General features: G+C 70.6%; 73 protein-coding genes and 1 pseudogene. 33 read left to right on the top strand and 41 right to left on the bottom strand.

The genetic code is table 11. From position 1 onward, the window contains the following. Positions 1 to 256: pseudogene (locus tag D7X96_RS10965) on the top strand (GspE/PulE/PilB domain-containing protein); the annotation flags it as partial. A gap of 15 nt (positions 257 to 271) precedes the next feature. On the opposite strand, the gene serB reads toward D7X96_RS10965, so the two are convergent. From serB to D7X96_RS10950, 3 genes are all read right to left on the bottom strand, one after another. After that, positions 272 to 1,462, bottom strand: a complete 1,191-nt coding sequence (serB, locus tag D7X96_RS10960) for a phosphoserine phosphatase SerB (RefSeq protein ID WP_121769665.1) — start codon at positions 1,460 to 1,462, stop codon at positions 272 to 274. Between the two features lie 98 nt (positions 1,463 to 1,560). Continuing rightward, complete coding sequence (locus D7X96_RS10955; RefSeq protein WP_120550727.1) at positions 1,561 to 3,213, bottom strand: serine/threonine-protein kinase; 1,653 nt, start codon at positions 3,211 to 3,213, stop codon at positions 1,561 to 1,563. Between the two features lie 53 nt (positions 3,214 to 3,266). Continuing rightward, on the bottom strand, positions 3,267 to 4,019 hold the full coding sequence (locus D7X96_RS10950) for a TIGR02266 family protein (protein WP_120550728.1): 753 nt from the start codon (positions 4,017 to 4,019) through the stop codon (positions 3,267 to 3,269). A gap of 104 nt (positions 4,020 to 4,123) precedes the next feature. On the opposite strand from D7X96_RS10950, the gene D7X96_RS10945 reads away from it, so the two are divergent. From D7X96_RS10945 to D7X96_RS10915, 7 genes are read left to right on the top strand one after another with little or no spacing between them, the layout of a single operon-like run. Further along, positions 4,124 to 4,612, top strand: coding sequence for an NADH-quinone oxidoreductase subunit NuoE family protein (locus D7X96_RS10945; protein ID WP_120550729.1), 489 nt, complete (start codon positions 4,124 to 4,126; stop codon positions 4,610 to 4,612). 40 nt (positions 4,613 to 4,652) lie between these two features. After that, complete coding sequence (gene nuoF, locus D7X96_RS10940) at positions 4,653 to 5,996, top strand: NADH-quinone oxidoreductase subunit NuoF (RefSeq protein WP_120550730.1); 1,344 nt, start codon at positions 4,653 to 4,655, stop codon at positions 5,994 to 5,996. Then, the gene (locus D7X96_RS10935) at positions 5,993 to 6,499 is read left to right on the top strand and encodes an NADH-quinone oxidoreductase subunit J family protein (RefSeq protein WP_120550731.1); all 507 of its coding nucleotides are present in this window, start codon (positions 5,993 to 5,995) and stop codon (positions 6,497 to 6,499) included. Before nuoF ends, D7X96_RS10935 begins: the two co-directional genes overlap by 4 nt. A gap of 26 nt (positions 6,500 to 6,525) precedes the next feature. Next, positions 6,526 to 6,828, top strand: a complete 303-nt coding sequence (nuoK, locus tag D7X96_RS10930; protein WP_120527355.1) for an NADH-quinone oxidoreductase subunit NuoK — start codon at positions 6,526 to 6,528, stop codon at positions 6,826 to 6,828. A 25-nt stretch (positions 6,829 to 6,853) separates the two neighbouring features. After that, positions 6,854 to 9,082 carry an NADH-quinone oxidoreductase subunit L gene (gene nuoL / locus D7X96_RS10925; protein WP_121723490.1) on the top strand — a complete coding sequence of 743 codons (2,229 nt, stop codon included), beginning with the start codon at positions 6,854 to 6,856 and terminating at the stop codon, positions 9,080 to 9,082. Continuing rightward, positions 9,079 to 10,770 carry a complex I subunit 4 family protein gene (locus tag D7X96_RS10920; RefSeq protein WP_120550733.1) on the top strand — a complete coding sequence of 564 codons (1,692 nt, stop codon included), beginning with the start codon at positions 9,079 to 9,081 and terminating at the stop codon, positions 10,768 to 10,770. The genes nuoL and D7X96_RS10920 overlap by 4 nt, the downstream gene beginning before the upstream one ends. Positions 10,771 to 10,785: 15 nt before the next feature. Next, positions 10,786 to 12,345 (top strand): NADH-quinone oxidoreductase subunit N, encoded by a 1,560-nt coding sequence (locus D7X96_RS10915; RefSeq protein WP_120550734.1) that lies wholly within the window; start codon positions 10,786 to 10,788, stop codon positions 12,343 to 12,345. 549 nt (positions 12,346 to 12,894) lie between these two features. Here D7X96_RS10915 and D7X96_RS10910 read toward each other — a convergent pair. The 5 genes from D7X96_RS10910 to D7X96_RS10890 form a co-directional block, all read right to left on the bottom strand. Then, the gene (locus D7X96_RS10910; protein ID WP_120550735.1) at positions 12,895 to 14,352 is read right to left on the bottom strand and encodes a sigma-54-dependent transcriptional regulator; all 1,458 of its coding nucleotides are present in this window, start codon (positions 14,350 to 14,352) and stop codon (positions 12,895 to 12,897) included. Continuing rightward, positions 14,349 to 16,853 carry an ATP-binding protein gene (locus tag D7X96_RS10905; RefSeq protein ID WP_121769664.1) on the bottom strand — a complete coding sequence of 835 codons (2,505 nt, stop codon included), beginning with the start codon at positions 16,851 to 16,853 and terminating at the stop codon, positions 14,349 to 14,351. Before D7X96_RS10905 ends, D7X96_RS10910 begins: the two co-directional genes overlap by 4 nt. After that, positions 16,850 to 18,778, bottom strand: coding sequence for a selenocysteine-specific translation elongation factor (gene selB / locus D7X96_RS10900; protein ID WP_121769663.1), 1,929 nt, complete (start codon positions 18,776 to 18,778; stop codon positions 16,850 to 16,852). Before selB ends, D7X96_RS10905 begins: the two co-directional genes overlap by 4 nt. Positions 18,779 to 18,806: 28 nt before the next feature. Next, positions 18,807 to 19,502, bottom strand: coding sequence for a phosphoribosyltransferase (locus D7X96_RS10895; RefSeq protein WP_120550738.1), 696 nt, complete (start codon positions 19,500 to 19,502; stop codon positions 18,807 to 18,809). A 153-nt stretch (positions 19,503 to 19,655) separates the two neighbouring features. Beyond that, positions 19,656 to 20,549, bottom strand: a complete 894-nt coding sequence (locus D7X96_RS10890) for an Hsp33 family molecular chaperone HslO (protein WP_120550739.1) — start codon at positions 20,547 to 20,549, stop codon at positions 19,656 to 19,658. 281 nt (positions 20,550 to 20,830) lie between these two features. Here D7X96_RS10890 and D7X96_RS10885 point away from each other — a divergent pair, with 281 nt between their 5' ends. After that, entirely contained in the window at positions 20,831 to 21,514 is a 684-nt protein-coding gene (locus D7X96_RS10885; protein ID WP_120550740.1) for a succinate dehydrogenase/fumarate reductase transmembrane subunit, read from the top strand. Positions 21,515 to 21,628: 114 nt separating this feature from the next. Here D7X96_RS10885 and D7X96_RS10880 read toward each other — a convergent pair whose 3' ends face one another. Together D7X96_RS10880 and dacB are read right to left on the bottom strand one after the other, a co-directional pair. Then, a complete protein-coding gene (locus D7X96_RS10880) occupies positions 21,629 to 22,144 on the bottom strand; it encodes a single-stranded DNA-binding protein (RefSeq protein WP_120550741.1) in 516 nt (171 codons plus the stop codon). A gap of 252 nt (positions 22,145 to 22,396) precedes the next feature. Beyond that, positions 22,397 to 24,634 carry a D-alanyl-D-alanine carboxypeptidase/D-alanyl-D-alanine endopeptidase gene (gene dacB / locus D7X96_RS10875; RefSeq protein WP_370450111.1) on the bottom strand — a complete coding sequence of 746 codons (2,238 nt, stop codon included), beginning with the start codon at positions 24,632 to 24,634 and terminating at the stop codon, positions 22,397 to 22,399. A 134-nt stretch (positions 24,635 to 24,768) separates the two neighbouring features. Between dacB and D7X96_RS10870 the strand changes: the two genes are divergently transcribed. Genes D7X96_RS10870 through dtd form a run of 4 tightly spaced genes read left to right on the top strand, consistent with a single transcriptional unit; the run spans position 24,769 to position 28,617 of the window. Continuing rightward, complete coding sequence (locus tag D7X96_RS10870; protein ID WP_121723749.1) at positions 24,769 to 26,361, top strand: ABC transporter substrate-binding protein; 1,593 nt, start codon at positions 24,769 to 24,771, stop codon at positions 26,359 to 26,361. Next, on the top strand, positions 26,358 to 27,272 hold the full coding sequence (locus tag D7X96_RS10865; protein ID WP_120550744.1) for an ABC transporter permease: 915 nt from the start codon (positions 26,358 to 26,360) through the stop codon (positions 27,270 to 27,272). Before D7X96_RS10870 ends, D7X96_RS10865 begins: the two co-directional genes overlap by 4 nt. Then, positions 27,269 to 28,102 carry an ABC transporter permease gene (locus D7X96_RS10860; protein ID WP_120550745.1) on the top strand — a complete coding sequence of 278 codons (834 nt, stop codon included), beginning with the start codon at positions 27,269 to 27,271 and terminating at the stop codon, positions 28,100 to 28,102. Before D7X96_RS10865 ends, D7X96_RS10860 begins: the two co-directional genes overlap by 4 nt. A 53-nt stretch (positions 28,103 to 28,155) precedes the next feature. Next, positions 28,156 to 28,617 (top strand): D-aminoacyl-tRNA deacylase, encoded by a 462-nt coding sequence (gene dtd / locus D7X96_RS10855; RefSeq protein WP_120550746.1) that lies wholly within the window; start codon positions 28,156 to 28,158, stop codon positions 28,615 to 28,617. Between the two features lie 4 nt (positions 28,618 to 28,621). On the opposite strand, the gene D7X96_RS10850 is transcribed toward dtd, so the two are convergent. The 13 genes from D7X96_RS10850 to D7X96_RS10790 form a co-directional block, all read right to left on the bottom strand. Continuing rightward, positions 28,622 to 29,701, bottom strand: coding sequence for an alpha/beta hydrolase family protein (locus D7X96_RS10850; protein ID WP_120550747.1), 1,080 nt, complete (start codon positions 29,699 to 29,701; stop codon positions 28,622 to 28,624). A 75-nt stretch (positions 29,702 to 29,776) separates the two neighbouring features. Next, entirely contained in the window at positions 29,777 to 30,853 is a 1,077-nt protein-coding gene (locus D7X96_RS10845) for an alpha/beta hydrolase family protein (RefSeq protein ID WP_121769661.1), read from the bottom strand. A gap of 104 nt (positions 30,854 to 30,957) precedes the next feature. Then, the gene (locus D7X96_RS10840) at positions 30,958 to 31,803 is read right to left on the bottom strand and encodes a hypothetical protein (protein WP_121769660.1); all 846 of its coding nucleotides are present in this window, start codon (positions 31,801 to 31,803) and stop codon (positions 30,958 to 30,960) included. A gap of 23 nt (positions 31,804 to 31,826) precedes the next feature. Continuing rightward, complete coding sequence (locus tag D7X96_RS10835; protein ID WP_120550750.1) at positions 31,827 to 32,288, bottom strand: PTS sugar transporter subunit IIA; 462 nt, start codon at positions 32,286 to 32,288, stop codon at positions 31,827 to 31,829. A gap of 187 nt (positions 32,289 to 32,475) precedes the next feature. After that, positions 32,476 to 33,126 carry a ribosome hibernation-promoting factor, HPF/YfiA family gene (gene hpf, locus D7X96_RS10830; protein WP_121723753.1) on the bottom strand — a complete coding sequence of 217 codons (651 nt, stop codon included), beginning with the start codon at positions 33,124 to 33,126 and terminating at the stop codon, positions 32,476 to 32,478. 226 nt (positions 33,127 to 33,352) lie between these two features. Further along, the gene (locus tag D7X96_RS10825) at positions 33,353 to 34,234 is read right to left on the bottom strand and encodes an SDR family oxidoreductase (protein WP_121769659.1); all 882 of its coding nucleotides are present in this window, start codon (positions 34,232 to 34,234) and stop codon (positions 33,353 to 33,355) included. Positions 34,235 to 34,326: 92 nt separating this feature from the next. Next, on the bottom strand, positions 34,327 to 35,115 hold the full coding sequence (locus D7X96_RS10820) for a hypothetical protein (protein ID WP_121769658.1): 789 nt from the start codon (positions 35,113 to 35,115) through the stop codon (positions 34,327 to 34,329). Positions 35,116 to 35,131: 16 nt separating this feature from the next. Continuing rightward, positions 35,132 to 35,770: a GNAT family N-acetyltransferase gene (locus D7X96_RS10815; protein ID WP_120548303.1), complete on the bottom strand. Its 639-nt coding sequence runs from the start codon at positions 35,768 to 35,770 to the stop codon at positions 35,132 to 35,134. A 60-nt stretch (positions 35,771 to 35,830) separates the two neighbouring features. Continuing rightward, positions 35,831 to 37,351 (bottom strand): RNA polymerase factor sigma-54, encoded by a 1,521-nt coding sequence (rpoN, locus tag D7X96_RS10810; RefSeq protein WP_120548304.1) that lies wholly within the window; start codon positions 37,349 to 37,351, stop codon positions 35,831 to 35,833. 253 nt (positions 37,352 to 37,604) lie between these two features. Beyond that, a complete protein-coding gene (gene lptB, locus D7X96_RS10805; RefSeq protein WP_120548305.1) occupies positions 37,605 to 38,345 on the bottom strand; it encodes an LPS export ABC transporter ATP-binding protein in 741 nt (246 codons plus the stop codon). Next, positions 38,342 to 38,974 carry an LptA/OstA family protein gene (locus tag D7X96_RS10800; protein WP_120548306.1) on the bottom strand — a complete coding sequence of 211 codons (633 nt, stop codon included), beginning with the start codon at positions 38,972 to 38,974 and terminating at the stop codon, positions 38,342 to 38,344. The genes lptB and D7X96_RS10800 overlap by 4 nt, the downstream gene beginning before the upstream one ends. After that, entirely contained in the window at positions 38,971 to 39,513 is a 543-nt protein-coding gene (locus D7X96_RS10795) for an LptA/OstA family protein (RefSeq protein WP_120548307.1), read from the bottom strand. The genes D7X96_RS10800 and D7X96_RS10795 overlap by 4 nt, the downstream gene beginning before the upstream one ends. 13 nt (positions 39,514 to 39,526) lie before the next feature. After that, the gene (locus D7X96_RS10790) at positions 39,527 to 40,480 is read right to left on the bottom strand and encodes a lysophospholipid acyltransferase family protein (protein WP_120548308.1); all 954 of its coding nucleotides are present in this window, start codon (positions 40,478 to 40,480) and stop codon (positions 39,527 to 39,529) included. Positions 40,481 to 40,498: 18 nt separating this feature from the next. Here D7X96_RS10790 and astB point away from each other — a divergent pair, with 18 nt between their 5' ends. Both astB and D7X96_RS10780 read left to right on the top strand, forming a co-directional pair. After that, positions 40,499 to 41,821 (top strand): N-succinylarginine dihydrolase, encoded by a 1,323-nt coding sequence (astB, locus tag D7X96_RS10785; protein WP_120548309.1) that lies wholly within the window; start codon positions 40,499 to 40,501, stop codon positions 41,819 to 41,821. A 135-nt stretch (positions 41,822 to 41,956) separates the two neighbouring features. Further along, positions 41,957 to 42,490, top strand: coding sequence for an aminoacyl-tRNA deacylase (locus tag D7X96_RS10780; protein WP_208647294.1), 534 nt, complete (start codon positions 41,957 to 41,959; stop codon positions 42,488 to 42,490). 7 nt (positions 42,491 to 42,497) lie between these two features. Here the strand turns inward: D7X96_RS10780 and D7X96_RS10775 are convergent, their stop codons facing one another. Next, positions 42,498 to 45,101 (bottom strand): O-antigen ligase family protein, encoded by a 2,604-nt coding sequence (locus tag D7X96_RS10775; protein WP_121769656.1) that lies wholly within the window; start codon positions 45,099 to 45,101, stop codon positions 42,498 to 42,500. Positions 45,102 to 45,278: 177 nt separating this feature from the next. Between D7X96_RS10775 and D7X96_RS10770 the strand changes: the two genes are divergently transcribed. After that, the gene (locus D7X96_RS10770) at positions 45,279 to 45,554 is read left to right on the top strand and encodes a hypothetical protein (protein ID WP_120548312.1); all 276 of its coding nucleotides are present in this window, start codon (positions 45,279 to 45,281) and stop codon (positions 45,552 to 45,554) included. 20 nt (positions 45,555 to 45,574) lie between these two features. Here the strand turns inward: D7X96_RS10770 and D7X96_RS10765 are convergent, their stop codons facing one another. The 6 genes from D7X96_RS10765 to D7X96_RS10740 form a co-directional block, all read right to left on the bottom strand. Continuing rightward, on the bottom strand, positions 45,575 to 46,762 hold the full coding sequence (locus tag D7X96_RS10765) for an acyltransferase family protein (RefSeq protein WP_121769655.1): 1,188 nt from the start codon (positions 46,760 to 46,762) through the stop codon (positions 45,575 to 45,577). A 2-nt stretch (positions 46,763 to 46,764) separates the two neighbouring features. Then, positions 46,765 to 48,063, bottom strand: a complete 1,299-nt coding sequence (locus D7X96_RS10760) for a UDP-glucose dehydrogenase family protein (RefSeq protein WP_120548314.1) — start codon at positions 48,061 to 48,063, stop codon at positions 46,765 to 46,767. A gap of 104 nt (positions 48,064 to 48,167) precedes the next feature. Beyond that, entirely contained in the window at positions 48,168 to 49,139 is a 972-nt protein-coding gene (locus D7X96_RS10755; protein ID WP_120548315.1) for a nucleotidyltransferase domain-containing protein, read from the bottom strand. Between the two features lie 39 nt (positions 49,140 to 49,178). Next, entirely contained in the window at positions 49,179 to 50,249 is a 1,071-nt protein-coding gene (locus D7X96_RS10750) for a nucleotidyltransferase domain-containing protein (protein ID WP_199747083.1), read from the bottom strand. Positions 50,250 to 50,253: 4 nt separating this feature from the next. Next, a complete protein-coding gene (locus D7X96_RS10745; protein WP_120548316.1) occupies positions 50,254 to 51,744 on the bottom strand; it encodes an MraY family glycosyltransferase in 1,491 nt (496 codons plus the stop codon). Positions 51,745 to 51,881: 137 nt separating this feature from the next. After that, positions 51,882 to 52,910: an ROK family protein gene (locus tag D7X96_RS10740; protein WP_120548317.1), complete on the bottom strand. Its 1,029-nt coding sequence runs from the start codon at positions 52,908 to 52,910 to the stop codon at positions 51,882 to 51,884. A gap of 200 nt (positions 52,911 to 53,110) precedes the next feature. Here D7X96_RS10740 and D7X96_RS10735 point away from each other — a divergent pair, with 200 nt between their 5' ends. The 5 genes from D7X96_RS10735 (at position 53,111) to D7X96_RS10710 (ending at position 59,865) form a co-directional block, all read left to right on the top strand. Then, complete coding sequence (locus D7X96_RS10735; protein WP_121769654.1) at positions 53,111 to 54,628, top strand: oligosaccharide flippase family protein; 1,518 nt, start codon at positions 53,111 to 53,113, stop codon at positions 54,626 to 54,628. 1,205 nt (positions 54,629 to 55,833) lie between these two features. Next, positions 55,834 to 56,325 (top strand): HEAT repeat domain-containing protein, encoded by a 492-nt coding sequence (locus tag D7X96_RS41900; protein ID WP_370450113.1) that lies wholly within the window; start codon positions 55,834 to 55,836, stop codon positions 56,323 to 56,325. A 28-nt stretch (positions 56,326 to 56,353) separates the two neighbouring features. Next, positions 56,354 to 57,478 (top strand): glycosyltransferase family 4 protein, encoded by a 1,125-nt coding sequence (locus D7X96_RS10720; protein ID WP_208647295.1) that lies wholly within the window; start codon positions 56,354 to 56,356, stop codon positions 57,476 to 57,478. Positions 57,479 to 57,493: 15 nt separating this feature from the next. Continuing rightward, positions 57,494 to 58,717, top strand: coding sequence for a glycosyltransferase family 4 protein (locus D7X96_RS10715; protein WP_120548320.1), 1,224 nt, complete (start codon positions 57,494 to 57,496; stop codon positions 58,715 to 58,717). Next, positions 58,714 to 59,865, top strand: a complete 1,152-nt coding sequence (locus D7X96_RS10710; RefSeq protein WP_121769652.1) for a glycosyltransferase family 4 protein — start codon at positions 58,714 to 58,716, stop codon at positions 59,863 to 59,865. The genes D7X96_RS10715 and D7X96_RS10710 overlap by 4 nt, the downstream gene beginning before the upstream one ends. 4 nt (positions 59,866 to 59,869) lie before the next feature. Here the strand turns inward: D7X96_RS10710 and D7X96_RS10705 are convergent, their stop codons facing one another. The 5 genes from D7X96_RS10705 to D7X96_RS10685 are packed head-to-tail and all read right to left on the bottom strand — an operon-like array spanning position 59,870 to position 67,147. Further along, positions 59,870 to 60,955, bottom strand: coding sequence for a glycosyltransferase family 4 protein (locus D7X96_RS10705; protein ID WP_121769669.1), 1,086 nt, complete (start codon positions 60,953 to 60,955; stop codon positions 59,870 to 59,872). 19 nt (positions 60,956 to 60,974) lie between these two features. Next, entirely contained in the window at positions 60,975 to 62,381 is a 1,407-nt protein-coding gene (locus D7X96_RS10700; protein WP_244219531.1) for an O-antigen ligase family protein, read from the bottom strand. 38 nt (positions 62,382 to 62,419) lie between these two features. Next, positions 62,420 to 63,745, bottom strand: a complete 1,326-nt coding sequence (locus D7X96_RS10695) for a glycosyltransferase family 4 protein (protein ID WP_244219530.1) — start codon at positions 63,743 to 63,745, stop codon at positions 62,420 to 62,422. Beyond that, positions 63,711 to 64,955, bottom strand: a complete 1,245-nt coding sequence (locus D7X96_RS10690; protein ID WP_121723110.1) for a glycosyltransferase — start codon at positions 64,953 to 64,955, stop codon at positions 63,711 to 63,713. Before D7X96_RS10690 ends, D7X96_RS10695 begins: the two co-directional genes overlap by 35 nt. Then, the gene (locus tag D7X96_RS10685) at positions 64,952 to 67,147 is read right to left on the bottom strand and encodes a GumC family protein (RefSeq protein WP_121723109.1); all 2,196 of its coding nucleotides are present in this window, start codon (positions 67,145 to 67,147) and stop codon (positions 64,952 to 64,954) included. Before D7X96_RS10685 ends, D7X96_RS10690 begins: the two co-directional genes overlap by 4 nt. 221 nt (positions 67,148 to 67,368) lie before the next feature. On the opposite strand from D7X96_RS10685, the gene D7X96_RS10680 reads away from it, so the two are divergent. The 12 genes from D7X96_RS10680 (at position 67,369) to D7X96_RS10625 (ending at position 83,815) form a co-directional block, all read left to right on the top strand. Next, on the top strand, positions 67,369 to 68,700 hold the full coding sequence (locus tag D7X96_RS10680) for a bifunctional glycosyltransferase/class I SAM-dependent methyltransferase (protein ID WP_120548342.1): 1,332 nt from the start codon (positions 67,369 to 67,371) through the stop codon (positions 68,698 to 68,700). After that, positions 68,700 to 70,340 (top strand): hypothetical protein, encoded by a 1,641-nt coding sequence (locus D7X96_RS10675; RefSeq protein WP_244219529.1) that lies wholly within the window; start codon positions 68,700 to 68,702, stop codon positions 70,338 to 70,340. Before D7X96_RS10680 ends, D7X96_RS10675 begins: the two co-directional genes overlap by 1 nt. A gap of 46 nt (positions 70,341 to 70,386) precedes the next feature. After that, the gene (locus D7X96_RS10670; RefSeq protein WP_120548325.1) at positions 70,387 to 70,716 is read left to right on the top strand and encodes a c-type cytochrome; all 330 of its coding nucleotides are present in this window, start codon (positions 70,387 to 70,389) and stop codon (positions 70,714 to 70,716) included. Between the two features lie 59 nt (positions 70,717 to 70,775). Further along, entirely contained in the window at positions 70,776 to 71,096 is a 321-nt protein-coding gene (locus D7X96_RS10665) for a hypothetical protein (protein WP_120548326.1), read from the top strand. A 195-nt stretch (positions 71,097 to 71,291) separates the two neighbouring features. Continuing rightward, positions 71,292 to 72,008, top strand: coding sequence for a hypothetical protein (locus D7X96_RS10660; protein WP_199746933.1), 717 nt, complete (start codon positions 71,292 to 71,294; stop codon positions 72,006 to 72,008). A 26-nt stretch (positions 72,009 to 72,034) separates the two neighbouring features. Then, positions 72,035 to 72,478, top strand: coding sequence for a c-type cytochrome (locus tag D7X96_RS10655; RefSeq protein WP_120548327.1), 444 nt, complete (start codon positions 72,035 to 72,037; stop codon positions 72,476 to 72,478). Then, on the top strand, positions 72,478 to 76,788 hold the full coding sequence (locus D7X96_RS10650) for a DUF4114 domain-containing protein (RefSeq protein WP_121769650.1): 4,311 nt from the start codon (positions 72,478 to 72,480) through the stop codon (positions 76,786 to 76,788). The genes D7X96_RS10655 and D7X96_RS10650 overlap by 1 nt, the downstream gene beginning before the upstream one ends. Then, positions 76,785 to 77,297, top strand: coding sequence for a type IV pilus modification PilV family protein (locus tag D7X96_RS10645; RefSeq protein WP_233609800.1), 513 nt, complete (start codon positions 76,785 to 76,787; stop codon positions 77,295 to 77,297). The genes D7X96_RS10650 and D7X96_RS10645 overlap by 4 nt, the downstream gene beginning before the upstream one ends. Next, positions 77,294 to 78,601: a PilW family protein gene (locus D7X96_RS10640; RefSeq protein ID WP_158626571.1), complete on the top strand. Its 1,308-nt coding sequence runs from the start codon at positions 77,294 to 77,296 to the stop codon at positions 78,599 to 78,601. Before D7X96_RS10645 ends, D7X96_RS10640 begins: the two co-directional genes overlap by 4 nt. After that, entirely contained in the window at positions 78,598 to 79,293 is a 696-nt protein-coding gene (locus D7X96_RS10635) for a pilus assembly FimT family protein (RefSeq protein WP_121724249.1), read from the top strand. Before D7X96_RS10640 ends, D7X96_RS10635 begins: the two co-directional genes overlap by 4 nt. Before the next feature lie 167 nt (positions 79,294 to 79,460). After that, the gene (gene mfd, locus D7X96_RS10630; RefSeq protein WP_120548331.1) at positions 79,461 to 83,045 is read left to right on the top strand and encodes a transcription-repair coupling factor; all 3,585 of its coding nucleotides are present in this window, start codon (positions 79,461 to 79,463) and stop codon (positions 83,043 to 83,045) included. A 38-nt stretch (positions 83,046 to 83,083) separates the two neighbouring features. Then, on the top strand, positions 83,084 to 83,815 hold the full coding sequence (locus tag D7X96_RS10625; protein ID WP_120548332.1) for a DUF2652 domain-containing protein: 732 nt from the start codon (positions 83,084 to 83,086) through the stop codon (positions 83,813 to 83,815). 14 nt (positions 83,816 to 83,829) lie between these two features. Here the strand turns inward: D7X96_RS10625 and argE are convergent, their stop codons facing one another. The 6 genes from argE to D7X96_RS10595 form a co-directional block, all read right to left on the bottom strand. Next, on the bottom strand, positions 83,830 to 84,972 hold the full coding sequence (gene argE / locus D7X96_RS10620; RefSeq protein WP_121724246.1) for an acetylornithine deacetylase: 1,143 nt from the start codon (positions 84,970 to 84,972) through the stop codon (positions 83,830 to 83,832). Positions 84,973 to 85,039: 67 nt separating this feature from the next. Then, entirely contained in the window at positions 85,040 to 86,575 is a 1,536-nt protein-coding gene (locus D7X96_RS10615) for a hypothetical protein (RefSeq protein WP_121769648.1), read from the bottom strand. 10 nt (positions 86,576 to 86,585) lie between these two features. Beyond that, positions 86,586 to 87,983: a hypothetical protein gene (locus D7X96_RS10610; RefSeq protein WP_121769666.1), complete on the bottom strand. Its 1,398-nt coding sequence runs from the start codon at positions 87,981 to 87,983 to the stop codon at positions 86,586 to 86,588. Positions 87,984 to 88,124: 141 nt separating this feature from the next. Next, a complete protein-coding gene (locus D7X96_RS10605; protein WP_120548335.1) occupies positions 88,125 to 89,606 on the bottom strand; it encodes a hypothetical protein in 1,482 nt (493 codons plus the stop codon). 60 nt (positions 89,607 to 89,666) lie between these two features. Beyond that, positions 89,667 to 91,049 (bottom strand): formimidoylglutamate deiminase, encoded by a 1,383-nt coding sequence (gene hutF / locus D7X96_RS10600; RefSeq protein WP_120548336.1) that lies wholly within the window; start codon positions 91,047 to 91,049, stop codon positions 89,667 to 89,669. Between the two features lie 44 nt (positions 91,050 to 91,093). After that, positions 91,094 to 91,582, bottom strand: a complete 489-nt coding sequence (locus D7X96_RS10595) for a ferritin-like domain-containing protein (RefSeq protein ID WP_120548337.1) — start codon at positions 91,580 to 91,582, stop codon at positions 91,094 to 91,096. Positions 91,583 to 91,669 lie beyond the last annotated feature (87 nt).

The raw sequence follows: 91,669 nt of genomic DNA, 5'->3' as shown, positions 1-91,669 counted from the left end.
CGCCGCTCCGGCCCCCGCCGCGCGCGCGGCCCCTGCCCCCTCCGCGAACGCGGGCTCCAGCGCCTCGGACATCCTGGATGAAATCCTCGCGGGCGGCACGCCCACCAACGAGTGGACGGAGGAGGACCTGGTCCGCCTGCAGACGGTGCAGCAGAACCAGGAGAAGAGCTCCAAGATTCTGCGCGCCCTGCTGGAGCTCGTCTTCGAGAAGGGCACCGTGCAGCAGCGCGAGCTGGCCGCGCGCATGCGCGTCTGACTTTGGAGTTTGTCTTCAGCCCACCTCGCGCAGCTCGCGCGCGGTGAGCCCCAGCAGCGTGAGGATGGTGTCCAGCCCGCCGGCGGAGATGGACGTGTCGGCGGCCTCACGCAGCTTCGGCTTGGCGCGGAAGGCGATGCCCAGGCCCGCCTTCTCCAGCATCAGCAAGTCGTTGGCCCCGTCGCCCACGGCGATGACCTGCTCCAGCAGGATGCCCTCCTGCTTCGCCAGCGTCTCCAGCAGCTCCGCCTTGCGGCGCGCGTTGACGATGGTGCCCACGGTGCGGCCGGTGAGCTTGCCGTCCTGGACCTCCAGCGCGTTGGAGTACGCGAAGTCGATGCCCAGCCGCTTCTGGAGCGCCTCCGCCGCCACGGAGAAGCCGCCGCTGATGACCGCGGTGCGGTAGCCCAGGCGCCGGAGCACGCGCATCAGCGTCTCCGCGCCCTCCGTGAGCGGCAGGTTCGCGGCCAGCTCGTGCAGCACGCGCGCGTCCAGCCCCGCGAGCAGCGCCACGCGCTGGCGCAGGGACTCGTCGTAGTCCATCTCCCCGTGCATCGCGCGCTCGGTGATGGCGGCCACCTTCGCGTGGACGCCGTACGCGCGCGCCAGCTCGTCGATGACCTCGATGCGGATGAGCGTGGAGTCCATGTCCATCACCACCATCCGCTTGCCGCGCCGGTAGAGGCTCTCGCGCTGGAGCGCCACGTCGAAGGTGGGGCTCGCCATGGACAGCGCCAGGAGCGCGCGCTTGAGCGCCGTGGCATCCGCGTCCGGCGGCAGCGTGACGTGCAGCTCCACCGCCGCGAGCGGCGTCTCGCTCAGCCGGGTGATGCGCTCCACGCGCGCGTGGCCCGCCACCAGCTCCCGCGTCAGCGCGTGCACGTCGCGCACGCCCAGCGCCTTGCCCACCGCGGTGACGACGTAGCGCAAGGGCTCCGGGCCCACGGGCTCGGCGGACGGAGGCACCGCGCGCACGTCCACCGTGACGCCCAACTCCCGGGCCAGCTCGGGGAGCCCCTGAAGGGCCTCCCCTCCGGGCAGGCGCACCCAGAGGGCCAGGGTGAGCAGGCCCTGCACCACGACCTGCTCCACGTCGAGCAGCTCCGCGCCCGCCTGCGCGAGCAGGCCGGTCAAACGAGCGGTGGTATCGGGGCCGTCCCTGCCGGTGACGGTGAGGAGGACGCTGTCGGAGGAGCGCGTGGACATGGGCGCCGGCACTCTGACAGGTCTCCGCGGGGACGGGCGAGCCCGTCCATCCAGGGACGGGCGGGCCTCACGAAGAGGCCCGCCTGCCCTGCCAACGACTACTCCTGCGGATCCGAAGACAGGATGAGCGAGCCGCGCTCCAGGAACTCGCGCTCCGGGAAGGCCTTGTAGAAGTCCGCCAGCATCGCGTCCACGTCGGGGTAGCGCTGCTCGCGGCGGTCCTGCGTGGCCTTGTCGAAGAGCTGATCCAGCCCGCTGGGCGCCTCCGGGTTCACCTCCGAGGGCAGCGGCGAGCGGCGGCCCGGAATCTGACCGGTGAACATCTCGTAGAGCAGGATGCCCAGCGCGTACACGTCCGCGGACGGGCCCGCCTCCTGGACGCCCTTGTTCATCAGCTCCGGCGCCATGTAGACCATGCCGCCCGTGCCCACGAACACCTGGGGCATGCCCTTCGTCGCGTCCACCTCCACCACGCGGCTCATGCCGAAGTCGGCGAGCTTCGCGTTGCCGTACGCGTCGAAGAGGACGTTCTCCGGCTTGATGTTGTGGTGCGTGAGCCCCGCCGCGTGCGCGGCCTTCAGGCCGTACGCCAGCTGCAGGAAGGTGCGCAGCGCGTGCTGCACGTCAATGCCCTTGCCGCCGGCCGCCTCCAGCCGCTCCTTCAGGCTGCCGCGCATCAGCTCCACCACGAAGTAGGGCCGCGCCGAGTCCACGTTCTGGTCGAGGATCTGCACCACGCCCGGGTGGCGCACCTGCGCCTGCGCGCACAGCTCCTTCTTCAGGCGCTTGAGGACCTCACCGCGCTGCAGGAAGGAGAAGTAGCCGAAGATGTCCTTCAGCTCCTTGATGCAGATGTCCAGGCCCAGGGCGTTGTAGCGGCCCTTGAAGACCGTCCCCAGCGGCCCCGTGCCGATGGGGTCGAACTTCTGGTAGCGCAGGTCCAGGTCGCTGGAGCCCTTCGCGGCGGCAGCGGCGGCGGGAACCGGGGCCGCGGGAGCGGGAGTCGTGGCGGAAGGGGGCATTGGAGCGGGCGCGGCGGAGAGCGGAGGGGTGATGATGAGCGGCTGGGACGCGCTGGGAGCCGGCGCGGTCACCACGATGGGCTGGGACGCCGGAGCCGGCGGCAGCCCGATGAAGGTCTCCCGGCGTCCTTCCGCCGAACCTTCCGGACGCGCCGGCTGGGAGGGCGGCGGCGCGATGGGCGACGGCTGGGCGGCGGGCTGCATCTGCGTCGCGGCCTGCCCCAGGTCCAGCGCCGGCATCGCCACGCGCTGCGTGCGCGACGGCGGCATGGGCGGAGGGGACACCGGGACCGGCGTCGCGGCCGAGGCCAGGGAGGACGGATCCACCTCCGTCTCGTCCAGCAGCAGCTCCGGCGGCGGCGGCGGGACGCTCATCGGTTCGTCCTCGTCCAGCGGGCGGCCGATGTGCGTGGCGTCCTCCGCCGGGAGGAGCTGATCCGCGAAGAAGTCGTCGACCTCCGACGCGAACCGGTCCTGCAGGTCGCCCTCCACCACCCGCTCACCCGTTTCGGTGAGCTTCAGCTGGGCCTCGCGGTCCATGGCGATGTAGTGGAACTTGCGCAGGAAGAAGAAGTAGCTGTCGAACTCCAGCGAGACGGACGGCTCGAGGGCGGCCTTGACGTCAGCCAGCTTGTTCGAGCGTCCCAGGCGGCCGTTCTCCCGCAGATTCTGCAGGATGAGCAGCGCCTCGCCACTGACGGTGTCACGATGGATGGCGGGCTTCGTCATGGGTGCGCGGACTCTACGCGGCACCCGCCCGGCGCATCAACAACGCCCGGCTCCTATCGGATGCGCAGGAGCTGCTTCACCGTCTCCAGCACCTCCACGAACCGCACGGGCTTGCGCAGGTAGATGTCCACCCCCAGCTGCATCGCCCGCTCCTGGGCCTCCTTGCCGCCCGCGGAGATCGCGATGACCGGGATGCCCTTGAGCTCCTCTTCCTCGCGGATGCGCTCCACCAGGGCGAAGCCGTCCATCACCGGCATGTAGAGGTCCAGCATCACCAGGCTGAAGCGGTCCTCGCGCAGCCGCAGGAGGGCGTGGTGGCCGTCCGGGGCGAAATGGACCTCCAGCGGGACCTTGCCGTGCAGATCGTTGCTCGCGAGCTTCTTGAGCACGTAGCTGTACATCTCGATGATGTGCGGGTTGTCCTCGACGATGAGCACACGGTACCCGTCCTGCTCCTGAGGGGTCGCCGCGCTGTCGTTGGGTCCTGCCGCACTCAAGATGTCACCCAGTCGCCGCCGGTCCTGCTCGCTCTCCACACGGATGCCCACGCCGCCCGGCTGATCGGGCGCGGCGATGCGCACCCACGCCACCGTCCCGGCGACTTCTACCGGATCCAGCAGTCCCGGGAAAGAAAGTGCAAGCCGCAGCTCGTCCCCCACCGCGAACAGCTGCTCGGTCTGGACGAAGAACCCTCCGGCCGACAGGTTTTCCGTCACGTCCCGCAGCGGCCGGCCATGGGTGTAGTCCACCCGGAGGATGGTGGGGATACGAGGGTGCTGCCGCTGGTCCGCAGGGTCCAGGCTCATAACAAGGGGTTGAAATCGCTCGGTAATTTGCTGAGGGCGGTCCAGTCTACCGCCGAGGGTTTATGTTGACAACGAAGCCATTGCGGCAATACGTACGGCCCGCCATGGCGGAGCCCCTGTTCACTCCTGAAGAGCAGAAGAAGTTCGACGCGGGGATCGCGGAAATCCTCTCGCACTACCCCTCTGATCGCAAAAGCGCCGGCATGCTTCCCGCGCTGCGCCTGCTGCAGGACCTCAAGGGGTGGTTGCCTCCTGACGGTCTGCGGCTGGTGGCGAAGAATCTGGAAGTCACGCCGGAGCGCGCCTACGAGGTCGCCAGCTTCTACGTGATGTACCACCTCAAGAAGCCGGGCAAGTACGTCATCGACGTCTGCACGAACCTGTCCTGCTCGCTCTGGGGCGCGGAGAAGATGCTCGCGTACCTGGAGCAGAAGCTGGGCCTGTCCGCCGGGGAGACGAACGACAAGTTCACCCTGCGCGAGACGGAGTGCCTGGCGTCCTGCGGGACGGCGCCCTGCCTGCAGATCAACGAGGATCACCACGAGCGGCTGACCCAGGCGAAGCTGGACGCGATCCTGGCCAAGCTGTCGTGAGCCGCTCCTCCTCCCCCTTGCTTTCCTAGGACGTTCATCCATGGCCTCTACGGCAAAGGCGGTCGAACCCGTCATCTCGGCGGCCTGGGGCAAGCCCCAGTCCTGGACCCTGGACAGCTACCGCTCGCGCGGCGGCTACGACGGGCTCAAGCGCGCGCTCTCCATGGAGCCCGCCGCCATCATCGACGAGGTGAAGAAGTCCAACCTCCGCGGCCGCGGCGGCGCGGGCTTCCCCACGGGCATGAAGTGGAGCTTCGTCCCCAAGGACAGCCCCAAGCCCAAGTACCTGGCCGTCAACGGCGACGAGTCCGAGCCGGGCACCTTCAAGGACCGCTACATCCTGGAGAACGACCCGCACATGATGCTGGAGGGCATCGCCATCGCGTCGTACGCGCTGGGCGTGCACACCTGCTACGTGTACCTGCGCGGCGAGTTCAAGTTCCAGGCGGAGCGCACCCAGGCGGCCATTGATGAAGCCTACAAGGCCGGCATCTTCGGCAAGTCGCTGATGGGCAAGGAGGGCTTCGCGCTCGACTGCTACGTCGTCCGCGGCGCCGGCGCGTACATCTGCGGCGAGGAGACGGCGCTCCTGGAGTCCCTGGAGGGCAAGAAGGGCTGGCCCCGCCTGAAGCCCCCGTTCCCCGCGGTGGTGGGCCTGTTCGGCAGCCCCACGGTGGTGAACAACGTGGAGACGCTCGCCAGCGTGCCGTCCATCCTCGCCAAGGGCGCGGAGTGGTACGCGAAGCTGGGCACGGACAAGTCCGGCGGCACGCACCTGGTCTGCCTGTCCGGCTCCGTGAACCGCCCCGGCGTCTACGAGGTGGGGATGCACACCACCATCCTGGAGCTGATCCACGACGACAAGTACGGCCAGGGCATGCCCAAGGGCCGCAAGGTCAAGGCGGTCATCCCGGGTGGCTCCTCGGCGCCGGTGCTGGGCGCGGACGAGCTGGACGTGGCGCTGGAGTTCGAGGCGCTGAAGATGAAGCAGACGATGGCCGGCTCCGGCGGCGTCATCGTGATGGACGACGCCACCTGCATGGTGCGCAGCCTCTGGCGCGTGGCCCGCTTCTACGCGGAAGAGTCCTGCGGCCAGTGCACCCCGTGCCGCGAGGGCACGCCCTGGCAGACGCGCCTGCTGCGCAAGATCGAGGAAGGCCGCGCGGAGATGAGCGACATCGACATGCTGTCGAACGTCGCCTCCTCCATCGCGCCCTACCCGCCCATTGGCCTGGGCAACACCATCTGCGCGCTGGGTGACGCGGCGGCGCTGCCCACGCACTCCTTCCTCATGCGGTTCCGGGACGAGTTCGAGGCTCACGTTCGGGAGCACCGCTGCCCGTACGGTGACCACCCCTGGGGTTCCTTCGGAGACTGGTCTTGAACATCGAATTGGTTCTCTTCGGCGTCTTCGCCGTCATGACGCTGCTGTCGGCGGGGATGGTCATCACCGCGCGGAGCCCCATCAACTCCGCCATGGCCCTGGTGTCGACGTTCTTCTTCCTGGCCGGCATCTACGTGCTGCTCTGGGCGCACACGGTGGCCGCGATCCAGGTGCTCGTCTACGCGGGCGCCATCATGGTGCTCTTCCTCTTCGTCATCATGCTGCTCAACCTGGGTGACGCCCCCCACCGCGGCAAGCCGTCCGCGACGCGGCTGCTGGGCGGCGCGTCCGCGCTGGGCCTCCTGGCCGTGCTGGCCGTGACGCTGGGCCGGATGAACGCGCAGCCCGCGCAGCTGGACGCGAAGGGCCAGGCGGCGTTCGGCACCCTGGCGTCCATCGGCGAGACCATCTACACCACCTGGCTCTTGCCGTTCGAAGCGGTCAGCCTGCTCCTGCTGGTGGCCATGGTGGGCGCGGTGGTGGTGGCCAAGTCCCGCATCTGATCCCCCGCGACCTTCCGGACAACCCAATGGTCCCCATCACCTACTACCTCCTGCTGGCCGCGGCCCTCTTCTGCATGGGCATGTTCGGCGTGCTGGTGCGCACGAACGCGCTGGTCGTCTTCATGTGCGTGGAGCTGATGCTCAACGCGGTCAACCTCACGTTCCTGGCCTTCGCGCGCATGCACGGCGAAGGGACCGGGCACGTGTCCGCCTTCTTCGTCATCGCCGTGGCGGCCGCGGAAGCGGCCATCGGTCTGGCCATCGTCATCGCGGTCTTCCGCAGTCGCGGCTCCGTGAACGTCGACGACATCCGGACGATGAAGCACTAACGCCCCGTCACCCCTGAGCACACCCATGGACGGATCCCTCGTCGAGTTCTTCAGAACCGCACCCATCCCCCCAGATGTGTTCAGCCCCTCGCTGGGGTTGATCATCCTGCTGCCGCTCCTGGGCGCGTTCGTGTGCGGCGTGTTCGGCAAGTGGCTGGGCCGCGCCAACGTGCACCTGGTGGCGTGCTCCGCCATCGCCGGCGCCTTCGTGCTGAGCGTGCTGGCCTTCTGGGCCACCAGCGACGCGGCCGGCGGGCGCGTGGTGAGCATGGCCAACCCGTTCGGCATCGAGCGGGACACCATCCGCTACGCCATCGCGCACGACTACGGCACGTGGTTCGCCGCCGGTGACTTCCGGGTGAACTTCGGCCTGCTGGTGGACCACCTGTCGGGCATCCTGCTGCTCATCATCACGGGCGTCGGCTTCCTCATCCACCTGTACTCCACCAGCTACATGGAGCACGACGATGGGTACTGGCGCTTCTTCGCGTACCTGAACCTCTTCGTCGCCGCGATGCTCACGCTGGTGATGGCCGACAACCTGGTCCTGCTCTTCGTGGGCTGGGAGGGCGTCGGCATGGCCAGCTACCTGCTCATCGGCTTCTGGTACACGGACAGCGCGAAGGCGTGGGCGGGCCGCAAGGCGTTCGTCACCAACCGCATCGGTGACTTCGCGTTCCTCATCGCCACGTTCCTGCTCATCCTCACGGTGAGCGCCTTCAACCGCCAGGCGGACCCCCGGGACTACAACGCGGCGTCCACGTCGCGCGCCCGCTACGAGCAGGGCATCGCCCAGAAGGGCCCCGTCACCTTCAAGGGCCTGGAGAAGCTGGCCCTGGCCCTGCCGGAAGGCACGGGCGGCGCGGTGTCCCTGGCCACGCCCATCGAGTCCGGGCCGCTGTCCGGCTACACCTTCGGCGGCGTGATGACGTCCATCATGCTGCTCTTCCTCCTGGGCGCCGCGGGCAAGAGCGCGCAGCTGCCGCTGTACGTCTGGCTGCCGGACGCGATGGCCGGCCCGACGCCGGTCTCCGCGCTCATCCACGCCGCCACGATGGTGACCGCGGGCGTGTACCTGTTCTGCCGCATGAGCGCGCTGCTCGTGCTGTCCCCCACCGCCATGGCGACCATCGCCATCGTGGGTGCGCTCACGTCGCTCTTGGCGGCGCTCATCGCGTTCGCCCAGGACGACATCAAGAAGGTGCTCGCCTACTCCACGGTGTCCCAGCTGGGCATCATGTTCATGGGCGTGGGCATGGGCGTCTTCTGGGCCGCCGCGATGCACCTGATGACGCACGCGTTCTTCAAGGCCTGCCTCTTCCTGGGCGCCGGCAGCGTGATGCACGGCAACGGGGACGAGACGGACATCAAGAAGCTGGGCGGCCTGTGGAAGGAGATGAAGTGGACGCACGCCACGTTCCTCATCTCCACGCTGGCCATCACGGGCATCTTCCCCATCATGTCCGGCTTCTTCTCCAAGGACGCCATCTTCCACGGCGTGCACCACAACCACCTGCACGGCCTGGAGTGGGTGTCCGGCTTCGTCTACGTGCTGGGCCTGCTCATCACCGCCTCCACGGCGTTCTACATGTCGCGCGTCTACCTGCTCACCTTCACGGGCAAGCGGTCCCCGGAGGCGAAGCTGGCGCACGCCCATGAGAGCGCGTGGCACATGACGCTGCCGCTGGTCATCCTGGCGTTCCTCGCCTTCATCACCTTCGTGTACGCCCTGCCCCTGATGCCCCGCACGGGCGGCGGGACGCAGCCGGTGTTCGAGAACTTCCTGTCTCCCGTGCTGCGCCCGGCGGAGACGGTGGCCCGCGTGGCCCAGACGGTGAAGCTGGACACCAGCGTGCCTGGCGTCGGCGACTACGCGTTCGCGTGGATGTGGGCGCTCCTGGGCGGCGGCGCGGCCGCGTTCGCCTACCTGAAGTTCTTCCCCTCGCGGGTGGGCCAGCCGGTGCCGGCGTTCGCGCGCGCGGTGCGCCGCACGGCGCTCAACAAGTTCTACGTGGATGAGCTCTACGAGTTCATCCTCATCCGGCCGGTGAAGTTCGTGGCCTTCATCCTCTTCCGCGTGGTGGACGCGCTCGTCATCGACACGGTGCTGGTGCGAGGCACCGCGTACGTCACGGAGAAGGTGGGCCTCGGGCTGCGCCGGCTCCAGACGGGTGACGCGCAGGCCTACGCCGCCATCATGGCGCTCGCCATCCTGGGCGGCGCGGTCTACGCCCTCGTGCAGGTGCTTTCATGAGCTTCTTCGACACCCACCTGTTGAACGTCGTCATCTACCTGCCGCTCGTGTTCGCGGCGCTGGTGCTCGCGCTGCCCGCGTCTGAACACGGGCAGGTCCGCACCATCACCTTCGTGGGCATGCTGCTGGACCTGGTGTTCGGCGTCTGGGCGTACTTCCGCTTCGAGCCGTCCGGGGCGGAGTTCCAGATGGAGTACCGCGTCCCGTGGTTCCAGCAGTTCGGGATGAGCTACCACCTGGGCGTGGATGGCCTGGCGGTGAGCCTGCTGCTCCTGACGGTGTTCCTGGGCCCGCTGGTGGTGCTCGCCTCCACCACGTACATCCAGCACCGCATCAAGGAGTTCCACCTGGCGCTGCTGGTGCTCCAGACGACGATGCTGGGCGCGCTGGCGTCCATGGACGTCCTGCTCTTCTACATCTTCTTCGAGGCCATGCTCATCCCCATGTACCTGATGGTGGGTGTGTGGGGCGCCGAGGACCGCCGCATGGCGGCGGTGAAGTTCTTCCTCTACACGCTGGTCGGCTCGCTGCTGATGCTGGTGGCCATCGTGGCCGTGTACTTCATCAGCGGTGGCCCGGGCGTGCGCTCGTTCGACTACGGCACGCTCTACAACAACCTGCTGGCCGCCAATCAGCAGCTGGCCGCGTGCACCAACGGGGTGGAGGGCAACTGCGACTCCCTGACGGGGCTGGCCGCCACGCTGCACACCTACGGCCCGTGGATGTTCGCCGCGTTCGCGCTGGCGTTCGCCATCAAGGTCCCCATGTGGCCGGTGCACACCTGGTTGCCGGACGCGCACGTCCAGGCGCCGGTGGCGGGCTCCATGATTCTTGCCGGCGTGATGCTGAAGATGGGCACCTACGGCTTCTGGCGCTTCGCGATTCCGCTCTTCCCGGTGGCGGCGCACCAGGCCCGTCCGTTCCTCGCGGTGCTGGCGGTGATTGGCATCGTGTACGGCGCGCTGATGTGCCTGGCGCAGCGGGACATCAAGAAGCTCATCGCGTACTCGTCCGTCAGCCACCTGGGCTACTGCATGCTGGGCCTGCTCGCCGTCACCAGTGAGGGCGCCACGGGCAGCGCGTACCAGATGCTCAACCACGGCGTGTCCACGGGCGCGCTGTTCCTCCTGTTCGGCTTCCTCTACGAGCGCCGCCACACGCGCCTGATGTCGGACTACGGCGGCATCGCCAAGGTGATGCCGGTGTTCACCGCGGCGTTCGTCATCATCACCTTCTCGTCGGTGGCGGTGCCGGGCACCAACGGCTTCATCGGCGAGTTCCTGGTGCTGATGGGCACGTTCAAGAGCAGCCTGCCCCTGGGCTTTGGCGCGTTCGCCACGCTGGGCGTCATCCTGGGCGCGGCGTACATGCTGTGGATGGTGCAGAAGGTGTTCTTCGGCAGCATCACGCACCGGGAGAACCAGCACCTGCGCGACATGAACGTGCGCGAGATGCTCACCACGGCCCCCTTCATCGTGCTGGTGGCGGTGATGGGCCTGATGCCGCAGCCCTTCCTGGACCGCATTGCTCCGTCCACGGACCGCTACGTGGCGCGCGCCAGCGTGGGCGCTCCGGGCGCCACCCAGGCGCAGGACGGACAACTGCGCGTGGAGGTGATGTCGCTGCCCTCCACCGCCGCCGCGGCCCGCCCCTCCGTTCCCGCCGCGCCGCTCGCCGTCCGCGAGTAGGCCCCGAAAGACTCCATGAACCTGCCAAATCTCACCCTGGCGGATTTCCTCCCCATGCTGCCCGCCATCATCATGGTGGTGGCGGCCTGCGTCCTGCTGTTGTCGGAGGTGTTCCTCTCCGCGACGGCGTCCCGTGGCTACCAGGCGGTGCTCACCGTCGTGGCGGCGGTGGCCAGCGGCGCCGTGGCCGTGGGCCTGATGTTCGAACCGCCGCAGGAGGTGTTCCTCGGCTTCGGCGTGCTGGACCCCTTCTCCAGCTTCCTCACCCTGGTGGTGAGCGTGGGCCTGGGCCTGGCGGCGCTGAGCGCGGTGGGCTTCCTGCGCAAGCGTGGCGCGGAGCGCGGTGAGTTCTACGCGCTGATGCTCTTCGCCTCCGCGGGCATGAGCCTGCTGGCGATGTCGTCGGAGTTCATCACCATCTTCGTCAACATCGAGGTGCTCTCCATCGCGACGTACGCGCTGACGGCGTACCTGCGCCGCGGCACGCGCCCCAGCGAGGCGGGCTTCAAGTACTTCATCCTGGGCGCCTTCTCCTCGGCCGTCCTGCTGTACGGCACGGCGCTGCTCTACGGCGCCACCGGCACCACGAAGCTCAACGACATGGCGGGGCCGCTGCAGCAGGCGCTGTCCACGACGCCGGCGCTCGTCTACGTGGGCGCGGTGCTCATCGCCGCGGGCTTCGCGTTCAAGGTGGCGGCGGTGCCGTTCCACATGTGGACGCCGGACGTGTACGAGGGCGCCCCCACCCCGGTGACGGCCCTCATGAGCGCGGGCGTGAAGGCGGCGGCGTTCGCGTCGCTGGTGCGCGTGTTCGTCACGGTGGGCAAGGGCATGGACCCCAAGCTGCCGCTGATGCTCTTCGCCACGCTGGCGCTGCTCACGATGATCGCCGGCAACCTGATGGCGATTCCGCAGCGCAACGTGAAGCGCATGCTGGCGTACTCCTCCATCGCGCACGCGGGCTACCTGCTGCTGGGCGTGGCGGCGCTGTTCGTCGCGGCCCCGGGCGAGAGCTTCCGCCTGCTGTCCGCGTCGTCGCTGTCCGGTGGCACGCCGCTGGACGTGGCGCGCTCGGACGCGCTGCGCGGCATCCTCTACTACCTGCTGGCGTACACCTTCAGCGCGACGGGCGCCTTCGCCATGGTCTCCGCGCTGGAGCGCCGTGAGGACGAGGAGAAGGGAACCGCCTGGGACCTGGAGCGCTTCGCGGGCCTCGCGCAGCGCCGCCCGGGTTGGGCGTTCGCCATGGCGGCCTTCATGCTGTCGCTGGGCGGCATCCCCCCCACCGTGGGCTTCATGAGCAAGCTGCTCATCTTCCAGGCCGCCATCGACGTGGGCCTCGTGGGCCTCACCGTGGTGGCGGTGCTCAGCAGCGCGGCGGGCGCGTATTACTACCTGCGCGTCGTCGTCTACATGTTCATGCACCCCATCCCCGAGGGCGCCCAGCCGCTGGAGCGCAACTGGGGCACCGAGGCCGCGCTCGTCATCGCCACCGTCGCCGTGGTGCTGCTGGGCATCCTCCCGGGCCACGTCACCGACTGGCTGGCCCAGGCCGGCACGCTGTTCGGCCAGTAGTCACCCAGCACCTGGGGCCGGCAGCTCGCTGCCGCCCGACGCCCGCCTCGGCCCCTGGCCCTGGCGGGCGTTGTCGTTGCGGGGCATGGCTCACGGCGTCATGGCCGCGGCTCCAGGCTGCATTGCAGAAGTGAAATGGATCCGCGCCGCGTCATGCGGGCGTGGGCGACGGGGCGGACGATGCGGGAGCGCAAAAAGAAGGCGGCCCGGCACCCGTGAGGGTGTCGGGCCGCGGGTCTTCTCAAGGTAACGCACCGGAAGTGCTGAAAGGGTGGGGGGGAACCACTTTCAGCCTCGCTTCGATGCGTCCCGGGCTAACCTTTAGCAGGTGCCATGCCAGCGCTCGCGAGAGACCGAAATCGAGAGTTCTCAAGGGTTTAGACGGCCGGACGACACTCCCACCCCCGCCCTTCCGCATTGCAGCCCTGAAATCGCGTTTCAGGGATGAAAACACCCAACGAATTCAGGAGGTTGGTTTTTTCATCCCTGAACGGGGGTGATTGCGGATCTGAACTCGCACCGGGAGGCGGGTGCGAGTTCGCTGAGAGGCTATTCGCGGGCGCCCGTGGGAGGCCGGAGGTTGAGGCGCTTCATCTTCCGCCACAGCGTGGTGGAGGAGACGCCCAGCTCGTCCGCCACGCGGGCCAGGTCCACGCCGTGGCGCTCCAGGGCCTGGACGATGGCCCGGCGCTCCGCGTCCTCCACCACGTCCGCCAGCGTGGGCCCGGTGGTCTCCGCGCTGGCGGGGCGCGCGACGTCGGTGGGGGGCAGGCCCGCGGTGGTGGCTTCGGCCGGAGCGGCGCCAGGCAGCACGCGGTTCTGGGGGCGCAGCGGGAAGTCCTCGGCGAGCAGCTCGTCGCCTTCCGCGAGCGCGGCGGCCTGCTCCACCAGGTTCTCCAGCTCACGCACGTTGCCGGGGAAGTCGTACGTCATCAGGTGCTCCACGGCGGCGGCGGACAGGCGCCGGGGCCGGGGGCTGCGGGCGTTGGCGCGCGCCAGGAAGTGCTCCGCCAGCGCGGGCACGTCCTCCATGCGCTCGCGCAGCGGGGGCACGCGCAGGAGCACCACGTTGAGGCGGTAGTAGAGGTCCTGGCGGAAGCGCTTCTCCTTCACCTCCAGCTCGATGTCGCGGTTGGTGGCCGCGGCGATGCGCACGTCCACGCGCAGCGCGGTGGACTCGCCCACGCGGCGCACCTCGCCGTCCTGGAGCGTGCGCAGGAGCTTGGACTGGAAGGTGGGGCTCGTCTCCGTCACCTCGTCGATGAAGAGCGTGCCGTTGTCCGCCTCCTCGAAGAGGCCGCGGCGCGCCTTCACCGCGCCGGTGAAGGCGCCCTTGGCGTGGCCGAAGAGCTCGCTCTCCAGCAGCGACTCGCTGATGGCCGCGCAGTTGACGGGCACGAAGGCCTGCTTGCTGCGGCGGCTGTGCGCGTGGAGGGCGCGGGCCACCAGCTCCTTGCCCGTGCCGCTCTCGCCCTGGATGAGGACGGTGGCGTCGCTCTGGGCCACGCGCAGCAGGCGCGTGGTGAGCTCGCGCATGGCCTGGCTGCGGCCCACGAGCGCGGACAGGCCGTGGCGCTCGTTGAACTCCGAGGTGAGGTTGTCCACCGCCGCCTGGAGCCGGGCGCGCTCCAGGGCGCGCTCCACGCGGTAGCGCAGCTCCCCGTCCTTGAAGGGCTTGGTGACGTAGTCGTAGGCCCCCAGGCGCATGGCCTCCACCGCGCTGTCGATGGAGCCGAAGGCCGTCATCATGATGACCTGGAGGCGCGGGGCCACCTCCAGCGCGCGCTTGAGCAGCGTGAGCCCGTCCATGGGCTCCATCTTCAGGTCCGTGAGGAGCAGGTCCACGCGCTCCTGGGAGAGCACGCCCAGGGCCTCCTCGCCGGTGGCGGCCTCGGAGACGGTGTAGCCAAACGAGTGCAGGAGCAGCGCGGTGGTGGCGCGCATGTTGCGCTGGTCGTCCACCACGAGGATGCGTCCTCGGGGAACCGGAGTGGTCGCGTCGGTCATGAGAGGGACTGGGGCTGCGTGAGCGGCAGCCAGAAGGTGAAGGTGGTTCCGCGTCCGGGGGCGCTCTCCACGGCGATTTCGCCGCGGTGCTCCTCCAGGATGCGCTTCACCACCGCCAGCCCCAGGCCGGTGCCCTGGGCCTTGGTGGTGAAGAAGGGTTCGAAGACGCGGTGGAGCAGCTCCGCCGGGATGCCCGGCCCGCCGTCCACCACGTCGATTCTCAGCTGCTCGCGGCCGCCGTGAGTGTCCCGGCGCGCGCGCACCCGGACCTCGCCCCCCTGGGGCATGGCCTGGATGGCGTTGACGGCCACGTTGAAGAGGGCCTGGCGGATCTGCCGCCGGTCCATGGGCACCGCGGTGAGGCCGGGCTCCACCTCCACGGAGACGTGCACCGGGCGCTCCGTGGCGGCCTGCGCCCGCGCGGCGTCGAAGGCGTCCTGGAGCACGCGCAAGAGGTCCTCCGGCTGGAGCACCGGGTTGCGCGGGCGGGTGAAGTCCAGGAGGTCCGACACCATGCGGTTGAGGCGGTCACTCTCCTCCGCGACGATGTCCAGCAGCATGGCCGTGTCGCCGCCGGGCTTCATGATGCGCCGGAGCGTGGCCACCGCGTTGAAGATGACGCCCAGGGGGTTGCGCACCTCGTGGGCGACGATGGCGGAAAGCTCACCCAGCGCGGCGAAGCGCTCGCGCTTCACCATCTCCGCGCGGGTCGCGGCCAGCTCCGCGTAGCTGGCCCACAGGGATTCGTAGAGGCGCGCGTTGGCGATGGACAGCGCCAGCTGGCCGCACGTCGCCTCCGCCAGGTCAATCAGCTCCGGGCCGAAGGGGCGCGGGCCGCGCACGTCGTCCACCAGCACCACACCGATGAGCTCCTCGCGCGACGTGAGCGGCAGGCCCAGCAGGGCCTTCTCCCCCAGCCGGTCGATGAGCACCGCGCTGACGGACGTGCTCGCGGACGTCAGGTCCTCCACGGCGATGGGCTTGCGCTCCAGGGCCACGCGCGCGGCCAGGTCGTCGCTGTCCAGCGGCACCACCACCGTGCGGAACAGGTCGCGGTGGGCCGCGGACGCCGCCGCGCCCCGCAGCACCTTGGCCTGTTCGTCGTAGAGGAGGATGAAGCAGTTGGACACGTCCAGCAGGTGCACCAGGAAGTCGGACGCGACGTCCAGGATGCTGGCCGTCTCCAGCACGCCGGACGTGGTGCGCGCCAGGTCCAGAAGCAGGCGCGTCTCCGTGAGCTGGCGGGCGGACTCCGCGCGCAGGCGGCGCTGCTCCAACAGCGTCACCAGGAGCTCCGCGAGCGTGGCCAGGAGCCGCGCGTCGCGTTCATCGAAAGGCCGCTCCTTCGCGCGCAGCGCCTGCACCACGCCCACGCACTCCCCGCCCCGGGTGAGCCGCGCCGCCGTCCCGCTGCCGAAGCGGCCCTGGGACAGCGCCTCCAGCGCGCGCCCCTGCGACTCCGACGACAGCACGCCCCCGTCCTCCCGCAGGGACGCGGCCAGCAGCACGCCGGTGGCCCGGTCACTCCCCTCCTCCAGCCCCACGTGGGCGGCGAGCCGGGGGGCCTCGCCCTGCCCCTGCCCGGAGGTGACGTGCAGCGCCACCGCGCGGGCCTGGAGCAGCTCCGCCACGCGCGCGAGGAACGTCTCCGGCGGCGGGGGCACGGGCTGCGCCACGAAGCGCGCCATCTCCGCCACGGCCTCCACCTCCCAGCGGCTGCGCGCGCCGTCCGCCTGGAGGTGCGCGTCCGCGAGCGCCGCGCCCACCACCTTCGCGAACAGCGTCAGCACCGAGCCGTGCCGGGGCGCCACCCACGGACCCGCGACCCAGAGCACCTCCGACTGGGGCCCGCCCACCGGCAGGTACGCGTGCGTGGGCTGCGCCTGGTCCGCGCCGCCGAAGACAGGCCGCCCGTCCGACAGCGCCTCCAGCGCCAGGTGCGTGTCCGCCGGCAGGGACACGCCGTCGCGCGCCAGCCACCGCGTGCCCTCCCAGCGCAAGAGCCGCGCCCGGAAGCCCGCGTCCTCCAGGCCGGCCAGGGCCACGCGCCGCACGCCCTCCTCCGAGCGCGCGGACACCAGCCCCGCGGACGTGTCCACCAGCCGCTCCGCCACCACGAGCTCCCGGGGGCGCTCCGCCCTCACCATGCAGCTGAGCAGGAGCGCGAAGCGCCCGCCCTCCAGCCGCAGGGGGTTGGCCTGGACGTACAGCTCGCCCGTGGCGCCCTGGACGCTGAAGATTTTGTAGAGCTGGGGACGCCCGTCCAGCGGCGCGCCGGTGGCCACCCGCTGGAAGCGGTCCGCCATCCGGCTGCGGTCCTCCGGCTGGACGAAGTCCAGGAAGGAGCGGCCCTCCACCTGCTCCACGGGCAGGCCCAACAGCCGCGCGTACCCGGCATTGGCCACGGAGACGATCCCACCGCCATCCACCACCAGCACGGGCTGGGTGAAGGCATCCACCAGGGTACGCAGTTCCTGTTCGCTGTAGGCCTTGGCACTCATCCGCGACGCAACACCCGTTTGTCCCCCACCCGCAGCGTCACCTTCTCCCGGTCGAAGTACTCCGACAGGGGGATGGTGAACTTGCGGCTCTGGCCCACCAGTTCCTTGAAGCCCTGCGTGGAAATCTCCCGGTGCTCCTTCAGGTACGCCACCAGCCGTCCCCGCAGCTCCTCCAGCGCGCGCGCGTCGAAACACAGCTCCTCGCTCACCCGCACGCCCGTGCCCGCCGACACCAGCACCTTCAGCAGCTCCTGGAGCTTCGCGGGAACCAGCCCCAGCTTCTGCGACAGCTCCGTGACGGTGGGCGGCGCGAGCCCCGCCGCGGACAGCTCCGCGGCCAGACGCGTGCGCGCGGCCTCGTCGCCCAGCGTCAGCGTACGGCCCCGGCCCTGCAGGCGCACCAGGTCCTTCTCCGCCTCCACATGGCCTGAGTCCACCAGCGCCTGCACCACGCGCTGGAACAGGCGCCCGTCCAGCTGGGCGGAGAGCCGCTGACGGAGCTCCTCCCGGGACAGGCCCTCGCGCATGGGCTCACGCTCGTGGAACGCGGCGAGCAGCGCGAGCGAGCGCTGACGCAGGCCCTCGAACACGTCCTGCGCCACGTAGAGCCGCCGGTCGCGGTCCACCAGCAGCACCTGCCCCTTCGCGCCCGAAAGCTCCAGCGTGCGCGCGAGCACCTTGGGAGAGAGCCCCGAGCGGCCGAACAGCTCCGTCTGCGTGAGCCCCGCGTAGCCCGCCTGCTTGAGGAGCCACGCCACCTGCCCGGCCGCGTCCGCCTCCAACAGCGGCCGCACCACCGTGGACGCGCCCCGGCGCCGGCGCGGCGGCGTGATGGAGAGCACGCGCCCTCCGGCCACCGTGGCGCCCCGCCCCGGCAGCGCGCGCGAGCCGCGCAGGATGAAGCGCTGGCCCACGAGCGCGCCCACCGGCGACTCCAGCCGCAGCTGCGCGAGCCCCGTCTCCCCCGGAGGAAGCGAGTCCAAATCCAGCAGCGCCACCGTGGCCTCCACCTGCGCGGTGCCCAGGTGCAACAGCAGCTTGCGGCGCTTGGGCAGCGGCGCCTCCGCGGCGGGCAGCAGCGTCAGCTCCACGTCCAGCATGGACGTCTCCGGCAGCTCGCCCGAGCGCGTGAGCACCATGCCCCGGTGCACGTCCTCCGTCTGCACGTCCGCCACGTTCACCGCCGCGCGCTGTCCCGCCTCCACGCGCGTCACCGGCTGGCCATGCACCTGCACGCCCCGGACGCGAAAGGGGCCCGGACGCGCGCCGGCCACGGCAGGAAGCAGCGCCACCGCGTCGTCCACCGCCAGCGCGCCGGACAACAGCGTGCCCGTCACCACCGTGCCGAAGCCCTTGATGGTGAAGGCCCGGTCCACGGGCAGGAACGCGGGCCCCTCCGCGGGGCGCCTGGGCAGCGTGGCCGCCGCGCGGGCGAGCGCCGCCTTCAGCTCGGGCAGTCCCGCGCCCGTGCGCGAGGACACCGGCACCACGGGCGCGCCCTCCAGGAAGGTGCCGGTGGTGAGCGCGACCAGGTCCGCCTCCACCAGCGCGCGCCAGTCCTCGCCCAGGCCCTCCAGCAGGTCCGCCTTGGTGAGCGCGACGACGCCCGCCTTCACGCCCAGCAGGCGGCAGATGTCCAGGTGCTCGCGCGTCTGGGGCATGACGCCTTCGTCCGCCGCCACCACCAGCACGGCCAGGTCCACGCCGCCCGCGCCCGCGGCCATGGCCTTCACGAAGCGCTCATGGCCGGGCACGTCCACCACGCCCGCCACCTGTCCGCCGGGGAGCGGCAGGTGGGCGAAGCCCAGCTCCAGGGTGATGCCCCGCCGCTTCTCCTCCGGGAGCCGGTCGGTGTCGGTGCCCGTCAGCGCCTTCACGAGGGACGTCTTGCCGTGGTCGATGTGCCCCGCCGTCCCGATGATCATCGCCGCGTCAGCGCCCTTCGCGCGGGCCTCAGGCTCCAGCCTTGTCCGGGTCGTCGTCGAGGTGCGCGTCGCCCATCACCGGCTGGTAGTCCCACGGGAAGACGAAGAGCGAGTCCGTGGACAGCCCCACGTGGTCCGGCGTGAAGCCCTCCGGCCGCGCGATGAGGCACGCGGTGCGGATCTCCTTCGCGCCCACCTTCTTCGCGAGCGTGGTGGCCAGCTCCAGCGTGTCGCCGCTGGACGCGATGTCATCCACGATGAGCACGCGGCGGCCCTTGAGCTCCGTGGGCATCTCCCCGCTCACCTGCGGCTGGCCGCGCTCCTGGGTGCGCTCGGCCTTGTCGCGGCTGCGGCGGCTGATGCGCACGGGGAAGAACTCGCAGCCGAGCGCGCCCGCGAGCGCCCCGCCCACGAACACGCCGCCGTGGGCCACGCCCACCACCGCCTGTGGCTCCCAGGCCTGACGGATGGTGCGCGCCAGCTGCTGCACCTTCCGGTCGAACTCCGCCCACGACAGCTCCACCACGCCCGTGGACTTGTGCCGGGACTGGTCGCGGCCGGTGGGTTGGCGCGGGGCCTCCACCTGGGGCGCCAGCACCATGTCATTGGGAATGGAGACGAGCTTCTCCGCCCCATCCTTCTGGGTGGCGGAGGGCACGGAGGACTTCGGGGAAGGGTTGCGCTGGTCCTGGGACTTCGGCGGCGCTGCCCGCTTGATGGCCACGGCGAAAGCTCCGGGTGAGGTGCGGCCCTGTCATATCCCGAGCACCGCGACCCCGCCACAACCGCCGTGCCCGCTCCCCTGAGGATGTGCAGCGCTGAATCATCGCGCCGCCCAGGCCGGGGAACCGGGATGTCTGTCTTCAGCGCGGCGGACTCAGGCCGTGCCCTCCGTGAGCATCTGCTGGATCTCCGCGCCGGGGATGACATAGCGCGTCGTGCAGAACTGGCAGGTGGCCTCCGCCTGGCCTTCCTTCTCCAGCAGGTCCTTCAGCTCCTCGCGGCCCATGGCCAGGAGCGCGAGCTTCACGCGGTCTCGGCTGCAGGAGCAGGTGAAGCGCAGCGGATAGCGGGACATGATCTCCAGGTCCGCCTCCGGCACCAGCGAGCGCAGCAGCGTCGCCGCCCCGTCCTGCGCGTGCGCCTGCACGGCCGCCTGGAACTGCGCCTTGAGCCGGGTGCCCAGCGCCTTGAAGGCCTCCCGGTCCCCGTCTGGCAGGGGCTGCACCAGGAGGCCCACCACGGTGCCGAGCGGATCCTCCTGGCCGTCCACCAGCGAGGGCAGCTGCGCCATGAGCAGGTGCGAGGGCACCTGATCCGACTGGTGGAAGTAGCGCTCCAGGTCCGCCACCAGGTCGAAGTGCTCCAGCTCCACGGACGAGCGGTAGTACTCCCCGCCGCCCTGGTCGCGCAGCACGGACAGGAAGCCCTGGTTCCCCAGCACCGGGCGCCAGTGATAGCGCCCCTCCGAACCGGTGTACTCCACCAGCGTGTTCTTCACGTAGCCGCGCACGACACCGTTGGCGTCGCCGTCCACGAAGAGGCCGCGCAGGGGGCCGTCGCACTCCAGTTGCAGGTTGATCCGGGAGTCCGTGCCCTTCCGGAGCGAGCCCATGAGGGCGGCGGCGGTGAGGCCCTGGGACAGGAGCGCGGCGGAGGCCGGCATGCTCTGGTGGGTGGCGCGGGCCTGGCGGGACAGGTCCCCGGTGGTGGCCAGCACCAGGCGCAGGTCCGACGCCTTCAACAATCCACTGACAAGCTCATCAGGCATAGGGCTGGTTAGCGTGCCCCACCCGCTCGCGCCCGCCAACGGAAGAGGGACGGGGCGGGGGCGCCTGCCTGGCGGCCAGCAGTCAGGGCGGGGGGCTGGCATCGCCAGGGCTTATGAGTCGGTGTTCCCCGGCTGGCGCGGCCGGAGGCGCCGGATGCGGAAGAAATCCAGCCTGCGTGACGGAACGGCTATAAACCGCCCGTTGGCCGTAGCACCCAGGCCCTGACTTGGGCTCGCGGGGGTCTTCACCCCACCCATCCGCGCGCCCCGCTGGAGACCCGATGAGCACCCAAGCCACCGCTGAAGCCCTCACCGACCGGAATCCCCTCTTGAAGTCGCGGCTGGGGTCGTTCCTCGCCGTGGTGCCCCTGAGCATCTGGGTCATCAACCATCTGTGGGACAACCTGTCCGCCTTCTACGGCGCGACGGCCTGGGAAAAGTCGGTGACGGAGTACGCGAACCCGTTCGCCCAGGCGTTCACGTTCATCATCGTCATGCTGCCGCTCCTCATCCACACGGCGTGGGGGCTGGTGCGCATCTTCACGATGAAGCCGAACAACCTCGCCTACAACAACTACGGCAACCTCAAGTACATCGTGCAGCGCGTGGCGGGACTGGGCGTGCTCGCGTTCCTGGGCGCCCACATCTGGCTGGCGTTCCTGCACCCGCGCCTGGTGGAGGGTCACGCGGAGCCCTTCATGGATATCGCGCGGGAGATGCACTTCCACGGCCCCACGCTGATGGTTTACCTGCTGGGCACGCTGGGCACCGCGTACCACCTGGCCAACGGCCTGCAGACCTTCGGCATGGGCTGGGGCATCCTCGCGAGCGACCGCTCCATGCGCCGCTTCGAGCCCATCTCCATCCTCATCTTCCTCATCCTGCTGGCCATGTCCTGGGGCGCCATCTACGCCCTCTACACTGCGGGCGCGGCGTACGGCCCGGCGGGCCTGGACGTCGGCTGAAGGCGGCTTGAAGCAGCGCCGGGGCCTTGAAGCCCCGGCGCCCGAAAACACGACCGGCCGCCCCTGACTTCCAGGAGCGGCCGGTTCGCTTTTCAGGGGAGAGGCCCCCGGGCGTTAGAACGGGATGTCGTCGTCCGCGCCGCCGTGGTTGCCGCCCATGGCGCCAGCGTCGTCCATGCCCATGGGAGGCGGCTGACCGTAGTCGTCACGGCCCTGCCCGTAGCCGCCGCCGGTGCCCTGCTGCTGCCGGCGCCCGCCGCCATTGCCAGCGCCGCCGCTGTAGCCCTCACCGGCGTCACGGCCGCCGAGGAAGGTGACGGAGGTGGCGACGACCTCGGTGGTGTAGTTCTTCTTGTTCTCCTTATCCATCCACTCGCGCGTCTGCAGACGGCCTTCGACGAAGCACTGCCGTCCCTTCTTGAGGTACTCGCCGCACAGCTCCGCGAGCTTTCCCCAGACGACGATGCGGTGCCACTCGGTGCGCTCCTGCTTCTGGCCATTCTTGTCGTTCCAGCTCTCGCTCGTCGCGATGCGGAAGTTCGCCACGGCCTGACCGCCCGGGGTGAAGCGCACTTCGGGGTCCGCCCCGAGGTTGCCGATGAGAATGACCTTGTTCACGCCTCCAGCCATGTTTCCTCCCGATACCTGACCCACCGACGGGTCAGGTGCACCCTGCGAGGCCACACGCCCCGACAGGTCCTTCAGCCCATAGCATCCACCACTGACATTCCCCGGGCCAGAAACCGGCCGGAGGCGGACAGGACGCACGCCCGCCTGCTCTCCGGGCGGAAAGCCTCAGGGATTCCGGGGCCTTGGGTTTGAGGAGGAGACAGGCCGCCCGGACGGCGCGCGTCCGGGCGGAAGAGGCACGGCGAAGGAGCCCTACCCGCCCGGGCGGAGGATGCCGGAGGCAGGGACGACGTTGGGCGTGGCGGACGCGGGCGCCACCACCTGGACGGGCTGGGCGCGCTGGGAGGAGCGGGCCTCGGCCGTCTTGGTGGTGAGCGTGGAGTCCAGGCCCTTGGCGAAGGCGACGAGCTGCGGATCCGTCCCGCCGGAGCCCAGCTTGCGCAGGGACTTCCAGAACGGGTGGTTGGTGTCCCCGGTCTTCACCAGGCCCTGGGCCAGGAGCGTCACGGTCGCGTCGCGCTCGGCGGGGCTGGCGGTGCGCAGGGTGGTGACCAGCTCCTCCGGTGCGGTGCGGGCCACTTCACCCAGGCCGTCCACCAGCTCCTCCTGGGCCTGGAGGTCCTGGGCGACGCCGGCCGCGCGGCACAGCTCCAGCACGCGGGCCAGGGCCTCCGTGTTTCCGCCGGAAGCGAGCTCCACCATGGAGCTGACACCGGGCACGCCCACGGACAGGGCGCGGGCCACCTGGCGCAGGCGGCCGTAGACCTCGTCCGTGGCGGAGTAGCTGTCCAGCAGCGTGCGGGTGCCCAGGTAGTCGTGCGGGTTGGACTGGTAGAGGCTCTCCGCCAGCACGGCGCGCACGGCGGGGTCGCGCTCGCTGCGCCACGCGGTGCGGAGGAACCCGATGTTGCGCTGGTCGCGCTGCTTGCCCAGCTCCAGGTACGTCTTCACGCGGTTGGCGATGTCCGGCAGTCCGCCCTGCGGCTTCTGGTCTTCATTGAGGGAGGCCAGCGCGGTGCCCGGCCCCAGCGTGGAGCCGGTGGCGGCCACGGCGGCGCCCAGCGCGTCCATGCCCGCGACGACGGGACCGGCGCGGCCCGCGTAGTCATTGACCATGATGGAGAAGGAGAACTTCTCTCCGCCCGCGGACTGCACGTAGCCGCTGAGCGCGGAGACGCCCTCCAGGGTGCCCGTCTTGGCGCGCAGCCGGCCCACGGCGTCCGTGCCGTCGAAGCGGTACTTGAGCGTGCCGTCCTTGCCGGCGATGCCCAGCGAGGACAGGTACTCCGGGGCCAGCGGGAAGCGCTCGTACATGTGGCGCAGGAGCCGGTCCACCTGCGCGGTGGAGAAGCGGTTGGCGTCGTTGAGACCGCTGCCGTTCTTCATCACGTAGGTGCCGCGCGGGATGCCCACGTCGCGGTCCAGGAACTCCTCCACCACGTCGATGCCCTTGGTGAACGAGCCCGGCTGTCCGCGCAGCTCCGCGCCCATCGTCTTGAGCAGCGTCTCCGCGACGAAGTTGCTGGACAGCTTGTTGAGGCGCTTGAGGACGATGTCGAACGTGTCGGACTGGGACACGTGCACGACCTTCGCGCGCGACGGCGTCAGGCCCAGCTTCACCTTGCCCTTCACCTTCACGCCACGCGAGGTGAGCAACTGCTTGAGCGACCCGCCGAAGTACATGGGCGGGTTGTCGATCTTCTTCCAGACGCTGACGGCGCCGCGCTCGTCGGGGACCTGGCCCTTGACGACGATCTTCTGCTTGTCACCGGACGCGTCGGACTTCACGGACACGCGGCGCGCGCGGCCGGGGCCGCTGGTGACGGAGCTGTCCACGACGAAGTAGTCGCTGGGGGGCTCCATGTCGACCACGGCCTTGCCGCCGGGAGCGGAGCGCACGTAGACGGCGACCGCGTTCCAGTTGAGGCTCACCGCGCCGGTGGGCGCCATGTACGCGCGGTCGGAGTCCTCCTGGTCGTAACCGGGCGGCGTGCGCTCGGCGTCGAACCAGGAGTCGTCCACGACGATGTCCTGCACCTCCTTGAGGCCCGCGTGGAGCAGCTCGGAGGTCATGCCGTAGAGGCGCTCGGTGGTGATGGTGGGGTCACCCTTGCCGCGCACGTAGAGCGTCTTGACCTTGCCGTCGGCCGGCATCTCCGGCTCGACGAGGAACTCCGTCTCGTAGCGGTACTCCGGCCCCAGGGCGACGAGCGCCGCCGAGGACGTGATGAGCTTCACGTTGGAGGCGGGGTTGAGCAGTTCGTCCGCGTTGTGGCTGAACACGATGGTGCCGTCGTCCAGGCTCTGCATGTGCACGCCGACGCGGCTGCTCTTGAGCGCGGTGCGCTGCATGACCTGCACGAGCGCGTTCTTCAGCGCTTCACGCTCAGCCTTTTTTTCTGCGGACGGCGACGCTGCCAGTGTGGCGGAGGGAAGCCACAAGGCAATGGCGGTCGCTGCCCAGAAGGGTCTGGTTCGAAAAGCCTGCACGCACGCTCCGGGGAAGTCGCGTTCCATTATGAAGAAGGGACGAAAGGGGCGGCAAGGGTGGGGGGAGGATCCACGGCCGCCGCTACCCTGCCCGCCTGCCTGCTTCCTGGAAACAGGAAGAAGGCTGTCGCAGCATGGACGTGCCGCCTGACATCCACCTCGTGACAGACGCCATGCCTCCCCTGCCCTCCCGCGCCCTCCGGGTGTTCCTCCTCGCGCTGGCGCTGGCCGCCGGCTGCCGGGAAGCGGCGCCGCCCGCGGGCGTCACGGTGTTGTTGGAGGCCCCACCGGACAGCCTGGATGACCGCTTCGCCCTCACGGCCCATGGACAGCGGCTGGCGCAGCTCGTCAGTCCGGGGCTCATCACCTTCGATGACGCGAGCCGGCCGGTGCCCCAGCTGGCGGAGTCCTTCCGTGACGTCTCCGCCACGGTGGTGGAGTTCATCCTGCGCCCGGGGCTCACCTTCCACGACGGCAGCGCCCTGACGGCTGAAGACGTGAAGGCCAGCTTCGACGCCCTGCGCGACCCGAAGCTGGGCAGCCCCAAGCGCGAGCGGTACGAGCCGCTGGAGCGGGTGGAGGTGGTGGACGCCCGCACGGTGCGCTTCCACCTGAAGCGGCCCTATGCGCCGCTGCTCGCGGAGCTGTCCGCGGCCATCCTGCCCTCGGAGCGCGCGGGGCCCGGAGGCATCGAGGCGCAAGCCGGGCACCCGGTGGGCGCGGGCCCGTTCCGGTTCGAGTCGTGGCCGGACGAGGAGCACCTGACGCTGGTCCCCTTCGAGGGCTGGCACGGGGGAAAGCCCGCCCTGTCGCGGCTGACGTTCCGCGTGGTGCGGGACGAGACGACGCGGGTGCTGGAGCTGCTCAAGGGGCGGGCGGACCTGGTGGTGAACGGCGTGTCCCCGGCGGTGCTGCCCGCGCTGCGAAAAGCGTCGCACCTGCGGGTGGAGACGAAGCCGGGCACGGGCTTCACGTACCTGGGGCTCAACCTGCGCGAGGGGCCGCTCGCGGACGTGCGCGTGCGGCAGGCGCTGTGTCACCTCATCGACGTGCGCCCGCTGGTGGAGCACAAGCTGCACGGCCTGGCGGAGCCCGCGTCCAGCATGCTGCCTCGCGAGCACTGGGCCTTCACCGAGACGCAGGGGTGCGGCTATGCGCCGGAGGAGGCGGCCCGGCTGCTGGACGCGGCGGGGTATCCGGATCCGGACGGGCCCGGGGGACGGCCGCGCCTGTCCTTCACGTTCAAGACGAGCACGGACCGCTTCCGGCGCGCGGTGGCGCTGGTGCTCAAGGAGCAGCTGGCGAAGGGCGGCATCGCGGTGGAGGTGCGGGCGCTGGAGTTCGGGACGTTCTTCGAGGACGTGCGGCGGGGCCGCTTCGAGTTGTTCACGTTGAAGTGGGCCGCCGTGATGGAGCCGGACCTGCTGCGGGGCGCGTTCCATTCCGCGAACATCCCCGGGCCGGAGAACCACTGGGGCGGGTTCAACCGGGGCGCCTTGAAGGATCCGAAGCTGGACCGGGTGCTGGACGCGGCGACGCAGGCGTCGCGGGAGGAGCGCAAGACGCTCTACGCGGAGGCGCAGCGGGAGCTGGACGCGGACATGCCCGTCATCCCGCTGTGGCACGAGGCGAGCGTCGCGGTGGTGTCCTCGCGGCTCGCGGACTTCGAGCCCAGCGCGCACGGCCTGCTGCTGCCGCTGGCGAAGGCGCGGGAGGTGACGCCATGACCCGGAGGCTCGTGTCCGCGGTCATCGCGATGGTGGGGGCGCTGTTGCTGGTGTCGCTGTTCCTGCACCTCGTGCCGGGCGACCCGGTGGACGTGATGCTGGGGGAACAGGCGACGCAGGTGGACCGCGCGGCGCTGCGGCAGGCCGTGGGGTTGGACCTGCCGTGGTACGCGCAGCTCTGGACGTTCGCTCGGGACCTGGCCACCGGGGAGCTGCGCACGTCGCTGCCTCCGTTCCAGCGCAAGGTGCTGCCGGCCCTGGGCGCGGCGCTGCCGTACACGCTGCTGCTCACGGTGGCGGCCATGGCCGTGTCCCTGGTGCTGGCGCTGCCCCTGGGCGTGATGGCGGCGGCCCGGCGAGGGACACCCGTGGACGCGGCGGCGATGGGCGTGTCCGTGGCGGGAGTCGCCCTGCCCCGCTTCTGGCTGGGGCCGGTGCTGATCATCCTGTTCGCGCTGAAGCTGGACTGGCTGCCCGTGTCGGGCGCGGAGTCGTGGCGGCATCTGGTGCTGCCCGCGTTCACGCTGGGCACGGCGCTGGCCGCGTTCCTCGCCCGGATGACTCGCGCGACGATGCTGGAAGCGCTGCGTGAGGACTACGTCACGGTGGCTCGGGCCAAGGGCCTGTCCCCTCAAGTGGTGCTGTGGAAGCACGCGTTCCGCAACGCGCTGCTGCCGCTGGTGACCGTGCTGGGGTTGGAGTTCGGCGCGCTGCTGGGTGGCGCCATCGTGACGGAGAAGGTGTTCGCGTGGCCGGGCATGGGCACGCTGCTGCTCACCGCCATCGAGAGGCGCGACTACAACACCGTGCGCGCCACGGTGCTCCTCTTCACGTTCTGCTACGTGCTGGTCAACACGCTCACCGACCTTACGTATGCATGGGTCGACCCGCGCGTGCGGAGGCGCTCATGAGCGCGGCCCACCGCTTCCGGCTGAACTCGTGGGGTGCCCGGTTCGGGCTCGCCGTGGCGTGCGTCTGGGTGTTCACCGCGCTGTTCGCGCCGTGGCTCAGTCCGCATGCGCCGGACGCCATCGACCTCACGCGCGAGCTGTCGCCTCCGACGCCGGGCCACCTGCTGGGCACGGGGGAGAACGGCATTGATGTCCTGACGCACGTGCTCTACGGCGCTCGCGTGTCGCTGGAGGTGTCCTTCTTCGCCGTGGTGCTGTCCGCCGCGGTGGGCATCACGCTGGGCGGCATCGCGGGCTACGCGGGCGGGCTGGTGGACGAAGCGCTGATGCGGCTGGTGGACGTGCTGCTCGCGTTCCCCGGCATCCTGCTGGCGCTGTTCATCACGGCGGTGCTGGGGCCCAGCCTCGCCAACGTGGTGTTCGCGTTGTCGTTCACCGGGTGGACGGGCTACGCGCGGCTGACGCGTGCACAGGTGCTGACCCTGCGCGAACGGGACTATGTGCAGGCGGCTCGGGCCCTGGGGAGCGGGCCGGGCCGCATCCTGGTGCGGCACCTGTTGCCCAACGCGGCGGGGCCGCTGCTCGTGCAGGCGACGTTCGCGCTGCCGGGCGCCATCGTCGCGGAGGCGTCCCTGAGCTTCCTGGGGCTGGGCGTCCCACCGGGCACACCGTCGTGGGGCGCGCTGGTGGACCAGGGGACGCAGTACCTGCTGGTGGCACCGCACGTGGCCCTGTTTCCCGGCATCGCGCTGGCGGTCACGGTGCTGGGCTTCAACCTGCTGGGCGATGCGCTGCGTGACGCGATGGATCCGCGCCACGAGGGACGGTGACTTGAAGGCCCCGGGCGTCCCTGGCAGGAAGCAGGGGCGGAGGTGACGAACACATGAAGGCCGTGGTGCAGCGCGTACTGGAAGCGTCGGTGACGGTGGACGGCAAGCGCGTGAGCGAGATGGGTCCGGGCCTGCTCGTGCTGCTGGGCGTGGGCAAGGGCGACACCGACGCGGACCTCACGTGGATGGTGGAGAAGCTGGCCACGCTGCGCATCTTCGAGGACGCCGACGGCAAGATGAACCTGTCGCTGGAGGACACCTCCAAGCACCTCATCGTCGTGAGCCAGTTCACCCTCTACGGCGACGCGCGCAAGGGCCGCCGGCCCAGCTTCATCGACGCGATGGAGCCCGTCGCGGCCAAGGCCCTCTACGAGCGAGCCTGCGAAGCGCTGCGCCAGCGAGGCCTCACCGTGGGCACGGGCATCTTCGCCGCGGACATGAAGGTCGCGCTCGTGAACGACGGGCCGGTCACCATCCTCCTGGAGAGCCCGCCGAAGGCCGCCGCTCCGGCCTGAGGCCTCAGCGCACGTCGAGCGTGCGGCGGAAGAACGCCACGCCTTCCGCGTTCGTGCGCGCATGCGAAGCCGGACGCGTCCCCGCCACCGGGTCCCGGCACAGCATCGCGATGACGTCGAAGCCCTTCGGGTAGCACTCGGGCAGGAACGTGAAGTGGCCGGCGTCTTCGAGCACCACGGTCGTCGCGGCCGGCAGCAGTCCTGCCAGGTGCATGCCGTGCCCTTCGTGCGGCATCAGCTCATCTCCCTTCGCGAGCACCAGCGCCACCGGCTTCTGGATGTCGGCGGTGTCCCGCGCTTCGAACGAAGCGGCCATGCCCGGCGCCATCGCGAACGCGGCCTTCACCCGCGGATCCAGGTACGACGCTCGCGCGCGCTTCATGTCGATGCGGCTGTAGTCCACGTCTCGCAGGCCCTCGCAGCCAATCTCCTCGCGGGTTCCTGGCGTCTTGCAGCGCTTCTCAATCCACTCCAGGTTCAGGTTCAGCCCCACCAGCGCCAACGCCGTGTAGCCGCCCATCGAGTGTCCCGCCGCGCCGATGCGCTCCGGATCCACTCGCGGGCCCCACTTCGGGTCCTTCAGCAGGTGGTCCAGGACGACCGTGAAGTCCTGCGGGCGCTCGTAGGCGCGCGCGAAGCCCTCCGGGCTCGTGTCGCCGAAGGTGTTGCCCGGATGGTTCAGCCCCACCACGACGAAGCCGTGCGCCGCCAGGTTCGAACCGAACCAGGACAGGTCCATCACCGAGCCCCCGCTGCCGTGCGACAGCAGCACCACCGGCCAGCGCTCCCGTGCGTCCGACAGCGGTGCGTCCTTCGCTCCGTAGAACGGCTTGAACACGTCCGACGGCGCGCGGTTGTCCATCGGCGTGCCGGGCGCCACCGGGTACCAGACCAGCGGCTTCAGCGTGCGGCGGCGGACCGGGTCCTCGTACGTCAGCGACTGCGTGACGCCCACCGCCCAGGCCGCGTCCTCCCCGTAGAGCGACGCGTGGTCCGTGCGCGGCGCCTCCGCCTTCTTCGACGAGGAACAGCCGCCCGCCAGCAGCACGGCGGAGACGAGGAGCATGGGACAGGGGCGGAACATGGCCCCCGAGCATGGCCGGGAACAGCGAACCAAGTAAATCCAGAACGCGCCGTCTACCTCAGCCCAGACGTCTGCTCACTGGACGTCCAGCGTGCGACGGAAGAACGCCACCGCCTCCGCCTGCGTGCGCGCATGCGTGGCCGCGCGCGTCCCAGGGACTTCGTCCCGGCACAGCGGCGGCGCGACCTCGAAGCCCAGCGGCTTGCACTCGGGCAGGAAGCTGAAGTGCCCGGCGTCGTCGAGCACCACCGTCCTCGCCGCGGGCAGCTGCCCCGCCAGCTTCATGCCCATGAGCGCGTGCGGCATCAGCTCGTCGCCCTTCGCGAGCACCAGCTCCACGGGCTTCTGGATGTCCGCCAGGTCCCGGGGCTCGTAGGAGCCCGCCATGCCCGGCGCCATCGCGAAGGCCGCCTTCACGCGCGGGTCCTGGTACGACGCGCGCGCGACCGTCATGTCGATGCGGCTGTAGTCCACGTCCCGCAGGCCCTCGCACCCCACGTGGTCGCGGGTCTCCGGCGCGGTGCAGCCTTCGGCGATCCACGCCAGGTTCATGCGCGCGCCCACCAGCGCCAGCGCCGTGTAGCCGCCCATGGAGTGCCCCGCCGCGCCAATGCGCTCCGGGTCCATGCGCGGGCCCCACTTCGCATCCTTCAGCAGGTGGTCCAGCACGGCCGTGAAGTCCCGGGGCCGCTCATAGCCGCGCGCGTACCCCTCCGGGCTGTCGTTCCCGTAGGTGTTGCCCGGGTGGTTCACCGACACGACGAGGAAGCCGTGCGCCGCCAGGTGCGCGCCCAGCCAGGACATGTTGATGGCCGTGCCCCCGCTGCCGTGCGACAGCAGCACCACCGGCCAGCGCCCCCGTGCGTCCGACACCGGCGCGTCCTTCGCCGCGAGGAAGGGCGCGAAGATGGGCGAAGCCGGCTGCGTCTCCATCCGCGTGCCGGGCGCCGCCGGATACCAGACCACCGTCTTCAACGAGCGGTGGCGCGCGGCGTCCTCCACCGTCAGCGAAGAGAGACCCACCGGGTAGGCCGCGTCCACGCCGGATGCGGCGGCGGTCTGCCCGGCGCCACGCGAGGAGGCACAGCCTCCCGTCAGCAGGGCCGTGGAGATCAGCAGCGCGCGGGAGAAGCATCGCGAGAAGGGGGACATGGGGCGGACTCCTCCGGGGCCTCGGTGGGCCTCATACGGCGGGCATGCGTGCCCGTGACACTACGGATTGGGACGGGGCGCCATTGCGGCAGGGCCCGCGCGGCTCACAGCCGCACGGTGGTCCCGCGCGTCACCAGCGCGGCCAGGCCCTGCTTCGTCTGCGCGGCGGTGCGCAGGTGCAGCGTGAGCGCGCCCAGCTCGCGGATCCACGTGGCGGCGTTGGGGCCCAGGCCGGAGAACAGCACGGACAGGGGCGGCGGCTGGGGCAGCTTCCCCGTCCAGTAGCCCAACACCTCGTCGCGCTCCGGCAACACCGGCAGCTTCATGCGCTCCTGCTCACGCGCCAGGAGCCGCTCCAGCTTGCGCGGCAGGTTCACCTGCCAGTGCAGCACCGTCTTCGCCGGCCGCCAGGCCCAGTCCGCGAAGGCGAACCGCTCCCGGGGCGCGTACTCGCCCCGGCCCTGCGTCACGAAGACGCGGTCCGGCGGGAACTCCGGGAAGGGGTCCCACTGCCCGGCCAGGAGCGACGCCAGCCCCTGCTCGCCCGGGGGACGGCGGCGGAAGTTGTCCCGCACCACGCGCGCCGCCTTCGCGTCCCAGTAGGGATAGGACGGGTCCTCCACCATCAGCGCCAGGTTCAGCGCCTCGTCCCACTCGTCCGCGTAGCCGCCGGGGGCCCCGCCCACCTCCCAGCCGCCGGGCGACTCGCGCCAGGGCTGGAACACCAGCCGGTCCACCAGGTCCATCCACCCGTCCGAGTCCACCGACCCCACGCCCCCCGGCAGCGCCGACGAGGCCAGCCGCTGGCAGAGCGTGAACGCCTGCGCGTCCCCCAGGTGGTTGGCGAGCGCCTCCAGCGCGCCGGAGGCATCCCCCATGGCGTGCGCGAAGAAGGGCAGCACCTGCTCATGGAAGAAGCGGTCGTTGATGGGACGCAGGACGACGTCCATGCGGGGCGTCTCCTGTCAGGCCCTCAGGGCCGCGCGTCTTCCTGGACGATGAGGGCGTGGATGTCCGCGGCCGAGGGCGCCTCCAGGATGGCCGCCCGGAAGCGCGGGTTCTTGAAGAGCCGCGAGATGCGCGCCAGCGCCTTCAGGTGCACCCCGGCGCTGTTCTCCGGCGCCACCAGCGCGAAGAACAGGTGCGTGGGCTTGCCGTCGATGGATTCGAAGTCCACCCCCGTGCGCGACACGCAGAAGGCCGCCTGGAGGCTGTCCATGCCCGCCAGCTTGCCGTGCGGGATGGCCACGCCTTCGCCAATCCCCGTGCTGCCCAGCTTCTCGCGTTCCTGGAGCACCGCCACCAGCCGGTCCTCGCGCAGATTCGGATGCGCCCGGGCCAGCGTGGCACTCAGCTCGCGCAGCACCTCGGGTTTGGTCCGGGACTGCATGTCCGCGACGACCGCCTGGGGGCTGAGGAAATCGGCGATTCTCAATGGCGCTCCCGCACTGGCGCTCCGGGCCGGCAATGATTCCTCGGCCGGCAATTACTCCTCACACTGGATTCGCGCAAGGGTCGCCTGGGCGGTGGCAGGCGCTTCGCTCACTGCGCGTCAGCCCGGGCCCCGGGCCCCGGGCCTGGAAAGGCCCCGGACCCGGTCCCTGGGTTCAACCGAACGGCGGTCAGGTGCCGGTGGCGGCCACCGGCGCGTCGGGCAGGTGGGGTTCGATGAGGCCGAACCCACCCTCCTTGCGGCGGTAGACGATGGACAGCGCCTGGGACTGCTGGTTCTGGAACACGTAGAAGTCGTTGTTCATCAAGTTCATCTGCATCACCGCGTCATCCACGGACAGCGACTGGATGGCCAGGTGCGTGGTGCGCACCAGGCGGGCGACGCCCGACTCGGCCACCGGCGCCGGGGCGGCGGCGGGCGCGGCCTGGGCGGCGGGGGCGGAGGCCTCGGCGGCCTGCTCCGGCTCGTGGAGCTCGAAGACGTCGTGGCGGACCTTCACCAGGTCCTGGCGGTGGTGGACCTTCTCCTTGCCGTGGTGCGACTTGAGCTTGTCGCGGTAGCGGCGCAGCTGGCGTTCGATCTTGTCCATCGCCAGGTCGATGGACGCGTACATGTCATCGCTCTTCTCACGCCCCCGGAGGATCCAGGCGCCGGAGTGGATGGTGATGTCCGCGTGATGCAGGTGCCGCTCCAACGATAGCACCACGTGGGCCTCACCAGCCCGGTCCAGCAGTCGGTTCACCCGCTCGACCTTTTCACGGGCGTACTCCTTCAGGGAATCCGACGCTCCGAACTGACGGAAGGTGATGTTGAGCTGCATGCGTGGCTGCCTCCTATGGAGAGAGGTAAGCTCCGTCACAGATCAGAAACGGAGCCCACGCCGAAAGCAACCCGGCCCCCCAGGTTGGAACTTCCCGTCCACGGCTCGCGTTCGCGAAAGCGACCGCAATAGGACACGTCTGGTGTCCGCTGCATGGCACGGCGGGGGGATTCCGGCCCGGGCCTCATTTTCCGGTCTGGAGTCCCCCACACCCCGTGCGTGGAACTCAGGCGAGCAACATGCCTCCGGTGACGCCCAGGATGTCCCCGTTGACGAAGCGCGACTCGTCACACGCGAGGAACACGTAGGAGGGCGCCAGCTCCGCGGGCTGCGCGGGCCTTCCAGTGGGCGAGCTCTTGCCGAACTCCTTCACCTTCTCCGCGTCGAAGGACTGCGGAATCAGCGGCGTCCACACGGGGCCCGGCGCCACGGCGTTGACGCGGATGCCCCGGCTGATGAGCTCCTGGGACAGGCCCTTGGTGAAGGCGACGATGGCGCCCTTCGTGGCGGCGTAGTCGAGGATTCCGGCCGAGGGCTGATACGCCTGGATGGACGCGGTGTTGATGATGGTGGCGCCCGGCTTCATGTGAGGCAGCGCGTACTTCACCATGTGGAACATCGCGAGGATGTTGACCCGGAAGGTGCGCTCCACGCGCTCCGCGTCCAGCTCCTCGAACTTCTCCACCGCCTTGCCCTGGAAGGCCGCGTTGTTCACCAGCACGTCGATGCGGCCGAACTTCTTCACCGTGTCCTCGACGATGCGCTTGCAGGTGGCCTCCAGCGCCATGTCTCCGGACAGGGCCAGCGCCTGCCGCCCGGAGCCCTCAATCACCCGGCGGGTGTGGTTGGCGTCGTCGCCCTCGTTGAGGTACGCGAACGACACGTCCGCGCCCTCGCGCGCGAAGGCCAGGCACACCGCGCGGCCAATGCCGCTGTCGCCGCCCGTCACCAGCGCGACGCGGTCCTGCAGCCGGCCGAAGCCCTTGTACGACTGCTCGCCGTAGTCGGGCTCCGGGGACATGGCGCCCTCGTGGCCGGGGGCGGACTGCGTCTGCTCCGGGAAGGGCGGCTTGGGGCCGGCGGTGCGGGGATCGGGATTGCGGGCCATGGCGTCACTCCGTGGGAAGGAAAAAGCGTTCCCTCACGGTGGAGGCGCTGGCACGCAGCGGCAAACACGCGCGGGCCGCCTGCCCGCCCGGCTCAGGGCACCACGGAGAGCACGAAGTCCTGCGAGTGGAAGATGGCGCCCGAGCACGACGCCACGCCCGTGCACTCGGTCACGGTGGCCGTGAGGTCCGCGCCCAGCGTCAGGGTGTGGTTCGCCTGCGGGGTGCCCGCGGGGATGGCGACAGTGGACAGGTTGCCGTCCTGCGTGACTTCGAGCACGCCGGGCGCGCGGCCTCCCTCGCGCAAGAGCAGCGCCTCCACCGGGCCGGGCACCTCCGTGGAGGGCTCCCAGAGGAAGTCGTAGGACTGGCCCACGCGCAGCTTGTCCGGCGTGCCCTCGCCCTGGAACGTGAACTTGCGCTTGGCCTTGGCGTTCTTCACCACCAGGCGCACGGTGCTGGTGGCGTCCTGCAGCTGCACGACGACGTCCTCCACCGCCTCGCGGCCCCAGGCGGCCGGATCGAAGTTGAAGAAGGCGCGGCTGTTCTCGCACGCCTCCGCGCGCCCGCCCACGTCCGAAGCGCCGCCCGGCACCAGCGTCATGGGCTGGCCGTTGAGGGTGGCCGTGACGTCGGCCGCGAAGCGCGAGCACGGCCCGTCCGCCGCCACCGAGTAGCTGACCGTCACGCGGTGCGCGCCCTGCGCGTCCGGCGTCTCCGCGTCGTCCACGTCCGCCAGCGCGAACGTGAGCGAGCGGTCCGACAGCTCCGCCAGCGACATCACCTTCGTCTCACCGCCGCCACAGCCGGTGAGCGCCACGAGCGCCCCCAGGGCGGTGAGGCGGAAGACGGTTCGACGCGGGCTCGGGACGGGGAAGGTCATGGCGGCCGGCACCCTATCACTCCCGCGCCAGCAGTCCTTCGAGCCGCGCCTTCACGCCCGGCCACTCGCTGTCGATGAACGCGTAGTACGCGCTGTCGCGCACCACGCCGCCGCGCACCAGCATGTGGTTGCGGAGGATGCCCTCGAAGGAAGCACCCAGGCGCTCGATGGCCGCTCGCGAGCGCACGTTGCGCCGGTCGGTCTTGAGCTGCACGCGCATCACGCCCAGCGACTCGAAGGCGTGCGTGAGGAGCAGGAACTTGCACTCCGTGTTCACCCGCGTGCGCCACGCCCGGCGGCCCAGCCACGTGGAGCCGATCTCGAGCGTCCGGTACTCGCGCGAGATGTCCAGGTAGCGCGTGGTGCCCACCACGTCCCCGCTCGCCCGTTCGATGATGGCGAAGGGCTGCTCGGTGCCCGCCGCGGCCGCCTTCAGCCCGGCGGACACGTAGGACGCGACGTCGTCTTGCGTGCGCAGCACGCGCGAGAAGTGGGTGAAGATTTCGGGTTCGCAGAGCGCCGTGAGCGCGGGCACGTGGTCCAGGCTCAGCGGCACCAGCCGCGCCGCGCGTCCCTCCAGCGTGACGGGAGGGACGACGAGCGGAACAGGGTCGCGATGGGGAACGCCGACATCATGGGGGAGCACGGGGTCCATGGACCCGCTTCATGCCCCAAACCGGCCCTGGCGTGCAGGGCCGGTGAGTCCGCAACAGCGCTAGAAGTACTTCTTGCGCTTGCTGCTGGGGAGGATGCCCAGCACCTCGCGGTACTTGGCCACCGTGCGGCGGGCAATCTCGGTGCCCTGCGAGCGCAGCAGCTCCACGATCTTCTGGTCCGAGTACGGATTGCGCGGGTCTTCCTGCGACACCAGCTGCTTGATGTGGTGCTTCACGGCCTCGCTGGCCGTGTCCTCGCCGGACACGCGCGCGATGGACGAGTTGAAGAAGTACTTCAGCTCGAAGATGCCCTGCGGCGTGTGCACGTACTTGCTGGTGGTGACGCGGCTGACGGTGGACTCGTGCATGCCGATGTCCTCCGCCACGTCACGGAGGATGAGGGGCTTGAGGTGCGCGATGCCCTTGTCCAGGAAGTCCCGCTGGAACTTCACGATGCTCTCGGTGACCTTGTAGATGGTCCGCTGCCGCTGGTGGATGGAGCGGATGAGCCACATCGCGCTGCGCAGCTTGTCCTGGATGAACTCCTTCGTCTGCCCGGGGCTCACCGCGCCCGTCTTGAGCGCGTTCCGGTACATGCCGGAGATGCGCAGCTTGGACAGGCCGTCGTCGTTGAGGACCACGGTGTAGTCGTCGTCCCCCAGCTTGTAGACGAAGACGTCGGGGGTGATGTACTGCGCGTCATCCCCGCTGAAGTTGCGGCCCGGCCGCGGGTCCAGCTTCGGGAGCAGCTTCGCCGCCGCGACCACCTCATCCAACGTGACCTTGAGGTCCTTGGCGATGGCCGGCAGGTTCTTGCTCTCCAGATATTTCATGTGCCGCTTGATGATGAGGCCCAGGAGCGCCGCGTTCGGGTCCTTCATCGCCTGCAGCTGGATGAGCAGGCACTCCTGCAGGTCGCGCGCGCCGCAGCCCCGGGGCTCCAGGTTCTGGATGCGGCGCAGGGTGCGCTCGGCCACGTGCATGGGCACGTCCGCCTCGTTGGACAGGCGGATGAGCGGGTCGCCTTCAATCTCCGGCAGCTTGAGGTAGCCGTCGTCGTCCAGGTTCCCGAGGATGAGCACCGCCACGCGGCGCTCGGCCTCGTTGAGCCGCAGCGTGCCCAGCTGCTCCTGGAGGTGGTCGACCAGGTCCTCCTTCTTCACCATGTTGGCTTCGAACGACGGCAGGTCGTCCGTGGCCACGTTGCCCTTGTTGGAGGCGGTGGTGGGCTCGTTGAACTGGTAGCTGTTGAGGTAGGACTCCCAGTCAATCTCCGGGGGGCCCTCGCCGTCCGCCTTGAACTCCTGGGCCGTTTCAGGCGTCGCCGACGGCAGGTCCACGTCGCGCGCGACTTCCGTGTTGTCCGCTTCGAGCGAGGCCTCGCCAGGCTCCTTCTCGCTCACCTCGCCGGGCATGCCCTCCTCGGGCTGCTCCAGAAGCGGGTTCTGCTCCATCTCCTCGCGGACCTGGTCCAGGAGCTCCATACGAGAGAGCTGGAGGAGCTTGATGGCCTGCTGCAGCTGGGGCGTCATCACCAGCTGCTGGGCGAGCTTCAGGCTCTGTTTGAGTTCCATCGCCATGTGGGGGCGTCTCCGGAAGGCTTGCGTGCCACTTGATTGGAGGTTCCAATCAAGGACCGTGCCAACCTAACAAGGACCCCCGGCCACGTCCAGTGCCCCAGCACATGGTTTCTGATTTGCAGTGTCTAAAAATCCGCAGGAAATCCGACAGGTTGCCGAAACCCCCGCTCGCCTGGCTGATGTTCAAACGTCGACGCAAAAGTGGGGCCAACTTCACCCGGAGCATCTGGAGACATACGGGGAGGGCGGGTTTTCACGGAGCCTGGAGACGGAACCGGTCTCCCAGGTAGACGGCTCTCGCACGGGCCGAACCGGCGATCTGCGCGGGGGTGCCCTCTTCGAGGATCTGACCCTGTGCGATGATGTAGGCCCGGTCGCAGATGCCCAGGGTGTCCTGGACGTTGTGGTCGGTGATGAGGATGCCCAGGCCCCGCTCCCGCAGGAGGTGGATCTGACGCTGGAGGTCGCCCACGTTGATGGGGTCCACGCCGGCGAAGGGCTCGTCGAAGAGGATGAAGCGGGGGGCGGGGATGAGGCTGCGGGCGATTTCAGCCCGGCGCCGCTCGCCGCCGGAGAGCGTTTCTCCCCAGGACTCGGCGACGTGGGAGAGGCCGAACTCCTCCAGGAGGGTGTCCGCGCGCTGCTTGCGGTCCTGCGCGGTGAGGCCCTTCTGGAGCTCCAGCACGGCGAGGAAGTTCTCGCGCACCGTGAGCTTGCGGAAGACGGAGGCCTCTTGCGGCAGGTAGCCCACGCCCCGGCGGGCGCGGCGGTGCATGGGCAGGTGGGTGAGGTCCTCGTCGCCCACGCGCACCCGGCCCGCGTCCGGCGTCACCAGGCCCACCACCATGTTGAAGCTGGTCGTCTTGCCGGCGCCGTTGGGGCCCAGCAGGCCCACGACTTCACCCGGGGCGACGTTGAAGGACACGCCGCGCACCACCTGGCGGCCCCGGAAGGTCTTCTGGAGCCCTTCGGCGAAGAGCTTCGCGCCGCTCATGGCACCGTGCCCGGGGGCTTGGGCGCGGGCGCCTTCTTGCGGGTGCCGGGGACGGCGGTGGTGGACGGGGAGTCCACGAGGATGCGGGCGTTCTCCACCTCCAGGCGCTCGTTGCCCAGCACGAGGCGCACCTTGGTGCCGGTGAGGTAGGTGTTGCCCTGGCGGGCCTCCGGGGAGCCCGTCACCACCAGCACGCCGGAGGGCACGTCGTAGTCGGCGCGCTCGCCCCGGGCCTGCCGGTCGCCGTCCACCGCGCGCACGTTGCCGGCGCACACCACGCGCGTCACCTGACGGGTGGCGTTGTAGTAGCCGGTCATCTTGTCGCAGCGGATGTCCATGGTCTGGTGCTTCACCACCACGTTGCCGGTGAGCACCGCCTGGTTGCGGTCGCCGGTGACGTGGTCCGCGGACAGGTCCACCGGGTTGCGCAGGCCCGTGGGCGCCAGGGACGTGCCGGGCGCGGGCGGCGGGGTGGCGGGCGTGGCCGGAGCGGCCGGGGCGGTGGTCGCACCGGGCTTCGCGGCCGGGGTGGCCTGCGCGACGGCCGGAGCGCCAGCAGCGGCGGGAGCGGCGGCCTGGGAGGACGCGGGCTGGGCCATGAACAGCGCCATCACGAGGAACTCAATCACTCCGTCGCTCCACCCAGCACGGCCTGGACCGTGCCTTCGAAGGTGAACGTCTGGTCCGCGGCGGACAGCGTGAAGCGGTCCGCCCGCATCTGGTAGTCGGGGCCCTTCATCGTCACGCCCTCCTCGCCATGGGCCAGGCGCGCGGTCGAGTCGTAGGTCAGCCGGGGGGTGTTGGCCACCAGGCCCTCCCCCGTCTTCACGACGACGCCGCCCGTGCCCACCCACGTCTTGGACGCGAGGCTGCCGTCCATATTCGGCGCGCGGATGGTGGTGCCGGCCTGCTGGGAGGGGGGCGAGCCCTTGCCCGGGGGCAGGGTCACGACGACGTCCGTGGCCTGCACCTCGCCGCCCGCGCGCCGGTAGTTGACGCGCGCGGCGGTGCCGGAGACCTGGAGCGTGTCGCCTTCGTAGGAGCGCAGGCGCGCGCCCTCCAGCACCACGTCCGGGCGCGGCTCGTTCGCGGCGCCCGGGGCCGGACGGCGCGGCGCGCAGGCGGTGGCGAGGAGTCCCAGGAAGCTCAAGGCAAGCAGGCGCGGCACGACGCCCTCCTTATCACCGCGCCGGGGCGGACGGTGCGCCAGCGAGGGCCGGGGGAACGTCCTCGGGTGGACGCGTCTTCCAGCGCTGATGCATCCACACCCACTGTTCGGGGGCCCGGCGGATGGCCGCCTCGATGCGCTGCGACAGGGCGGCGGTGAGGGCCTGCACGGCCGCTTCACGCTCCGTCGCGTCCGGGTGCGGCACCTCCTCCATGGTGAGCCGGTAGCCCTGCCCTTCGCGCTGGCAGAAGCCCACCACCACCGCCGCGCCGGTGCGCAGCGCCAGGTCCGCCGCCGCGCGCGGGGTGGCCGCCAGCTCCCCGAAGAAGGGCACGAAGACGGACTGCACCTTGGTGTCCTGGTCGATGAGGATGCCCAGGATTTCGCCGCTGCGCAGCGCGCGGAGCATGGCCCGGGCCGCGCCCTCCTGGCCGCGCCAGATGCTGCGCACGCCGCCCTTCGCCCGGAAGTCCTCCACCAGCGCGGTGAGGCGCGGGTCGCTGGTCTCCTTCGCGATGCTCTGGCTGGGGTAGCCCGCCTTCGCCACGCGCCGGGCGAGCAGCTCCCAGTTGCCCACGTGGCCGGACACGAAGACGACGCCCTTCCCCTTCGCCAGCGCGGCCTCCAGCACCCGGCGGTCCTCGGGGGGCCAGGACACCAGGGACTCCAGCCCGGCCTCCAGCGCCCGCGCGGAGGCGACCTCCAGGGCCGCGGCGGCCAGGTGGCGGAAGGCGTCACGGGCGAGCGCGTCACGCTCCGCCGGTGTGCGCTCCGGGAAGGCGCGGGCCAGCGACTTGAGCGCCTTCCTGCGCTCCGAGCCCGCGAGCGCGTACGCCCAGCCGCCCAGCGTCATGCCCAGGGCGCGGGCCATGCCCAGCGGCAGGAACTGGAGCAGGCGCAACATCCCGGCGATGAGCAGGTAGCGCAGGAAACGCTTGAGGCGCTTTGTTAAAGGGGGACGCTCCACGACGCGTCTCCATATCCCATGCGCGAATACAACTTCGACGGCCTCATTGGCCCGACCCACAATTACGCCGGCCTCTCGCCGGGCAACCTGGCGTCACAGCACCACGGCGGCCAGCCCAGCCATCCCCGGGAGGCGGCGCTCCAGGGGCTGGAGAAGATGCGCTTCGTGTCGGAGCTGGGCGTGGGCCAGGCGGTGCTGCCGCCCCAGCCACGCCCTTCCCTGCGCACCCTGCGGGCGCTGGGCTTCACGGGCTCCGACGAGGACGTCATCACCCGCGCCGCGCGCGACGCGGAGCACCTGCTGCGCCTCACCTCCAGCGCCTCCGCCATGTGGACGGCGAACGCGGCCACGGTGGCGCCGTCCGCGGACACGGCGGATGGCCGGGTGCACCTGACGCCCGCGAACCTCACGCAGATGTTCCACCGCGCCATCGAGGCGGACACCACGCACGCGGTGCTGCGCGCCATCTTCGCGGACGCGAAGCACTTCCAGGTGCACGCCCCGCTGCCCGGCGCCTCGCACTTCGCGGACGAGGGCGCGGCCAACCACACGCGCCTCTTCACCCCGGGGCACAAGGCCGTGCACCTGCTCGCGTGGGGGCGCAGCGCGTGGCAGGACGTGAAGGGGCCGCAGCGCTTCCCCGCCCGCCAGACGCTGGAGTCCAGCCAGGCCCTGGCGCGGCTGCACCAGCTGGCCCCGGAGCAGGTGGTGCTGCCGCAGCAGCATCCGGACGGCATCGACGCGGGGGCGTTCCACACGGACGTGCTCGCGGTGGGCAACGAGCGCTTCCTCATGCTGCACGCGCTGGCGTTCGTGGAGCACCCGAAGCTCCTCCAGACGCTGCGCGAGAAGCTGGGCGACGCCTTCCGCTCCGAGGTCGCCACGGACGCGGAGCTGCCCGTGAAGGACGCCGTGCGCGCGTATCCGTTCAACTCGCAGGTGCTGTCGCTGCCGGACGGGAGCATGGCCATCATCGCCCCCATCGAGAGCCGCGAGACGCCCACCGCCCGCGCCTTCCTGGAGCGCGTGGTCGCCGGGGACAACCCGGTGAAGGCGGTGCACTACCTGGACGTTCGACAGTCCATGAACAACGGCGGCGGCCCGGCGTGCCTGCGCCAGCGCATCACGCTCACGGACGCGGAGCGCGCCGCCATCACCGCGGACGTCTTCTACTCACCGGCGCTGCATGAATCGCTCGCGGGCTGGGTGCGCAGGCACTACCGCGACGTGCTCAAGCCGGAGGACGTGCGCGACCCGGCGCTCGCTCGGGAGACCATGACGGCGCTCGACGAGCTGACGCGCCTGCTCAAGCTGGGAAGCGTGTACGACTTCCAGCAGTGACGTGAGGCGTTCCGCCTGCCTGCCCTCCGACCCGCCGGACGAGGGCAGGCTCCCACGGCCGTGTCACCCCGGTGGTGAATGGCCGCCCGCGTCGCCCGGACACACCTTCAACGCAAGAAGGAGGTGATGTCCCCCATGATCCCGAATGCCATTCAAAGCTATCTGCGGCGACACCGCGTCCCCTTCGAGCGGTATGCGCATGCGCGTGCGGTGAGCGCGATGGAGCTGGTGGACGCCCTCAACGTGCCCGGCTGGCGCGTGGCCAAGTCCGTCATCGTCCTGGCCGACCGGCAGCCCTGGATTGTCGTCGTGCCCGCGCTGACGACCGTGGACCTGCGGCAGGTCCGCCACACGCTGGGTGTCCGCACCACGCGGCTCGCCGCTGAATCCGAATTCGCCGACCACTTCCCTGACTGCGAGACGGGCGCCGAGCCTCCCTTCGGTGAGCTGTACGGCCTGCCCGTCGCGATGGACGAAGCCCTGAGCGTCAACGAGCGGCTGCTGTTCCGCGCGGGCTCGCACAAGGAGGCCCTGGAGATGCGCTTCCAGGACTTCGCGCGTCTGGAGTGGCCCCTGGTCGCCTCCTTCATCCACCCGGCCACGATGGAGAAGGACGAAGCGAAGGCCTCGTACAACGGCTCTCAGGAGGACTCAGGCGCTCCAGCCTGAAGGGCTCTCATGGCGGAGGAGCGTCGCTGACCGCCGGTGAGCCCGGCGCGTCCTCCAGCAGCGCCCCCTTGTGTGCGTCCTGCAACGCACGCTCGCGTTCTTCCAGCCGCGCCGCCCAGGCCTCACCCTCCGCGCGCCGTGCATCGCCGAGCGGCATGAGCCGCAGGCCCTCGTGCACCGAGCGCGCGGCCGCGTCGTAGCGCGACAGCAGCTCCTGCAACCGGGCCACCGCGAAGTGGCTGTCCGGTCCGGGCAGCAACCCCACGACCGAGCGGCGCTGCTCCAGCGCGCGGGCCAGCAGGCCTTCCTTCTCGAAGCTGTCCGCCTCCAGCGACAGCCGGCGCGCGCGCTGCCGCGTGTCCGTCAGGTACGGCGCCACGGCGGCCAGCGTGTCGCGGGACCTACGCGTGAGCCCTGCCTCCTGCTGCCGCGTGGCCAGCGTGAAGGCCAGCTCCACGTCGTGGGGGAAGCGCTTCGCGAGCGACTCCAGGGACTGAAGGGCCTCCGCGCGCTTTCCCTGCGCGCGCCACACGTCCGCGCGCAGCAGGTGCGTGGCCACCGCGTCCGGAGCGCGCCGCTCCACCTCCGCGCAGGCCGCTTCCGCCGCGGAGAGCTCCCGCTGGGCCAGCTGGCCCCGGGCCTCCTGCATCCACAGCGCGGGGGCCTCGGGCTGGCCCTCGAAGTGCTCACGCGCCCAGGCGAGCCAGGCGAGCCCCAGCGTTCGGCGTGAGGGCACGGCGAGCATCGCCTCCGCCAGCGCCACCGCCTGCCCGGGGGCCTCGGGCGTGAGGGTCTTCAGCTCCTCGACCGTGCGAGCCTTGGGCATCGCCTCGCTGATCAACACGCTCGAGTCCCCGGCCTCGTGCGCGAGCCGGTACTCCAGGAAGGCCTGCTCGCGGCGGCCCAGGTGCAGCAGGGCCCGCGCGGCCACGCGGTGCACGGGGGCATCCAGGGGCCGCAGGTACAGCGTGTGATTGACGAAGGTCAGCGCGTCCTTCGCGCCCGCCGCGCCGTGGGACACGGAGGCCATCGCCATCAGCCGGTACAGCAGGTAGTCCGCCGGGTGCACGCCGATGAGCTGGAGCCCCAGCGCCCGCACCTCCGCGTCCGGTGCACGGGCGGAGATGCGCTCCGCCAGCAGGACCTCCGCGTCCGCCATCCTCCGGCGTCCCGGCACCAGCGCGACGAGCAGCACCACCGCGAGCCCCGCCGCCAGCGCCATCGCGGGACCGGCGGGCAGCGTGCCCTGCTTCGTGCGGCGTGCCGCCATGCGCTCGGCCTCACGGGGCCGGGCCACCGAGCCCAGCACCACCGCGACCGCCACCGCGCACGCGGGCAGCTCCAGGCTGAAGTCGAAGAGGTTGTGCAGCGCCAGCGCCGCCACGCCGGACAGCGCCGCCAGCTCCACGGGCCCGTGGTCCTCGCGCCGCACGCGCTTCACGAAGGCCCAGACGCCCAGCCCCAGCAGCAGCAGTCCCGGCACGCCCCACTCCGCCGCCCACTGCAATACGGCGTTCTCCGGGTGCGTGAAGGTGTTGGGGTTGGGCTCGGTCTGGTAGCGCGGGAAGGCGGCCTCGAACGCGCCGCGCCCCATGCCCAGCACCGGGAAGGCGCGGGCCGCGCGGGCCATCATCGGCCAGGGCTCCATCTTGCCGCGGCGCAGGGACTCCACGCCGTCCACGGTGCGCGCCTCCGCCCACAGCTGATCCGCCGCCAGGTACGCGCCCACGGACAGCGTGGCCAGCAGCCCCAGCAGCACCGCCGCGCCCTTGCCCCACGCGGGCCTCGCGGGCGTGCGCGCCTCGCGCCGCTGCTTCATCAGCCACACGGCGAGCAGCACCTGCCCGAAGACGAAGAACACGATGCCCGCGCGAGACAGCGACAGGAGCACGCCCGCGCCGGAGACGAGCGCCGCCATCGCGAAGGGCCACGCACGGGAGCGCGGCTGCTTCGACAGCGCGAGCCCCACCGACACCGTCGCGCACAGTCCCAGGAAGCCCGCCAGGTGGTTGGGGTTGCCGAATGGCGTCACCAGCGGCGGCCGCGCGTGCACGTACGCCCGCAGTCCGAACAGCGTGTCCACGCCGGACAGCGCATGCCCCAGCCCCACCGTCGCCACCGCCGCGCCCGTGAACGCCAGCACCGCGAGCAGCCGCTGCCTCGACGCGCGCGCCCGGCACACCTGCACCGCCGCGAGGAACGTCAGGAGATAGGCCCCGTGCTTCGCCAGCTCACGCCAGGTGGCGGAAGGCTCCAGCGACACCGGCCGCCAGTCCGTGAGCCCCAGCGGCACGAGCACGTCCGCGCGCAGCGCCTCGGCCTCCGGGCTCACCCACGCGAGCAGCCCCGGTGGCAGTGGCACCAACTGAAACGCGCACAGCACCAGGCCGCCCACCAGGGGGGCGGACAGGAGCGGCACGCGAGGCGTCTCGCCCTGGCGCCGGGCACCCACGAACGCCAGCACCGCCGCGGCACCGGAGAGCGCGACCAGCGGCCAGGCCACCCAGCGCGCCGCGCCGCCGAGCGCCACCGGGCCCAGCATCACCAGCGCCGCGAGCGCCGCTTCCGCGTAGACGGTGTACCGGGAGACGCGGTGGGAGCCAGGAGCCATGCGCGGCGCGGGAGTATGTCACGCTCCTCACGGACCACCGGGGTCCGCCTCCCAGCGAGCGGACGAGACGCCTGGACGCCTCCTCCCCTGGCGCGGCTTTCCCGGGGCCCGCGAATGAACGTGCCCCCGGGACACCGCTTGCATCCGGGGAATCATCTGGCATCTTCGCCCGACCCCATGCGTCGCCTCCTGCTCACCGCCGCCGTCCTCTGCGCCTCCCTCTCCGGACTCACCGCGTGCAAGAGCGCCTGCCGCGAGCTGTCCGAGAAGCTCTGCGAGTGCGCCTTGAACTCGGTGGAGAAGCAGGCCTGCCAGCAGCGCGCCGCCGACGAAGAGGGCCGCGTGGAGCCCACCGCCGACGACGAGCTCGTCTGTGAGGCGAGGCTCGACGGCTGCGACTGCCGCGCCATCGAGACCGAAGCGGGCAAGAAGGCCTGCGGCCTCGCCCGCTGAAGGACGCGCGGCAGGAAGCCTCAGGCGCCCGGGACCACGGGAGCCGAAGCAGCCCGCGCGGACGGGCCTTCCACCCACGGCTGCAACCCGCGCCGCACCCGCGTGCGCCACGGCGTCTCCACCCACCGGTGCACCGCCACCGAAGCGGGCACCAGCAACGCCAGCAGCACCGCCAGGAAGCGCGTGGGCGAGGACAGGTCCACGAACCGCTCCATCCAGTGCACCCCCTCGCTGACCGGGAACTGCAGCAGGTACAGCGCGTAGCTGGCCCCCCCCAGGTGCACCAGCCACGGCCGCGCCAGCAGCTGCCCCAGCGGGCCACCACCCCGCGCGAGCCCGTACACCAGCAGCGCGGACGCCGGCGCCAGCAGCGCGTTGTGCATCAGCGGATACGGAATCACCGCGCCCTGTGAGAAGCCCGCGACCAGCAGCGCCGCGCCCGCCAGCGCCATCACCGCGCCGGAGCGCTGGGACGCCGCCGACGCGCGCTCCCGGACGAAGACGAGCCCCAGCAGCACGCCCAGCAGGAACTCCGGCAGACGCGCCAGCGGGTTGAACTTCATCATCGTCAGCCAGAAGCCGCCGGATGCCGCGTCCAGCGTGCCCGGTCCGTCCGGCCGCAGCACCAGGTAGAGCACCGGCGGCAGCAGGCCCAGGAGCCACACGCCCACCAGGGCCGCCGTCATGCGCGCGCCCCGGAAGCGCTCCAGCCGCCCGGCCAGCGCGGGGAACAGCGCGTAGAAGAACGCCTCCACCGACACGGACCAGGACGGCGGGTTCCAGTACAGCGCGAGCCGCGGCACCCACGACTGGAGCAGCATCAGCGTGGTGAGCCCCGCCGTGCCCAGCTTCGCCACCGCCACCGGCAACGGGTTGTCCGCCAGCGAGGCCTGCGCCGTGGGCACCGCCGACAGCAGGAACATCAGGAGGAACACCGGGTAGACGCGCGCCACCCGCGCGCTCCAGAAGGCCCGGGGCGGGGTCTGCATCCTCCCGGCCGTGTCCACGTAGTTGTACGCGAGCACGAAGCCGGACAGGAGGAAGAAGACCCCCACGGACGCATAGCCGGAGGCCACCACCTGCACCATCCACTCCGGCGCCACGCCCTGGATGCACGGGGTGCCGAAGTGGAACAACACGACGTGCAGGGCCGCCAGGAAGCGCAGCCCTGTCAGTGCATCCAGCGAGCCTCCGGACTGCTGCTTCATGGCTACTTGCGGCCGATGCCGAAGTAGGTGAAGCCCAGCTCACGCATGCGCGCGGGCTGGAAGATGTTGCGGCCGTCGAACACGACCGGCGTCTTCATCAGCTTCTTCATGCGGTCGAAGTCCGGGTGGCGGAACTCGTTCCACTCCGTCACCACGAACAGGCCGTCCACGCCCTCCAGCGCGTCGTACGGCACCTCCGCGTAGCGGATGCGGTCGCCGAAGACGCGCTTGGACGCGTGCGCGGCCACCGGGTCGTGCGCAATCACCGTCGCGCCCTTGCCGATGAGGCCCTCGATGACCTCGATGGACGGCGCCTCGCGCATGTCGTCCGTCTTCGGCTTGAACGCCAGGCCCCAGACGCCGAACTTCTTGCCCTCCAGCGACCCGTAGTGCTTCACGGCCTTGTTCACGAGCAGCTTCTTCTGGCGCTCGTTGGTGCGCTCCACCGCGCGCAGCAGGTCCAGCTCCAGGCCGTACTCGCGCGCCGTGGTGACGAGCGCCTTCACGTCCTTGGGGAAGCAGGAGCCGCCGTAGCCCACGCCCGGGAAGAGGAACGGGTAGCCGATGCGCTTGTCCGCGCCCAGGCCCTTGCGCACGAAGTCCACGTCCGCGCCCACCTTCTCGCAGAGCGCGGAGATGTCGTTCATGAACGAGATGCGCGTCGCGAGCATCGCGTTGGCCGCGTACTTCGTCAGCTCCGCGGAGCGCGTGTCCATGAACAGGATGGGGTTCTCCGTGCGCACGAACGGCGCGTAGAGCTCACCCATGATGTTGCGCGCGCGCTCGGTGTCCGCGCCAATGACGACGCGGTCCGGCTTGAAGAAGTCGTCCAGCGCGGCGCCTTCCTTCAGGAACTCCGGGTTGGAGACGACGTCGAACTCCACGTCCGTCACCTTGGCGATGGCTTCGCGAACCTTGTCCGCGGTGCCCACCGGCACGGTGCTCTTGTCCACCACCACCGTGTACTGCTTCATCGCGCGGCCCACCGCCTGCGCCGCCGCGAGCACGTACTGGAGATCCGCCTCGCCGCTCTCACCTTCCGGAGTGCCCACGGCGATGAACACGGCCTGGGCGTTCGCCACGCCTTCCGCCAGGTTCGTGGTGAACGTGAGGCGCTTCTCCTTCACGTTCTTCTTGATGAGCTCCTCGAGACCCGGCTCGTAGATGGGAACCTGTCCATCCTGGAGCATGCGGATCTTCCGCTCGTCGATGTCCACGCACGCGACGTCGTTGCCCGAGTCAGCGAAGCAGGTGCCCGCGACGAGTCCGACGTAGCCCGATCCGATAATGGCAATGCGCATTCTTTAAGTGTCCTGGTTTCGACAGGTGGCGTCATGAACTCATACGCCGACCCGCGCACCGAAAGAAAGCCCGGGCGCGCAGGACGCAGAGCGACCAGACAGGCTTATCGCCCCGTGAGGAGGCGCCGCAGTCGATCCACACCCCGCAGGGCGGATGAACGTCCAGGGGTGCTCACCGGACCCACCACGCCCCGGTCCAGCAGCTCACGGGTCGCGCGGCGCAGCGGCGGGAAGGCGGCGGTGGCCTGCGCTTCCGCGTCCGGGAACAGCCGCGCCACGATGGCCAGCGACGTGTAGAGGGCGCGCTCCAGGCCGAACGCCTCCGCGCGTGAGAGCAGCGCCGGCACGTCCAGCGGGCGCGAGTACACGCCGCCCATCCAGGTGGCGCCGGTGATGAGCTCGCGCAGGTCCACGAAGGACAGCCACGGCACGTCATACCCGTGGTGGGCCTGGTCCAACGCGGTGAGCAACAGCGCGTCCTCCAGCTCCGGGCGGAAGACGGACTGGCCGTAGACCTTCATGGGTTTGGCGCGCTCGAAGATGCCGGCCAACTGCTCACGTCGGTTCGCGCCCAGCACGTCCGCGTAGATGTGGATGGGGGTGCGGCCGTCGGACACGACGCGGGCGGCGCCGCTGTTCGTGGAGTCCGGCTCCGGGACGAACTCGTGGTTGGACAGGTAGCCGGCGAAGCCGTCCACGTCCATGCGGCGCACCAGCACCTGGATGTCCAGCACGGGCCGGAAGCCCACGTGCGGATAGAGCGCCTCCGCGAAGGCCGCGCCGCCCAGGAGGAGGATCTTGCGGCCCTCCAGCTGGTCCACGATGCGCTTGAAGTGCACCAGCTTCATGACGTTGTCGTTCACGGAGCCGGTGTAGATGGACATCATCCGGTCGCGGGCCCACTCGGGCGCCTCGCCGCCGCCCATGCGGTACTCCAGGTTGTACGCCGCGAGCGGCGCCAGTCCCTGCGAGATGGCCCAGTCGACGTAGGCCTCCCACGGCGCGCCGCGCAGCTTGCCGCGCGGGGGCTCGAAGGAGGACAGGACCCGGAAGGTGTCGAGGAGGCTGGGCGCCATGGTGCGGCACCTTTAATGGGCCGGGCCCGCCCGCCGCAATCACCGTCTTCCAGCAGGCGGCCGGACGGGCCGTGGGGCCCCTGGCTCCGCTCCCGTCCCGGGCGGCGGCCCCCGCAGCCGCCGGAGCGCGTACGCCACCATGGGCCCGGCCCGGGGCGCGAGGGCCAGCTTCGCGGCGACCCACGCCGGCTTGTTCCTCGCCAGCTCCGCGTCCACCAGCCGGGGCCCGGAGAACAGCCGCGTCGCCAGCGCGCGCTGCCACCGGGGAGGCGCCAGCGCCTTGAGCACCCACCCGGGCACGGGCGCGTCCAGCAGCCGCCGAGCCGCGTCCCACGCGTACCAGACCAGATGGGGCAGCCCGGTCCGCCGCGCGCGCGTCACCACGCGGTCCCAGTCCAGCCGGGGGTGCGCCCGCGCCAGCAGCTTCAGGTCGAACAGCCAGGCCAGCCGCTGCAGCAGGTGGTTGCTCGCGTGCAGGGACAGGTACACGGCCTCGTCCTCCGGGCACAGGTAGCGCACGGGGTGGCCGTCCAGCGTCGCGTCCACGGCGCGCGCCACCAGCGCGTCGCCCTCCAGCGCCAGGCCGTAGCCCGCGAGCGCGCGGTAGTGCAGCTCCACCAGCCCGTCCGGTCCGGTGAGCTCCACGTGGTGCGCGTCGTCCCGGTCCACCTCGCCGGCCTGGGTGGTGAGCCCCATGCCCTCCAGCGCGTGCACGGCGCACAGCATCCGCGCGCGCGGCACCAGCAGGTCCACGTCGTTCGTCGCGCGCTGGAGCGGCTCCGGGTAGAGCCTGCGCGCCAGCCCGTAGCCCTTGAGCAGCACCGGCGTCACGCCTGGCGCCGACAGCGCCGCGAGGCTGCGCGACAACAGCGAGCGCACGCGCAGGACCCGCGCCGCGCTCATCCGGGCCTCGCGCGACAGGAGCGCGGCCGCGTCCGGGGTCAGCGGCCAGTCCGCCTTCGCGAGCGCGTGCTCGACGAAGCCCGCCAGCCCGTGCCGCACGGCGGCCTTCACCAGCGCGTCGCAGGCGCCTTCATCCGAGGGCCCGGGAGCGTCCGGCACTTCTGGCCACGCGTAAAGCAGGGTCAGCAGGTCCGCAGAGGCGGTCATGGGCTCACCGCCGGAGCGCGATGATGCGCTGGGGCTCCGCGGCCTCCAGCGCCACGAGCTGCCCCACCCGCTCCGCCACCGCGTCCGCGACGACCTCCAGCGCCAGCTCCTCGTCCCGGTCGATGGCGGCCCGGCCGTCGCGCCAGACCAGGCGCAGCGCGCCGAGCGCCACGTCCTCCTCCTTCACGTCCAGGCGCACCTCCAGCGCGGACGCGGCGCCGGCCTGCGGGTGCTGGGACTCGAAGACGACGCCCGCGCCCACGTCCTCATGCGGGCGGCGCAGGCGCAGCTCCAGCGCGGACAGGCTCAGGCCCTGGGACAGCGGACGCACGGCGTTCCACACCTCCTGGAACGAACCGGCCGAGCGCACCGCCGAGGTGACGGAGCGCACCAGCGAGCGCAGCTCCAGGTTGCGCTGGCGCGTCTGCTGGACGACGTCCATGTGGCGCAGCATGTCCAGGTAGCCCAGCTTGCGCATCAGCACCATGATGACCACGCCCACGCCGCTGAGCAGCAGCGCGCTCTGCATGCTGTTGGCGAAGTTGAGCGCCAGCGCGGTGACCATGAACAGCGTGCACAGCGCGTAGAGCACCAGCACCGTGGTGCGGTGGGACAGGAAGAGGCGGCTCATCAGCCGGTGGTGGATGTGCTCCTTGTCCGCGCTGAACATGGGTCTGCCCAACAGCGAGCGGCGCACCATGGCCAGCAGCGTGTCCATGATGGGCAGGCCCAGCGCCATCACCGGCACCAGCAGCGCCACCGCGGTGCCGCTCTTCGACGACGTCTTGATGGAGACGGCCGCCAGCACGAAGCCCAGGAACATGCTGCCCGTGTCCCCCATGAAGATGGAGGCCGGGTTGAAGTTGAAGACGAGGAACCCGAGGATGGCGCCCGCGAGCGCCACCATCAGCAGGCACAGCAGCACGTCCCCGCGCATCAGCGCGAGCAGGAAGTGGGTGCCCACGCCGAAGAACGCGACGCCGCCCGCCAGCCCGTCCAGCCCGTCGATGAGGTTGAGCGCGTTGATGACGCCCACCACCCACAGCACCGTCAAGGGCAGGCTCAAGAACCCCAGCGCCAGCTCCGCGCCGAAGGGGTTGGCCAGCACTTCAATGCGGAAGCCAATGGCGTACAGGCCCAGCGCCACCGCGAACTGCACGGAGAACTTCAGCTTCGCGCCCGCGCCCTTGAGGTCGTCGTAGAAGCCCAGCCCCGCGATGATGGCGCCGCCCACGAAGAGGCCCACGATGAGCGACGTCTGCGAGACGAACTGGTCCCCGACGCCCGAGTCCACGAGGAACAGCGCGCACAGCGGCGCGAAGAAGCCCCCCACGATGCCGATGCCGCCCAGCCGCGGGACGGGCCGCACGTGCACCTTGCGGCTGGAGTTCGCCGCGTCCAACCAGCCCCACGCCAGCGCGCGCTCGCGCACGCGCCACGTGAGCACCAGCGCCACGAGGAGCGACACGAGGAAGGCGACGAAGAGGGTGACCATGCGAGAAGAGCGTCCACCCGCATCGTGACGGCCACCGAAGCAGCGCGTCAATGTCCCGGCGTCGCGGATGCGTCACGACCCGCCTGCCTCCTTGCTGGCACGGGCGGCGATGTCGGGCCAGGTGAGTCCTCCAGGCCTTACATCCGCGGGCCCGCGAGCAGCGCCGCCCCGATGGCGCCGGACAGGTCGCCCAGCTCGGCGATGCGCATCACGGGCTTGCGCTCCGTGATGAACAGGTGCGGCTGCATGGCGTCCTGGAGGTGGCCCATGTAGATGGGCCCCAGCCGGGACCCCAGCCCGCCGCCGATGACGACGGCCTCCACGTCCAGCAGGTTGATGACGGAGGCGATGGCCACGCCCAGCATCTTGATGGCCCGTTCGATGAGCCGCGTGGCCAGCGGATCCTTCTGCTTCAGCGCGCTCGCCCAGACGCTGCTGGACAGGCGCGTGCGCTTCTTGTCGCGCATGATGTCGAAGAGGATTGTCTTCTCCCCCTTCTTCGCCGCCGAGCGCGCCTTGCGCTCCATGCACGCGCGCCCCGCGTAGGCCTCCAGGCAGCCGCGCCGGCCGCAGCCGCAGCGTGCGCCGTCCGGCTTCACCACCATGTGGCCAATCTCTCCGGCGGAGCCCTGCCCGCGCCACGGCACGCCGTTGAGCACCAGGCCGCCGCCCACGCCCGTGCCCCACCACACGCCCAGCACGGAGCGGTGGTCGCGGCCCGCGCCCAGCTTGTACTCGGCCGCGACGGCCACCTGGACGTCGTTGCCCAGCACCACCTTGCCGCCGCCCACCAGGTCGCCCAGGTCCGACGCCAGGGGATAGGGCGCGTCCCAGCCGCCCGCCACGTTGCTCGTGTGGGAGAGCGTGCCGCGGTTCGCGTCCACCGCCCCGGGCACGCCCACGCCCACGCCCGCGAGCCTCGCGGGCTCGATGCCCACGGACTGCGCGGCCTCGCCCAACGAGGCGTAGAGCTCCTTCACCACCTCGCCCGGACCGCCCGCCGTGGGGGTCGCGTGGCGGGCCCGGCCCAGCACGTCGCCGCGCGCGTCCACGATGACGGCTTCGATCTTCGTGCCGCCCAGGTCGATACCTCCCCAGATGCGGGCCCTGTCGCTGCGCGACCCGTTCCCCGCGCGGTGCCCGTTCTTCGCTGAAGCCTCGGCCATGTGGTGCTCCCGTGGTTCGGTTCGCTCGCGGGACAATCTGCGCAGTGAGGCCCCGGCCCGTGCCGCCGTGCCAGACACGCCCGTGTCCGCCCGCCCGCCCCACGGGGCTGCATGCGGGCCCTCCTCTCCGGGCACGGAGCACCCTGCCTCCTCCTGCCCCCTGTTCGCCGGAGGCGGGCGCGCATATAGGCTTCGCCGGAATGAGCAGCCGTTCCCCTTCCGCGCCGGACGCCGACGCTCCGCCCCTGGGCATGTCGGACGTGAAGGTCCGCGCACAGCGCTCCATCATCGCCCTGCTCCTGCGGACGGTCGGCTCGCTGGGCCTGCGCGTGGTGAGCTCACTCACCCTGTCGCGTCTGCTGTTCCCCGGGGACTATGGCGTGTTCGCCATCGTCGCCTTCACCTCCGCGATGGGCGCGTTCCTGGGGGACCTGGGGCTCAGCGCCTCGCTGGTGCGCCAGCAGCACGAACCCACGCAGGACGAAATCACCTCCGCCTTCTGGAGCCACCAGGCGTTCACCGTCTTCATCGTGGGCGTCATCGTGCTGCTCGCGCCGTGGCTGTCGCGCACCTACGAGCTGGGGCCTTCGGGCGCGGCCATGGTGGGCACGATGGCGGTGGGCCTGTTCTTCCACTCGCTGCGCGTCATTCCCATCATGATGCTGGAGCGGCAGCTGCGCTTCCCGACGCTCGCGCGCATCGAGCTCATCGAGAGCGTGGCGCAGACGGCGGGCAGCATCCTGCTGGCCTCCTTGCACTTCGGAGCGTGGTCGCTCATCGGCGGCGGGCTGGTGCGGGGCGCGGTGGGCATGGTGCTGTTCTGGGCGGCGGCGGGCTGGCGGCCCCAGGGCACGTTCCGCTGGGACATCGTGAAGCGGCTCTTGTCCTTCGGCATCTGGTTCCAGCTCACGGGCCTCATCCCCGCGGTGCTCCAGGGTTGGATTCCGCTCGTGGTGGGGCGCATGGAGGGCAAGGACGGGGTGGGCCTGGTGAACTGGGCGACCGCGCTGGCCTCCGTGCCGCTGGCGGTGAGCAGCGTCCTCACCCGCGTCGCGTATCCGGCGTACAGCCGCATGCAGGAGGACGCGGCCGCGTTGGCGGACTACCTGCGCACGTCCATCCGGCGCGTAAGCGCGGTCCTGTGCCTGGCCATTCCCTTCGGCGTCATCGCGCTGCCGCCCTTCATCCCGGTGGTCTTCGGTGAGCGCTGGAGCCTCGCGTCCACGCTGGTGCAGTGGTTCACCATCGAGGCGTCGATGCTGGCGGTGCAGGGCCTGCTGAACTCCCAGCAGCACGCCAGCGGTCACGCGCGGGAGCGGATGTACGTGGCCACCGCAGGGAGCCTGCTGCGCTTTGGCCTGGGAGCGCTGGCGGTGATGCATTGGGGCATCGTGGGCGTCGGGGTGAGCGCGACGGCCGTGACGCTCACGGAGCTGTGGTTCACGGCGCGGCTGGTGGCCCGCCGCAACCCGCACCTGTCGCGGCTCGAGTTCGAGGTCATGGAGCCGTTCCTCACGGTGGGCGCGCTGCTCGCGCTCGCGGTGGGCTGTTCGCGGCTCGCGATGGGACAGGACGGGCTGCTCGTGCAGGCGCTGGTGGCGGCGGGGCTGCTGACCGTGCTGGTGCTCGCGCGTGAGACCACGCGGCGCGGCCTGTCGTTGCTGGGAGAGCTGCGCGCCCTGGTCCAGCACCTGCGCGCGAGGCGGGCACCTCCATGAGCCCTGCGTGGCACCTGCTGACAGGTGAGTATCCGCCGGCTCCTGGGGGCGTCTCCGACCACACCCGGAGCATCGCCCACGCGTTGGTGAACGCGGGGGAGACGGTGCACGTCTGGACCCCTGGCGCCGAGGGCGTCACGGATGATCAGGGTGTGACGGTGCACCGGTGGCCCGGCCTCTTCACCCCGCCGGGGTTGGTGCGTCTGACGCGTGAGCTGGATGCGACGCCCGCTCCTCGGAGGCTGCTGCTCCTGTACGTGCCGCAGGCGTTCGGCCTGAAGGCGATGAACGTGCCGTTCTGCGCCTGGTTCGCCGCGAGGCGGCAGGACGAACGCGAGCTGTTCATCCATGAGGCGGTGTACCCGTGGAGCCCGCGCGCGCCGTGGAAGCACCAGGTGCTCGCGGGGGTCACGCGGGTGATGCTGCGCACGCTGGCGCTCGGAGTGGAGCGCGCGTACGTGTCCATCCCCACCTGGGCGGAGCATCTGCCCGAGCCCCTGCGCAGCCAGGCCCGGTGGTGTCCCATCCCCAGTCCCCTGCCCCTCGACGTGCCGGAGGAGGCAGTGCGCGCGGTGCGGGGTACGCTGGGCGATGGCCCGACGGTGGCGCACTTCGGCACGTATGGTGGGGCCATCGCGGGTACGCTGGAGGCGGTGCTCGTGCCGCTGTTGCAGCGGGATGAGCGGAGGCAGGCGCTGCTGCTGGGCCGGGGCAGTCAGGGGTGGAGTGACGCGCTCTCGCGCAAGCATCCCGCGCTGGCTCGCAGGCTCCATGCGAGGGACGGACTGGGACCGGAGGCCGTGGCCGCGCACCTGCGTGCGGCGGACGTGATGTTGCAGCCGTACCCGGATGGCATCAGCGCCCGGCGCAGCAGCGCGATGGCCGGCCTGGGCCTGAGGATGCCCATCGTCACCCACACCGGGCACCTGAGCGAACGGCTGTGGCGCGACCATCTGCCCGTGGCACTCGCGGACGATGCGTCCCCCGCCGCGCTGCTGGCGCTCACCGAGCACCTGCTGGAGGACAGCAAGGAACGGCGGGCCCTGGGCAGGCGTGCGGCCCGCGTCTACCGTGAGCAGTTCGCGCTGGAGCACACGGTGGCGCACCTGATGCGTCGCACTGGGAACGCCGTGAGCGACACGCCCCTGGCGCCAGAACAGCGTGACGCCGCGCTGAAGGACCTCCTGGGGGACGATCGCACCGCGATGGTCAAGGCGTCGAAGCTGCTGTGCGATGACAAGTCGACCACGCCCACGCTGCTCCGATTCCTCGATGCGGAGACGCGCGTCGACAATCGGCACGCCATCCTCTACGCGCTGACCTGGCACAGCCATCTCGCGCAGTGGGACCTCATGGTCGGCATCCTCAAGGATGTTCGGGAGGCGCCGCTGGTCCGTGGTCAAGCCGCGGAGTACCTGGCCTACAACTTCCCGAAGGTGAGAACGGACTCCGTGGAGTTCAAGGTCGCGGTCGACGCCCTGCTTGAAGCGTTGAAGGACCCTTCGCCTGAGATGCGCTACTGCGCGGTTCACGCCCTGGGCAATACGGGGCACCCGCCGCTGCTTCCGGCACTCCGGGAGATGCTCCAGGACACGACCCCGGCTCCGGGATGGGTGGGCACCGTGAGTTCCCAGGCATCGGAGTCGATGGAATGGCTCGAGAGCATGCATGAGCAGCGGCGTAAGCAGGGGCCCTGAGGTGAGCACCTTGCGGCTGAAGGTCCTGATGGATCCGCGCGAAGAGGGCTGGCCCAGCATGGACCTGGTGGGCGAAGCGCTCGTGGACGGACTGGCGGCGTTTCCCTCCGAGGTCGCCGTCACCCGCGTGCGCCCATCCATTCCGCAGGCCGTGCGCACCCTTCCCCGCGTGGGCAGCCGCAAGGCCGCCTTCAACACGGACCGGCTGCTCACCCGCTTCGGTCTCTATCCCGCGCGGCTGCTGCGTGAGCGTGTGGGACACGATGCGTTCCACGTCGTGGACCACACCTACGCGCAGCTCGTCCACGCGCTGCCCGCGGAGCGCACCGGCGTCTTCTGCCATGACCTGGATGCGTTCCGCTCCGTCCTGGAACCGCACCGTGAACCGCGCCCCACGTGGTTCCGCTTGATGGCACGCGCCACGCTCAAGGGCCTGGAGCGCGCGGCCATCGTCTTCCACAGCACGCAGCAGGTCCGCGACGAACTGCTCACGCACGGCGTGGTTCCCCCCGAGCGGCTGGTCTGGGCGCCCTACGGTGTCTCGCCGGAGTACCAGCTCGCCCCGGTTCCCGGAGACGCCAGCGACGCAGTGCTCGCGCCGTTGAAGGGCCGGCCGTACCTGCTGCACGTGGGCAGCGCCATCCGCCGCAAGCGCCTGGACGTGCTCTTTGAAACCTTCGCGGCGCTGCGAACCCGGCACCCGGACCTCATGCTGGTGCAGCAGGGGGGCGAGCTGGACGCGGCCCAACAGGCCCAGGTGGCACGGCTCGGCTTGAAGGGCGCGCTGCTGCAACCGCCCCGGCAGGAACGGGCCACGCTCGCGGGCCTGTACCGGCGTGCCCGCGCGGTGCTGGTGCCCAGTGACGCGGAGGGCTTCGGCCTGCCCGTCATCGAAGCGCTGGCATGTGGCGTCCCCGTGGTGGCCAGCGACCTGCCGGTGCTGCGCGAAGTGGGCGCGGATGCCTGCACGTACTGCCCGGTGGGCGACGTGGCCGCATGGGCGGAAGCCGTGGATGCGCTGCTCACGGGCCGCGTGCCCGCGCCATCCCCGGAGACGCGACGCGCACGGGCCGCGCGCTTCACCTGGAGCGCGCACGCGCGCACCGTGCTGGACGCGTACCTGCATCGCCTTGACCGCCCCGGGCGGGTCTGATTCGGTCGCGTCCGCGTGCGGATTTTGTTCCTCAACCCCGTGGGAATCCTGGGCGGTGCCGAGCGCGCACTCGTGGATCTCCTCGCGTGCCTGCGCACGCTGGAGCCCGGCCTGTCGCTGCACCTCATCGCGGGCACGGACGGCCCCCTCGTGGAGACGGCCCGAGGACTCGGCGTGGACACCCAGGTGCTCGCCCTGCCCGACCGGCTGTCCGCGCTCGGGGACAGTGGCCTCCGCGAGCAGGGCCGCGCCGGGCTCCTTCGCTTCGCGCGTGAAATCGCCCCCACGCCCCTGCTGCTGGCCCGCTATGGCCTCGACCTGCGGCGCGCGGTGCGAGACGCGGCGCCGGACCTGCTGCACTCCAATGGCATCAAGACGCACCTGTTGAGCGCGGCTACCACGGGGCTGCCCATTCCGCGCGTGTGGCACGTGCACGACTTCCTCGGGGAACGGCCGCTCGTACGCCGCGCGCTCTCCGGCCTGCATCCGTTGGCCTCGGCCGCCATCGCGAACTCGCAGGCCGTGGGTGACGACGCGCGCACGGTGCTGGGGAAGGTGCCCGTGCACGTCGTGCCCAACGGCGTGGACGTGGAGCGGTTCTCCCCCGCCGCCGGTGACGGCGCGCACCTGGATGCACTGGCGGGACTACCGCCCGCGCCTCCGGGAACGCTGCGCGTGGGGCTCGTGGCCACGTACGCGCGTTGGAAGGGACACGACGTCTTCCTGGAGGCCGCGGCACAACTGACGCGCCAGCCCGTGCGCTTCTACCTCGTGGGCGCGCCCCTCTACCGCACGGCCGGCTCGCAGTTCACCGGCGCGGAGCTGCGCGAACAGGTGGAGCGCCACGGCCTCACGGGCCGCGTGGGCTTCGTGCCCTTCCAGCCCGAGCCCGCCCGCGTCTACCGCGCCCTGGACGTCTTCGTGCACGCGAGCACCCGCCGCGAGCCCTTCGGCCTCACCATCGCCGAAGCGCTCGCCTGCGGCCGGGCCGCCGTCATCTCCAGGTCGAGCGGAGCCGCCGAAGCCCTGCGGGATGGCGAGGACGTCCTGGCCATTGAACCGGGCAACGCGAACACGCTCGCGGCGGCCCTGCGCCGGCTGCTGGAGGACGAAGCCCTGCGAGCCACCCTGGCCCGAGCGGCCCGAGACACCGCCGTGCGCCGCTTCTCCCGCGAGCGCTACGCCCGGGACATCCTCGCCGTGTACCGGAGCCTCGTCCCCGCGCGAGGGCACCCATGATGCGTCCCCGGAAGCTCGTCACCGTCTCGCACTCCTACGTCGTCACCCTCAACCGGCGGCTGGCCAACGAGATGGCGCGCGTGGGCGCCGGCCGCTGGGACGTCACCGCCGTGGCGCCGAAGGCCTTTCACGGAGACCTGAGCCCGCTGGTGCTCCAGCGCGACCCGAACGAGGCCGTGAACCTGGAGGGCGTGCCCGCGTACTTCAGCCGCTCGCTGCACGGCTTCGTCTACGGGCCGGAGTTGCGCGCGCACCTGTCGCGAGGCGCGGACCTGGTGCACCTGTGGGAGGAGCCCTACGTCTTCTCCGGCCTGGAGGTGGCGCTCCTGACGCCGCGTCACGTGCCGCTCGTCTTCTGCACGTTCCAGAATCTGGCCAAGCGCTACCCCCCGCCCTTCGCGCAGGCCGAGCGCTTCGTCCTGCGCCGTGCCGCGGGGTGGATCGCCTGGGGCCAGACGGTGCACGACAACCTCCTCGCCCGGCCCGGTTATGCGCAGCGTCCCTCGCGCTTCATCCCCGTGGGCGTGGACGTGGAGCACTTCCGCCCGGATGCCGAAGCGGGCCGGGCGTTCCGGGATGCCCAGGGCTGGACGTCCGAAGGGCCTCCCGTGGTGGGCTACCTGGGCCGCTTCGTGCCGGAGAAGGGCTTGCGGCTCATGATGGATGCGCTCAACACGCTGCGCACGCCGTGGCGAGCCCTCTTCGTCGGAGGAGGCCCCCTGGAGACGGAACTGCGCGCGTGGGCACAGCGCCACGGAGACCGGGTGCGCATCGTCACCGGCGTGAAGCACGCGGAGGTGCCGCGCGCGCTCAACGCCATGGACGTGCTCTGCGCGCCCAGCCAGACGACGCCCACATGGAAGGAGCAGTTCGGCCGCATGCTCGCGGAGGCTTTCGCGTGTGGCGTGCCCGTGTTCGCCAGCGACTCCGGAGAGATTCCGCACACCGTGGGCGATGCCGGGCGCATCCTGCCGGAGGCGTACGGCGGTGCCTGGGTCGCCGCGCTGGAGGAACTGCTGGAGAGCCCCGCGAAACGTCAGGAACTGTCCGCGCGAGGCCGCGAACGTGCTGTGTCCCGCTTCGCCTGGCCCGTGGTCGCGAAGGCGCACCTCGACTTCTTCGAGCAGGTGCTCGAGCGCCGCGCCTGAAGGCTCACGCCTCCAGCCGCTCCACCACCGCCTCCGCCATCGCGTCCCACGTCCAGGCCCGCAGCTCGGAAGACAGCGCGGTCACGGCGGGCATCCAGTCTCCGCTCCGGGCCCGCCACTCCTCCAGGCGCCGCACCAGCTCGCCCGAGTCCTCGGGGTCGTCCAGCAACAGTCCCTGAAGCGACGACGGATAGCGCTCCGCCACGCCCGCCGAGCGGCTCACCATCGCGGGGATGCCCACGCACAGCGCTTCGTGCACGCCCAGGCCATAGGACTCGTAGCGAGTGGGAGACACCAGCAGGTCGGCGGCGGCCATCAGGCGGGGCACGTCGTCGCGGAAGCCCAGGAAGCGGATCCGTTCGCCCAGCCCCTGCTCACGCGCCGCGCGCTCCCAGGCTTCGCGCTGCGCACCCGTCCCAGCGACGTACAGGTCCACGTCCCACTCGCGTCGCGCGCACAGCCGCGCCCACGCATGGAAGAGCGTATCGAAGCCCTTGCGCCGGTCCCCCAGCGCGCCCACGAACAGCGCGGCCCTCCGCTCCCGTGGCCAGCCCAGCGACGCCCGCGCCTCGCGCCGGAGCGCGGGGGACGTGGACGGGAAGCGCGACGGGTCACCGCCCAGGTACACGACGTGGACGCGGGACTCCTCCACGCCCGTGGCGGCCAGCAGGTCCTGCCGCGTGCGTCGCGAGTTCGCCAGGATGATCCGCGCCCGTCGCAGCGCACGCTGCTCACTGCGCAGGTGCAGCAGGTGGCTCACCTGGCCCTTGAGCCTGCGAAGGGGGCTGCCAACGGGCTCGGGCGCGTGCGCGGCGTGGACGTAGTGGACCCAGTTGGCGGCGGGCACCTCGCAGTTGCCACCGTTGGCCACCACCTGTCCGCCTTGCGCCAGCGTGCGCGCGGCCCAGTAGCGTCCCACGGCGTCGAGCAGCGGCTCGCCGAGCAGGTACGCGTTCGCGGGCTTGGGCACGCGGACGAAGTGCACGTTGGGGTAGCGCAGGAGCGAGTCCTCCACCCGGTGCGCCACCAGCCGCACCGGCCCACCCTGGCGCGCGAGCCAGTCCGCCAGCGCGAGGTTCGCGCGGTCCATGCCTCCGGTGGAGACGAAGTCACCGCTGATGAGCGTGTAGGGCCGCATTCCGGTTCCAGTACGCGCTGAAGAAGGCCGCGTTGAGCAGCCAGAACTCCATGCCCATCTGGCTCATGAAGAACTGATAGCTGAAGGTCTGCGCCAGCGCGCCCAGGTCATACGCGAACAGGAGGCTGCCCCAGAGCCAGAACTCGCCCGCCGAGTCATCGCGGCGCCGCGCCACCTGGAAGCCCCACCACAGGGTCGCCAGCAGCGCGAGCGGATAGCAGACGAGCCCCAGCCACCCGCCGTCGTACGCCCACGCCGTCCACTGGATTTCGGCCCACAGCGGAGGGCTTTCACGGTCGGTGTTGTCGCCGAAGTAGGCGTTGGCCATGCCGTAGCGGCCCAGGCCCGCGCCCAGGGGGAACTCCGGGAGCACCTGGTCGAAGGTCTCGTCGAGGAAGCGGCCCCGGTTGGAGTGATACACCTGCGAGGGGTCGGACGCCGTGAGCGTGCTCCACCGCGAGAGCACCGCGTCGCCGCCAACCGCGACGGCCCAGCCGAAGGCCACCACGGCGAAGCCACCCACGACCGAGGCCAGCGTCACGAGGCGCACCCACCGGCCACTCACGGTGAGCACCAGCGCCATGGCCGCCATGCAGACAATCAGCGTCACCGCCGCGACGCGCACCTGCCCCAGATAGAGACAGACGAGCCCGATGCCGATGCCCGCCGCACCCAGCAGCTTCCGGGACATGCCCTGACGGCTGAGCAGGAACGCGCCGCCCAGCAGCACCGAATAAAAGGCGCCAGTGGCGGCTCCGCCCGGGACGTCCGTCAGCCCCATGGGGCGGAACACGCGCGCGCCGCTCGCGGTCTCGAACTGGAGGCTGCGCACGTAGCCCTCGCCCTGGCTTTCAACCATGGCGGACAGCGCGGGCTGGAAGCGTCCGGGGAAGGTCACCTGCAGGATGCCCAGCGACGCGCTCGCCATGTTGAACAGGAAGAGCAGCAGGACGACGCGTCCGAACATCTTCGCGTCGATGCGCAGGCGGCTCGCCCAGAACAGGGGCGCGAACACGGAGATCTGGATGCCCAGCTGCGCGGCGGCCGCCAACGGCGTGTTGGTGCCGGGGTGGAAGAAGTTCAGCGCGGTGAGCCCCGCGGACGCGAGCAGGAAGGGCATCGCCGGGTGCTTGAGGCGCGGGCCCTTCACCAGGAACAGCAGCGCCAGGCTGGTGCCGAACGACAGGATGCGGAACACCACGCGCACGGGCGCCAGCGCTTCGAACAGCAGCGCGAGCTGGCAGACGAAGAGCAGCGCGATGAACGCCACCACCACGCGGCCCGAACCGAGCAGCCCCGGCGGCGCGGGAGCCGGAGCAGGCACGGCCTGCGTCGTCACGGGCTCGGGCGCGCGGCGCACGTAGCGCTGGTGCAGCACACCAGGGCCACGGAGCTGGGGACGAGGACTCGCGCTCCTCACGCGGCGGGCCCCCGAGCCACGGAGCGCACCGCGTCCTCCAGTCCTTCGAGGAACTCAGCCGGAGCACTCAGCGCTCGCGCGCGAGACGGGCCACCACTGCCCAGCGTCCGCCGGGCCGATTCATTCTCGATGAGCTCGCGCAGTGCCTGGGCCAGGGCCTCCGGCTTCGGAGGCACGAGGACGCCGCAGGACGCATCGACGATCTCCAGCGGTCCGCCCAGCGCGGTGGTGACCACGGGAAGCCCAGCATAGAGCGCCTCCACGAACGCCAGGCCAAAGGGCTCCGGGCCGGTGTTGGGCTGACAGTGCACCTCCGCCGCGCGCAGCAGCCGGGGCACATCCGAGCGCTGTCCGAGGAAGCGCACGCGGTCACCAAGCCCCAGCGCCGAAGCCTGGGCCTTCAAGCCCTCTTCGTAGGAGGCCTCTTCCGGACGCTGCGCACCACCAGCGAACCAGGCCTTCCAGTGAGGCACCTGGCGCAGCCGGCCCAGCGCTTCGAGGAGCAGCCGCTGCCCCTTCCACTCCTGCATGCGGCTGGCATGGACGATGACGACATCCGCTGCACCCGCCCCCAATTCGCCCCGGAGCGAGGCCCGTTCGGAAGCAGAGAGACCCGGGCCACCGTCCCGGACAGGAGGATGGAGCACGCTTGACGGCGTGCGCGGATACACGCTCGAAAGAGTGCTCGCGGTGTAGCGGCTGTTGCACAGCGCCAGGTCCGGAGACGTGACCCGGGCCCACCGCTCCACCCAGTGCGTGCCCGACAGCGCGTCGTGCTGGAAGAAGATCAGCGGAACACCCGCTGAGCGAACCACCGGGCCAAAGAGGGCCTGGGGCCACGCCGCGTGACACACCACCGCGTCGAACGCCTCCCGCTGAAGCAGCGCCTTCAACGAGCGCCGAGCCTCCCAGACCCGCCAGGGACGGCTCACCTTCGCCGGCCCCAGCATCGTCAGAGGTGCGCCCGCCGAGCGCAACTCATCCGCGATGCGGCCCTCGAAGCAGAGCGCGAACGCATGCACCGCGCCGCCGTCCCGCTCCGCGTTCGCGAGCGCCAGCGTACGCAGCAGCGTCTCGACGCCGCCGTAGAGGTTGCCGCTGGAGACATGCAGCACGCGAAGCGATGTCCCAACCGAGGCCTGCCACCTGCGCGAGACAGAGGTGCCAGCATCCGTGTCATCGACGGGCTGGTCGCCTGCGCCATGCGATTCACGCGAGGAGGCGCCTCCCGTCTCCGCACCACCCCGCTTGCCGCTGGACTTGCGCGACCCGTGCATGCGCGGCCCTTCAGCGCCCACCCGCGACGTGCCGGACGGAGGCATCGCTCCCGTCCTCCGCCACGGGCCGGCGTCCGAGCGCCTCCGCGTACAACCCCAGACTTCGCGACGCCATCACGTCATGGGCGAACTCCGCCCGCGCGCGCTCCTGCGCCCCTCGCGACAGCCGCTCGCGCAATCCCGGTTCCTCCACCAACCTCCGCGCCGCCGCCGCCAGCGCCCTCGCATCTCCCACGGGCACGGTGAGGCCGGTGCGCTCGTGCAGGCTCACCCACGCCACACCGGAGTCCGGCACCGCGGTGTTGAGCACGGGCAGGCCGCTCGCCAGCGCCTCCACCTGCGACAGGCCATACGCCTCGCTGCGCGCGTTGCTCGGGAACCACAGCGCCGTCGCGGCCCGGTACGCGCCCGCCAGCGCCTCTGGCGACAGGTAGCCCGCCCACGTCACGCGGTCTTCAATCCCCAGCGCCTTCGCCCGCGCGCGGCCCTCCTGCGCCAGCGGCCCCTCGCCCACGATGACCAACCGCCCCGGCGCGTGCACCAGCGCCTCCAGCGCCGTGAACAAGCCCTTGTAATAGACGAGCCGCCCCACCATCAGCCACAGCGGCCCGCCCGCCGCCTCCGCCGTCCACCGCGCCTGCGCCTCGCGCGCCTCCGCGGAAGGAGGCCGCAGGTACGACTCCAGCTCGATGCCCAGCGGCAGGATGCGGACCTTCGACTTGAACGTGGACAAGAGCGACGAGCCGCGCACGTACGCCTCGCTCGTGGCCAGGAGCCGCGCCGCGCGCGAGTACAGCATCCACTCGAAGGGACGGAACAGCGCGCCCGCGATCTTCTGCCGGATGACGTCGCTCTGGTGCGTCACCACCACCGGGGGCAGCCGCGGAATCGCATCCAGCGCCAGCACCATGCTCGGGTTGGGCACGTGCAGGTGCACCACGTCCACGCCCCGCGCCAGCGCCCGCCGCAGCACGAACGGCAGCGACGGCATCACGTCCATGCGCGCCACCGACGCGAGCCGCCCCAGCCGCACCACGCGCACCGGCCCATCCCACGCCTCACGCGTGGGGCTGCGCCCGTGGAACTCGTGGCTCGTGCCCGTGCCGTCCACCGAGTGGTTCGCGCACAGCACCTCCACCTGCGCGCCCAGCGACGCCTGCGCCAGCGCCAGCGTGCGCACGTGCGCCTCCATGCCGCCGGAGGCCGGAGGGTAGAACTTCCCCAGGTGCAGCACCCGCAGACCCGCGCCCTTCACGACGGCGCCACCCCGCCCTTGGGCTCGTCCTGCGTCGGACCGTAGCCCTGGTAGCCCAGGTACGTGTCGCCGTAGCGAGGCTGCCGCAGGTCCACGTCGTTGAGGATGGCGCCGAACATCCGCGCCTGCACGTCCGCCAGCGAGCGCAGCGCGCGCTTCGCCGCGCCCCGGTCCGTCCGGCCCGCCTTGAGCACCATCACCACGCCGTCCGCCTGCGTGGCCAGCACCGCCGCGTCCACGACGGCGTTGAGCGGCGGGCTGTCCAGGATGATGCGGTCGAACTTCTCCCCCGCCTGCCGCAGCAGCTCCTTGAAGGCGCGCGTGTGCAGCAGCTCCGCGGGGTTCGGCGGCAGCGGGCCACACGGCAGCACGAAGAGGTTGGGCACCTCCGTGCTCTTCACCGCCTTGTCCAGCGAGCCCTCGCCCACCACCAGCGAGCTGATGCCCAGGTCGTTGGGCACGCCGAACGCGCGGTGCAGCCGAGGCCGGCGCATGTCCGTGTCCAGCAGCAGCACGCGGTTGCCGCTCTGGGCCATGGCCACGCCCAGGTTGATGCACGTGGTGGACTTGCCTTCCTGCGGCCCGCTGGACGTCACCACCAGCGTCTTGCAGGGATGATCCGGCGACATGAACAGGAGGTTCGTGCGCACCGCGCGGCAGCACTCCGCCACCGCCGAGCGCGGCGCCCGGTGCACGTACAGGTCGCGGTCGCCCGGCGCCTTCGTGGCCTCCATGCGCGGCACCACGCCCAGGAACGCCAGGCCCAGCACCTCCTCCACGTCCGCCTGCGACCCGACGGTGTTCTCCAGCATCTCCAGGAACAGCGCCACGCCCAGCCCCAGCAGCAGCCCCATCACCCAGCCCACCATCAGGTTGCGCCGCGTGTGCGGCCGCACCGGCACCGTCACCGGCTGCGCGGCGTCCAGCACGCGCACGTTGCTCGTGCGCAACAGCCCCGACAGCTCGATGTCCTTCAGCCGCTTGAGCACCAGCTCATACAGCCGCTGCGTGTTGTCCGACTCGCGCTGCAGCCGTCCGTACTCGATGGCCTTCTTGTTCACCTGGAAGGCCTCGGCCTTGGCCGCGTCCAGGAGCTTGTTGAGGTTCTTCTCCTCGCCCTGCGCCTCCACCAGCTGCGTCTCCGCCGAGCGCACCACGTTGGTCAGGCTCTTGAGCAGGTCCGCGCGCACGACCTCCAGCTTGCGGTTGCACTCCAGGAGCTTCGGGTGCTCCGGCAGGTAGCGCTCGCTCAACTCCGCGCACGCGGCCTTCTGTTCGCCGTAGCGCGATTTGAGATCTTGGATGGGCCCGTCCTTCGCGCCGGGCACGGCCTCCGCCCAGGTCTCGTCGTTGTTGCCGGCGTCCTTGCGCAGCCGGTGGATGGCATCCACGCGCGCCTGCTGCGCCGCGATGCGCGTCTGCACCTCGGTGAGCTTCAGGTTGTAGGAGTTGATCCGCTCGCTGACGATGGACAGCCGCGACTCCAGCGACGTGGACAGCATGTCCGCGTCCTTCTTCAAGTCGTAGACGGCCATCTCGTCGGACCTGGACTGGCGGCCCAGCTCGCCCAGGCGCCCCTCCAGCCACGTGCGCGCCTCCTCCGTGGTGCGCAGCTTGAGCGCCAGGTTCTCCGCCATGTACGCGGCGGCCACTTCATTGGAGAGCAGCGCCGCGCGCGCCGGGTCCGTGTCCTCCACCCCGATGTTCATCACCCGCGAGTCCTTGCCGGGCACCACCTGGATGCGCGAGCGCAACAGCCCCACCGCGTCCGCGTCCTCCAGCGCCTTCGCGCGCTCCGCCGGGTCCTGGTTCGCGGGCAGCCCCAGGAAGTCCGCGTCCTTGGCCAGTCCCAGCCGGTCCACCACGCGGGTGGCCACCGCGCGCGAGGTGATGATCTCGCTCTGCGTGGCGTAGTACTCCTTGTTGAACCAGTAGTTGCTGCGCTCCTCCCCCATCACCTCCTTCACCTCGCCGTCGAGGATGCGCGGCGCGGTGACGTCGATGATGAGCGAGGTGCTGGCCGAATAGATGCGCGGCTGCCGCAGCGACCAGGCCGCCGTCAGCGCGGTGACCCCCAACGCCACCCCGAGCATCACCCACCGCCGGCGCCACACGCCCCGCATCCGGTGCATCACGCTCGCGGACGTCGCGCCGGGAGCCCCACCGGCCGGGTCCAACACCGTTCCTTCCACGTCGCGTCTCTCCGGAAGCTGGCTGCCGCGGGCGGTCTTCCACCGGCCCGAAGGCCTCCGGACCCGACCTGCACCCACATCGCGCTGGGGGAATAACAGCCGGAGCGTGCAACGGGCGGGGCGGGTTGTCCATCCGACGGACGCCGCCTGGATGCCCCCCATCCATCCGTTCCGGTCCGGGAACGCGCACCCTGGATGCGCCTGTGGTAGTGAGCGGCGCCATGGTTCCTGCTCTCTCCGTCGTCCTGCCCTTCAATCCCGCCACCGCCGAGGCGGCCGCCCGGTTCGCGAACGCGCTGTCCGGACAGGCCCAGGTCGTCCTCGCGGGTGAAGGCCATGTGGACGTCACGCCCGGTCCCAACGTCCACGTCCTCTCCGCCCACGGCGGCAAGGGGGCGGCCATCCGCGCCGCGCTGCCGCACGTCACCGGCGCGCACACGGTGCTCCAGGATCCGGACGCGGCCTACTCGCCGGACAGCTACGACGCGCTGGTGCAGCCCCTGCGTGACGACACCGCGGACGGCGTCTTTGGCCGGCGCCCCGGCATGTCCCCGGAGATGGTGGCCGAGCGCGCGCTGGGCGGCATCACCCGCTTCGTCACCGACGTGGCCCTGACGGATCCGCTCACCGGCCTGCGCGCCTTCCGCACGGAGGCGCTGCGCTCCATCCAGCTCACCAGCGATGACGACTCGGTGGACGCGGAGCTGGTGGTGAAGATGGCCGCGCAGCTCTTCCGCCTCACGGAGGTGGCCCTGCCGCCGCTGCAGGCCGTGCCGCGCCGCCCGGCCTCCGCGCACCTGGCCCGCCTGCGCACGCTGGTGCGCTACGCCACCGTGCGCGACGACGCGGACAACCAGCACGAGGGCTACTCCACCCTGGAGCGCATGGACGGCGCCACCCACTACAACCAGTGGCTGGGCCGCCGCTTCCGCGAGCACATGGGCCGCCGCGTGCTGGAGATTGGCGCCGGCATCGGCACCATCACCCGCGAGCTGGAGGGCGGCGCGGAGCACCTGGTGGCGCTGGAGGTGGAGCGCTTCTACGTGGACCGCCTGAAGAACATGTTCCGCGGCAAGCCCCACGTGCGCCCCTACCTGTCCGACGTGGCGCTGGCGGACTGGGAGTCGCTCAAGGCGGAGAACCTGGACACCATCGTGCTGTCCAACGTGCTGGAGCACATCCCGGATGACGCGTCCGCGGTGCGCCGCTTCCGCCAGATTCTCCAGCCGGACGGCCGCGTGCTCATCCTCGTGCCGGCGCTGCCGCAGCTGTTCGGCGCCATCGACGAGGCCGTGGGCCACTACCGCCGCTACACGCCGGAGACCCTGCGCGCGGTGCTGGAAGAGAACGGCTTCCGCGTGGACACGCTGGAGTGGATGAACCTGGTCGGCCTGCCGGGCTGGTTCGTCAACAGCCGCATCCTGCGCCGCCGCGCGGTGCCCAAGCTCCAGCTCAAAATCTACGACACGCTGGCGCCGCTGTTCGCCCAGGCCGAGCGCCAGGTGAAGCTGCCCGTGGGCATGAGCCTGTTCGCCGTCGGCCGCGCCGTCTGATGCCCGTGCCCCACGCCCCGGGTCTGCCGAAGGCGGTGTGGGCCACGGTCGTGGCGCTCTACGTGGTCCTCTTCCCGTACCACCCGGGCCTGCGCTCGCCCAACGAGCTGTGCCGGCTGTGGCAGACGCGCGCCCTGGTGGAGGACGGGACGCTGGAGATCAACCGCGCCCTGCGCGACTACGGCCCGGTGGGTGACCTGTCGGTGATGGACGGGCGCTACTACCCGTCCAAGGCGCCGCTCTTGTCCTTCGCCGCGGTGCCCGTGTACGCGGGCCTGAGGCTCCTGGGCGGCGGCCACCGCTACGCCGTGCCGGAGGTGCCGCTCGTCTTCTTCAGCCGCCTCTTCCTCACGGTGCTGCCCACGCTGTGGCTCCTGTGGCTCCTGCGGCGCTTCCTGCGTGCCTTCCTGTCGCCCGTCGTCGCGGACGGCGTCACGGTGACGTACGCGCTGGGCTCGCTCGCGTTCAGCTACTCGCTGCTCTTCATGAGCCACCAGACGACGGCGGTGCTGCTCTTCGCGGGCTTCTACGCGCTCTGGAAGCTGTCGCGGGGCGAGTGGCGCGAGCGCGGCTACGCCGTGGCCGGCGCGTGCGCGGGCGCCACCGTCGCGGCGGAGTACACCGGCGCGCTGGGCGTGCTGGGCCTCATCCTCTACGCCGTGCTCACCGTGCTGGGTACGCCGGAGGCTCCGGAGCCTTGGGCCGCGAGGCTGAGGAAGCTGGGCCGGGCCACGGGGCTCGCCGTGCTGGGCGCGCTGCCCTTCATCGTCGCGCTGGGGCTCTACCACCAGGCCACCTTCGGGCACCCGCTGGAGACGGGCTACAAGCACCTCAACGACGCGGCCTACCAGCCGTGGCACCTGGGCGGCTTTTTGGGCATCCGCACGCCGGATCCGCGCGCCTTCACGCTGTCGTTCTTCTCCCCGCTGCGGGGGCTCTTCACGCTGTCGCCGTTCCTGCTGCTCGCGCTGCCCGGCCTCGCGCTGCTCAAGCGCCAGGGCCGCACGTCTCCGGAAGCACGCGCGCTCTTCTGGATGTCCGCGGCGACGCTCGCCGGCTACACGTACTTCACCTCGTCGTTCACCTACGACTCGTGGGGCTGGACCACGGGCCCCCGGCACCTCACGGGGCTGGTGCCCTTCCTGCTCTTGCCCGCGGGCCTGGTGCTGGAGCGGCTGCGCGGCGCGGGCCGGCCGGTGCTGTCCGGCATCGCGGCCATGCTGTGCGCGGCGTCCGTGCTCGTCACGGGCCTGGCCACCTTCGTCAACTACATCCCCGACGACGTCTCCACCCCCGTGCTCGCGCTGGCGCGGCCGCTGCTGCTGGACGGCTACCACCCGCCCAACCTGCTCGCCTTCGCGGGCCTGCCCACGTCGCTGGCGGGCGCGGTGCTGTTCGCGGCGCTCGCCACCGTGGCGGCGTTCCTCTTCGGGGCGCTGTGCAGGGACGCGGCCGGACGCGCGCCTTCGCCTTCCGCCTGGGTGGCGGGGCTCGCGACGCTGGCGGTGCTCGCGAGCACGCAGGCGCTGTTCACCCGGAACGACCGCGCGGATGAGAACGCGGTCCGCTTCCTGGAGTCCGTCTGGCTCCAGCCCCCGGGCCGTCCCGGCGTGGCCTTCTGGCCCCGGGCGGGCTCCTGAGGGCGTGGCTATACTGGCGCCCCCCGCTCCCTTCCGGAGACCGTGCATGACCTCGCGGTGGTACCTGCTGTCCGCCCTCCTGCTGTGCGCCCCCGCCGTCTCCCACGCCGAGGACGCCGCGGCCCTCTGGGACAAGAGCTGCAAGAACTGCCACGGCCCGGATGGCCGCGCCCAGACGCGCATGGGCCAGAAGGAGTCCATCCCCGACATGAGCACCGCCGCCTGGCAGAAGGCGGAGTCGGACGCGGAGCTGCGCCAGGTCATCGCCAACGGGTCGTCCCACAACCCCAAGATGAAGGCCTACAAGGACCGGCTCACCGCGGAGCAGATGGACGCCCTGGTGCGATACATCCGCACCTTCAAGGCGAAGGAGTAGCGCTCGTGAATAACCCTTCGCGTCCGGGCGTCGTGGGGATTGGGAGAATGGGAGCCGCCATGAAGACCCTCACCGTCGCCATCGTGTTCTGCCTGTCCATGGTCAGCCTCTTCACGTCGGTGCGCGCCGACGCCAACGCCTTCCCCCGGCTGGAGCCGGGCGTCTCCCAGCCGGTCGCGCTGATGCCCAAGGGCGGCGACGGCAAGGGCGGTGGCAAGGGTGGCAGCGACGGCGGCAAGGGCGGCGGCGAGGAGGACGAAGAGGAGTACCGCCGCCAGACGCGCGCCCTCTCCCAGAAGGCCGCCCTGGAGCTGGTGGACCCCGGCGTCCTGGACGACATGCTCCGCCTGCGCGCCGCCGTGCGCGCCGGTCAGCGCTGACGGACCGCGCCTACCTCGCAAGAATGAGGGGGCTCGCAAAGTTTGCGCAGCCACCTGACGTCAGACGGCACCCCCCCGGAATGTGGACATCCCTTATTCCGGCGGGTTGAGTCCCTGACATCCCGGCACGAAGATTGCTGAAATGGGGTTCCCAAGGCGTGTCTCCCCCCAGGGGCACGCGAAGGAGCCCCCCAGATGGTGCGTCGCCCAACTCCCCGCCGCCAGTCCCGTGGTTTCACGCTCCTGCTCGCGCTGGGCGTGGTCGCGGTCGTGACGATGGCGGTGATGCTCAGCTACAGCGTGGTGGGCCGCGAGGCCGACACCCAGGCGGACACCCGCCGCCAGAAGCAGGCGTTCTTCGCCGCCGAGGCGGGGCTCGCGGAAGGCCGCGAGAAGGTTCGCCTGCTGATGGCGAACAACGGCAACAACGAGACCCTGGCGATTCCCGCCGTCCTGGGTGGAGCCACGCCGGTCGCCGACATCCCCGCGCTCGCCGCGGCCAATCCGCCCTGGTACGAGCTGCTGCCCGGCTCCGGGCCCGACAAGTGGAACAAGTACACCCTGCTCAAGGCGGGCCTGGCGCCCTCGGAGATCCCCCCCGGCGTGGACTACCCGGAGCAGGCCAACGTGCGCTACCGCGTCTTCGTCCGGGACGACGACGAGGGCGACAACAACGCCACCGTGGACACCAACGACCAGCTGTGGATCCTCGCGGTGGGCGAGGTCACCACGGCGAACGGCCGCCCGACACGCTCCATGGTCCAGGCGCTGGTGACCAACGCGACCGGCGATTCCATCTTCATGCCCGGCTGCGGAATGAAGAACTGCGGCCCTGACCAGAGCGGCGGCGGCAATCCCGACGTGGGGCAGGCCGGCGGCGGCACGACCCAGTACAGCAACCCCTATCCCTGACCTCGTCTTTTCCCACGAGCCCCCCCATGAAACGCCTGACTCCCCTGCTGCTGCTGTTGCTGCCGGCGCTCGCTGGCGCCCAGGACCGAGGCGCGGTGGCCTTCAACAAGGCCTGCGCCCAGTGCCACCAGGCCCGGACGCCCACGGAGAAGCCGAACACCCTGCTCGCCGTGCGTCAGCCGGTCGGTCCGTACATGGACCAGGTGCTGAAGAAGAAGGACCTGTCGGAGGTCCGCACCTGGGTGGAGTCCCCCCACCGGATCAACCCGAAGACCAACTGCGACACGCGCCTGCTGGCCCGTGACGACCTGGACGCCCTCACCAGCTACCTGTCCACCGTGGTGGTGGCGCCTCCGCCGACCCGCCGGATGCGGCTGCGCAAGCAGATGGACGAGCAGGTGTCGGCGCGCAACCGCGCCGCGGCCGAAGACAAGGCGAAGTCCCAGCCCAAGACTCAGGGGAAGAAGTGATGCGCACGCACTTTCAACGGACCCTCACGGCGCTGGTGCTCACGGTCGCGACGCCGTCGCTGACCACCGCGCAGCAGCTGTGCCAGGACGACCTGTCCAACGACAAGCAGGGCGCCTTCCAGCTGGGCCCCAACGGCCTCACCGTCGCCAACAACACCATCATCCTGCGCGACGACGGCCGGCTCCAGCTCAACACCAACCTCAAGAAGCTGGACTCGGAGAACATCTCCTTCCCGTTCGACCAGACGGTCACCATCGACTACGTGTACGAGTCCGCCGGTGCGTCGCACTCGCTCGGCTACATGTACATGGATGACGTGGTGGCGCGCGGCTACGCGGACGCCGTGACCCACGAGCTGGTCGACGAGAACGGCAACGGCATCTACGACCTGCACGAGGCCATCTACAACCTCACGCCGGACGACGACGCCACCGTCCCGGCCAAGTACCGCTACATTGGCAAGACGCGGCGCTGCAACCGGACCTTCACCTCCGGCGGCAAGACCTACATGGAGCCGGACCTGGCCATGAAGGGCGACTGCAGCAAGACGTTCGCCGCCAAGACCGACGTGACGGACGCGCGCCCCGGCCGCGCGGACTCCAGCGCCTACAACATCGCGAACGACTGGGTCGGCTCCAACGAGGTGGGCGGGACCGGCGGCGACAACGGCCTGTTCCCGTACATCCCCAACCTGCTGGAGCCGTCCGCCCCGGAGAACGACAACGAGGGCATCGGGCGCATGGTCTTCCTGCTGGGGGATGACGACAGCGACAAGGCCGTCCACCGCAACCTGGGCCCCGTCACGGACATCGCCGACACCTACGACGGCGTGCCGGACTACAACGTCTCCCAGTACGACTTCCGCGGCATCAAGCTGCCCGCGCCCCCGGCCGGCGACCCGGAGTACGACAACTACACGAAGATCAACACCGGCGACCGCCGGGTGAACCTGGGCCTGGTCAAGGGCGGCAAGGAGATCATCTTCTTCGCCGTCGTCTACTACGACGCCCGCCACAACACGGACAACGACACGGTCGCCCCCTGCCTCAAGCGCAAGCCCTACGCGAACAACCCGGCCGAGGACGGCAAGTGCCTGCTGCACCTGCAGACGTCCATCTCCGTGTTCTTCTCCAAGGCCTCCTGGAACCTGGACCAGAACTTCAAGGCGCCCGCGGACAACAAGGTGACGGAGCGCAACATCGGCTGCAGCTACGACGACAGCTGCACCTCGCCCTCGTCCGGGTCGGCCTGCACCATCGCGGGCACCTCCAAGAAGGCCTGCGGCTGGCTGGAGCAGGACACGCTCGACCGCCTGGATTCGGTCGCCTACAAGAACCTGAAGATGCCGAAGGAGGGCGTGACCGTGATGCGCCCCGGCACGGAGGCCTCCAATCCGCAGGTCGCCATCGACAAGATGAACTTCATGCCCCACGTCATCGTGGGCGCGCCGACCACGGACCCCTTCCGGTGGATCCTCGGCTTCGAGGACCTCAACGGCGGCGGTGACCGCGACTTCAACGACATCGTGTTCATGATCAACAAGGAGAACGGCGGTGGCGCGCAGTCCACCACGGTGTCCTCGGACGTCATGAGCGACGTGGGCGACAAGCTGGGCCCGGAATTCACCATCACCAAGGTCCGCTTCCGCCGCCAGGACGACGTCGCCCCGTACGCGACGCCGGGCAACCCGCCCACGAACATCCGCTCCGGCTGCTCGAAGGCCCCCTGCTGGACGGAGGAGATCGCCGGCGCCTGCACCGCGAGCGGCGTGAAGCCCACCATCACCTATTCCATCGCGGTGGACTGCCGCGTCCTCGACCCCGTCACGAACCTGTACAAGAAGAACGAGACGCCCACCTGGGTGCCGGTGCCGCTGGACAACGAGAAGCAGTACCCGGACCAGGAGGTGGAGATCGACATCCTGGCGCTCGGCCTCACCGGTTCGCAGCTGTGCTGGAAGGTGGACATCAGCAGCCCCAGCGAGCTGTGCCGGCCCATCATCGACGACGTGGACATCGGCTACCAGGCGGTGCGCTCGGGCGCCTACGCGCGCTCCAGCCCCAGCACCATCGGCAACGTCGCCGTCTGGGGCGTGAACGAGACCCCGGGTCAGAACTGGGGCAAGAACTGGACGACCACCCCGGGCGCGCTGCCCCCCGCCGGCAACCGCGCGTATGACAACTCCAAGGACTTCACCATCCGCGGCCGGCTGTTCATGCAGTCGCTCTACGACCCGGAGAACACCAAGGCGACCGCGACGAAGCTGCGCTGGGAGGCCGGGCGCGTGATGGCGCTGTCGCTGGCCAGCTCCAACCCGCTCAACCGGAAGATCTACACGGTCAACGGCGCGGGGGACCGCCGGGAGGTCAAGGACGCGGACGTGGGCGGCACGCTGATGCCGACCTCGCTGTGCAACACGTACAGCGAGATCGACGGGCGCTACCTCTACGACATGAACAACGACGGCATCTGCACCGTCGTCGCGTCGACGGCGCCGTACAGCGACCGTCAGTTCCTCATCGACTGGCTGTATGGCTATGAGAACGTGAACGCGGCGACCAGCGCGGACAAGTTCCGCCCCTGGCCGTTCGGCGGCATCAACCTCTCCACGGTGGCGCTGTCCGTCCCCCCGTACCAGGACCCCTGGTACCAGAACGCGAAGCCCGCCGAGCGCGACCTCTACCGCGACAACTTCATGAAGCCCCTGGAGACCCGCACCACCCGCGCCTTCGTGGGGACGATGTCGGGCGTGCTCCACTCCTTCACCGCGGGCGCCTTCCGCAACGGGGTGAACGACGGCTGCGTGCCCGGCGCGCAGTTCCGCGGCTACTTCGTGCCCTCGGACTGCCCGACGAACGGCGATCCGGCGCTCCGCGACTACGGCTCCGGCGGCGAGGAGTTCGCGTACATGCCCAACCTGCTGCTGAGCCAGTACCGCAACCAGTACGTGCGCTTCCGCGGCTCGGGCACCCTGCCCCGTCCGCAGATGGACGCCTCGCCCACCATCGCCAACATGGACTTCGGTGACCGCGACGACTGGGATGCCTCCATCAAGTACACCTGGAAGCCGGCGGCCAACGCGCAGAAGCAGAAGGGCGCCAAGACGGTGCTCGTCTCCGCGACGGGCAAGACCAGCCCGGTGGTGTTCGCGCTGGACATCACCAACCCGAAGGACTCCTGGTACCCGCTGCCGCTGTGGGAGTTCAGCCTGGCGGACGCGGACGTGGCGACGGCCTTCACCAAAGCCATCAAGGACGACTCCAGCGTGCTGATGCCGGACAACTCCGGCTCCCGGCACGCCCCGTCCCTGGTGCGCATCTCCTGGGGCTCCTCGCTGGACAAGGACCGCCGCTGGGTGGCGGTGGTGGGCACCGACTACGACCCGGGCGACCTGCGCGCGGGCGCCGTCTACCTGCTGGACATGAAGACCGGCAAGCCGCTCACGTACGGCAACGGCAACCCCGGCAGGTACGCGGGCGTGCTCACCTTCGAGCAGGGCTCGGGCATCGCGGCGGAGACGCCGATGGTGGACCTGGACCAGGACGGCTCCTACGACGTCATGTACGTGCCCACCACGGCCGGCAGCGTCTGGCGCGTCAACCTCAAGAACGTGAGCACCTCCCGCAAGCTGGGCAGCCAGGTGCAGAAGTGCATGGTGGCCCACGCGGCCTCCGCGCTGCAGGGGCGCGCGGACGCGAGCCAGAAGGAGCTGGACCTGCAGGAGCTCTACTCCAACATGGCCGTGAAGCTGGTCAGCACGGACGCGGGCCCGGCGGTGCGCTTCTTCTTCGGCACCAGCGACAGCCCGGACAAGTACACGGACGGCTACGCCCCGGATGTGCAGAACCCCTCGAACCCCACGTACCAGTACCACCTGCTGGCCTTCGAGGACCCGGACCCCGCCGGCAAGAAGCCGTGCGCTGAGCTGCAGCCCCTGTGGGTGCAGAAGCTGTCCCCGGGCCAGAAGCTGTGGGGCGGCGTGGCGCTCAGCGCGGACAGCATCTACGCCGCGACCGCGGTGGGCACGGCGGCGGACATCTGCAGCCTCAATGCGAGCAAGCACGGCGAGGCGTACACGGCCAACCAGACGACCGGTGTGCTGACCGGCGGCGGGCCGGCCGCGCTGGAGGGCCACGCCATCTCCTCGCCGGTGGTGCACGACGAGCACCTCTTCGTGCTCTCCGCCACGGGTAAGATGCAGTTCACGGGCGATCCGAACGAGTGGAACAACAAGGCGGGCACGAGCGGTTCGTCCCGCTCGCAGATCATGCTCTGGGAACCGCTGCCCGACGGGAGATTGCCGCAATGAAGCAGCGCGCCTCACGGGGTGTCACCCTGCTGGAAGTCATGGCCACCATGGCCGTCATGCTGCTGGGCGTGGCGGCGGCGATGACCGTGGTGAGCCAGACGACCCGCTCCAACCGCCGCACCCTGACCGCCAATCAGGCGCAGATCATCGCGGAGCGCACGCTGGAGAACATCCTCCAGCGTGGCTGCCAGGGGTCTCCGACCTGCGACGTGGCGAAGGACGAGACGTTCAACGTCTGGCAGACGTCGGACGGCTTCCTGCGCAACAGCGCGCCCACGGATCCGAAGGTCGTGGCGCGCATGTACACGGTGGACGTCGACGTGGACAACCCGCAGGTCCCCGGCACCATGGAGGCCGGCGGCAGCATGGGTGAGCCGGCCCTCAACCGGAGCCTCGTGGGGGCCTCGTCGGGGACGCTGGTGAACGTGCGCGTGTCCGTGAGCTGGGTCGAGCCGGGCATCCGCACGGACCGGCAGATGGTGGTCATGCAGACCCGGATGGCACCGTGAAACACACTTCAATCCAAGGCCGGGGCTTCACGCTCCTGGAAGTGATGATCGCCAGCGCGCTGGGCGTCGTCGTGCTCACCACCGGCCTGGTGGTGGGCGCGCAGATGCAGAAGCGCGCGCTGTTCGAAGAGCAGACGATGACCGCGCAGGTCACCGGGCGCGCCGTGAAGGAGATGCTGGCGCTGGACATCGCCCGGGCGGGCGCGGGCATGGGCAACGCGCCCATCGCGTTCGCCAAGGCCGGCGGCGGCACCGACGAGCGCTCGGCCATCTCCGTCTATTACAGGCCGGACCTGAAGACGGGCACGGGCACCCCGTTCGGCGCGGACGCGAACTTCGAGCTGCCTCCCGTGGGCTTCCCGGCGTCGGATGCCATCCAGCTCTACTGGGGGGACACCGCGGGGATGATCAAGCTCGCCCCGTGCGCGAACTCGAAGGTCCGCGAGTCCAAGAGCAGCTTCTGCGGCACCCCGGTCGCGTCGGCGGCGATGATCACCCCCAGCGGCCCCGCGTCCGCCATCATGGTCAGCGGGGGCAACCGGCCGGCCTGCCCGGTCAGCATCACCGCCATCTCCCAGGGGACGGTGGGCCCTCCCGCCACGCCCTCCACCATCACGGTCAATGGGGCGCTCCTCGAGTCTCCCACGTGCGAGAGCACCACGAGCACCCACTGGGCGCCCAAGGACGCCGGCGACCTCGTGAACTGGATGGCCCTGCGGCTGAACGGCGCGGCCTACCGGGTGAACTGGAAGGGCGGCAGCCCCGCGCTGGAGTACCGCGCGGTCGGAGCGGCGAACTGGACCGTGTTGAGCCGCGACGTGGAGCACCTGTCCGTGCGCGAGGGCGTCGTGGACTTCGACAATGCCCTCAAGGGCACGTCCGGCGAGTACGCCATGGAGTGGTACCCCGGCGTGGGCACCGACACCAACTGGCGCAACCCCGGCTTGCCCCACCCGGCCATCTCCCAGTGCGACGAGGCGCAGTACACCCTGAATACCTGCAGGACGGACGACCGCGGCCCGGATGGGAACCCGCTGCCGGCCATCAACTCCATCACCGCCGCGGACCGGAAGGCGGAGGTCATCAAGCGCCTGCGCCAGCGGGTGCGCGAGCTGGAGGTGACGCTGGTCATCCGCACCCGGCGCGTCAACCGCGACGCGGACATGACGGGCACGGATGAAGAGGGCCAGGCCAGGGATGGCTACACGCGCCGTCGCTACACCTTCCGGGTCGCGGCGCGCAACATGACGGTGGGCTTGCAGCGGCCGGTGGACCCCTCGGCCTCGGTGGTGGTTATTCCATGAAGCACACGCGCGGCATGACGTTGTTGGAGATGATGACCGCCCTGGCGGTGGTGTCCGTGCTCATCGGCCTGTCGGTGGTGGCCATGCAGGGCCGCATCGGCGGGCAGAAGGAGAACACCGCCACGCGCGAGCTGTGGTCGTCCGCGCTGCGCGCGCGCCAGCTGGCCATCAGCACGACCCAGCCGGTGCGCTTCGTGGTGGAGAACAACGTCACCCTGCTGGACGGCAGGCAGCACACCGTGGCCCGCTGGGAGCGGCTGAAGTGCGGCAACGACCTCAACACGCCGGACGACTGGGGCATGGACCAGTGCCCCAGCCCCGCCTGCCTCAACAAGACCTGCCGCACCGCGCCCGCGTGCTGCAGTGAGACGGGGCCGGACATCGTCATCCCGCCCACGATGAACGCCACCAACATCAACAACCTGTGCTTCCTGCCGGGCTCCGGCCGGCCGGTGTTCAACAAGATGGATTGTCTGCAGGGGCAGCTTGGAAACCCCGCGACCATCGCGGCGGCGGCTCCGACGGACAGCTCCATCCAGTTCCGCTTCACCTCCAACCGCGCCAAGAGCGTGCTGATGGTGGAGCCGCTGACGGGCCTGTCCAGCGTGATGGACTGCGACTCGCTGGCGGCCACCACCAGCGACGCCACCAAGAAGGACGCGCGGCTGGCGGCGGCGTGCGCGGTGCCCTGAGCAGGTGAGGCCGCGCGCCCGGGGACCTGGACAGGTCCCGGGCGCGCGTGAGCCTCCCCGCCCGGCGGCCGTCCCGCTGGCTCCATGGACACGACAGCGGTCCGCATCCAGCGTTGATTTGGGGCAGGGCTCACCCTAATTAGCCGAGGGCCCCACACGGCCCCTGAATGGACACCTCCCTTCCTCCGAAGTCCGACGGCACGCCCTGGCCCGGCGGCGCTCCCCCCTCCTCCGGTGATGCCTTCGCCCGGCTGCTGGCCTCCCTGCGCGTGGGCCACCGCGCGCGGACGCAGGGGGTGAAGGGCGCGGCACGTGGCCACCTGCTCGCCCGCCTGCACCGGGAGCTGCGCGCGCCGCTGGTGTGCGTGGCCGCGGACGAGGAGGCGGCGGACGCGCTCGCGCACGACCTGGCCTTCTTCCTGGGCGGCACGGGCAGCCTGCTGGAGCCGCGCGTGCTGCGGCTGCCCGCGGACGAGGTGCTTCCCTACGACGAGCTGTCGCCGGAGGCGGGCCCCATCACGGAGCGGCTGGGCGCGCTGTTCCACCTGGCGCGCGGCACGCCGTTCCCCGCGCTGGTGCTGTCCCTGCGCGCGCTGCACCGCCGCGTGCTGCCGCTGGGGGTGATGGAGGGGCTGGCCCAGCGCGTGGAGGTGGGCCAGGACTTCGACCGCGACTCGCTGGCGCGGAAGCTGGCGCTGATGGGCTACCAGAACAGCCCGCTGGTGGAGGACAAGGGCACCTTCAGCGTGCGCGGCGGCCTGCTGGACGTCTTCAGCCCGCTGTACGAGCGGCCGGTGCGCCTGGAGTTCTTCGGGGACACCATCGAGTCCATCCGCGTCTTCGACCCGGAGTCGCAGCGCACCGTGGACGCGCTCAAGACGGTGGACCTGGTGCCCGCGCGCGAGCTGCTGCTCACCGACGACACCCGCCCGCGCGCGGAGGCCGCCGCCCGCGCGGTGGCGGACCGCATCAACCTGCCCACCATCAAGCTGCGCGAGCGGCTGGACGCGCTCCGGGAAGGACTGCCCGGCTTCGGGCTGGAGGGACTGCTGCCCGGCTTCTTCGAGGGCGGCCTGGCCTCCGTGTTCGACTACCTGCGCGCGTGGGCGAAGGAGCCCGTCGTCTACCTGGACGACCCGGTGGGGCTGGACCGCGCGCTGGAGGACCTGTGGGCGGAGCTGGCGAAGGGCGTGGAGGAGGCGGACGCGCGCCAGGACCTCACCTACCCTCCGGAGCACCACTTCCTCACGCGTGAGGGCGTGGCCTCGGGGCTCAAGGCCCTGCGCGTGGTGGAGGGCGGTGGCCTGTCGCTCACGCAGTCCGAAGCGCCCGTGGCCTTCACCTTCGGCACGACGCAGGACCTGCGCGAGGCCATCCTCGCGCACCACGGTGAGGAGGGCGCGCTCACCCCGCTGGTGGAGCGGCTGCAGCGCTGGCGCGACACCGGCGTGGCGTGCGCGGTGGCGTGCGGCACGCTCAGCCAGGCGGACCGGCTCAAGCGGCTCCTGCTGGACCGCAACGTGATGGTGAAGGTGCACACGGAGCCCCTGGCGGACCCCGCGAAGCTCTTCGAGCCTGCGATATGGGCGCACCTGTTCACCGGCGAGGTGAGCCACGGCTTCATCGACACTGAAGGCCGGCTGGCGGTGCTCGCGGACGAGGAGATTTTCGGCGTCCGCTCACGCCGCCGCGTCAAGCGCAGCAAGAAGCTGGATGCGTTCGCCGCGGGCTTCAAGGACCTGAAGGAAGGCGACCTCATCGTCCACACCGACTTCGGCATCGGGCGCTACGCGGGCCTGACGAAGATGGAGGTGCAGGGCGTGCCGGGGGACTTCCTCGTCCTGGAGTACGCGGGGCGGGACAAAATCTATCTGCCGGTGGGCCGCATGCGGCTCATCCAGAAGTTCACCGGCGGAGACCCGGACAAGGTCCAGCTGGACAAGCTGGGCACCACCAGCTGGGAGAAGACGAAGAAGCGCGTCAAGGAGCAGCTGCTCAAGATGGCGGCGGAGCTGTTGCAGATGGCCGCCGCGCGCAAGGCGCACCCGGGCTACGCGTTCGCGGCGCCGGACCGCTACTTCGCCCAGTTCGAGGCGGACTTCGAGTTCGAGGAGACGCCGGACCAGGCGAAGGCCATCGAGGACGTGCTCGCGGACATGCAGAAGGCGCAGCCCATGGACCGGCTCGTCTGCGGCGACGTGGGCTACGGCAAGACGGAGGTGGCCATGCGCGCCGCCTTCAAGGCCACGCTGGACCGCAAGCAGGTGGCGGTGCTGGTGCCCACCACGGTGCTGGCGCAGCAGCACTTCCATTCGTTCAAGAAGCGCTTCAAGGACTACCCCGTCACGGTGGAAGTCATCTCCGGCATCCGCAAGCCGCCGGAGATCCGCGACATCCTCCGCCGCGCCAAGGAGGGCAAGGTCGACATCGTCATCGGCACGCACAAGCTGCTGGCGGGCGACGTGTCCTTCAAGGACCTGGGGCTCCTGGTGGTGGACGAGGAGCAGCGCTTCGGCGTGAAGCAGAAGGAGGCGCTCAAGCGGCTGCGCACGCAGGTGGATGTGCTGACGCTGACGGCGACGCCCATCCCCCGCACGCTGCACATGAGCATGTCCGGCGTGCGCGACATGAGCATCATCGCCACGCCGCCGCAGGACCGCCGGGCCATCCGCACCTTCGTGATGAAGTACGACGAGGGCGTCATCAAGGAGGCCGTGGAGCGGGAGATTGCCCGAGGGGGCCAGGTCTTCTTCGTGCACAACCGCGTGGAGTCCCTGCCGTCCATGGAGCAGGAGCTGAAGAAGCTGCTGCCCAACGTCTCCATTGGCGTGGCGCACGGCCAGATGGGCGAGGGGCAGCTGGAGAAGGTGATGCTCCAGTTCACGGAGCACAAGTTCCAGGTGCTGCTGTGCACAAGCATCATCGAGAGCGGCATCGACATCTCCAGCGCCAACACGATGATCGTCAACCGCGCGGACCAGTTCGGCCTGGCGCAGCTCTACCAGCTGCGCGGGCGCGTGGGCCGCAGCAAGGAGCGCGCGTACGCGTACCTGCTGGTGCCCACCCGCCGTCCGGTGACGAAGGACGCGCAGCGGCGCCTGGAGGTGCTCCAGAACTTCACGGAGCTGGGCGCGGGCTTCTCCATCGCCAGCCACGACCTGGAGATCCGCGGCGCGGGCAACCTGCTGGGCGAAAAGCAGTCCGGCGCCATCGCGGAGATTGGCTTCGACCTGTACGCGCAGCTGATGGAAGAGGCGGTGGCGGAGCTGCAGGGCCAGCCGCCCAAGGTGCACGTGGAGCCGGACATCAACCTGCCCATGCCGGCGCTCATCCCCGACGACTACGTGGCGGACGTGCACCAGCGGCTGGTGTTCTACAAGCGCTTCAGCCAGGCCAGCCACCCGGACGAGGTGACGGACCTGCGCGCGGAGCTGGTGGACCGCTACGGCGAGGCCCCCGACGAGGTGGACGCCCTCTCCGAGGTGACGCTCCTGAAAATCGACATGCGCGAGCTGCGGCTGCGCGCGCTGGAGGCGGGCCCGGGCCGGCTGTCGCTGGCGCTGGGCGGCGACGCGCTGCTGGATGGCGCGAAGGTGGCGGGGCTGGTGCAGCGCTCCAAGGGCTTCTACCGGCTGACGCCGGACATGAAGCTCATTGCCCGCGTGCCCCCGGAGGTGAAGGGGCACGCCCTGCTGGCGGAGGCGCACAAGCTGCTGCGCGACGTGGGCACCTGCGCGATGCCCCGGCACTGACACAAGGCGCGGGGGCTTGGGCTAGGCTTCCGCGCCGCATGGCCATTGAGAAGGCGCTGCTCCTCATCGCGGACATCGGCGGCTACACCCGCTTCATGCGGGAGCACCGCTTCGGCCTCGCGCACGCGCAGGACACGGTGGCGCAGCTGCTGGAAGCCGTCATCGACGCGTCCGGGCGGTTCAAGCTGGCGAAGCTGGAAGGGGACGCGGCCTTCTTCTACGCCGTGGGCGAGGACACCTCGCCCATCGCGACGCAGGTCGCGGCCATCCGCCGCGCCTTCCTGGAGCGCCGGGAGCAGCTCGTCATTGACCGCATGTGCAGGTGCGACGGGTGCACGCAGGTGGGCAACCTGACGCTCAAGTTCGTGGCCCACGCCGGGGAGGTCGCCTTCCAGAAGGTGAAGCACCTCACGGAGCTGGCCGGGGTGGACGTCATCCTCCTGCACCGGATGCTGAAGAACGACGTGCCCATCTCCGAGTACGTCCTGATGACGGACGCGGTGCACCAGCAACTGGAGCCCCAGCTGCGTCAGCTCAGCCAGGGGCTGGAGCACGACTTCGAGGGCATGGGCCGCACGCCCACGCACTACATCGACCTGGGCTCGCTGGTGACGAGCGTGCCCGCGCCGCGCCCCAACCTGCCGCGCAAGCTGTGGAACAAGCTGACGCTGGAGCTGCGCTCGCTGAAGTACGTGCTCGGCTTCAAGGAGGCGTGTCAGGGCTTCCGCAACGTGGAGGTCATCGAAGACGCCACACCCGGGAAACCCTGAGGCGCGCCGCGCGCTCAGCCGCCCGTGCAGAAGCGGGCCACGGCCTTCGTGAGCGCGGCCTCGCAGCGCACCAGGTCCTCCATGGGGACGAACTCACCCGTCTGGTGCGCGACGCGGATGTCGCCGGGGCCGAACACGACGGCCTCCGCGCCCAGCTCCGTGAGCTGCGGGGCCTCCGTGCCGAAGGACACCGTTTCGGACGCGTTGCCGCTGACGTCCTCCAGGAAGCGCACCACGTCCGCGTCGCCGCGCGTGTGGACGCCGCGGTCCATGCGCAGGACCTTGATGCGCGCCTCGTAGGCGGGTTCGTCGCGGGTGAGCTCCTGGCGGATGTGCTCCATCATCTCCGGGACGCGCTCGGCGGCCTGACCGGGGATGGGGCGCCACTCCACGGTGAAGCGGCAGGAGCCGGGCAGCACGTTCTTCGCCTTGCCGCCCTGGATGAGCCCCACGTTCACCGTGGTGAAGGGGGGCTGGAAGCCCTCGTCGCGGTCCTCGCGCAGGACGGTGTTCGCCAGGGTCTCCAGCCGGTGCAGGAAGCGTCCGGCGCGGAAGATGGCGGACGCGCCCAGCTCCGGGTACGCGCTGTGCCCCTCCTTGCCCAGCACCTCCACCTCCGCCAGGCAGTAGCCCTTGTTGGCGCGCACGGGGATGAGGCGCGTGGGCTCGCCGACGATGGCGTGCCTCGCGCGGCCCAGGCCCGCGGACACCAGCTTCTTCGCGCCCACCAGGCCCACCTCTTCATCCGCGGTGAGGATGACGAGGAGCGGCGCGTCCAGCTTCGGCAGGTCCTTGCGGGTGGCGGTGTGCAGCGCGCAGGCGATGAAGCCCTTGGTGTCGCAGGCGCCTCGGCCGTAGAGCTTGCCGTCGCGTTCGGTGAGGCGCAGCGCGTCCGTCCAGGCGGCGTCATAGGGCACGCAGTCGGAGTGGCCGACGAGGGCCAGCGCGGCGCGGTCCGCGTCGCCCTTGCGGGCGATGAGGTTCACCTTCGCCACGCCCGCGTCGTCGGTGTAGTGCTGGCGCTCGGCGGTGAAGCCCGCGGCCTCCAGCCTCGCCTGCGCGTAGTCGATGAGGGGCGCGTTGGGACGCGAGGACGTGGTGTCCAGTGCCACCAGTTCCGCCAGGGTGGCCCGCAGCGCGGGCAGCGTGTCGCTCATGGGACGGCCTCCAGTCAGGCCACCTCCATGCCACCGCCCGCGCCGCGGCGCCAGTGTGCCCGCGCCCTCAGCGTCGCAGGGAGACCACCGCCCCCGAGTCCGCGTCCGAGGGGAACACGGAGTTGTCATCCGCGCCGGGCCGGCCCAGGCCCTTGGAGATGGCGGGCGCGGACGCGCTCACCCGGCCCACGTAGAAGACGCCGTGGTAGCCGTCCTTGTTGGGCGAGTCCCAGACGTGCACGAAGAAGCGGTCCCCGTTGTCCTTGCCCTTCGCCTCCTTCACGCCGCAGTCCAGCTTGCGGCTGCGCTCGTCCGGCGCGCAGATCCACGCCGAGCCGCTGTCGTAGGCCACGTCCAGCGCCACCACGTGCTTCAGCCGGGCCGCCAGGAGCCTCCCCATGGGCTGGTACTGCGGGTCCCACGGCAGGCCCTTCGCCGTGCGCGAGTGGATGTTGCCGCTCAGCACCAGGTGGAAGCGCGCGGGGCCGGCCTCCACCTGCTTCAACACCGTGGTGGCCAGGGCCTGCTCGCGCGGCTGTCCGTTGAGCCTCGGGTGGTCATAGACGAACACCGCCACATCCAGCCCCTGCGCTCGCAGCTGGCGCAGCTGCTCCAGCATGTTGGCCACGGCTTCGCTGCCACGGCCATCCGGATACGGGCTGCGCCAGAACGGGGCCTCCATCAGCCGGAGCCAGTCTTCTTCCGTGCCCTGGCTTCGGAGGAAGGTGGTGATGCGCGCCTGGTTGTCCACCGGCAGCTCCAGACCCACCGACACGGGCGTGCCCGCCACGGTGAGCTGGCAGGTGGCCTGCGCGATGAAACGCGGGACCTCCTGCGTGCCGTGCAGCTCTCCCAGCAGCAGCACCCCGCCCGCCTTCGCCTGGGCCTTCAGGCCGATGATGGGCGTGCCGCACTCGGTGAACGCGGGCGCGGACCGAGCCTCGGGGGCCTTCGCGACGGGCTGCACGGTCACCCGAGGGGTGGCCCCCTCCTTCGACGCCAGGCCTGGCGCGATGGCGTGGAACACGCGCCACTCCATGTTCAGGTCACGCGTGCCGTGCGCGGACTCCGCGACGATGGCGTTCTCTCCGCGCGGCATCGAGAACCGGTCCTCGCCATCCTCCGCGCTGAGGCCGAAGCCGCCTTCGAGGCTCTCCCAGCCTCCGGTCGGAGGAGCGATGCCCGCCAATTGGTCCTGCCTCCGCTGGGCGTCATTGCCCATGCTCCGGCTCACGCCCCACTCCAGCTCCTTGCCCGGAGCGGACAGTGCCTTGTTCGCGCTGCGGGTGACGCGGATGATCCACAGCTTGCTCTTCGTGGGCGTCTCCCGCTTGCCCAGCACGAGATAGCGGTGCCAGTAGCCGGAGACCTTGGAGCCGCCGAACTCCTCCTTCCATTCGGTCTGCAGCACCGGGCTGCCCGGGGCCTCGCGGAAGCTCAGCTTCGCGTCCACGAAGTACTGGCGCACCGAGGGCCACACCTCCTCCAGGGGCCGGTCGTAGATGGCCTCCCGCCCTGTCAGGTCCCAGTCCTGGGGCCGTGCGGCGCAGCCCACCACCGCCAGGAGCAATGCCAGCCATCCCATCTTCAGCATCGAGCGCATGCGCAGTGCCTCACAGGCTCGGCGTGGAAACCGTGTCCGGGTTGCCCAGGCCCTTGAAGACGGCGGGTTCGGACGCCGTCACGTGGCCCACGTAGAAGACGCCGTGGTAGCCCTCGCTGTTGGCCGAGCTCCAGGTGTGCATGAAGAAGCGGTCGCCGTTGTCCTTGCCCTTCGTCTCCTTCACGCCGCAGTCCAGCTTGCTGCTCTGTTGATTCGCCGCGCAGATCCACGCCGTGCCGCTGTCGTAGGCCATGTCCAACGCGGTGACGTCATCGAGCTGGTCCTTCAGCAGGTAGCCCATGGGCTTGTACTGCTTGTCCCAGGGCAGCCCCTTCTTCGTGCGCGGGTGGATGTTGCCGCTCACCACCAGGTGGAAGCGCTGCGGCTTCGCCTTCACCTGCTTCAGCACCGTCTGCGTCAGCGCGTCCTCGCGCGCCTGGCCGGACAGCTTCGGGTGGTCGTAGACGAACACCGCCACGTCCAGGCCCTGCGCTCGCAGCTGGCGCAGCTGCTCCAGCATGTTGGCCACGGCTTCACTGCCACGGCCGTCCGGATACGGGCTGCGCCAGAACGGGGCCTCCATCAGCTTGAGCCAGTCCACTTCACCGCCCTGGCTCTGGAGGAAGGTCGTGATGCGCTCCTCGTTCTCCACCGGCAGCTCCAGGCCCACCGTCACCGGCATGCCCACCGTCACGAGCTGACACACCGACTGCGCGATGAAGCGCGGGACCTCCTGCGTGCCGTGCAGCTCACCCAGCATCAGCACCCCGCCCGCCTTCGCCAGCTTCTTCATGCCCAGGATGGACTGGCCGCACTCGGTGAAGGTCGCCTCGGCCTTCGCCACCGGCTGCTCCGTCTTCACCGGCTCCTTCTTCGCGAGCTTGGGCATGATGCCCCGGAACACGCGCCACTCCATGGTCAGGTCGCGCGTGCCCTGCCCCGACTCCATGTAGAAGGCGTTCTCTCCCACCGGGAACGCGAGCCGGTCCTCAGCGTCTTCCGCGCTCAGGGGTGAGTCCCCCTCCTTGCCAATCACCCGGGAGATGCCCCAGTCCAGCTCCTTGCCGGGCTGCGACAGCGCCTTGTTCACCGACTTGGTGATGCGGGTGATCCACAGCTTGCTCTTCGTCGGCGTCTCGCGCTTGCCGATGACCATGTAGCGGTGCCAGTAGCCTGCGACCTTGGAGCCGCCGAACTCCTGCTTCCACTCGGTCTCCAGCACCAGGCTGCCGCGGTCCTCGCGGTAGGGCAGGTTCGCTTCCTTGAAGTATTCACGGACCGACGGCCACATCTCCTCCAGGGGCACGTCGTAGATGGCCTCGTAGTCCGGCGTCTCCAGGTCCTGCCGCCCCGCGCAGCCCACCGCCAGGAGCAACGCCAGCCATCCCATCTTCACCATTGAGCGCATCCGCAGTGCCTCCGTCTTCGATGCGCTGAAGAACGCCGTGTGATGAATGGGCATATCGAGCCCCGCGAAAAGCCAGAGGCCGCGCGGGCCACCGTCTCCGGTGACTCGCACGGCCCCTGTCTTCCCCCCCTGATGCGGTTCTTACGGGCTCGACGCGGGCGCTGCTCCCGGATTGCCCAGGCCCTTGCGGATGGCGGGTTCGGACGCTGACACGTGGCCCACGTAGAAGACGCCGTGGTAGCCCTCGTCGTTGGTCGAGTTCCACGTGTGCACGAAGAAGCGGTCGCCGTTGTCCTTGCCCCTCGCCTCCTTCACGCCGCAGTCCAGCGCGCGCCCCTGCGCATCCGCCGCGCAGACCCACGCCGTGCCGCTGTCGTAGGCCATGTCCAACGCGGTGACGCCGTCGAGCTGGTCCTTCAGCAGGTAGCCCATGGGCTTGTACTGCCTGTTCCACGGCAGCCCCTTCTTCGTGCGCGGATGGACGTTGCCGCTCAGCACCAGGTGGAAGCGCTGCGGGGTCGCCTTCACCTGCGCCAGCACCGTCTTCGTCAGCGCGTCCTCACGCGGCTGCCCGGAGAGCTTCGGGTGGTCGTAGACGAACACCGCCACGTCCAGGCCCTGCGCCCGCAGCTGGCGCAGCTGCTCCAGCATGTTCGCCACGGCCTCACTGCCACGGCCATCCGGATACGGGCTGCGCCAGAAGGGGGCTTCCATCAGCTTGAGCCAGTCCACCTCGCCGCCCTGGCTCTGGAGGAACGTGGCGATGCGCTCCTCGTTCTCCACCGGCAGCTCCAGGCCCACCGTCACCGGCATGCCCGCCGTGACGAGCTGGCACACGGACTGCGCGATGAAACGCGGGACCTCCTTCGTGCCGTGCAGCTCACCGAGCAGCAGCACTCCGCCCGGCTTCGCCAGCCGCTTCAGTCCGAGGATGGACTGGCCACACTCGGTGAACGACGGCGCTTCCTTCGCGCCCGGGGCCATCGCCACCCGCGGCTCCGCGCTCACCTCCTGCTGCTGCTTCGCGAGCCTGGGCATGATGCCCCGGAACACGCGCCACTCCATGGTCAGGTCGCGCGTGCCCTGCCCCGAGTCCACGTAGAAGGCGTTCTCTCCCACCGGGAAGGCCAGCCGGTCCTCCGCGTCCTCGATGGAGACGCCGTAGGCGCCGCTCGAGGTCGAGGACGGATCCCCCGGAGCCCCCGTGTTGCGTTGCTCCGGGTCTCCTCCGAGTCCCCGGCCAACGCCCCAGTCCAGCTCCCGGCCCGGCAGGGACAGCGCCTTGTTCACCGACTTGGTGATGCGGATGATCCACAGCTTGCTCTTCGTCGGCGTCTCCCGCTTGCCGATGACCATGTAGCGGTGCCAGTAGCCGGCGATCTTCGAGCCGCCGAACTCCTGCTTCCACTCGGTCTCCAGCACCAGGCTGCCCCGGTCCTCGCGGTAGGGCAGGTGCGCCTCCGTGAAGTACTCACGGACGAAGGGCCACATCTCCTCCAGGGGCATGTCGTAGATGGCCTCGTGGTCTGGCGTCTCCAGGTCCTGCCGCCCCGCGCAGCCCACCGCCAGGGGCAAGGCCAGCCCCACCAGCACCACCCACGACAGCCAGATTCCCGCGCGCATCCGAAACCTCCACACCGCCAACGTCCGGGCGGCCCGTGCATATCGAACCGCGTCTCTTCCCTACGGGTAGAGACGCCGGGCGAGCTGCTGGAACGCCTTGCCACTCGCCTCCGTCAACGGATGGTGGCCGTCCCGGACCACGAGCCGGCCCGCCACCGCCACCTCGCGCACCGCCCCGCCCGCCGCGCCAAAGACGATGCCCGGCAGGAGCGACGTGGGGCTCGCGCCCACCAGCGACGGGTGGTGCACGTCCACCGTGAAGAAGTCCGCGGGCGACCCCGGAGAGAGCGTGCCCGTGCCCATCCCCAGGCTCCGCGCGCCCTGCACCGTGGCCATGTCGAAGAGCCGGGCCGCCAGGCCGTCCAGGGTGCCCGTCCCCGGGTCCAGCACCGCGCGGCGCAGCCGCACCAGCCGCAGGTGCTGCTCCAGCTGGCGCGCCTCATCCAGCAGGTCCACCACCGTCTGGCTGTCCGAGCCGAAGCTCACGCGCGCCCCGGCCTTCACCAGCGCGTCCGCCGGCACGATGCCGTCCCCCAGGTTGCGCTCCGTGGACGGGCACGCGCACACCGTGGCCCCCGCGCGGCCCAGCAGCGCCACCTCGTTGTCCGTCAGGTGCACGCCGTGCACGGCCGTGAAGCTCGGCCCCAGGAGGCCCACGTCCGACACCAGCTCCACCGGGCGGCGGCCGTGCTCCGCGAGGCACGCTTCAATCTCCTTCGGCTGCTCGGCCACGTGCATGTGGATGGGCATGCTGGCGGGCGCGGCGCGGGCCACCTGCGTCAGCCAGTCCCGCGACACCGCGCGCACGCTGTGCGGCGCGAACCCCACGTTCACGCGCGCGTCACCGCGCACCGCGTTGGCCAGCGCCTGCGTGGTGGACAGGAACGTGTCCACGTCCGCGTCGATGAAGCGGCGCTGGCGCGGGTTGGCGGCCACGTTGAAGCCCGCGCGCGCGTAGCCCACCCGCAAGAGGCAGATGCGCAGCCCCACGTCCGTGGCCGCGCGGATGACCGCGTGCGCCAGTTCGTTGCGGTCCGCGTAGGGCGTCCCGTCCGGCTGGTGGTGCAGGTAGTGGAACTCGCCCACCGTGGTGATGCCGGAGAGCACCATCTCCAGGAACACCTGCCGGGAGGCGACGTGGATCTCCTCCGGCGTGAGCGCCTCCGCGGCGCGGTACATCGCCTCGCGCCAGGACCAGAAGTCGTCCTTCCCGCCGGCGGTCGCGACGTATTCGGTGCGGCCCCGGATGAGCCGCTGGAACGCGTGCGAGTGGCCGTTGACCAGGCCCGGCAACAGCGCCCGCCCCGCCAGCCGCTCCACGCGCGCGCCTTCCGGCACCGCTTCGAGCACCCGGCCATCCGCGCCCACCGCCAGCGCGCGGCCTTCGTGGAAACGCCCGTCCGAGAAGAGGAAGTCGGGTTGGTAGACAGTGATGTCGCTCACGCGCGGCAGCGTATGCCACTTCGCTCCGGCGCGCGGTAGCGGCTTCAGGCGCCCATTTCGGCGGTGTCCAGGAAGGAGGGCATGCGGCGCTCCGCCCAGGGCCGGGTGCGCACCGCGTCGCGGATCCACGTGCCGTGGCGCCGTTCGTCCTCGCGGTGCTGGCGGATGAGGGCCTTCACCTCCGGGGACCACTCGAACTGGAGCGCCAGCTCATAGGCCCGGTCGAACAGCTCCTCGTTGCCGAGCATGGCCCACAGCGTGGCCTCCGTCCCCATCAGCCCCGTCATGGCCGTGAGGCCCTTCATCGCGGAGCCCTTCAGGTCCGGGCGCAGCGTCACCGGCTCACCGCCAAAGTGCTGGATGAGCAGGTTGAGGTCCTGCACGTGGCGCAGGTGGTCCGCGCGGAAGCTGTTGAGGCGCTCGCGCACCAGGGCGGGCCCGATGCGGGCGATGGCCACGTCGTACGCGCCCACCGCGTCGGCATCGAGCTGCGCCAGGCTGTGCAGGCGAGCCACTTCGGACTTGTCGGCCATGGGTGCCTCCTTCAACCGGGTACGGTGAGTGCTCGGGCCCGAACAATGTGGGGATGACTCCCCCCCGTTCCAACCGCCCTTCCCCAC

Source organism: Corallococcus interemptor (assembly GCF_003668875.1).
GTDB classification, from domain to species: Bacteria; Myxococcota; Myxococcia; order Myxococcales; family Myxococcaceae; genus Corallococcus; species Corallococcus interemptor.
This window is presented reverse-complemented; position numbering and strand designations above follow the sequence as displayed.

Coding starts and splice junctions, on each gene's coding strand:
- D7X96_RS10615 (WP_121769648.1), bottom strand. CDS start 86,575: ATGCGCTCGATGCTGAAGATGGGATGGCTGGCATTGCTCCTGGCGGTG.
- D7X96_RS10860 (WP_120550745.1), top strand. CDS start 27,269: ATGAGCGCGGCCCACCGCTTCCGGCTGAACTCGTGGGGTGCCCGGTTC.
- D7X96_RS10910 (WP_120550735.1), bottom strand. CDS start 14,352: ATGACCGACGCGACCACTCCGGTTCCCCGAGGACGCATCCTCGTGGTG.
- dtd (WP_120550746.1), top strand. CDS start 28,156: ATGAAGGCCGTGGTGCAGCGCGTACTGGAAGCGTCGGTGACGGTGGAC.
- argE (WP_121724246.1), bottom strand. CDS start 84,972: ATGAGCGACACGCTGCCCGCGCTGCGGGCCACCCTGGCGGAACTGGTG.
- D7X96_RS10675 (WP_244219529.1), top strand. CDS start 68,700: ATGCCCGTGCCCCACGCCCCGGGTCTGCCGAAGGCGGTGTGGGCCACG.
- D7X96_RS10705 (WP_121769669.1), bottom strand. CDS start 60,955: ATGGACCGCGCGAACCTCGCGCTGGCGGACTGGCTCGCGCGCCAGGGT.
- D7X96_RS10820 (WP_121769658.1), bottom strand. CDS start 35,115: ATGACCTTCCCCGTCCCGAGCCCGCGTCGAACCGTCTTCCGCCTCACC.
- D7X96_RS10635 (WP_121724249.1), top strand. CDS start 78,598: ATGAAGCACACGCGCGGCATGACGTTGTTGGAGATGATGACCGCCCTG.
- D7X96_RS10885 (WP_120550740.1), top strand. CDS start 20,831: ATGAGCACCCAAGCCACCGCTGAAGCCCTCACCGACCGGAATCCCCTC.
- serB (WP_121769665.1), bottom strand. CDS start 1,462: ATGTCCACGCGCTCCTCCGACAGCGTCCTCCTCACCGTCACCGGCAGG.
- mfd (WP_120548331.1), top strand. CDS start 79,461: ATGGACACCTCCCTTCCTCCGAAGTCCGACGGCACGCCCTGGCCCGGC.
- D7X96_RS10680 (WP_120548342.1), top strand. CDS start 67,369: ATGGTTCCTGCTCTCTCCGTCGTCCTGCCCTTCAATCCCGCCACCGCC.
- D7X96_RS10605 (WP_120548335.1), bottom strand. CDS start 89,606: ATGCGCGCGGGAATCTGGCTGTCGTGGGTGGTGCTGGTGGGGCTGGCC.
- D7X96_RS10735 (WP_121769654.1), top strand. CDS start 53,111: ATGAGCAGCCGTTCCCCTTCCGCGCCGGACGCCGACGCTCCGCCCCTG.
- rpoN (WP_120548304.1), bottom strand. CDS start 37,351: ATGGCGATGGAACTCAAACAGAGCCTGAAGCTCGCCCAGCAGCTGGTG.
- D7X96_RS10845 (WP_121769661.1), bottom strand. CDS start 30,853: ATGTCCCCCTTCTCGCGATGCTTCTCCCGCGCGCTGCTGATCTCCACG.
- D7X96_RS10755 (WP_120548315.1), bottom strand. CDS start 49,139: ATGGCGCCCAGCCTCCTCGACACCTTCCGGGTCCTGTCCTCCTTCGAG.
- D7X96_RS10825 (WP_121769659.1), bottom strand. CDS start 34,234: ATGGCCCGCAATCCCGATCCCCGCACCGCCGGCCCCAAGCCGCCCTTC.
- D7X96_RS10870 (WP_121723749.1), top strand. CDS start 24,769: ATGGACGTGCCGCCTGACATCCACCTCGTGACAGACGCCATGCCTCCC.
- D7X96_RS10770 (WP_120548312.1), top strand. CDS start 45,279: ATGCGTCGCCTCCTGCTCACCGCCGCCGTCCTCTGCGCCTCCCTCTCC.
- D7X96_RS10655 (WP_120548327.1), top strand. CDS start 72,035: ATGAAACGCCTGACTCCCCTGCTGCTGCTGTTGCTGCCGGCGCTCGCT.
- D7X96_RS10955 (WP_120550727.1), bottom strand. CDS start 3,213: ATGACGAAGCCCGCCATCCATCGTGACACCGTCAGTGGCGAGGCGCTG.
- D7X96_RS10775 (WP_121769656.1), bottom strand. CDS start 45,101: ATGGCTCCTGGCTCCCACCGCGTCTCCCGGTACACCGTCTACGCGGAA.
- D7X96_RS10710 (WP_121769652.1), top strand. CDS start 58,714: ATGATGCGTCCCCGGAAGCTCGTCACCGTCTCGCACTCCTACGTCGTC.
- D7X96_RS10840 (WP_121769660.1), bottom strand. CDS start 31,803: ATGGACGTCGTCCTGCGTCCCATCAACGACCGCTTCTTCCATGAGCAG.
- D7X96_RS10660 (WP_199746933.1), top strand. CDS start 71,292: ATGGTGCGTCGCCCAACTCCCCGCCGCCAGTCCCGTGGTTTCACGCTC.
- D7X96_RS10695 (WP_244219530.1), bottom strand. CDS start 63,745: ATGCCTCCGTCCGGCACGTCGCGGGTGGGCGCTGAAGGGCCGCGCATG.
- D7X96_RS10945 (WP_120550729.1), top strand. CDS start 4,124: ATGGCGGAGCCCCTGTTCACTCCTGAAGAGCAGAAGAAGTTCGACGCG.
- astB (WP_120548309.1), top strand. CDS start 40,499: ATGCGCGAATACAACTTCGACGGCCTCATTGGCCCGACCCACAATTAC.
- nuoK (WP_120527355.1), top strand. CDS start 6,526: ATGGTCCCCATCACCTACTACCTCCTGCTGGCCGCGGCCCTCTTCTGC.
- D7X96_RS10890 (WP_120550739.1), bottom strand. CDS start 20,549: ATGCCTGATGAGCTTGTCAGTGGATTGTTGAAGGCGTCGGACCTGCGC.
- D7X96_RS10760 (WP_120548314.1), bottom strand. CDS start 48,063: ATGCGCATTGCCATTATCGGATCGGGCTACGTCGGACTCGTCGCGGGC.
- nuoF (WP_120550730.1), top strand. CDS start 4,653: ATGGCCTCTACGGCAAAGGCGGTCGAACCCGTCATCTCGGCGGCCTGG.
- selB (WP_121769663.1), bottom strand. CDS start 18,778: ATGATCATCGGGACGGCGGGGCACATCGACCACGGCAAGACGTCCCTC.
- D7X96_RS41900 (WP_370450113.1), top strand. CDS start 55,834: ATGGTCAAGGCGTCGAAGCTGCTGTGCGATGACAAGTCGACCACGCCC.
- D7X96_RS10905 (WP_121769664.1), bottom strand. CDS start 16,853: ATGAGTGCCAAGGCCTACAGCGAACAGGAACTGCGTACCCTGGTGGAT.
- lptB (WP_120548305.1), bottom strand. CDS start 38,345: ATGAGCGGCGCGAAGCTCTTCGCCGAAGGGCTCCAGAAGACCTTCCGG.
- D7X96_RS10915 (WP_120550734.1), top strand. CDS start 10,786: ATGAACCTGCCAAATCTCACCCTGGCGGATTTCCTCCCCATGCTGCCC.
- nuoL (WP_121723490.1), top strand. CDS start 6,854: ATGGACGGATCCCTCGTCGAGTTCTTCAGAACCGCACCCATCCCCCCA.
- D7X96_RS10625 (WP_120548332.1), top strand. CDS start 83,084: ATGGCCATTGAGAAGGCGCTGCTCCTCATCGCGGACATCGGCGGCTAC.
- D7X96_RS10865 (WP_120550744.1), top strand. CDS start 26,358: ATGACCCGGAGGCTCGTGTCCGCGGTCATCGCGATGGTGGGGGCGCTG.
- D7X96_RS10745 (WP_120548316.1), bottom strand. CDS start 51,744: ATGGTCACCCTCTTCGTCGCCTTCCTCGTGTCGCTCCTCGTGGCGCTG.
- D7X96_RS10665 (WP_120548326.1), top strand. CDS start 70,776: ATGAAGACCCTCACCGTCGCCATCGTGTTCTGCCTGTCCATGGTCAGC.
- D7X96_RS10920 (WP_120550733.1), top strand. CDS start 9,079: ATGAGCTTCTTCGACACCCACCTGTTGAACGTCGTCATCTACCTGCCG.
- D7X96_RS10750 (WP_199747083.1), bottom strand. CDS start 50,249: ATGACCGCCTCTGCGGACCTGCTGACCCTGCTTTACGCGTGGCCAGAA.
- D7X96_RS10850 (WP_120550747.1), bottom strand. CDS start 29,701: ATGTTCCGCCCCTGTCCCATGCTCCTCGTCTCCGCCGTGCTGCTGGCG.
- D7X96_RS10740 (WP_120548317.1), bottom strand. CDS start 52,910: ATGGCCGAGGCTTCAGCGAAGAACGGGCACCGCGCGGGGAACGGGTCG.
- D7X96_RS10720 (WP_208647295.1), top strand. CDS start 56,354: ATGGATCCGCGCGAAGAGGGCTGGCCCAGCATGGACCTGGTGGGCGAA.
- D7X96_RS10815 (WP_120548303.1), bottom strand. CDS start 35,770: ATGGACCCCGTGCTCCCCCATGATGTCGGCGTTCCCCATCGCGACCCT.
- D7X96_RS10645 (WP_233609800.1), top strand. CDS start 76,785: ATGAAGCAGCGCGCCTCACGGGGTGTCACCCTGCTGGAAGTCATGGCC.
- D7X96_RS10950 (WP_120550728.1), bottom strand. CDS start 4,019: ATGAGCCTGGACCCTGCGGACCAGCGGCAGCACCCTCGTATCCCCACC.
- D7X96_RS10765 (WP_121769655.1), bottom strand. CDS start 46,762: ATGAAGCAGCAGTCCGGAGGCTCGCTGGATGCACTGACAGGGCTGCGC.
- D7X96_RS10595 (WP_120548337.1), bottom strand. CDS start 91,582: ATGGCCGACAAGTCCGAAGTGGCTCGCCTGCACAGCCTGGCGCAGCTC.
- D7X96_RS10610 (WP_121769666.1), bottom strand. CDS start 87,983: ATGCGCTCAATGGTGAAGATGGGATGGCTGGCGTTGCTCCTGGCGGTG.
- D7X96_RS10650 (WP_121769650.1), top strand. CDS start 72,478: ATGCGCACGCACTTTCAACGGACCCTCACGGCGCTGGTGCTCACGGTC.
- hpf (WP_121723753.1), bottom strand. CDS start 33,126: ATGCAGCTCAACATCACCTTCCGTCAGTTCGGAGCGTCGGATTCCCTG.
- D7X96_RS10670 (WP_120548325.1), top strand. CDS start 70,387: ATGACCTCGCGGTGGTACCTGCTGTCCGCCCTCCTGCTGTGCGCCCCC.
- D7X96_RS10880 (WP_120550741.1), bottom strand. CDS start 22,144: ATGGCTGGAGGCGTGAACAAGGTCATTCTCATCGGCAACCTCGGGGCG.
- D7X96_RS10780 (WP_208647294.1), top strand. CDS start 41,957: ATGATCCCGAATGCCATTCAAAGCTATCTGCGGCGACACCGCGTCCCC.